100 protein-coding genes and 3 pseudogenes (2 of these 103 cut by a window edge) are annotated in these 112,441 nt (G+C 64.5%); 48 read left to right on the top strand and 55 right to left on the bottom strand.

From position 1 onward, the window contains the following. Positions 1 to 224, top strand: partial view of an EAL domain-containing protein gene (locus tag BM315_RS06585; RefSeq protein ID WP_090499056.1) — the end only. Its footprint begins 2,419 nt before the window's first position; only the last 224 of its 2,643 coding nucleotides appear in the window; the start codon falls outside the window, past its left edge; the stop codon is at positions 222 to 224. 175 nt (positions 225 to 399) lie between these two features. Here the strand turns inward: BM315_RS06585 and BM315_RS06580 are convergent, their stop codons facing one another. The 6 genes from BM315_RS06580 to BM315_RS06555 form a co-directional block, all read right to left on the bottom strand. Next, entirely contained in the window at positions 400 to 2,991 is a 2,592-nt protein-coding gene (locus BM315_RS06580) for an EAL domain-containing protein (protein ID WP_212632937.1), read from the bottom strand. Between the two features lie 91 nt (positions 2,992 to 3,082). After that, a complete protein-coding gene (locus BM315_RS06575; protein ID WP_090499052.1) occupies positions 3,083 to 3,700 on the bottom strand; it encodes a class I SAM-dependent methyltransferase in 618 nt (205 codons plus the stop codon). Between the two features lie 17 nt (positions 3,701 to 3,717). Further along, positions 3,718 to 4,065, bottom strand: coding sequence for a DUF5629 family protein (locus tag BM315_RS06570; protein ID WP_090499050.1), 348 nt, complete (start codon positions 4,063 to 4,065; stop codon positions 3,718 to 3,720). 27 nt (positions 4,066 to 4,092) lie between these two features. Then, complete coding sequence (locus BM315_RS06565; protein WP_090499048.1) at positions 4,093 to 4,734, bottom strand: oxidoreductase; 642 nt, start codon at positions 4,732 to 4,734, stop codon at positions 4,093 to 4,095. Positions 4,735 to 4,784: 50 nt separating this feature from the next. After that, positions 4,785 to 6,539, bottom strand: coding sequence for a C13 family peptidase (locus tag BM315_RS06560; protein WP_090499046.1), 1,755 nt, complete (start codon positions 6,537 to 6,539; stop codon positions 4,785 to 4,787). Positions 6,540 to 6,670: 131 nt separating this feature from the next. Further along, a complete protein-coding gene (locus BM315_RS06555; RefSeq protein ID WP_090499044.1) occupies positions 6,671 to 7,126 on the bottom strand; it encodes a MaoC family dehydratase in 456 nt (151 codons plus the stop codon). Positions 7,127 to 7,340: 214 nt separating this feature from the next. Between BM315_RS06555 and BM315_RS06550 the strand changes: the two genes are divergently transcribed. Genes BM315_RS06550 through BM315_RS06540 form a run of 3 tightly spaced genes read left to right on the top strand, consistent with a single transcriptional unit; the run spans position 7,341 to position 9,023 of the window. Then, positions 7,341 to 7,703 carry a CidA/LrgA family protein gene (locus BM315_RS06550; RefSeq protein ID WP_090499042.1) on the top strand — a complete coding sequence of 121 codons (363 nt, stop codon included), beginning with the start codon at positions 7,341 to 7,343 and terminating at the stop codon, positions 7,701 to 7,703. After that, the gene (locus BM315_RS06545) at positions 7,700 to 8,416 is read left to right on the top strand and encodes an LrgB family protein (protein WP_090499040.1); all 717 of its coding nucleotides are present in this window, start codon (positions 7,700 to 7,702) and stop codon (positions 8,414 to 8,416) included. Before BM315_RS06550 ends, BM315_RS06545 begins: the two co-directional genes overlap by 4 nt. Before the next feature lie 10 nt (positions 8,417 to 8,426). Continuing rightward, positions 8,427 to 9,023: an LON peptidase substrate-binding domain-containing protein gene (locus BM315_RS06540; RefSeq protein ID WP_090499038.1), complete on the top strand. Its 597-nt coding sequence runs from the start codon at positions 8,427 to 8,429 to the stop codon at positions 9,021 to 9,023. On the opposite strand, the gene BM315_RS06535 is transcribed toward BM315_RS06540, so the two are convergent. Together BM315_RS06535 and BM315_RS06530 are read right to left on the bottom strand one after the other, a co-directional pair. Next, positions 9,017 to 10,333, bottom strand: coding sequence for a bifunctional DedA family/phosphatase PAP2 family protein (locus BM315_RS06535; protein ID WP_090499036.1), 1,317 nt, complete (start codon positions 10,331 to 10,333; stop codon positions 9,017 to 9,019). The two genes, BM315_RS06540 and BM315_RS06535, sit on opposite strands and share 7 nt — an antisense overlap. After that, complete coding sequence (locus BM315_RS06530) at positions 10,330 to 11,046, bottom strand: DNA-3-methyladenine glycosylase (protein WP_090499034.1); 717 nt, start codon at positions 11,044 to 11,046, stop codon at positions 10,330 to 10,332. The genes BM315_RS06535 and BM315_RS06530 overlap by 4 nt, the downstream gene beginning before the upstream one ends. Before the next feature lie 192 nt (positions 11,047 to 11,238). On the opposite strand from BM315_RS06530, the gene BM315_RS06525 reads away from it, so the two are divergent. From BM315_RS06525 to lipB, 11 genes are all read left to right on the top strand, one after another. Further along, entirely contained in the window at positions 11,239 to 12,507 is a 1,269-nt protein-coding gene (locus BM315_RS06525; protein ID WP_090499032.1) for a glutamate-5-semialdehyde dehydrogenase, read from the top strand. Beyond that, on the top strand, positions 12,500 to 13,144 hold the full coding sequence (nadD, locus tag BM315_RS06520; protein WP_090499030.1) for a nicotinate-nucleotide adenylyltransferase: 645 nt from the start codon (positions 12,500 to 12,502) through the stop codon (positions 13,142 to 13,144). Before BM315_RS06525 ends, nadD begins: the two co-directional genes overlap by 8 nt. A 37-nt stretch (positions 13,145 to 13,181) precedes the next feature. After that, positions 13,182 to 13,547: a ribosome silencing factor gene (gene rsfS / locus BM315_RS06515; RefSeq protein ID WP_090499101.1), complete on the top strand. Its 366-nt coding sequence runs from the start codon at positions 13,182 to 13,184 to the stop codon at positions 13,545 to 13,547. A 12-nt stretch (positions 13,548 to 13,559) separates the two neighbouring features. Next, positions 13,560 to 14,027 (top strand): 23S rRNA (pseudouridine(1915)-N(3))-methyltransferase RlmH, encoded by a 468-nt coding sequence (gene rlmH / locus BM315_RS06510; RefSeq protein WP_090499028.1) that lies wholly within the window; start codon positions 13,560 to 13,562, stop codon positions 14,025 to 14,027. Positions 14,028 to 14,053: 26 nt separating this feature from the next. Then, positions 14,054 to 15,943 carry a penicillin-binding protein 2 gene (mrdA, locus tag BM315_RS06505; RefSeq protein ID WP_090499025.1) on the top strand — a complete coding sequence of 630 codons (1,890 nt, stop codon included), beginning with the start codon at positions 14,054 to 14,056 and terminating at the stop codon, positions 15,941 to 15,943. A 38-nt stretch (positions 15,944 to 15,981) separates the two neighbouring features. Beyond that, entirely contained in the window at positions 15,982 to 17,085 is a 1,104-nt protein-coding gene (gene rodA, locus BM315_RS06500; protein WP_170862169.1) for a rod shape-determining protein RodA, read from the top strand. 18 nt (positions 17,086 to 17,103) lie between these two features. Continuing rightward, positions 17,104 to 18,114: a lytic murein transglycosylase B gene (gene mltB / locus BM315_RS06495; RefSeq protein ID WP_090499021.1), complete on the top strand. Its 1,011-nt coding sequence runs from the start codon at positions 17,104 to 17,106 to the stop codon at positions 18,112 to 18,114. After that, positions 18,114 to 19,112: a septal ring lytic transglycosylase RlpA family protein gene (locus tag BM315_RS06490; RefSeq protein ID WP_090499020.1), complete on the top strand. Its 999-nt coding sequence runs from the start codon at positions 18,114 to 18,116 to the stop codon at positions 19,110 to 19,112. Before mltB ends, BM315_RS06490 begins: the two co-directional genes overlap by 1 nt. Positions 19,113 to 19,231: 119 nt before the next feature. Next, positions 19,232 to 20,407, top strand: a complete 1,176-nt coding sequence (locus BM315_RS06485) for a D-alanyl-D-alanine carboxypeptidase family protein (RefSeq protein WP_090499017.1) — start codon at positions 19,232 to 19,234, stop codon at positions 20,405 to 20,407. 73 nt (positions 20,408 to 20,480) lie between these two features. Further along, the gene (locus BM315_RS06480) at positions 20,481 to 20,756 is read left to right on the top strand and encodes a DUF493 domain-containing protein (protein WP_090499015.1); all 276 of its coding nucleotides are present in this window, start codon (positions 20,481 to 20,483) and stop codon (positions 20,754 to 20,756) included. Next, complete coding sequence (lipB, locus tag BM315_RS06475; protein ID WP_090499013.1) at positions 20,756 to 21,409, top strand: lipoyl(octanoyl) transferase LipB; 654 nt, start codon at positions 20,756 to 20,758, stop codon at positions 21,407 to 21,409. Before BM315_RS06480 ends, lipB begins: the two co-directional genes overlap by 1 nt. A 275-nt stretch (positions 21,410 to 21,684) precedes the next feature. On the opposite strand, the gene lipA is transcribed toward lipB, so the two are convergent. Continuing rightward, positions 21,685 to 22,737, bottom strand: coding sequence for a lipoyl synthase (gene lipA, locus BM315_RS06470; protein WP_090499011.1), 1,053 nt, complete (start codon positions 22,735 to 22,737; stop codon positions 21,685 to 21,687). A 239-nt stretch (positions 22,738 to 22,976) separates the two neighbouring features. Between lipA and BM315_RS06465 the strand changes: the two genes are divergently transcribed. After that, a complete protein-coding gene (locus tag BM315_RS06465; protein ID WP_090499009.1) occupies positions 22,977 to 23,786 on the top strand; it encodes a formate/nitrite transporter family protein in 810 nt (269 codons plus the stop codon). 94 nt (positions 23,787 to 23,880) lie between these two features. Here BM315_RS06465 and BM315_RS06460 read toward each other — a convergent pair whose 3' ends face one another. Then, positions 23,881 to 24,612 (bottom strand): winged helix-turn-helix transcriptional regulator, encoded by a 732-nt coding sequence (locus BM315_RS06460; RefSeq protein ID WP_090499006.1) that lies wholly within the window; start codon positions 24,610 to 24,612, stop codon positions 23,881 to 23,883. 137 nt (positions 24,613 to 24,749) lie between these two features. Between BM315_RS06460 and BM315_RS06455 the strand changes: the two genes are divergently transcribed. Continuing rightward, the gene (locus BM315_RS06455; protein WP_090499004.1) at positions 24,750 to 25,715 is read left to right on the top strand and encodes a carbon-nitrogen hydrolase family protein; all 966 of its coding nucleotides are present in this window, start codon (positions 24,750 to 24,752) and stop codon (positions 25,713 to 25,715) included. Then, positions 25,712 to 26,146, top strand: a complete 435-nt coding sequence (locus tag BM315_RS06450; RefSeq protein ID WP_090499002.1) for a GFA family protein — start codon at positions 25,712 to 25,714, stop codon at positions 26,144 to 26,146. Before BM315_RS06455 ends, BM315_RS06450 begins: the two co-directional genes overlap by 4 nt. Positions 26,147 to 26,161: 15 nt before the next feature. On the opposite strand, the gene BM315_RS06445 is transcribed toward BM315_RS06450, so the two are convergent. The 5 genes from BM315_RS06445 to leuS form a co-directional block, all read right to left on the bottom strand. Next, positions 26,162 to 27,454, bottom strand: a complete 1,293-nt coding sequence (locus BM315_RS06445; protein WP_090499000.1) for a lytic murein transglycosylase — start codon at positions 27,452 to 27,454, stop codon at positions 26,162 to 26,164. 74 nt (positions 27,455 to 27,528) lie between these two features. Next, the gene (arfA, locus tag BM315_RS06440; protein WP_090498998.1) at positions 27,529 to 27,687 is read right to left on the bottom strand and encodes an alternative ribosome rescue factor ArfA; all 159 of its coding nucleotides are present in this window, start codon (positions 27,685 to 27,687) and stop codon (positions 27,529 to 27,531) included. A 99-nt stretch (positions 27,688 to 27,786) separates the two neighbouring features. After that, entirely contained in the window at positions 27,787 to 28,833 is a 1,047-nt protein-coding gene (gene holA, locus BM315_RS06435) for a DNA polymerase III subunit delta (RefSeq protein ID WP_090498996.1), read from the bottom strand. A gap of 42 nt (positions 28,834 to 28,875) precedes the next feature. Beyond that, on the bottom strand, positions 28,876 to 29,487 hold the full coding sequence (locus tag BM315_RS06430; protein WP_090498993.1) for an LPS-assembly lipoprotein LptE: 612 nt from the start codon (positions 29,485 to 29,487) through the stop codon (positions 28,876 to 28,878). A gap of 59 nt (positions 29,488 to 29,546) precedes the next feature. Continuing rightward, positions 29,547 to 32,153 carry a leucine--tRNA ligase gene (gene leuS / locus BM315_RS06425; RefSeq protein ID WP_090498991.1) on the bottom strand — a complete coding sequence of 869 codons (2,607 nt, stop codon included), beginning with the start codon at positions 32,151 to 32,153 and terminating at the stop codon, positions 29,547 to 29,549. 191 nt (positions 32,154 to 32,344) lie between these two features. Here leuS and BM315_RS06420 point away from each other — a divergent pair, with 191 nt between their 5' ends. Together BM315_RS06420 and BM315_RS06415 are read left to right on the top strand one after the other, a co-directional pair. Next, a complete protein-coding gene (locus tag BM315_RS06420) occupies positions 32,345 to 32,791 on the top strand; it encodes a hypothetical protein (protein ID WP_090498989.1) in 447 nt (148 codons plus the stop codon). A gap of 26 nt (positions 32,792 to 32,817) precedes the next feature. Next, the gene (locus BM315_RS06415) at positions 32,818 to 33,585 is read left to right on the top strand and encodes a YdcF family protein (RefSeq protein WP_090498987.1); all 768 of its coding nucleotides are present in this window, start codon (positions 32,818 to 32,820) and stop codon (positions 33,583 to 33,585) included. Between the two features lie 95 nt (positions 33,586 to 33,680). Here the strand turns inward: BM315_RS06415 and lnt are convergent, their stop codons facing one another. The 5 genes from lnt to miaB form a co-directional block, all read right to left on the bottom strand. Beyond that, the gene (lnt, locus tag BM315_RS06410) at positions 33,681 to 35,201 is read right to left on the bottom strand and encodes an apolipoprotein N-acyltransferase (protein ID WP_090498985.1); all 1,521 of its coding nucleotides are present in this window, start codon (positions 35,199 to 35,201) and stop codon (positions 33,681 to 33,683) included. 134 nt (positions 35,202 to 35,335) lie between these two features. Further along, positions 35,336 to 36,175, bottom strand: coding sequence for a CorC family transporter (locus BM315_RS06405; protein ID WP_090498983.1), 840 nt, complete (start codon positions 36,173 to 36,175; stop codon positions 35,336 to 35,338). A 39-nt stretch (positions 36,176 to 36,214) separates the two neighbouring features. After that, positions 36,215 to 36,673 carry an rRNA maturation RNase YbeY gene (gene ybeY, locus BM315_RS06400; protein ID WP_090498981.1) on the bottom strand — a complete coding sequence of 153 codons (459 nt, stop codon included), beginning with the start codon at positions 36,671 to 36,673 and terminating at the stop codon, positions 36,215 to 36,217. Further along, complete coding sequence (locus BM315_RS06395; RefSeq protein ID WP_090498980.1) at positions 36,666 to 37,670, bottom strand: PhoH family protein; 1,005 nt, start codon at positions 37,668 to 37,670, stop codon at positions 36,666 to 36,668. Before BM315_RS06395 ends, ybeY begins: the two co-directional genes overlap by 8 nt. A gap of 159 nt (positions 37,671 to 37,829) precedes the next feature. After that, complete coding sequence (gene miaB, locus BM315_RS06390) at positions 37,830 to 39,161, bottom strand: tRNA (N6-isopentenyl adenosine(37)-C2)-methylthiotransferase MiaB (protein ID WP_090498978.1); 1,332 nt, start codon at positions 39,159 to 39,161, stop codon at positions 37,830 to 37,832. 132 nt (positions 39,162 to 39,293) lie between these two features. Between miaB and BM315_RS06385 the strand changes: the two genes are divergently transcribed. Next, positions 39,294 to 39,617, top strand: coding sequence for a DUF1820 family protein (locus tag BM315_RS06385; protein WP_079204654.1), 324 nt, complete (start codon positions 39,294 to 39,296; stop codon positions 39,615 to 39,617). A gap of 84 nt (positions 39,618 to 39,701) precedes the next feature. Here BM315_RS06385 and BM315_RS06380 read toward each other — a convergent pair whose 3' ends face one another. From BM315_RS06380 to BM315_RS06360, 5 genes are all read right to left on the bottom strand, one after another. Further along, entirely contained in the window at positions 39,702 to 40,250 is a 549-nt protein-coding gene (locus BM315_RS06380) for a tetratricopeptide repeat protein (RefSeq protein WP_090498976.1), read from the bottom strand. 92 nt (positions 40,251 to 40,342) lie between these two features. Continuing rightward, a complete protein-coding gene (locus BM315_RS06375; RefSeq protein WP_090498974.1) occupies positions 40,343 to 40,999 on the bottom strand; it encodes a hypothetical protein in 657 nt (218 codons plus the stop codon). Continuing rightward, positions 40,999 to 42,288, bottom strand: coding sequence for a glutamate-1-semialdehyde 2,1-aminomutase (hemL, locus tag BM315_RS06370; RefSeq protein ID WP_090498972.1), 1,290 nt, complete (start codon positions 42,286 to 42,288; stop codon positions 40,999 to 41,001). Before hemL ends, BM315_RS06375 begins: the two co-directional genes overlap by 1 nt. A gap of 50 nt (positions 42,289 to 42,338) precedes the next feature. Then, on the bottom strand, positions 42,339 to 42,968 hold the full coding sequence (gene thiE / locus BM315_RS06365; protein WP_090498970.1) for a thiamine phosphate synthase: 630 nt from the start codon (positions 42,966 to 42,968) through the stop codon (positions 42,339 to 42,341). A gap of 27 nt (positions 42,969 to 42,995) precedes the next feature. Beyond that, the gene (locus BM315_RS06360; protein WP_090498968.1) at positions 42,996 to 43,790 is read right to left on the bottom strand and encodes a bifunctional hydroxymethylpyrimidine kinase/phosphomethylpyrimidine kinase; all 795 of its coding nucleotides are present in this window, start codon (positions 43,788 to 43,790) and stop codon (positions 42,996 to 42,998) included. Positions 43,791 to 44,123: 333 nt separating this feature from the next. Here BM315_RS06360 and BM315_RS06355 point away from each other — a divergent pair, with 333 nt between their 5' ends. The 4 genes from BM315_RS06355 (at position 44,124) to amn (ending at position 50,753) form a co-directional block, all read left to right on the top strand. Beyond that, on the top strand, positions 44,124 to 46,505 hold the full coding sequence (locus BM315_RS06355; RefSeq protein WP_090498966.1) for a hybrid sensor histidine kinase/response regulator: 2,382 nt from the start codon (positions 44,124 to 44,126) through the stop codon (positions 46,503 to 46,505). A gap of 240 nt (positions 46,506 to 46,745) precedes the next feature. Next, positions 46,746 to 47,399 carry a TetR/AcrR family transcriptional regulator gene (locus BM315_RS06350; RefSeq protein ID WP_090498964.1) on the top strand — a complete coding sequence of 218 codons (654 nt, stop codon included), beginning with the start codon at positions 46,746 to 46,748 and terminating at the stop codon, positions 47,397 to 47,399. Next, positions 47,396 to 49,045, top strand: coding sequence for an acyl-CoA dehydrogenase family protein (locus BM315_RS06345; RefSeq protein ID WP_090498961.1), 1,650 nt, complete (start codon positions 47,396 to 47,398; stop codon positions 49,043 to 49,045). The genes BM315_RS06350 and BM315_RS06345 overlap by 4 nt, the downstream gene beginning before the upstream one ends. Before the next feature lie 232 nt (positions 49,046 to 49,277). Beyond that, complete coding sequence (gene amn / locus BM315_RS06340) at positions 49,278 to 50,753, top strand: AMP nucleosidase (RefSeq protein ID WP_244527260.1); 1,476 nt, start codon at positions 49,278 to 49,280, stop codon at positions 50,751 to 50,753. A 68-nt stretch (positions 50,754 to 50,821) separates the two neighbouring features. Here the strand turns inward: amn and ahr are convergent, their stop codons facing one another. Beyond that, a complete protein-coding gene (gene ahr, locus BM315_RS06335) occupies positions 50,822 to 51,856 on the bottom strand; it encodes an NADPH-dependent aldehyde reductase Ahr (protein WP_090499099.1) in 1,035 nt (344 codons plus the stop codon). 205 nt (positions 51,857 to 52,061) lie between these two features. Between ahr and BM315_RS06330 the strand changes: the two genes are divergently transcribed. Beyond that, on the top strand, positions 52,062 to 52,628 hold the full coding sequence (locus BM315_RS06330) for a pseudouridine synthase (RefSeq protein WP_170862168.1): 567 nt from the start codon (positions 52,062 to 52,064) through the stop codon (positions 52,626 to 52,628). Positions 52,629 to 52,898: 270 nt separating this feature from the next. Here the strand turns inward: BM315_RS06330 and BM315_RS06325 are convergent, their stop codons facing one another. From BM315_RS06325 to BM315_RS06305, 5 genes are all read right to left on the bottom strand, one after another. After that, positions 52,899 to 53,102 (bottom strand): DUF2788 domain-containing protein, encoded by a 204-nt coding sequence (locus BM315_RS06325; RefSeq protein WP_090498955.1) that lies wholly within the window; start codon positions 53,100 to 53,102, stop codon positions 52,899 to 52,901. A 139-nt stretch (positions 53,103 to 53,241) separates the two neighbouring features. Then, on the bottom strand, positions 53,242 to 53,721 hold the full coding sequence (locus tag BM315_RS06320; RefSeq protein WP_090498953.1) for an Lrp/AsnC family transcriptional regulator: 480 nt from the start codon (positions 53,719 to 53,721) through the stop codon (positions 53,242 to 53,244). 346 nt (positions 53,722 to 54,067) lie between these two features. Further along, positions 54,068 to 54,823 carry a VIT1/CCC1 transporter family protein gene (locus tag BM315_RS06315; RefSeq protein ID WP_090498951.1) on the bottom strand — a complete coding sequence of 252 codons (756 nt, stop codon included), beginning with the start codon at positions 54,821 to 54,823 and terminating at the stop codon, positions 54,068 to 54,070. Positions 54,824 to 54,934: 111 nt separating this feature from the next. Continuing rightward, a complete protein-coding gene (locus BM315_RS06310; RefSeq protein ID WP_141123932.1) occupies positions 54,935 to 55,792 on the bottom strand; it encodes a cation diffusion facilitator family transporter in 858 nt (285 codons plus the stop codon). Between the two features lie 94 nt (positions 55,793 to 55,886). Then, on the bottom strand, positions 55,887 to 56,306 hold the full coding sequence (locus BM315_RS06305; protein WP_090498947.1) for a polyribonucleotide nucleotidyltransferase: 420 nt from the start codon (positions 56,304 to 56,306) through the stop codon (positions 55,887 to 55,889). 140 nt (positions 56,307 to 56,446) lie between these two features. On the opposite strand from BM315_RS06305, the pseudogene hrpB (BM315_RS06300) reads away from it, so the two are divergent. Continuing rightward, positions 56,447 to 58,932, top strand: a pseudogene (hrpB, locus tag BM315_RS06300) (ATP-dependent helicase HrpB); the annotation flags it as partial. A 224-nt stretch (positions 58,933 to 59,156) separates the two neighbouring features. Beyond that, positions 59,157 to 61,676, top strand: a complete 2,520-nt coding sequence (hrpB, locus tag BM315_RS06295; RefSeq protein ID WP_090499096.1) for an ATP-dependent helicase HrpB — start codon at positions 59,157 to 59,159, stop codon at positions 61,674 to 61,676. Here the strand turns inward: hrpB (BM315_RS06295) and tnpB are convergent. Then, complete coding sequence (tnpB, locus tag BM315_RS06290) at positions 61,660 to 61,881, bottom strand: IS66 family insertion sequence element accessory protein TnpB (protein WP_090498945.1); 222 nt, start codon at positions 61,879 to 61,881, stop codon at positions 61,660 to 61,662. The genes hrpB (BM315_RS06295) and tnpB overlap by 17 nt on opposite strands. Before the next feature lie 793 nt (positions 61,882 to 62,674). Here tnpB and BM315_RS06285 point away from each other — a divergent pair. From BM315_RS06285 to BM315_RS06255, 7 genes and pseudogenes are all read left to right on the top strand, one after another. Then, positions 62,675 to 64,147 carry a site-specific integrase gene (locus BM315_RS06285; protein ID WP_090498943.1) on the top strand — a complete coding sequence of 491 codons (1,473 nt, stop codon included), beginning with the start codon at positions 62,675 to 62,677 and terminating at the stop codon, positions 64,145 to 64,147. After that, on the top strand, positions 64,140 to 66,074 hold the full coding sequence (locus BM315_RS06280) for a hypothetical protein (protein WP_090498940.1): 1,935 nt from the start codon (positions 64,140 to 64,142) through the stop codon (positions 66,072 to 66,074). The genes BM315_RS06285 and BM315_RS06280 overlap by 8 nt, the downstream gene beginning before the upstream one ends. Beyond that, positions 66,071 to 68,115 (top strand): annotated as a pseudogene (locus BM315_RS25410) (integrase). The gene BM315_RS06280 and the pseudogene BM315_RS25410 overlap by 4 nt, the downstream one beginning before the upstream one ends. Positions 68,116 to 68,117: 2 nt before the next feature. Next, on the top strand, positions 68,118 to 68,408 hold the full coding sequence (locus BM315_RS06270; RefSeq protein WP_425287768.1) for a hypothetical protein: 291 nt from the start codon (positions 68,118 to 68,120) through the stop codon (positions 68,406 to 68,408). Further along, complete coding sequence (locus BM315_RS06265) at positions 68,405 to 69,928, top strand: type I restriction-modification system subunit M (protein ID WP_244527257.1); 1,524 nt, start codon at positions 68,405 to 68,407, stop codon at positions 69,926 to 69,928. The genes BM315_RS06270 and BM315_RS06265 overlap by 4 nt, the downstream gene beginning before the upstream one ends. Further along, positions 69,928 to 71,073 (top strand): restriction endonuclease subunit S, encoded by a 1,146-nt coding sequence (locus tag BM315_RS06260; RefSeq protein ID WP_090498936.1) that lies wholly within the window; start codon positions 69,928 to 69,930, stop codon positions 71,071 to 71,073. Before BM315_RS06265 ends, BM315_RS06260 begins: the two co-directional genes overlap by 1 nt. 131 nt (positions 71,074 to 71,204) lie before the next feature. Further along, the gene (locus BM315_RS06255; protein WP_090498934.1) at positions 71,205 to 74,402 is read left to right on the top strand and encodes a type I restriction endonuclease subunit R; all 3,198 of its coding nucleotides are present in this window, start codon (positions 71,205 to 71,207) and stop codon (positions 74,400 to 74,402) included. Positions 74,403 to 74,658: 256 nt separating this feature from the next. Here BM315_RS06255 and BM315_RS06250 read toward each other — a convergent pair whose 3' ends face one another. Then, positions 74,659 to 75,366: a hypothetical protein gene (locus BM315_RS06250; protein ID WP_090498932.1), complete on the bottom strand. Its 708-nt coding sequence runs from the start codon at positions 75,364 to 75,366 to the stop codon at positions 74,659 to 74,661. Between the two features lie 1,058 nt (positions 75,367 to 76,424). Here BM315_RS06250 and BM315_RS06240 point away from each other — a divergent pair. Further along, positions 76,425 to 76,664 carry a CDGSH iron-sulfur domain-containing protein gene (locus BM315_RS06240; protein ID WP_090498928.1) on the top strand — a complete coding sequence of 80 codons (240 nt, stop codon included), beginning with the start codon at positions 76,425 to 76,427 and terminating at the stop codon, positions 76,662 to 76,664. A 32-nt stretch (positions 76,665 to 76,696) separates the two neighbouring features. Beyond that, positions 76,697 to 77,542, top strand: a complete 846-nt coding sequence (locus BM315_RS06235) for an SDR family oxidoreductase (protein WP_090498926.1) — start codon at positions 76,697 to 76,699, stop codon at positions 77,540 to 77,542. 176 nt (positions 77,543 to 77,718) lie between these two features. Here BM315_RS06235 and BM315_RS06230 read toward each other — a convergent pair whose 3' ends face one another. Beyond that, positions 77,719 to 78,153, bottom strand: coding sequence for a VOC family protein (locus BM315_RS06230; protein WP_090498924.1), 435 nt, complete (start codon positions 78,151 to 78,153; stop codon positions 77,719 to 77,721). 46 nt (positions 78,154 to 78,199) lie between these two features. Further along, positions 78,200 to 78,862 carry a YciC family protein gene (locus BM315_RS06225; RefSeq protein ID WP_090498922.1) on the bottom strand — a complete coding sequence of 221 codons (663 nt, stop codon included), beginning with the start codon at positions 78,860 to 78,862 and terminating at the stop codon, positions 78,200 to 78,202. 151 nt (positions 78,863 to 79,013) lie between these two features. Between BM315_RS06225 and BM315_RS06220 the strand changes: the two genes are divergently transcribed. Then, on the top strand, positions 79,014 to 79,490 hold the full coding sequence (locus BM315_RS06220) for an NYN domain-containing protein (RefSeq protein ID WP_090498921.1): 477 nt from the start codon (positions 79,014 to 79,016) through the stop codon (positions 79,488 to 79,490). A 120-nt stretch (positions 79,491 to 79,610) separates the two neighbouring features. Here the strand turns inward: BM315_RS06220 and BM315_RS06215 are convergent, their stop codons facing one another. Continuing rightward, entirely contained in the window at positions 79,611 to 80,066 is a 456-nt protein-coding gene (locus tag BM315_RS06215) for a DUF2214 family protein (RefSeq protein WP_090498919.1), read from the bottom strand. Between the two features lie 12 nt (positions 80,067 to 80,078). Further along, a complete protein-coding gene (locus BM315_RS06210; RefSeq protein ID WP_090498917.1) occupies positions 80,079 to 81,440 on the bottom strand; it encodes an MATE family efflux transporter in 1,362 nt (453 codons plus the stop codon). Positions 81,441 to 81,611: 171 nt separating this feature from the next. On the opposite strand from BM315_RS06210, the gene BM315_RS06205 reads away from it, so the two are divergent. Continuing rightward, positions 81,612 to 82,076: an aminoacyl-tRNA deacylase gene (locus tag BM315_RS06205; RefSeq protein WP_090498914.1), complete on the top strand. Its 465-nt coding sequence runs from the start codon at positions 81,612 to 81,614 to the stop codon at positions 82,074 to 82,076. 133 nt (positions 82,077 to 82,209) lie between these two features. After that, positions 82,210 to 87,114 (top strand): alpha-2-macroglobulin family protein, encoded by a 4,905-nt coding sequence (locus tag BM315_RS06200; protein WP_090498911.1) that lies wholly within the window; start codon positions 82,210 to 82,212, stop codon positions 87,112 to 87,114. Positions 87,115 to 87,285: 171 nt separating this feature from the next. On the opposite strand, the gene BM315_RS06195 is transcribed toward BM315_RS06200, so the two are convergent. Further along, positions 87,286 to 87,579 carry a hypothetical protein gene (locus BM315_RS06195; protein ID WP_090498909.1) on the bottom strand — a complete coding sequence of 98 codons (294 nt, stop codon included), beginning with the start codon at positions 87,577 to 87,579 and terminating at the stop codon, positions 87,286 to 87,288. A gap of 174 nt (positions 87,580 to 87,753) precedes the next feature. Here BM315_RS06195 and pbpC point away from each other — a divergent pair, with 174 nt between their 5' ends. From pbpC to BM315_RS25400, 4 genes and pseudogenes are all read left to right on the top strand, one after another. Beyond that, a complete protein-coding gene (gene pbpC, locus BM315_RS06190; protein WP_280140413.1) occupies positions 87,754 to 90,072 on the top strand; it encodes a peptidoglycan glycosyltransferase PbpC in 2,319 nt (772 codons plus the stop codon). Positions 90,073 to 90,223: 151 nt separating this feature from the next. Next, a complete protein-coding gene (locus tag BM315_RS06185; protein ID WP_244527256.1) occupies positions 90,224 to 92,128 on the top strand; it encodes a diguanylate cyclase in 1,905 nt (634 codons plus the stop codon). A 77-nt stretch (positions 92,129 to 92,205) separates the two neighbouring features. Then, positions 92,206 to 93,327: pseudogene (locus BM315_RS25405) on the top strand (HAMP domain-containing protein); the annotation flags it as partial. 126 nt (positions 93,328 to 93,453) lie between these two features. Further along, positions 93,454 to 94,191 carry a methyl-accepting chemotaxis protein gene (locus BM315_RS25400; RefSeq protein ID WP_425287769.1) on the top strand — a complete coding sequence of 246 codons (738 nt, stop codon included), beginning with the start codon at positions 93,454 to 93,456 and terminating at the stop codon, positions 94,189 to 94,191. Between the two features lie 3 nt (positions 94,192 to 94,194). Here the strand turns inward: BM315_RS25400 and BM315_RS06175 are convergent, their stop codons facing one another. The 4 genes from BM315_RS06175 to BM315_RS06160 all read right to left on the bottom strand — a co-directional run bounded on the left by BM315_RS06175 (position 94,195) and on the right by BM315_RS06160 (position 99,028). Further along, positions 94,195 to 95,319, bottom strand: coding sequence for a GGDEF domain-containing protein (locus BM315_RS06175; RefSeq protein ID WP_090498901.1), 1,125 nt, complete (start codon positions 95,317 to 95,319; stop codon positions 94,195 to 94,197). 131 nt (positions 95,320 to 95,450) lie between these two features. Next, the gene (locus tag BM315_RS06170; protein ID WP_090498899.1) at positions 95,451 to 96,572 is read right to left on the bottom strand and encodes a GGDEF domain-containing protein; all 1,122 of its coding nucleotides are present in this window, start codon (positions 96,570 to 96,572) and stop codon (positions 95,451 to 95,453) included. An 88-nt stretch (positions 96,573 to 96,660) separates the two neighbouring features. Continuing rightward, on the bottom strand, positions 96,661 to 97,512 hold the full coding sequence (locus tag BM315_RS06165; protein ID WP_090498897.1) for a universal stress protein: 852 nt from the start codon (positions 97,510 to 97,512) through the stop codon (positions 96,661 to 96,663). Between the two features lie 13 nt (positions 97,513 to 97,525). Beyond that, positions 97,526 to 99,028: a SulP family inorganic anion transporter gene (locus BM315_RS06160; protein WP_090498895.1), complete on the bottom strand. Its 1,503-nt coding sequence runs from the start codon at positions 99,026 to 99,028 to the stop codon at positions 97,526 to 97,528. A gap of 460 nt (positions 99,029 to 99,488) precedes the next feature. Here BM315_RS06160 and BM315_RS06155 point away from each other — a divergent pair, with 460 nt between their 5' ends. Further along, entirely contained in the window at positions 99,489 to 100,421 is a 933-nt protein-coding gene (locus BM315_RS06155; RefSeq protein WP_090498893.1) for an SdiA-regulated domain-containing protein, read from the top strand. Positions 100,422 to 100,556: 135 nt separating this feature from the next. On the opposite strand, the gene BM315_RS06150 is transcribed toward BM315_RS06155, so the two are convergent. The 6 genes from BM315_RS06150 to ada form a co-directional block, all read right to left on the bottom strand. Then, complete coding sequence (locus BM315_RS06150) at positions 100,557 to 101,045, bottom strand: GNAT family N-acetyltransferase (RefSeq protein ID WP_090498891.1); 489 nt, start codon at positions 101,043 to 101,045, stop codon at positions 100,557 to 100,559. Positions 101,046 to 101,401: 356 nt separating this feature from the next. Continuing rightward, a complete protein-coding gene (locus BM315_RS06145) occupies positions 101,402 to 101,962 on the bottom strand; it encodes a DUF4136 domain-containing protein (RefSeq protein WP_090498889.1) in 561 nt (186 codons plus the stop codon). A gap of 69 nt (positions 101,963 to 102,031) precedes the next feature. Beyond that, positions 102,032 to 102,625 (bottom strand): DUF4136 domain-containing protein, encoded by a 594-nt coding sequence (locus BM315_RS06140; RefSeq protein ID WP_090498887.1) that lies wholly within the window; start codon positions 102,623 to 102,625, stop codon positions 102,032 to 102,034. A gap of 12 nt (positions 102,626 to 102,637) precedes the next feature. After that, complete coding sequence (locus BM315_RS06135; protein ID WP_090498885.1) at positions 102,638 to 103,387, bottom strand: methyltransferase; 750 nt, start codon at positions 103,385 to 103,387, stop codon at positions 102,638 to 102,640. Continuing rightward, entirely contained in the window at positions 103,384 to 103,689 is a 306-nt protein-coding gene (locus tag BM315_RS06130) for a nucleotide pyrophosphohydrolase (RefSeq protein ID WP_090498882.1), read from the bottom strand. The genes BM315_RS06135 and BM315_RS06130 overlap by 4 nt, the downstream gene beginning before the upstream one ends. Before the next feature lie 109 nt (positions 103,690 to 103,798). Beyond that, entirely contained in the window at positions 103,799 to 104,839 is a 1,041-nt protein-coding gene (gene ada, locus BM315_RS06125; RefSeq protein ID WP_090498880.1) for a bifunctional DNA-binding transcriptional regulator/O6-methylguanine-DNA methyltransferase Ada, read from the bottom strand. A gap of 219 nt (positions 104,840 to 105,058) precedes the next feature. Here ada and BM315_RS06120 point away from each other — a divergent pair, with 219 nt between their 5' ends. Beyond that, positions 105,059 to 105,946, top strand: coding sequence for a PA4780 family RIO1-like protein kinase (locus BM315_RS06120; RefSeq protein WP_090498878.1), 888 nt, complete (start codon positions 105,059 to 105,061; stop codon positions 105,944 to 105,946). Between the two features lie 63 nt (positions 105,947 to 106,009). Here BM315_RS06120 and ypfJ read toward each other — a convergent pair whose 3' ends face one another. Together ypfJ and BM315_RS06110 are read right to left on the bottom strand one after the other, a co-directional pair. Continuing rightward, positions 106,010 to 106,885 carry a KPN_02809 family neutral zinc metallopeptidase gene (gene ypfJ, locus BM315_RS06115; RefSeq protein ID WP_090498876.1) on the bottom strand — a complete coding sequence of 292 codons (876 nt, stop codon included), beginning with the start codon at positions 106,883 to 106,885 and terminating at the stop codon, positions 106,010 to 106,012. Between the two features lie 71 nt (positions 106,886 to 106,956). Further along, positions 106,957 to 107,391 (bottom strand): DUF411 domain-containing protein, encoded by a 435-nt coding sequence (locus BM315_RS06110; protein WP_090498875.1) that lies wholly within the window; start codon positions 107,389 to 107,391, stop codon positions 106,957 to 106,959. A 132-nt stretch (positions 107,392 to 107,523) separates the two neighbouring features. Between BM315_RS06110 and BM315_RS06105 the strand changes: the two genes are divergently transcribed. Then, positions 107,524 to 107,910, top strand: a complete 387-nt coding sequence (locus BM315_RS06105; RefSeq protein ID WP_090498873.1) for a DUF4345 family protein — start codon at positions 107,524 to 107,526, stop codon at positions 107,908 to 107,910. A 260-nt stretch (positions 107,911 to 108,170) separates the two neighbouring features. Here BM315_RS06105 and BM315_RS06100 read toward each other — a convergent pair whose 3' ends face one another. Genes BM315_RS06100 through BM315_RS06085 form a run of 4 tightly spaced genes read right to left on the bottom strand, consistent with a single transcriptional unit; the run spans position 108,171 to position 111,298 of the window. Beyond that, positions 108,171 to 108,692: a DUF3299 domain-containing protein gene (locus tag BM315_RS06100; protein WP_090498872.1), complete on the bottom strand. Its 522-nt coding sequence runs from the start codon at positions 108,690 to 108,692 to the stop codon at positions 108,171 to 108,173. A gap of 9 nt (positions 108,693 to 108,701) precedes the next feature. After that, a complete protein-coding gene (locus tag BM315_RS06095; RefSeq protein ID WP_090498870.1) occupies positions 108,702 to 109,967 on the bottom strand; it encodes an ABC transporter permease in 1,266 nt (421 codons plus the stop codon). Between the two features lie 2 nt (positions 109,968 to 109,969). After that, a complete protein-coding gene (locus tag BM315_RS06090) occupies positions 109,970 to 110,680 on the bottom strand; it encodes an ABC transporter ATP-binding protein (RefSeq protein WP_090498868.1) in 711 nt (236 codons plus the stop codon). Positions 110,681 to 110,725: 45 nt separating this feature from the next. Beyond that, a complete protein-coding gene (locus BM315_RS06085) occupies positions 110,726 to 111,298 on the bottom strand; it encodes a DUF2796 domain-containing protein (protein WP_090498866.1) in 573 nt (190 codons plus the stop codon). A 128-nt stretch (positions 111,299 to 111,426) separates the two neighbouring features. Between BM315_RS06085 and BM315_RS06080 the strand changes: the two genes are divergently transcribed. Next, positions 111,427 to 111,777, top strand: coding sequence for a hypothetical protein (locus BM315_RS06080; RefSeq protein WP_090498864.1), 351 nt, complete (start codon positions 111,427 to 111,429; stop codon positions 111,775 to 111,777). A 146-nt stretch (positions 111,778 to 111,923) separates the two neighbouring features. Here the strand turns inward: BM315_RS06080 and trxA are convergent, their stop codons facing one another. Next, positions 111,924 to 112,441, bottom strand: partial view of a thioredoxin gene (gene trxA, locus BM315_RS06075; protein ID WP_090498862.1) — the 3' portion only. The gene runs 355 nt beyond the window's last position; 518 of the gene's 873 nt are visible here — the last part of the coding sequence; its start codon lies beyond the right edge, outside the window; its stop codon occupies positions 111,924 to 111,926.

The following is a 112,441-nucleotide window of genomic DNA, read 5'->3' as shown; positions in this document are numbered from 1 at the left end:
CGGGCAATCCCAGCAGCCTGGCCATCGTGCGGGCGATCATCGCCCTGGCGCAAAGCCTCAAGTTGGAGGTGATCGCCGAAGGCGTGGAAACCCGGGCGCAGCGCGACAGCCTGCTAAGCAATGGCTGCCTGCATTACCAGGGCTACCTTTTTGCCCGGCCCATGGCCGTGGCGGATTTTGCCGCGGCCGATCTGTTTCGGCCCAGACTCGCTGAGAGCTTGTGAAAAAACTCCCGCCTGCTGCGAGCGCCCCCAGGCGGCCGCTGCTCCGAGCAAATGTCTCGAGCAATCGGCGAGCCATAGACATCACTCGCCGCAGGCAGTGCACCAGGGTCGATCGGCGCGGCACCAAGCTGGCGGGTTGCCGCTGCGCGCCGAACGGAATGCCGCCCGAGCCGCCCTAAGCGCCAGCCGGCAGGGACCACTGCTCGAGCCGCTGCGCCGCTTCCGGTTTGCCGAACAGATAGCCCTGGAAACGCTGGCAGCCCAGGCGCAGCAGGCTGTCGCGCTGCGCCCGGGTTTCCACGCCTTCGGCAATCACCTGCAGGTCCAGGCTGCCGCCCAGGGCGACTATGGTGCGCACGATGGCCGCATCGTTGGGGTCGCTGAGCAGGTCGCGGACGAAGGAGCGGTCGATCTTCAGCTGGTTCAGCGGCAGGCGCTTGAGGTAGCTGAGCGACGAGTAGCCGGTGCCGAAGTCGTCCAGCGCGAAGCGCACGCCGCGGGCCTTGAGCAGGCCCATCTTGACGATCATGGTTTCGACGTCCTGCACCAGATGGCTCTCGGTCAGTTCCAGCTCCAGGCGCTGCGGATTGGCTCCGGTCTCATCCAGCACGGCGAACACGTCGTCGACGAAATCACGGTGGTGGAACTGCCGCGCGCTGACGTTGACCGCCAGGGTCAGTTGCTCACGCTCGGCATCTGCAGCCCAGGCCACCAGTTGCTGGCAGGCGCTGTGCAGGATCCAGCGGCCCAGCGGCAGGATCAGGCCGGTGCTCTCCGCCAGCGGGATGAATTCCCCCGGGGCCACCAGGCCGCGGCTGGGGTGCTGCCAGCGCACCAGGGCTTCGGCGCCGAGCAGTTGGCCCTGCGCGTCGACCTGCGGTTGGTAGTGCAGAACGAACTGGCGTTCGGCCAGGCTCTGGCGCAGGTCGTTTTCCAGGTTGGCGCGGGCGCTGACTTCGGCCTGCATCTGCGGATTGAAGAACCTCAGGGTGTTGCGGCCGGCGGCTTTGGCTTCGTACATGGCCAGGTCGGCACGCTTGAGCAGTTCATCCACCGTGCCCCGGGCCTCGGAAAACAGGGCGATGCCGATGCTGGCGGTGCTGGTATGGTTGCGCCCCTGCAGCGCATAGGGTTCGGCCAGGACCTGGATCAGCTTGCTCGCCACCGTTTCGATCTGGGCGATGGCCTCGGGGTGCTGCGGGTGCAGCCCTTCGAGCATGAGCACGAACTCGTCGCCGCCGAGGCGGGCCAGGGTGTCTTCCTCGCGCACGTGGCTGCCCAGGCGTTGGGCCACCTGTTGCAGCAGCCGGTCACCCATATCGTGGCCGAGGGTGTCGTTGAGATCCTTGAAGTTGTCCAGGTCGATGAACAGCAGGGCGCCGTCCAGCTGGTTGCGCCCGTGTTGCGCCAGGGCATGCTGCAGGCGGTCGAGCAGCAGGCGGCGGTTGGGCAGGCCGGTGAGCAGGTCGTAGAAGGCCAGGCGGTGGATCTGCTCGAGGTTCTTCTTGTGCTCGCTGATGTCGGTGGAGATGCCGCACAGGGCGTAGATGCGGCCGTCAGGGTGGCGCAGCGGCAACTTCACCGAGAGGTAGGTCTGCTCGAGGCTGCCGTCCGGGCTGCGGTTGACTTCCTCGGTCTCCACCCGTTCGCCGAGCAACAGCACGCGGCGGTCGTTGTCATGCAGGTTGGCCGCGGTGGCGGCGTCGAAGAAGCGTTCGTCGGTCTGCCCCACCACCTGCGCCAGCGGCAAGCCGAACAGCTCGCAGACCTTGCGGTTGGCGTACTGGTAACGCAGTTCGGGATCCTTGATGTAGATATAGGCTTCGACGCTGTCGAGGATGGTGTTCAGGTGCTGCTCGCTGGCTTTCAGGTGACGGGTCTTCTCGTCGACCTGGCGGCGTAGCACGACGGCGCCGGCGAGTGCCGTCAGGAGCAGGCCGGCAAGAACGGCCAGGCCCCACCAGGCTTCGCTTGGCACCAGCAGCCGGGGTCGTTCGCCGCCCCAGCGTTGCAGGGTCTGATAGTAATAGGATGAGGGCGAGTCTTGCCATTCGCGCAAGTGGCGGTCGATGCCGGCCAGCAGGTCGGCGTTGGCGCCCTTGCGGGTGGCATAGAACAGCTGCGCGGGCTGGAACATGATCGGCGTGCCGCGTAGCTGGTAGCCTGGCGCCTGGTAGTCGCCGAAGCGCTGGTTGGCCACCGCCGTATCGGCCTGCTGGTTGGCCACCAGTTCGAAGCCCTCGGCCAGGCTGTGCACGGGAATCAACTGCGCGTGCAGGCCAAAGCTGTCGAGTAGCGTTTGCAGGTAGTCTTGCTGGATGGAGCCGGCCAGCACGGCGATGCGTCGATCCTCGAGGTCGAGGATCGATTTGAGCTTGGCGCCCTCGCGGCTATACAGCTGCGACCAGCTATACAGCGAGGGCTGCCGGTGAAAGTCCAGGTGCAGGGCGCGTTCTGCGCTGAAGGCCACATCCGGCAGCAGGTCGATGCTACCGTTTTGCGTCAGCTCCAGGCAGGCCTGCCAATCGCAGGGCACCGGGATCAGGCGCCAGTTTTCCTGGCGGGCGATTTCCCCCAGCACTTCGCCGAGGATGCCGGAGAGCTGTCCGTCCTGGCCCAGGAGGATTTTCGGCTCGTTGGCGTAGACGCCCACCCGCACCTCGCGCGCTTGCGCCCAGCTCGGCGCGGCGCAGAGCATGCACAGTGCGAGTAAGCCACTCAGGCAGATGTGGCGGCTGTCGAGAGGGTGTATCGGGGGTGGCTTCATGCGCTAACCGGTTTCAATCCCATGAACTTATCCAGCAACCATAGACAGCATACGGCTCTATTGCTTGCGGCAGAAGGCCGGCATGGCTGCGTCAGCCCTGCTGAGCCCAGCCACGATAGACGAAGGTCATGGGGCGGGGGCCTTTCAGATAGCCGCTGTGCAGCTGGCCGATGCTGAAGCCGCCGGCCCGGATCAGCGCCGGGATGTCGCGATCGAGGTGGCAGCCGCCCGCCAAAGGCTTCCAGTAGGGCGTCAGGCGCTGCTGCCAGCGCACCACGGGGGCATCCGGGGCCAAACCGTGCTCGCAGAACAGCAGGTGGCCGCCGGGTTTCAATACCCGGCGCATTTCCTTCAGTGCGGCCACGGCGTCCGGGATGGTGCACAGGGTGAAGGTGCAGACGATGCTGTCGAAGCTGGCGTCGGCGGCCTGGATCTGGCCCAGCTCCAAGGCGATCATCTGCACCGGTATGGGGCTCTGCGCGGCGCGGGTGCGGGCCAGGCGTTGCATCTCGGCCGAGGGATCGACGCCGACGATCGCACTGACGTTGGCGGCGTCGTAGAACGGCAGATTGAGACCGCTGCCGATGCCGATCTCCAGCACTCGGCCCCGGGCCAGCGGGACGATCTGCGCGCGGACCTGCATCACCTCGCCCATACCGCAGGCGAAGTCGATCAGGTGCGGCAGGATGTAGCGGTCATACAAGTGCATGGCACGCTCCGCAGGTATCAGTCGTCGCTGTCGTCGTCGCTGTCGAGATTGTCGCCGCTGATCGCGGCGAAGCATTTGATCCGATGCTCGGCGCTGCCATCGCTCAGCAGCCAGCTGTCCGTCTCGGCATCGAAGCGCGCAGCACTCACCGCAGCCAGGGAGAACTGCCAGTGGCGACGAGCGCTGCCGTCGACGCAGTCGATGCTCAGCAGCGGCTGATCCTGGCTGTCGGCACTGGCCGAGCCGGCGCTGACCCGGGCCAGCAGCTCCTTGTCCAGGTTGAATTGCCAGGCGTAGAGGTCGTCGATTTCCAGCATGTCGGCGGCTTCGAGGGCTTCGATCAGGCTGCTGTGGGTTGTGCTCATGACTTGACTCGATAGGGGGGATGGGGGTCAACGGCCGAGGCGGCGCAAGCAGTCGGATTCGATGACGCGCACGCCGTCGTCCTCTTCCAGGGCCAGGCGCCAGAGGGCACGGGCCAGCACTGTGGCTTCGATGCCGTGGTATTTGCCCGGCAACCAGCGCGCCAGCGGCGCGGCCAGGCGCTCGCCGAGGCGGAACTCGTTGCGCGGGCCGAGCAGCAGGGAGGGCCGTACCAGGGTCAGCTGCGGCCAGTCCTGGGCTTGCAGCGTTTGCTCCATCTCGCCCTTGACCCGGTTATAGAACACCGCGGACTTGGCGTCGGCGCCGAGGGCGCTGACCACCAGCAGATGACGGGCCCCGAGTTCGCGGGCACGCTGGGCGAAGGCGACGACCAGGTCATGGTCGACGGCGCGAAAGGCCTCCTGCGAGCCGGCTTGCCTGAGCGTGGTGCCCAGGCAGCAGAAGGCGGTGTCGATGGGGCCGTTGAGCTGTGGCAACAGCTCCTGCAGTTCACCCACCGGGTTTTCCAGGTGCGGGTGCTCGGCCAGTGGCCGGCGGCTCGGCGCCAGCACGCGCGCGACCGTGGGCTCGTTGAGCAGGCGATCCAGCAGGTGTTCACCGGTCAGGCCGGTGGCACCTGCGAGGAGGATGTGCTGGGGCGTCAAATACATGGTCGTGAGGTCTCCGCTGATATCCATCAGCTTAACAGGCCGTTGGAAAACTACTGCGCGTTGCGCTCGATACTTTGCTCGATAGCCGGGGCGGGGCGGGTGGCGGTAGCGCTGTTCAACGCTCGGCTGGCCTGCTGCTCGCGCAGGGCACGCCAGTGCTGCAGTACTGCCTTGGCTGGCCAGATTTGCGGTTCGGAGGCCTCGAAGCCATCGGCCTGTTCGCGCTCGGCGATTGTCGCCCTGGCCAGCTCGAAGGCGCGCTGCAGGTCATCGGTCTGGTTGAGCGCTTCGGCGAACAGCGCGCGGCCGAAGTAGGTGAAGTCGTTTTCCTCCGAGCAGCCGAAGGATACCCGGTCGTCCCGGGCGGCGGTCATCACCAGGGTCTTGTCGTCTTGCAGTAGGGGAATGAAACCGCCGGAGTAGCAGGCCGAGATCACCACCACCTTGTGCCGCTCGCGCAGCGGCTGCAGCAGCACGGCCAGCTCGCTTGCCGGCAGGTCGCTCAGTTGCAGGCGCGGTTGCTCGAGGTTCAGTTCATGCCGGCGCGAACCGTGGCTGGTCAGGTAGATGAAGACCAGGTCCTCCGGCCCGCTGCGTTCGGCCAGCGCCTGCAGCGCGCGGCGCAGGTTTTCGCGGGTAGCCAGTGGGCGTTCGGCGATGTGGTCGCGGTGATTGGTCAGGCTGATGCGGCCGTGGGCGGCGAAGCGTTCGCCGAGCAGGTTGGCGACGTAATCGGCTTCGCGCATGAACACGCTCTGCTGGCCGTCGCCGGCCAGGGTCAGGGCGTACAGTTCGATGGCGGGGGTGGAGGCGGGCAGGCCGGCGATGGCCTGGTCGAGCAGGCGGCCCTGCGCCAGCAGGCCGAGTTCTAGCGGGTCGGGTAGCAAGCGGTCCTGTTCGTCGCGCAGGCGTTGGCCGCGCAGCCAGGTGCCGCTCTGCTGGTCGCCCGCGGCGAGGGTCAGGGTGCCGTTACCCGCGTATTCGCCCTGCTCGAAGCGCCCCTGGTACAGGCTGCCATCGGCCAGCTGCAGGTGACCTTGACCGTGATAGCTCCAGTCGCGGAATTCGCCGCGGTAGCGCTCGCCCTCGGCGCTCTGGAACTCGCCCGCGCCGTTGAGTGCGCCCTCGGCGAACTGTCCGCTCCAGACGTCGCCAGCGGCACTCTGGTAGCGGCCTTTGCCGTGGAACCGGTTGTCGCGGAAGGCCCCGCTGTAGAGATCGCCGTCGGCGCTCTTGAAACTGCCGGGGCCTTGCAGCAGGCCCTTGGCGAACTCGCCGCTGAACTGGTTGCCGTACTCGTCGCTGTGTACGCCCTGGCCATGCGGCAGGCCTTTGCGGAACTGGCCGTGGAAGCTGCTGCCATCGGCGCGCTCGAGGCTGCCCAGGCCGTGGAACAGATCGTCTCTGAATGTGCCGCGATAGACCAGGCCGTCCTGTTTGAGCGTGCCTTCGCCGGCAAACCGACCCGCGGCGAAACCGCCCTGGTAGCTGCCGCCGTCAGGGTAGTGGAGTGTGCCCTGGCCATGAAAGGCGCCGTGCGCGAACTCGCCGACGTAGCGCTCGCCATTCGCGCCGCGCCATTCGCCGGGGCCATGCCGCTGGCCATCCTTGAAGGTGCCGACGAACCAACTGCCGTCGCGGTAATCCAGGCGGCCGGGGCCCTGCAACAAACCGTCGACCACCTCGCCGCGATAGCGCGCGCCGTCGGGCAGGATCGCATCCGCGGGCAGCAGGGGTTCGCCGTCGCCGCAGGCGGCAAGCAGCAGGGCGAGGCTCAGGGAAGCCAGGTGGGCGAGGCGGCGCATGGCGAGCATCCAGATCCGGGCGTTGCCGCAAGTATGCCGTAAACCATCGATCCTGCGCTGCCGCGCCGCACAGAGCCGCTGCATAACCGGCGTTCGCTCGGCCGAGCGAGCGCCGGTTATGCCAGCGTAGATCAGACGAAGCAGAGGGTCAGGGGTTCGGCTACATAGGCCGGTTTTTCCTGGCCTTCGATTTCCAGTACCGCGCGGGCCTTGAGCAGCCACTGGCCGGGATTTTTCTCGCTGGCGTCGGTCAGGGTCACCACCAGGCGTACCCTGGAGTCGACCTTGACCGGCTGGATGAAGCGCACGCTGTCCAGGCCATAGTTGATGGCCATTTTCAGGCCCTCGGGCATGATCATGATGTCTTCCATGAGCATGGGGATCAGCGACAACGACAGGAAACCGTGGGCGATGGTGCTGCCGAAGGGGGTCCGCTTGGCTTTTTCCGGGTCGACGTGAATGAATTGATGGTCGCCGGTGCACTCGGCGAATTGATTGATGCGTTGCTGATCGATGGTCAACCAGTCGGAGCGTCCCAGTTCCTTGCCTACAAAATTATTGAGCTCTGCTACGGGTACTGACGGCATAGTTCCTCCTTGAGGAGACGGATGATTTATTTTTTTTCGGGTTGCATCTCTCGGCTCCTAGATCATCACGCGGGCCGGTGCCGGGTCAAGTGTGCGCTGTCTTGCTGAATGGCAGGTTATAGACAGGCGCTTTGCCTGCCTATAATGGCCGCGGTTCGCCAAGGCCCTGGGCTATGCGCTCGCCGCTGTTCGCCATCGATTCGGAGATTCACTCATGCTGTTACGCGGCTTGTTCTGGCTGGTGCTATGCCAACTGCTAGGTACCGGACTCAACGTCCTGTTGCTGCCGATGTTGCCGGGGCCGATTATCGGCATGCTGTTACTGTTGCTGTTTCTGCTGGTGCATGGCGAGGTCAACGAGCCCTTGCACCTGGCCGCCAGCAACCTGCTCAAGTACCTGCCGCTGTTGCTGGTGCCGCCTGCGGTCGGGGTGATGGCCTATGCCGATGCGATTGCCACGGACTTCTGGGCGGTGATCGGGGCACTGGTGCTGTCGCTGGTGCTGTCGGTGGTGTTCGCCGGCTGGATGATGCAGAAGCTGATCGAGCGCCAGCAGCGTCGCCGGGAGGACGTATGAGTCTCGACTGGTTCGGAGCCTGGCAGGCAGTCACCCATCACCCCCTGTTTGGCGCCGGGATCACCCTGGGCGCTTATCAGGTGGCGATTGCGGCTTACGATAAAACCCGCTGGATGTTCCTGCAGCCGGTACTGGTGTCGACGGCGATCGTTATCGGCGTGCTGTTGCTGTGTGGCCTGGATTTCGCCGAGTACCGGGTCAGCGCCGAAGCCCTGACCTTGTTCCTGGGGCCGGCCACCGTGGCCCTGGCGGTGCCCTTGTTCCTCAATCTGCGGCGGATTCGCCAGTTGTTCTGGCCGACCGTGCTGACCCTGCTGATCGCCGGGGTGGTGGCGACGGTGCTGGGCGTGGCGCTGGCCTGGTGGTTCGGCGCCGACTCGATCATGTTGATGAGCGTGGCACCGAAGTCGGTGACCTCGCCGATCGCCATGCTGGTGGCCAGCCAGATCGGTGGTATTGCCGCATTGGCCGCGGTATTCGTGATGATCACCGGCGTGGTCGGGGCCATGCTCGGCCCGTCGTTGTTGCGCCTGTGTGGCGTGCGTCACCACGCGGCAATCGGCATGGCTCTGGGCATGACCGCGCATGCGGTGGGTACCGCGCGGGCCATGCAGGAAAGCGAAGAGTGCGGCGCGTTCGCCGCGCTGGCGATGAGCCTGATGGGCATGCTCACCGCAGTATTGCTACCGCTGGCGATCCTCTTCCTGATCTGAGGGCAACCCCATGAAACTCCCCCTGTTCCCGCTCAACACCGTGCTGTTTCCGCAGTGTCCGCTCGATTTGCAGATATTCGAGGCGCGCTACCTGGACATGATCAGCCGCTGCATGAAGCAGGGCGAAGGCTTCGGTGTGGTGTGCATCCTCGAAGGGGGCGAGGTCGGCGAGGCCGCCGGGCGCTTCTCGGCGATTGGCTGCGAGGCGCGGATCTGCGACTTCCAGCAGCGGCCCAACGGCTTGCTGGGGGTTCGTGTCGAAGGTGGCCGGCGCTTCAGGGTGCACCACGCCCAGGTGTTGCCGGATCAACTGACCGTCGCCGAGGTCGATTGGCTGGAGGAGGCGGCAGAGCAATCCCTGGGGCTCGAACATGCGGATCTGCTCGCGTTGCTCGAGGCCCTGGCCGAGCACCCGCTGATTGCCGCCCTGGGCATGTCCGGCGCGGTCAGCGATCAAGCGGCTCTGGCCAATCGACTGGCCTACCTGCTGCCATTGGCGCCCGAGCAGAAACTCCAGCTGCTCGACCTCGACACGCCGCAGGCGCGCCTGAGCCAGTTGCAGGTCTGGCTCGAGCAGTTGCAGGGCGAGAGTGGTGCTGCTCAATAGCGATAGAGCAGCAGCGCCTCCGACAGCCGCCAGGTGGCAATGGCGCCGAGCAGCCCCAGGCACGCCGGCAGGATCAACCACCACACCTTGGCGGGTAGCGCCGGCAGTGGCGTTCGCCATTGGCACAGGCTCAGGCTGAGCGCACACAGGCCGCCCGCCAGCAGGGCCCCGGCGATGATATCGCTCGGCCAATGCACGCCCAGATACACCCGCGACAGGGCAATGGCCATGGCCGGCAGGCTGGCCAGCAGCAGCCAGGCCAGGCGCAGCCGCGCAGGCGCGCCGCGGCCGGCCAATACACCGAGGGCCAGAAAAAAGGCGAAGGCCGCCGAGCTGTGGCCGCTGGGCAGGCTGAAGCTGTTCAAGGGTTCGAGCAGTACCTCCGGGCGCTGGCGGGCCAGCAGGGCTTTCAGCGCGCCGTTGGCCAGGGCGGTCGCGAGCAGGGCGCCGCCGCTGAAGCACAGCGCCCGCCACTGCCGAGCCAGCAGCAGCAACAGGCAGAGCAATGCGGCAACGGCCAGCTGGCTGTGGAAGTCGCCGAGGCGGGTGATCAGCACCATCAGGCTGTCGAGGCTGGCGCTGCGCTGTTCCTGGATCAGGGCGAGCAGGCCGCGGTCGAGCTGGTCGAGGCGCGGCCAACCGAGCAACAGACCGAGCAACAGCAACAAACTCAAGCCGGCGGCGATCCAGCTGGCGCGGCGGCGTTCGCCCAGGCTGTCATGCACGCTGAGCAGCAGCAGGGCGGCCAGGCCGGCGGCCAGTACTGCGGCTTGCGGCCAGAAATTTTCAGGCAGGGGCAGGCGCAGCGCGGCGCCGGTGGCCCAGCCCGGCAGCAGGTAGGCGACCGCCCAACCGGCCGAGGCGAGCAGACTGACCAGCACGAAACGCCCGAAGGGCATGTTGAGCATGCCGGCGATCATTGGCAGCATCGGCCGTAGCGGGCCGATAAAGCGGCCGACCAGCAGGCTGGCGATGCCGTAGCGCTGGAAGTAGAACTCCGCCCCCAGCATCCATTCGGGGTGGTGGCGCAGCCCCGGCAGGCGGCGGATGTCCTGGTGGAAGTAGCGCCCCGTGGCGTAGGACAGCAGGTCGCCGAGCACTCCGCCGGCGTAGGCCAGCGCCAGGGTCTGGCCGAGGCTCAGGGCACCGCTGCCGGCGAGTACGGCGACGGCGAACAGCAAGAGGGTGCCGGGCACCAGGATGCCGACAATGGCCAGGCACTCGGCGCAGGCGATCAGCAAGATCGCCAGGCCCAGCCACTCGGGGTTGGCCGTGAGCCAGAGGGTCAAGCTGTCGAGCCATTGGCTCATCGATGTTCATCCTTGGGGCCAAGTAGATAAAAGTCCTGGCCCTCGACCTGGCCGCGGCGCAGCGGGTTGCGCGTGCAATGCCGGGCAAAGCTGGCGTCGACGAAGCGATAAGGCAGATGTTCGTCGCGCCCGCTGGGAATGCCCAGGCGCACCGTCTGCACGATCTGCGCCGGGCGTTCGCCAACATCCTCGACGAACAACCGCTGCGAATCGAAACGCCGCGCATCCCAGTCCGGCACTTTCAGGCCGAGCGCGCGGCACAGCAGGGTCTGCCCGGCGCAGAGTTTTTCCAGCGGGCGTGGCCGGCCCTGGGCATCCGGGTTGTTGGCTTGCATGCGCGTCAGGCTGGCATCGGGCGAGTAGCGGTCGAGCCAGGGGTAGGCCGATTTGATCAGTACCGCGTTACCCGGGCCCTGGGCGCTGAAGTTCAGCGAATCGCCGCCACGGGCGTAATACATGTAGATGTGTCCGCCGCCCTGGAACAGGGCCTTGCGCTTCTCCGTGTAGCCGAGCGAGGCGTGGCTGCCTTTTTCCGCCAGGTAGTAGGCCTCGGTCTCGATGATCCGTGCGCTCAGCCAGAGTTCGCCGCAGCGGTGGCGAATCACCTTGCCGAGCAGCTCGCGGGCGAGCTGGCGCGCGTCGCGGTCGAAGAAGCTGTCGGCCAGGGGGCGGGCATGGGCCCAGGGCAGGCTGCGGACGGGTTCGTCAGGCATGTGAGTTCACTGGTAGAAGGCAGGTCTCGGGTTGGCTGCGATGATAGCAACAAGCGTCTTGCCGATGTCCTGGCCAGCCCTGGCAGGCGGGCGATTGTCGCGGCTTGTCGACTATCCGCCCGGCGCCGCTGTGCGTGGGGCGGTGGCACCGCTATAATCAGCCGCTTTCCTTACTGCCAGGCCCCAGAGACCATGACAGAGTCCGTGCTCGACTATATGACCCGCCTGGGCCGTGCCGCCCGCGCCGCCTCGCGCGTGGTCGCCAGCGCCAGCACCGCGCAGAAGAATCGTGCCCTGCACGCCGCCGCCGAGGCCCTGGATGCCGCACGCGCCGAGCTGACCGCCGCCAACGAACTGGACCTGGCCGCCGGTCGGGCCAATGGCCTGGAGCCGGCGTTGCTCGACCGTCTGGCGCTGACCCCGGCGCGCATCGACGGCATGATCGAAGGCCTGCGCCAGGTCGCGGCGCTGGCCGACCCGGTCGGCGCGATCCGCGACATGAGCTACCGGCCGTCGGGTATTCAGGTCGGCAAGATGCGTGTGCCGCTCGGGGTGATCGGCATCATCTACGAGTCGCGGCCCAACGTGACCATCGACGCCGCCAGCCTGTGCCTGAAGTCCGGCAACGCCACCATCCTGCGTGGCGGTTCGGAGGCCATTCACTCCAACCGTGCCATCGCCGCCTGCATCCAGCGCGGTCTGGCCGCCGCCGAGCTGCCGGCCGCCGCCGTGCAGGTGGTGGAAACCACCGATCGCGCCGCCGTCGGTGCGCTGATCAGCATGCCCGAGTTCGTCGATGTGATAGTGCCGCGCGGCGGCAAGGGTCTGATCGAACGCATCAGCCGTGATGCGCGGGTGCCGGTGATCAAGCACCTGGACGGCATCTGCCATGTGTATGTCGACGCCCTGGCCGAGCTGCCCAAGGCCCAGGCCGTCGCCTTCAACGCCAAGACCTACCGCTACGGCATCTGCGGGGCGATGGAAACCCTGTTGGTCGATCAGGCCGTGGCGGCGGCATTCCTGCCGGCCATGGAGCAGATGTTCACCGAGAAGGGCGTCGAGCTGCGTGGTTGCGCACGCACCTGCGCGCTGATCCAGGCGACGCCTGCGACCGAAGAGGACTGGAGCACCGAGTACCTGGCGCCGATCCTGTCGATCCGCGTGGTCGACGGCCTGGAGCAGGCCATCGAGCACATCAACCGCTACGGCTCGCACCACACCGACGCCATCGTCACCGAACACCAGGGCCGCGCCCGGCGTTTCCTCGCCGAGGTCGACTCCAGTTCGGTGATGCTCAATGCCCCGACCTGCTTCGCCGACGGCTTCGAGTACGGCCTGGGCGCGGAGATCGGCATTTCCACCGACAAGCTGCACGCCCGCGGCCCGGTGGGCCTGGAAGGCCTGACCTGCGAGAAGTATGTGGTGATCGGCGACGGTCAACTGCGCGGGCAGAATGCCTAAGAAGATCGGGATTTTCGGCGGCACCTTCGATCCGGTGCACATCGGCCACCTGCGCAGTGCCCTGGAAGTGGCGGAGTTCATGGCCCTCGACGAGCTGCGCCTGATCCCCAGTGCGCGGCCGCCGCACCGCGAGGCGCCGCAGGTATCGGCGCGCGATCGCCTGGCCATGGTCGAACTGGCAGTGGCCGGCCTGCCGCCGCTACGGGTCGACGACCGCGAGCTCAAGCGCGACAAGCCGTCCTACAGCATCGACACCCTGGAATCGTTGCGCAGCGAACTGGCGGCCGCCGACCAGTTGTTTCTGATCATCGGCTGGGATGCCTTCTGCGGGCTACCCAGCTGGCATCGCTGGAACGAGTTGCTGGAGCACTGCCATATCCTGGTGCTGCAGCGCCCGGATGCCGACAGCGAAGCGCCGGAAACCTTGCGCAACCTGCTGGCGGCCCGCAGCATCAGCGACCCGCTGAGCCTGGAAGGGCCCGGCGGGCAGATTTCCTTTATCTGGCAGACGCCCCTGGCGGTGTCCGCTACGCAGATCCGCACGCTATTGGCGAGCGGCAAATCGGTGCGTTTTCTGCTGCCCGATGCGGTACTCAGCTATATCCATGCGCACGGGCTCTACCGTGCGTCGAACTGAACACAAGGCAAACGAGTTACTTATGAAGAAGCAAAAAATGCTCAGCGAAGACCTGGTCAAACTGGCCATCGCTGCCCTGGAAGACATCAAGGCGCAAGACATCACCAGCATCGATGTGCGCGACAAGACCAGCATCACCGACTACATGGTGATCGCCAGCGGCACCTCGAGCCGTCACGTCAAGTCGCTGGTCGACAACGTGCTGGAGAAGGTCAAGGAGAAGGGCGTGCGGCCGCTCGGCAGCGAAGGCCTGGACTCTGGCGAGTGGGCGTTGCTCGACCTGGGCGATATCGTCGTCCACGTGATGCTGCCCACCGCCCGTCAGTTCTACGACCTTGAACGCCTGTGGCGCGGCGCCGAACAGAGCCGTGCGCAGTTCAGCTCCGAGCCGGACCAAGAGTAAGGACGCAGCGCCGTGCGGATCAAACTGATTGCCGTCGGCTCGCGCATGCCGCGCTGGGTGGAAGAAGGTTGGCAGGAATACGCCAAGCGCATGCCGGCGGAGCTGGCCCTGGAGCTGGTCGAGATTCCCTTGACCACCCGCGGCAAGAATGCCGACGTGACGCGGATGATCCGCCAGGAAGGCGAAGCCATGCTGGCCAAGGTCGCGCCCGGGGAACGCATCGTCACCCTGGAAGTCGAAGGGCGGCCGTGGAGCACCGAGCAGCTGGCGGTTGAACTGGACAAGTGGCGCCTGGATGCGCGCACCGTCAACCTCATGGTCGGCGGTCCCGAAGGCCTGGCGCCGGCAGTGCAGGCGCGCAGCGAACAGCGCTGGTCGTTGTCGCCGCTGACCCTGCCGCACCCGTTGGTGCGTATTCTGATCGGCGAACAGATGTACCGGGCCTGGACGCTGTTGTCCGGCCACCCGTACCACAAATGATTTCCACCCCTGATCAGCAGTCATAGATGCCGCAGCCGATTCGCCTCAAGGACCACGAAAAAGACGCGCGCCTGATTCGCCGGCGTGCGCTGGTCGGTGCCCTGGTGTTTTTGCTGCTGACCGCGGCCCTGATTGCCCGCATGTATTACCTGCAGGTGGTGCAGTACGAATATCACTCGACTCTCTCGGAAAATAACCGGGTGCACGTGCAGCCGCTGCCACCGACCCGTGGGCTGATCTTCGACCGCAATGGGGTGATAGTCGCCGACAATCGGCCCAGTTTCAGCCTGACCCTGACCCGCGAGCGGGCGGGCGACTGGGTGCAGGTGCTGGATGTGATAGTCGAGGTGCTGGGGCTGAGCGAGGACGAGCGCGCACTGTTCGAGAAGCGCGTGCGCCAGGGGCGGCGGCCGTTCGAGCCGGTGCCGGTGTTGTTCGAGTTGAGCGAGGAACAGATCGCCACCATCGCGGTCAATCAGTTCCGTCTGCCCGGGGTCGAGGTGGTGGCGCAACTGGTGCGCCATTATCCCCAGCGCGAACACTTCGCCCATTCGGTGGGCTACGTCGGGCGGATCAACGAGAAAGAACTCAAGGACCTCGACCCGGTGGCGTACAGCGGCACCCACCATATCGGCAAGACCGGTGTCGAGCGCTTCTACGAAGAGCAGTTGCACGGCGAGGTCGGCTACGAAGAGGTCGAGACCAACGCCCGCGGCCGGGTGCTGCGGGTGCTCAAACGGATCGATCCGCTGCCGGGCAAGGATGTCATGCTGACCATCGATGTGCGCCTGCAGGAAGCCGCCGAGGCCGCGCTGGGTGGGCGCCGCGGCGCCATAGTGGCGATCCAGCCAAGCACCGGCGAGGTGCTGGCGATGGTCAGTCAACCGAGCTTCGACCCCAACCCCTTCGTCACCGGCATCAGCTTCAAGGCCTATGCCGAACTGCGCGACTCGATCGATCAGCCGCTGTTCAACCGGGTCCTGCGCGGCCTCTATCCGCCGGGTTCGACCATCAAGCCGATGATGGCCGTAGCCGCCCTGGATGCCGGGGTGATCACCCCCACGTCGCGGGTGTTCGATCCGGGGTTCTATCAGCTGCCCAATCACAGTCACAAGTATCGTAACTGGAATCGCAGCGGCGACGGCTGGGTGAGCCTGGACATGGCGATCATGCGCTCCAACGACACCTATTTTTACGATTTGGCGCACAAGATGGGCATCGACCGCATGCACGATTACATGACCCGCTTCGGCCTGGGCCAGCGGGTGTCGCTGGACATGTTCGAGGAAACGGCCGGGCTGATGCCGTCGCGGGACTGGAAGCGGGCGCGCTACCGGCAGCCCTGGTACCCGGGGGAAACCCTGATTCTCGGTATCGGTCAGGGTTATATGCAGACCACGCCGCTGCAGTTGGCCCAGGCCACCGCGCTGATGGCCACCCGCGGCAAGTGGATTCGTCCGCACCTGGCCAAGACCATCGAGGGCTTGCCTCCGGTCGACAGCGAGCCGCTGCCGGATATCCAGTTGCGTGACCCGCAAAGCTGGGATTCGGCGCGCTTCGGCATGGAGCAGGTGATGCACGGTCCGCGTGGTACGGCGCGCAAGGTCGGCGACAGTTCGGTCTATCGAATTGCCGGCAAGAGCGGCACGGCGCAGGTGGTGGCGATCAGGCAGGGCGAAAAATACGACCGCAACAAGGTCCAGGAGCGCCACCGTGACCATGCCCTGTTCGTCGCTTTCGCCCCGGCGGACAATCCGCAGATCGCCGTGGCGGTGATGGTCGAAAATGGTGAGTCCGGCTCGGGTGTGGCCGCCCCGGTGGTCAAACAGGTGATGGATGCCTGGCTGCTCGACGACAGTGGCCAGCTCAAGGCCGAGTACGCCATGCCCGTGAGTGCAGAGGTCAGCCAGCGATGAACAGTAACTTCGACCGCGTGCTGTCCAGCGAGGACGTGTTGCGCCGCCGCGCCAGTCTGCTGCAGCGCCTGCATATCGACGGCATTCTGCTGCTGCTGCTGCTGATCCTGGCGGTCGGCAGCCTGTTCATCCTGTATTCGGCCAGCGGCAAGAATATCGACCTGTTGCTCAAGCAGGCCAGCTCCTTCGGCATCGGTCTGGTGGGCATGTTCATCATCGCCCAGTTCGATCCGCGCTTCATGGCGCGCTGGGTGCCTTTGGCTTATGTGGCGGGCGTCGGCCTGCTGGTGGTGGTGGACGTCATGGGGCACAACGCCATGGGCGCCACCCGCTGGATCAATATTCCCGGGGTGATCCGCTTCCAGCCCTCGGAGTTCATGAAGATCATCATGCCGGCGACCATCGCCTGGTACCTGGCCAAGCGCAGCCTGCCGCCGAGTTTGAAGCACATTGGCATCAGTCTGGCGTTGATTGTCGTGCCCTTCGGCTTGATTCTGGTGCAGCCGGATCTGGGCACTTCATTGTTGGTGATCACCTCGGGCGCCTTCGTGTTGTTCATCGCCGGGTTGCAGTGGCGCTGGATTCTCGGCGCGCTGGCGGCGCTGGTGCCGATCGCCGTGGCCATGTGGTTCTTCGTCCTGCGCGAGTACCAGAAGCAGCGCGTGCTGACCTTCCTCAACCCGGAGAGCGACCCGCTGGGCAGTGGCTGGAACATCATTCAGTCGAAGGCGGCGATCGGCTCCGGTGGCGTCTTCGGCAAGGGCTGGCTGCTCGGCACCCAGTCGCATTTGGACTTCTTGCCGGAAAGCCATACCGACTTCATCATCGCCGTGCTTGCCGAGGAATTCGGCCTGGTCGGGGTTTGTTTGTTACTGCTGATTTACCTGTTGTTGATCGCGCGGGGTTTGGTGATTACCGTGCAAGCGCAGACGCTGTTCGGTAAGCTTCTGGCCGGTGCGCTGACCATGACGTTCTTCGTCTATGTGTTCGTCAATATCGGCATGGTCAGCGGTTTGCTGCCGGTGGTGGGGGTGCCGTTGCCGTTCATCAGCTATGGCGGTACTTCGCTGATTACCCTGCTGGCAGGGTTTGGCATTTTGATGTCGGTCCACACGCACCGTAAGTGGATCGCACAGGCTTAGATTGGGGTTATGAATTCAATGCACATATTGCGTGGCTGGGCTGCACGGCAAACACCTTGGCTCGGTCTGGCCGCCGCCTTCGCTGTGGTCCAGCCGGCGCTCGCCGCCGATTACACGGATTCGCCGCAGGTCAGCGAGTTCATCGTCGAGATGAACCGCGATTATGGTTTTGCCGCGGAACAACTGGGGCGCCTGTTCGCCGCCGTGGAGCGCAAACAGTCGATTATCGACGCCATCTCGCGCCCGGCGGAGAAGGTCAAACCCTGGAAGGACTACCGGCCGATCTTCATCACCGACTCGCGCATCGCCCGTGGCGTGGATTTCTGGCGTGAGCATGCCGCGACCCTGGCGCGTGCCGAGGCCGAATACGGCGTGCCGCCACAGGTGATAGTGGCGATCATCGGCGTGGAAACCTTCTACGGCGGCAACACCGGCAGCTTCAGGGTGATGGATGCGCTCTCGACCCTGGCCTTCGATTACCCGCCGCGCGCGCCCTTCTTCCGCAAGGAATTGCGCGAATTCCTCATGCTCTCGCGTGAGGAACAGGTCGATCCGCTGACCCTCAAAGGCTCCTACGCCGGCGCCATGGGCTTGCCGCAATTCATGCCGAGCAGTTTCCGCGCCTATGCGGTGGACTTCGACGGCGATGGCCATATCAATATCTGGACCAACCCGGTGGATGCCATCGGCAGTGTGGCCAGCTACTTCAAGCGCCACGGCTGGCTGCCCGGCGAGCCGGTGGTCAGTGTCGCCACGGTCGAGGGCGAGCAGATCGAGCAGGGTCTGAGCGCCGGCCTCGATCCGCAGCTGAACGTCGACCAGTTACGCCGCCTGGGCTGGACCAGCAGCGATGCGCTGGACGGCGAAATGCCGGTCACCGCCTTCCGTCTCGAAGGCGCGCAGGGCGACGAATACTGGTTGGGGCTGCCGAACTTCTTCGTGATTACCCGCTATAACCGCAGTGTGATGTACGCCATGGCGGTCAATCAGCTGGCCGAATCGCTGGTAGCCGCACGAGGGGCCAACTGATGTCGGGATTGCCGTTCAGATTTGCTGCCTACTCGGCTCTCGCGCTGTTGCTGGCGAGTTGCGCGTCGACCCGCGCACCGCAGCCGGTGGCACCGGTCAAGCCGGGCGTGAGCATTTCCGGCCCCGGCGATTTCAGTCGCCCGCACAAGGATGGCGCGCCCTGGTGGGATGTCGACGTCTCGCTGATCCCGGATGCCGTACCCATGCCGCATTATGGCGCGGTCAAGGCCAGCCCCTATGTGGTGTTCGGCAAGCAGTACTACCCGATTCCCGACGCGCGCCGCTACCAAGCGGTAGGTCCGGCGTCCTGGTATGGCACCAAGTTCCACGGTCAGGCCACCGCCAACGGCGAAACCTACGACCTGTACGGCATGACCGCCGCGCACAAGACCTTGCCGCTGCCCAGCTACGTGCGGGTGACCAACCTGGAAAACGGCAAGAGTGCGATTCTGCGGGTCAACGACCGCGGGCCGTTCTATTCGGACCGGATCATCGACCTGTCCTTCGCCGCGGCGAAGAAGCTCGGTTATGCCGAGAGCGGTACGGCGCGGGTCAAGGTCGAGGGCATCGATCCCCATGAGTGGTGGGCCCAGCAGGGCCGACCGGTGCCGCTGGTGCTGGCCGCGCAGCCGGCTCAGGTCAAGACTGTCGCCCAGCCGCTTGCACAGCCGCTGGAACAGTACTCGCCACCCGTCCAGCAGCATGCCGCAGCCGTGCTGCCGGTGCAGATAGACGCAAAAAAAAACGCTTCACCCGCAGCCTCTGGCCTGTATCTCCAGGTGGGCGCCTTCGCCAATCCGGACGCTGCGGAGTTGCTCAAGGCCAAGTTGAGCGATACGGTGGCTGCCCCGGTGTTCATCAGCTCAGTGGTGCGCAACCAGCAGATCCTCCATCGCGTGCGTCTGGGCCCGGTGAGCAGCCAGGGCGAGGCTGAGCAACTGCAACTGAGCGTGCGCCAGGCCAACCTCGGTCAGCCGAGGCTGGTCAGGGCCGATTGAGGCCGCACTTATCGGCCCGCTCCTGGACTAAGTACGCAGCCGCCGGCAGGGTTCGGCTGTCGGCTTCACCCAATCTGCCCTCGCGGGCCTGTTCGACCATTAGCAACCTAGAGAGACGGATGAATATCACCTGCTTTGCGCAACGCGTTTTCTTGTCACTGCTCCTGCTCGGCGCACCGGCGGCCTGGGCCAGCCAGCAAGCGATCCCGGCACCGCCGCAACTGGCCGCCAAGTCCTATGTGCTGCTCGACGCCGCCACCGGTCAGGTGCTGGTGGAGAACAATGGCGACCAGCGCCTGCCGCCGGCCAGCCTGACCAAGCTGATGACCGCCTACATCGCCACGCTGGAGATCCGCAAAGGCAAGATCGGCGAGCAGGATCTGGTGCCCATCAGCGAGCACGCCTGGCGTACCGGCGGCGCAGCCTCCGGCGGCTCCACCATGTTCCTGCCGCTGAACAGCCAGGCCAGCGTCGACGACCTGCTGCACGGCGTCATCATCCAGTCGGGCAACGACGCCAGTATTGCCCTGGCCGAGTACATTGCCGGCAGCGAAGACGCCTTCGCCGACATGATGAACGAAACCGCTGCGCGTCTGGGCATGAGCAACAGCCACTTTATGAACGCCACCGGACTGCCGCATCCGGAGCACTATTCCAGTGCCCACGACATGGCCATCCTGGCCCGCGCCATCATCAACGAAGACCAGGAACACTACGCCATCTACGCGCAGAAGGAGTTCCTCTGGAACAACATCAAGCAGGGCAACCGCAACCTGCTGCTGTGGCGTGACAAGACCGTCGACGGCCTGAAAACCGGTCACACCGAAGAGGCCGGTTATTGCCTGGTGGCCTCCGCCGTGCGTGACAACGCGCGGATGATCACCTCGGTGTTCGGTACTGTCAGCGAGTCGGCCCGCGCTGCCGAAACCCAGAAGCTGCTGACCTATGGTTTCCGTTTCTTCGAGAGCCGCACCTTCTACAAGCAAGGCCAGGAACTGGCCCAGGCCCAGGTCTGGAAAGGTGCCGTTCGTCAGCTCAAGGCCGGTCTGGCGGCAGACCTCAGTCTGACCCTGCCGAAGGGCCAGCTGGACAAGCTGCAAGCCGGTATGACCCTGAATCCGCAGCTGATTGCGCCTATCGCCCAGGGCGAGGTGATTGGCAAGGTCGAGGTCAAATTGGGTGATGAGGTCGTGCACAGTGCCGATCTGGTGGCCCTGGAAAGCGTCGAGGAAGGTGGGCTGTTCCGCCGCCTGTGGGATAGCATTCATCTGTTCTTCTTCGGATTGTTCAACTGATATCGTGACCTGCACGCCCCTGCCGACCCGCAGGGGCGCTGTTGCTGCCACGGCTTACGAGGCCGTTACTGCCATGAATCAACCTGATGTGAAATCGTACAAAATCGAATTCCCCTGCGCCGATTACCCGATCAAGGTGGTTGGCGACAGCGGTGCCAATTACAGGGACATGGTGATCGAAATCCTCAGCAAATATGCCAAGGTCGATCTCAATACCCTGGCCGAGCGCCAGAGCAGTAATGGCAAGTACACCACTGTGCAGCTGCATATCGTGGCAACCGATGAAGATCAGCTGCGCAATATCAATAGCGCCCTGCGCGCGACCGGCATCGTGCACATGGTGCTCTGATGAGTCTGCCGCTCGGCTTTCGCGAGCTGGGCCAGGTCGACTACCAGCCTACCTGGCACGCGATGCAGCGCTTTACCGACACGCGTGGCGCGGATACGCCTGACGAGATCTGGCTGCTCGAACACGCTCCCGTATTTACCCAAGGCCAGGCCGGCAAGGCCGAGCATGTGCTGTTTCCGGGCGATATTCCGGTGGTGCAGGTCGACCGCGGCGGCCAGGTGACCTATCACGGCCCCGGCCAGCTGGTGGCTTATCTGCTTCTGGATGTGCGCCGGAGCGGCATCGGTGTGCGTGAGCTGGTCAGCCGCATCGAGCGCAGCCTGATTGATCTGCTGGCCAGTTACGGCGTCAGTGCCACAGCCAAACCGGACGCGCCAGGCGTTTATGTGGATGGGGCGAAGATCGCCTCTCTGGGGCTGCGCATCCGCAATGGCCGATCCTTCCATGGCCTGGCGCTGAATGTGGACATGGATCTGGCGCCGTTCCGGCGGATCAATCCCTGTGGCTACGCCGGCATGGCCATGACCCAGTTGGCCGATCTGGTCGCTGGGCCGATAGAATTCGCCGAGGTCAGTGCTCGACTGCGAGAACAGCTGGTCAAGCACCTCGATTACGCGCAGCAGCAGACCCTGGCGGGCGCAATAGACGGCTAAGCCTTGGCTTATCCAGCGTACTCAGGGGATGGTGGCTGGGGAGGCATGACACTGCTTGCTGCGGCCGCAATCGGCAGGGTGCGGCGTGCGCAGCAGGCGTTTGGGGCGGCACCGATGTTGGTATTGGCATTGGTGCGCACGGCGCACCCTACGAAGCCAGCCCCTACACCTGTGCGCCGATGCGTACGGGAACATTGCCTTTTCAATGGCCTGATTGCGGATAAACAAACGCCTGCCCCCAGGCAAGGCCCGGGGGCAGGCGTTGTGCGGTCCGATCAGTTCAGGTTGAGCGTCGGAATCAGGCTCGAGTCGAGCTCCTGACCCGGCACCGCTACCGGCGCCGCCAGACCCAGGTTGTTCTTCTCGAACACCCGGTCGGCACGGTAGCTGGAGCGCACCAGCGGGCCGGCGGCGACTTCCATGAAGCCCTTGCTCAGGCCGATATCGCGCAGGCGATTGAACTCTTCCGGGCTGACCCAGCGCTTGACCGGCAGGTGGTTACGGGTCGGCTGCAGGTATTGACCCAGGGTGAGGATGTCCACGCCGATGGCGCGCAGGTCATCCATGGTCTGCAGGACTTCCTCGTCGGTCTCGCCCAGGCCCAGCATCAGGCTGGTCTTGGTCAGCATCGCCGGGCGATGGCGCTTGGCGTGCTCCAGTACGCGCAGGGTCTTCTCGTAGCCGGCGCGGGGGTCGCGCACTTCATGGGTCAGGCGCTTGACCGTCTCGACGTTCTGCGCGAACACCTCGAGGCCCGAGTCCGCCACGCGCTCGATGGCCAGTGGGTCGCCGTCGAAGTCCGGGGTCAGGGCCTCCACTACCACTTGCGGGGTGCGCTCCTTGATGGCGCGTATGCAGGCGGCGTAGTGGCTGGCGCCGCCGTCGTCCAGGTCGTCGCGGTCCACCGAGGTCAGGACGATATAGCGCAGCGCCATCAGCTCCACCGACTTGGCGGTGTTCTGCGGCTCTTCCTGGTCCAGCCAGCCGTTGGGGTTGCCGGTATCCACCGCGCAGAAGCGGCAGGCGCGGGTGCATACCGAGCCCATCAGCATGATGGTGGCGGTGCCGTTGGACCAGCATTCGCCGAGGTTCGGGCAGTGGGATTCCTGACACACGGTGCTCAGGCGGTGTTCGTTGACATTGCGCTTGACCGCTTCGAAGCGGCTGCCGGCGGGAGCCTTGACCCGCAGCCACTTGGGCTTGGGTTCGAATACCTGGGGTTCGCTCGAGGCGCGGCGTTTCTGCCCGTCCTTGATCGCGGTGGTGCCCTGGGTGGTGCGGAATTTTTCGCCGCTGGCAACGGGTTTGGGTGGGGAGGTGTCGGACATCGGCAATCTGGGCTCCGCTGGAGGATCCGTGGACGAGGCGGCTTGTGGCCGCCGCGCAGTTTACCACAGAGCTGACCCTGCGGTCCGTCGAGCGCCGTGCGGTCCAGGTCGGCTTCAGGGGCGGATGGCCGCTTCGAATTTACGCCGCTGGCTTGGCCTCGAGTGACTAGACTTATGGCGGGTGGGTTCAGATGGATGGGCTCGAAGACGCTGTCGACCGCGGGGAGGGTTGAGCGCGCATGGCGGAAGAACATCTGTTTGCCGACGCCTATCAGCCGCGGCAGATCGCTCGCCGGGTCGAGGAGATGGGGGTGGCCAAGGCGCGCGCGGAGGCCTTGAGCCTGTTCGTGCTGGCGCTGCTGGCGGGCGCGTTCATCTCCCTGGGCGCTCTGCTGTTCACCGTGATCGTCACCGAGAGCCAGCTCGGTTTTGGTGTCACGCGCCTGCTTGGTGGCCTGGGCTTCTGTCTCGGCCTGGTGCTGGTGGTAGTCGGCGGAGCCGAGCTGTTCACCGGCAACAATCTGCTGGCAATGGCCTGGGCCAGCCGCCTGATCAGTGGCCGGCAGGTGCTGCGCAACTGGTGCCTGGTCTACCTGGGCAACGTGATCGGCTGCCTGGGGACCGTACTGCTGGTGCTGCTGGCCGACACCGCCGGGCTGGCTGGTGGCGCGGTGGCGGAGAGCGCGCTGCAGATTGCCCGCGGCAAGGTCGAACTGTCCCTGCTCGAGGCCTTCGCCCGCGGCATCCTGAGCAACACCCTGGTGTGCCTGGCGGTCTGGCTGGCGATGGGCGGACACAGCGTCAGCGACAAGATCCTCGCCATCCTGTTTCCCATCAGCGCCTTCGTCGCCGTCGGCTTCGAGCATTCCATCGCCAACTGGTTCTTCCTGCCTTACGGCCTGGCATTGGACGGCCAGGCTGCGATCTCGCTCGCGGGGGTGGGGCATAATCTGCTGGCGGTGACCCTGGGCAATATCGTCGGCGGCACCCTGCTGGTCGCCGGGGTGTACTGGCTGGCCTATCTGCGCGGCGACTCGCGGCAAGGTTGAGCTTGCGCGACCGCCGCCATGCAAGGGGGTCGATGACCGGCCGTTGCGCAACACTGCGGTACTCGATCGGCGACCAGCGCCCGCGGTGCAGCATTCATCGGCGGCGGGCAGCGGGTGCCGAGGCGTCGCTGCCGTCGATCCGCTGGCGGGCATTGCTGCGGGTTGTGGCGAAGGCGCTGGTGCCGAGCCAGCGCCAAAGGTTCTGCGTGTCCACGGGCGCGCCCATTACCCGCAACTCGCGGGCCTGGAGAGCGTCCCCTGGGCTGCGTTCGCCGCTCCAGACCTCGGTAAGGGCGCGCACCGTCGCGTCCACCACCAGGGTCGGCTCGCGGCCGGGATCGTCGCGGCACAGGTCGGCCACGCCGTGCTCGACCAGCAGCCACCACGCACATTCGCCAGGCCGGGCGTCGCGGAAGCTGAAATGGATGACCACCGGTCGCGGCGGGAATTCGGCGAGGCACACGAAGCGGCGCACATCCCACATCAGCAGGCCGGCGTCGAGTTCGTCGTCGCGCAGGCGACTGCCGATCCAGTGCGCGCCCCAGTGGCCGAGCGCCATGATGATCGGGCGCAAATCCTCGCCCGCCTCGGTCAGGCTGTACTCCCTGATCTTGCCATTGGTCGTGCGCCGCACCACGCCGAGCTCCTCCAGGTGGCGCAGGCGCTGGCTCAGCAGGCTGGTGGACATGCGCGGTACGCCGCGGTGCAGGTCGTTGAAGCGCTTGCTGCCGCACAGCAACTCGCGCACTACCAGCGGTGTCCAGCGCTCGCACAGCGCCTCGGCGGCGCGTGCGACCGTACAGAACTGCCCGTAGCTGTCATCCATCCTGAGTTCCCACTGTTGGTGCACCTGGGATTCGAGGCGCCAGGTCCAACACTTCAGATTCTGGACTAGTTTGCTCGATACGCCAGGCGCAGGCTGAGACTTCGATAGTCGATAGCGTTCGCGCATAGGAGAGCATCATGACCATGATTGCCATCATTCAGCGTCCCCCCGTTCTGCTCGATCGCGCCGCGACTCTGGCGCGAGGCGTGCAGTCGGTTGCCGAGGCTGCGGCGGCGGGAGCCGCGCTGGTGGTCTTGCCCGAGTTGTTCATTCCCGGTTACCCGTCGTGGATCTGGCGCCTGGCCCCGGGCCGCGATGGGGCGTTACTGAGCCAGCTGCATGGGCGACTGCTGGCCAATGCCGTGGACCTCGCCGGTGTGGACCTCGACCCCCTGTACCAGGCGGCCCGCGAGCATAGCGTTACCCTGGTCTGTGGGCTCAATGAGTGCGAGCGGCGCCAGGGTGGCGGCACCCTCTACAACAGCGTGGTGGTGATAGGCGCCGACGGTACGCTGCTCAATCGCCACCGCAAGCTGATGCCGACCAACCCCGAGCGCATGGTGCACGCCCCCGGCGATGCAGCGGGACTGCGCACGGTGGACACCCCGGTCGGCCGCCTGGGGACGCTGCTGTGCTGGGAGAACTACATGCCGCTGGCACGCTACGCGCTCTATGCTCAAGGCGTGGAGATCTACATCGCGCCGACCTACGACAGTGGCGACAGCTGGGCCGGCAGCCTGCGCCACATCGCCCTCGAAGGCCGCTGCTGGGTGCTCGGCAGTGGCAGCGTGCTGCGCGGCAGCGACATTCCCGAGGATTTCCCCTGCCGCGAGCAGCTGTTTGCCGATCCGCAGGAATGGATCAATGACGGCGATTCGCTGGTGGTCGACCCCACGGGGCGGCTGGTGGCCGGGCCGTTGCACCGCGAGGAAGGCATTCTGTATGCCGACATCGATATCGCCCAGGTAGCGCCGGCCCGGCGCACCCTCGACGTCAGCGGGCATTACGCCCGTGCCGACATCTTCGAATTGCAGGTACGGCGGACGCCGGCGACCAGTCTGCGCCTGGACAGCGATAGCGATCATAGAGGAGAGCAAGCATGAGTAGCCAGCAGCTTTACCCGGGCCGCTGTTTCTGCGGCGCGGTCGAATTTACGGTCAGCGGCGAGCCGGTGGCGATGGGCTATTGCCACTGCCAGTCATGTCGGCAGTGGTCGGCAGGGCCGGTCAATGCCTTCAGCCTGTGGCCGCCCGAGGCGCTGAGCGTGACCCGCGGTGCCGAGAATATCGACTGCTACAACAAGACGCCGGCCAGTAGCCGCAAGTGGTGCAAGCGCTGCGGCGGCCACCTGTTCACCGAGCATCCGGGCATGGGCTTGGTCGATGTGTATGCCGCGCTTATCCCACAGCTGACGTACCGGCCGGCGCTCCACGTGCATTATCAGGAGGCGGTGCTACAGATCAGGGATGGGCTGCCGAAGCTGCGCGACCTGCCCGCGGAGATGGGCGGTTCGGGGCAGAGCATGGCCGAATAGTTCGGCCGTGCACGCTCAGAGTGGCGCGCGCAGCCGCACCAGCAGCTCTTGGGTCGGGTAGCCGTCGGCTGGCCAGCCCAGTTGCAGCTGGAAGGCGCGCACGGCCTTGCGCGTGTTGGCGCCGATGATGCCGTCGGCCGGTCCCGGCTTCAGGCCGTTCTGCGCCAGCAGTTCCTGCAGCTCGATGCGCTCGCTGCGGCCCAGTTGGCGCTCCTCGCGGGGCCAGGCGGCACGCACGCCTTCGCCACCGCGCAGGCCGTCGGACAGCAGGCCGATGGCCAGGGCGTAGGAGGTCGAGTTGTTGTATTTGAGGATGCTGCGGAAATTGCTCAGCAGCAGAAAGGCCGGGCCGCGATGGCCGGCCGGCAGCAGCAGGGTGGCCATGGTTTCGCTTGCCAGGTGCTGGGCTGGCGGCGTGACCGCCGCGACCCCCAGCGCGGTCCACTCGGCCAGGCTGCGGCGTACTTCCGGGTCGGCCAGGCTGTAGTCGAAGGCCTGCGGCAGGCGCACCTCATAGCCCCAGGGCTGGCCCTTCTGCCAGCCCGAGGCCTGCAGGTAATGGGCTGCCGAGGCCAGGGCGTCGGCCGAGGAGTTCCACAGGTCGCGGCGGCCATCGCCGTCGAAATCCACGGCATGTTCGTTATAGGTGGTGGGCATGAACTGGGTCTGGCCCATGGCGCCAGCCCAGGAGCCGACCAGGCGTTGCGGGGTGATGTCACCGTGCTGGAGGATCTGCAGCACGGCAAGCAGCTGGCTGCGCCAGAACACCTGGCGGCGGCCTTCGTAGGCCAGGGTGGCGAGCGAGCGAATCACGTTGTGAGTGCCGATGTTGCTGCCGAAGTTGCTCTCCAGGCCCCATACGGCTACCAGGGTCTCTCTGTCCACGCCGTAGCGTTGTTCGATGCGCGCAAGGGTGTTGCCGTGTTGCAGCAACAGGCTCTGACCGCGGGCGACTCGCAGAGGGGAGACCGCGCCATCCAGGTATTCCCATACCGGCCGGGTAAATTCCGGTTGGCTGCTGTCGGCAACCAGCACATCGGGGTTGGGGCTGACGCCGGCGAAGGCGCGATCGAACAGCGCCGGGTCGATGCCGGCGGCAATCGCATCGCTGCGCAGCAGGGCACGCCAGTCGGCGAAGCTGAGTTTTTCGGGCGCAGCCGCGGGCTCGGGTTGGTTGCTCGAGGTGCTGCTCGGGCTGTCGGCTAGCGTGGCCAGCGATTGAGCGGGCGCCTCGGCACAGGCCGTCAGGAGCAGGAGGAGGCAAGCCGAGGTGATGTGGCTCAGGCTGCGAACAAGCAGGTTGGGCATGGTGGTCTCAAGACGTTTTTTTGCAGGCCGCTACCTTAGCACGGTTGAGGCTCCAGGCGGGCTGCAGCAGGCTTTCAGGCGGCCAGAAGGACTGAAGCCTCCCAGTTTTGCTGGGAGGCTTCGCGGCGATAACTGCCTTTGCCTTTGCCGGGTTTTTCCTGTCGGCAGCGGAACAGCGGCTGGGCGATCAGGGATTTGGCCTTGTTCGGCTTCTGCTTGCGGTTTTTGGCCATGCGGGGTCCTCATCGGCGGCCCGCGACGCGCGGGTCCATGCATGATGAGCCGCTGGTTAAAAAATGTCCAGGCGCTCCGGCTGCGACCGGCGGGCGGGGTTACAGGCCGGGGTCACCGGGCAGGCTGAGGCGTTGCCCGCACAGGCTCAGGGTCAGCATGCGCAAACCGCTCCAGGGATCGCCGGCGGCCTGGCCCTTGATCTGCGCATCGATGCGCTGGGCGTCCTGCAGCAGCGCGGCCCAGCGTGCGGCGGAAAGACGCTGCAGGGCTTTGCTGACCAGCGGTCGGCGCTTGTCCCAGACCGGCGGGCGCGCCGAGCCGAAGGCCTTGTCCAGTGGCATGCCCTGGCCGTATTGCTGGGCGATGGTGGCGAGCAGGCGGATTTCGCGGGCCAGCGCCCAGAGGATCACCGGCGGCTCGACCCCTTCGCCGCGCAAGCCTTCGAGCATGCGCAAGGCATGGGCGGCTTCGCCGTTGAGGGCCGCGTCGATCAGGCCGAACACGTCGAAGCGGGCGCTATCGGCAACCGCCGCGTGCACGGTGCTGGCCTCGATCTGCCCGCCATCGGCGAGCAGCTTGAGTTTTTCGATTTCCTGGGCAGCGGCGAGCAGGTTGCCCTCCACGCGCACGGCGATCATCTCGACCGCCTCCTGGCTGGCGCTCAGACCGGCCTGGGCCAGGCGTTGGCGAATCCATTGCGGCAGCTGCTGGGCATCCACCGGCCAGATCTGCACGAATTGACACTGCGGGCCGTCGATCAGGGCCTTGGCCCACTTGGTCTTCTGCGCGCTGCCGTCGAGTTTCGGCAGGCTGATCAGCAGCACGGTGTCTTCCGGCGGGCGCGCCAGGTATTCGAGCAGGGCGGCCGCGCCCTTGTCGCTGGGCTTGCCGGAGGGTAGGCGCAGCTCCAGCAGGCGCTTGTCGGCGAACAGCGACATGCTGGCGCCGGCCTGCAGCAGGTTGCCCCAGTCGAAGCCGGCGTCGGCGTTGAACACCTGGCGTTCGCTGAACGCCTGCTCGCGGGTGGCGGCACGAATCGCGTCGCAGGCCTCCTGGCACAGCAGCGGTTCGTCGCCACTGACCACGTACACCGCCGCCAGGTTGCCCTGGAGGTGCTTGGCGAGTTGTGCGGGGGTGAGTTTCATCGGGCGCTGATCGGCGGGGCCGTAGCGGCGGCCCCGGCGGTTCTACTGACTGGGGGTCGGCAGTTGCACGGGCGACTGCTGCGGTTGGGCGGCCTCGCGCTGGCGCGCGGCTTCCAGGGCTTCGGCTTCGGCTTCGGCCTTGGCTGCGGCGCTCTGTTGCAGCTGGTCGAGCTGGGCCGGGGTGACCTGTCGCAGGCGCTGGACCAGTTGTTGCACCAGCTCGCGGCGCATTTCGCTGCGCAGTTGCGCCGCTTCCTGGTCGGAGCCGACCAGATTGTTGCCGTCCTGGGCGTAGAAGTTCTGCGCTTCCAGCTGGTTGCTGGTCAGCAACAGGTTCTGCGCGCCACGGATCTCGTAGTCGAGGGTCAGGGTCAGTTCGTATTCGGCAGTGCGTGCGGAGCTGGTGTAGCTGGCGGTGCGCTGGTTTTCCTGCTCGTCGCTCAGCACCAGGCGATAGGCGGCGCCGGGGTGGACACGTACGCCGTTGTCCTGCAGCACCTCACGCACCTGCTTGACCGTATCGCCATAGGCATTGCGCGCGCTGACGTCGAGCTCCTTGAGGGCGAACTCGACGTCGCCGGTGCCGCGCAGCTGGAAGCCGCAGGCGCCGAGCAGCGCGGCGAGGCCGATTACCAACAGATTCCGTTTCATCATCTTTGCTATCCCCTTGTCGAGCTTCCCGGCGCGCCGCCACGCGGTCGCGCCGGGCCCATTCAGTTGGCGACTATGTTGACCAGCTTGCCCGGCACCACAATCACTTTGCGGATGCTCAGGCCTTCGGTGAAACGCAATACGTTTTCGTTGGCCCGCGCCGCTGCTTCGACTTCCTCGCGGGAGGCCGCGGCCGGCATGTCGATGTGTCCGCGCAACTTGCCGTTGACCTGGATCACCAGCTGCAGGCTGTCCTGCACCAGGGCCGACTCGTCCACCGCCGGCCACTGGGCGTCGATGATCGCCCCCTGGTGGCCGAGCTCCAGCCACAGTTGGTGGCTGATGTGCGGGGTGATCGGTGCCAGCAGCAGGGCTACGGTTTCCAGGCCTTCCTGGAGCAGGGCGCGATCCTGGGCGGTCTCTTGAGCGGCCTTTTCCAGCACGTTCATCAGGGTCATCACGGCGGCGATGGCGGTGTTGAACTTGTGATGCTGGCCAATATCCTGGCTGGCTTGCCTGATCGCCAGATGGATGGCGCGGCGTATCTCTTTATGGCTGTCGCTCAGTGCGGTTTTGTCCAGCGTACCCGGCAGGCCGGCGCTGACGTGGGCCTGGGCCAGGCGCCAGACGCGACGCAGGAAGCGGCTGCCTCCCTCGACGCCGGAGTCCGACCATTCCAGGCTCATGTCCGGCGGTGAGGCGAACATCATGAACAGCCGGCAGGTGTCGGCGCCGTAGGCATCGATCATGGCCTGCGGGTCGACGCCGTTGTTCTTCGACTTGGACATCTTCTCGGTGCCGCCGATCTCCACGGCCAGGCCGTCGCTTTTCAGCTTGGCGGCGATGACCTTGCCCTTGGCGTCGCGCTCGATTTCCACGTCGGCCGGGTTGAACCAGTCTTTGCCGCCATTCTCCAGGGTGCGGTAATAGGTGTCGGCCACCACCATGCCCTGGGTCAGCAGGTTCTTGAACGGCTCGTCGGAGTTGAGCAGGCCTTCGTCACGCATCAGCTTGTGGAAGAAACGCGCGTAGAGCAGGTGCAGGATGGCGTGCTCGATGCCGCCGATGTATTGATCCACCGGCAGCCAGTGGTCGGCAGCGGCCGGGTCGACCATGCCTTTGCTGTACTGCGGCGAGGCGTAGCGGGCGAAGTACCAGGACGACTCGACGAAGGTGTCCATGGTGTCGGTTTCGCGCTTGGCCGGCGCGCCGCATTTCGGGCAGCTGCACTGGTAGAACTCGGCCATGCGCGCCAGCGGCGAGCCGGCGCCGTCCGGCACCACGTCTTCGGGCAGCACCACCGGCAACTGGTCTTCCGGCACCGGCACGTCGCCGCAGGTCTCGCAATGGATGATCGGGATCGGGCAGCCCCAGTAGCGCTGACGGCTGATGCCCCAGTCGCGCAGGCGGAACTGGGTGCGCGACTGGCCGAGGGATTTCTTCAGCAGGGCGACTTCGATGGCGTCGAAGGCTCCGGGGAAATCCAGGTCGTCGAAGTCGCCGGAGTTGATCAGCTGGCCGTGTTCGCCGTAGGCGTCCTGCCAGGGTTGCGGCGTCTCGTCACCGGCGCTGGTGCGGATCACTGGCTTGATCGGCAGGTGGTACTTGTGGGCGAACTCGAAGTCGCGTTCGTCGTGGGCCGGCACGGCCATCACCGCGCCGTCGCCGTAGTGGATCAGCACATAGTTGGCGACCCACACCGGCAGCTTCTCGCCGGTCAGCGGATGTTCGACGAACAGGCCGGTGGGCAGGCCTTTCTTTTCCTGGGTGGCCAGGTCGGCTTCGGCGACGCTGCCGCTTTTGCATTCGTGGATAAAGGCTTGCAGCTCGGCATTGCCCTGCGCGGCCAGCGTCGCCAGCGGATGCTCGGCGGCCACCGCCACATAGGTGGCGCCCATCAGGGTGTCGGGGCGGGTGGTGAAGACTTTCAGCGCGCCGGCCTGTCCGATGCTGGCGAGGTCATAGGGGAAGCTGACCTCCATGCCGCGCGATTTTCCGATCCAGTTGCGCTGCATGGTCTTGACCTGTTCCGGCCAGCCATCCAGGTCGTCCAGGCTGCTCAAGAGTTCTTCCGCATAGGCGGTGATCTTGAAGTAGTACATGGGGATTTCGCGTTTTTCGATGACCGCGCCGGAGCGCCAGCCGCGGCCGTCGATGACCTGCTCGTTGGCCAGTACGGTCTGATCCACCGGGTCCCAGTTGACCGTGCCGTTCTTGCGGTAGATCACGCCCTTCTCGAACAGGCGGGTGAACAGCCATTGCTCCCAGCGGTAGTAGTCCGGCTTGCAGGTGGTCACTTCACGCGACCAGTCGACCGCCAGGCCCAGGCTTTTCAGCTGGGTCTTCATGTACTCGATGTTTTCGTAGGTCCACTTGGCGGGCGCGACCCTGTTCTTCATCGCGGCGTTTTCCGCCGGCATGCCGAACGCGTCCCAGCCCATCGGCTGCAGCACATTTTTGCCGAGCATGCGCTGGTAGCGGGCGATCACGTCACCAATGGTGTAGTTGCGCACATGGCCCATGTGCAACTTGCCGCTGGGGTAGGGGAACATCGACAGGCAATAGAAGGTGTCCTTGCCTGGCTGTTCGCTCACTACAAAGGATTTTTGCGAGTCCCAGTGGGATTGCGCGGCGGCTTCGATTTCGCGTGGCTGATACTGTTCGTGCATGGCTACTGGCGCTGGGGAATGGGGGCTTCGGGAAACGCCGTAGCATACATGACCCCCTGCAACTGAGGGAAACCCTGATTGCGCGGCGAGGCCGGGGTATCGCCGTTTGTCGCGGCGCCCGGCTGGTTTAGGGCCTGCCGCTAAGCTTGTTATATGAGCTGGACGATCGGGGCCGGCATTGAGGTGAAGGGATGGGTGAGTTGCGACGAGCGGAGGACTCGGGTGGCTTGTACGAGCGGTTGCTGCAGCGGCTGAGCCTGGCGCTGGAAGAAGCCGACAGTATGGCTGGCCTGTCTGCCACGGTGCCTGATGAGTTGGAGTTGCGCGACTTGACCGCAGCCGAGTTGGAGTTCATTCGTGCCTATATGGATCATGACCTGAATTGGTTGCGGGGTTGGCATGCCGCAGCCGAGGAACTGGCGGTGATCGAGCACTGGCCTACGCGCGCAGCCAAGGTCGGCCGTGCGTCCCTGAGGCCGGTGGCCAAGCCGTTCGGCAAAATGAGGCCGCTGATCAAGCGCCGTGTGCAACTGTGCTGCGCGCTCTGTGGTGTGGTTGCCAGCTGGCGGCCGGGGCAGGGCGTGCATTCCTGTCTTTCGTGTGGCTCGCAGCTGTTCCGGGCACGCGATCCCCGTTAGGCTGCCGGGCACCTGGGAGGTGTCCGATGGCTATTCGTTACCTGTTCAAACAACTGTTGATGCCGCCGGGCGTGCTGCTGCTCGCGCTGCTGGTTGCCTGGTGGTTGCGCCAGCGTTTTCCACGGGTGGCCGCCAGCTGTTTCGGCCTGGCGCTCGGCGGGCTGTGGTTGATGAGTCTGCCAATCGCGGTGGAGTGGTCGGCGCGTCTGCTGGAGTCTGAGCCGGCGCTGGCCGAGGCGCGCTGGACCGATCTGGCCCGGCAGGTGGATGCGATTGTCGTGCTCGGTGGTGGGCGCGAGCAGGGCGATCCGGCCTGGGCCGATGATCAGCCCAGCTCGATGGCGCTGGAACGGCTGCGCTATGCCGCGCGTCTGGCCAAGGTTTCGGGCGTGCCGCTGGCGACCAGTGGCGGCCTGCATTATGGTCAGCCGCCCAGCGAGGCCGCGCTGGCGGCGCAGGTGTTGGCCCGTGACTTCGGCGTGGCGGTGCGCTGGCAGGAGGGGGCCAGCCGCACCACCTGGGAAAACGCCACGCACAGCGCTGAACTGCTACAGGGTGCCGGGGTCAGGCGGGTGTTGCTGGTGACCCAGGCCTGGCACATGCCCAGGGCGCGCTGGTGCTTCGAGCAGGCGGGCTTTCAGGTGCTGGCGGCGCCGGTGGGCTTTCTCAGCGTGGCCAACGGCCGCCCGGCCGGCGGCTGGCTGCCGGAAAGCAAGGCGCTGTGGCAGAGCAGCCTGTTGCTCAACGAGGCGCTGGGTTTGTTGATCTATCCCCTGGTCTACGGTCAACCGTAGCCCGGATAGGCGCAGCGCAATCCGGGGGGACGCAATTCCGGATTGCGCCAAGGCTTATCCGGGCGACGAAAGCAGGCAGCGCGTCCAATTGGCAGCTACAGCGTCCTGGCCATGCGCCCGGCCAGCAACGCCCAGGTCAGCAGCAGGGCGCAAAGGATCAGCAGCGGCCAGGCGCGCCAATACAAGTAAGGCGTCAGCTGTTGCATGGGCACCACCTCGCCATAGAGCACGCCTCGTTCGAACTGCGGCAGCTGCTCGGTGATCCGGCCGAAGGGGTCGATCAGCACGGTCATGCCGTTGTTGGTCGCGCGGATCATCCAGCGTCCGGCTTCGAGGGCGCGCATCTGGGCCATCTGCAGGTGCTGCAGCGGGCCGATCGAGCTGCCGAACCAGGCGTCGTTGCTCACCGTCAGCAGCAGTTCGCTGTGTGCGGCGAGCCCGGCGGCAAACTCCGGATAGACCACTTCGTAGCAGATGAAGGTGGCGATCTTGTAGCCCTTGGCCTGCAGCAGCGGCTGTTCGGCCGAACCGCGGGCGAAGTCCGACATCGGCAGGTCGAAGAAGGCGATCAGCCCGCGCAGCACTTCCTGCAGGGGGACGTACTCGCCGAAGGGCACCAGCTTCTGCTTGAGGTAGTCGCCTTCGCCCTGGCCGATCACGCTGACGGCGTTGTAGTAGCGCTGCTCGCCGCGTTCGTTGGCCTGGCGGATCGGTACACCGGTGATCAGCGCGGCCTGGCGTTCGCTGGCGAAGCGGTGCATGAACTGGAGGTAGCCGGCGGCCTGTTCCTTGAGCACCGGCACCGCGGTCTCCGGCCAGACGATCAGGTCGGTCGGTTGGGCGCTGAAACTCAGGTCGCGGTACAGCGCCAGCTGGGCGTTGAGCTGAGCTGGATCCCACTTCAGGTTCTGCTCGACGTTACCCTGCATGGCCGCGACCCTGAGCGGTTCGCCGGCAGGAAGAGTCCAGGCGTGGCCCTTGAGTGCGAGGCCGGCGACCCAGGGGCCGGCCAGCAGCACCAAGGCTGTGGCGAGAAAGGCCTTGCGCGCGCGCAGTTGTACCAGGTTGACCAGCAGCGCGGCGCTCAAGGCCAGGACGAAGGACAGCAGCCATACCCCGCCGACGGGCGCGAGTCCGGCCAGTGGGCCGTCCAGTTGGCTGTAACCGGCGTAGAGCCAGGGGAAGCCGGTGAGGAACCAGCTGCGAAAGGCTTCCTGGGTCAGCCACAGGGCGGCAAAGGCCAGGGCGTCGGCCAGTGGCGCTTCGCTGCGGCGCAGCCAGCGCGCCCACAGCCAGGCGGCCAGGGCCAGCAGCAGGCCCAGGCCGGCGACGAAGCCGAGGGTGAGGAAAGCCGCCAGGGCCGGCGAGGCGGCGCCGTAGTCGTGGATGCTGACGTAGACCCAGCTGGTGCCGGCGGCGAACAGGCCGAAGCCGTAGTACCAGCCGCGCCACGCCGCCTGGCGTGGGTTCAGGTCGCGCAGGCCGAGATAGAACAGGGCGATCGAGAGCAGTGCCAGCGGCCACAGGTCGAGCGGTGCCAGCGCCAGCGGGGTGATGGCGCCGGCCACCAGGGCGATCAGGTTGCCCGGCCAGCCGGAGCGAGTTATCCAGTGCATTGCATGCAGATCCTTGGATTGGGGGTGGCGCAAGGGTAGAGCGGAATGCGGGAGGGGGGAAGGTGTGGCGGGGGGCATTGATGGGGCACGCCGCTGCGCGACTAACCCATCCCTGCCAAGGCAGCGCTGGCGCTTCAGCGCACCAGCGGGGTCAGGCGCAGCAGGTGGATGCGCCGGCTGTCGGCGTTGAGTACGCGGAAGCGGAACTCGCCGATCTCGGTCACCTCGTTGCGCTTGGGCAGGTGGCCGAAGGCGCTCATCACCAGGCCGCCGACGGTGTCGAACTCGTCATCGGAAAATTCGGTGTCGAACGACTCGTTGAAGCTGTCGATCGGGGTCAGTGCCTTGACCAGGAAGTCGCCGCTGGGCAGCGGTTTGACGTAGCTGTCTTCCTCGACATCGTGTTCGTCCTCGATGTCGCCGACGATCTGCTCGAGCACGTCTTCGATGGTCACCAGGCCGGCCACTCCGCCGTATTCGTCGATCACCACGGCCATGTGGTTGTGGTTGGCGCGGAACTCGCGCAGCAGTACGTTGAGGCGCTTGGACTCGGGGACGAAGGTCGCCGGACGCAGCACATCCTTGATGTTGAAGTTCGGCTGCTGATCCAGCAGTACCAGCGGCAGCAGATCCTTGGCCAGGAGGATGCCGATCACGTCATCCAGGCTCTCGCCCACCACCGGATAGCGCGAGTGGGCGGCTTCGATGATCGAGGGCAAAAACTCCCTGGGCGTCTGGTTGGCCTTGATGCTGATCATCTGCGAGCGCGGCACCATGATGTCACGCACCTGCAGGTCGGCGACCTGGATGGCGCCTTCGACAATGGCCAGCGCTTCGCTGTCGAGCAGCTTGTTCTGGTGCGCTTCGCGCAGTACTTCCAGCAGTTCCTGGCGGTTTTTCGGCTCGTGAGCAAAAGCCTGGGTCAGTTTGTTCAACCAGGACTTCGGCTCGTTGCTCGATCGGTCTTCGCTCATGGGGGTTACTCGGGATCCTTGCTGATGGGCAATTATTTGCTATTTGTCGTCGGCGTAGGGGTCGGGATGACCCAGCTCGGCGAGCAGTGTGCGTTCCAGCGCTTCCATTTCCTCGGCTTCGGCATCGTCGATGTGGTCGTAGCCGAGCAGGTGCAGGCAGCCATGGATCACCAGGTGCGCCCAATGCGCCTGCGGGGTTTTTTCCTGTTCGAGCGCCTCGCGCTCGACTACCGGCACGCAGATCACCAGGTCGCCGAGCAGGGGGATATCCAATAATTCATCGGGTACGTCGGCGGGGAAGGACAGCACGTTGGTGGCGTAGTCGCGCTGGCGATAGGTGTGGTTGAGTTCGCGGGCTTCGGCTTCGTCGACCAGGCGGATGGTCAGCTCGGAATCGGCCGTGCGCTGGCGCAGGGCGATTTCGCACCAGCTGCGAAACTGCGCCTCGCTGGGTAAGTCGGCAGCCTGGCTGGCGACCTGCAGGTCCAGTTCAAGCATTGCCGTTGTCCTGCTCGTCGATCAGCTTGCCGTGAACCCGGTTGTCGTAACGCTCATAGGCCTCGACGATGCGCTGGACCAGGGGGTGACGCACCACGTCCTTGGGCTTGAAGTGGGTGAAGCTGATGCCCGGCACGTCGCGCAGCACGTCGATCACATGGGTCAGGCCGCTCTTGGTGCCGCGCGGCAGATCGACCTGGGTGATGTCGCCGGTGATCACCGCGGTGGAGCCGAAGCCGATGCGGGTGAGGAACATCTTCATCTGCTCGAGGGTGGTGTTCTGGCTCTCGTCGAGGATGATGAAGCTGTTGTTCAGGGTGCGGCCGCGCATGTAGGCCAGCGGCGCAACCTCGATCACCTGTTTCTCGATCAGCTTGGCCACCTGTTCGAAACCGAGCATCTCGTAGAGCGCGTCGTACAGCGGGCGCAGGTAGGGGTCGATCTTCTGCGCCAGGTCGCCGGGCAGGAAGCCGAGCTTCTCACCCGCCTCCACTGCCGGACGCACCAGCAGGATGCGCCGGATCTGCTCGCGTTCCAGGGCGTCCACCGCGCAGGCCACCGCCAGGTAGGTCTTGCCGGTGCCGGCCGGGCCGACGCCGAAGTTGATGTCGTGCTCGAGAATGGCTTTGACGTAGCGCTGCTGGTTGACCCCGCGCGGACGAATCATGCCCTTGCGGGTGCGCAGGGCGATGCTGCTCTCGGCACCGGGGTTGGCCAATTCCTCGATGCCGGACTCCTGCAGGAACAGGTGCACCATGTCCGGTGACAGCTCCGTGCTCTTGGTTTCGCGGTAGAGGCGGCGCAGCAGTTGTTCGGCGGAGTTGGTCTGCTCCGGCGCGCCGATCAGCTCGAACTGGTTGCCGCGGTTGCGGATCTCGATGGCCAGGCGCGCCTCGATCAGGCGCAAATGTTCGTCGAATTGCCCGCAGAGACTGGCAAAGCGGCGAGCTTCAAAGGGCTCGAGGATAAAGCGATGAGGTTCTATGGGTGCGTTCAAGGTCGTTTGGTGGCCGCCAGTCGGCTGGGGTAGTGAAATGAAGAATACCGCTAGCGGTGCGCGCGGGAAAGCTCGGGCTGCTGCGACTTTAGCATCGCTTGCTGTGGGTTCGGGTTGCGCCTGGAATGGGCGCTGCCCCGCCGTGTGTGGCGGGGCCGTTCATTCGTCGAGCAGGCTGCCGCGTAGCGAGTTGGGCAGGGCGTCGTCGATATGCACGTCGACGAACTGGCCGATCAGGCGCGGGTTGTCGCTGCGGAAGTTGACCACCCGGTTGCTCTCGGTGCGGCCCTGGAGCATGCCGGGGTCCTTCTTCGAGTAATCGCTGACCAGGATGCGCTGCAGCGTGCCGACCATGCGCCGGCTGTTTTCCGCGCCTTGCTGGCTGATGCGCTGCTGCAGGATCGCCAGGCGCTGCTTTTTCAGCTCCTCCGGGGTGTCGTCGGCCAGGTCCGCCGCCGGGGTGCCGGGGCGCGCGCTATAGACGAAGGAGTAGGAGAAGTCGAAGCCGACCTCCTCGATCAGTTTCATGGTCTGCTCGAAGTCTTTCTCGGTTTCGCCAGGGAAGCCGATGATGAAGTCGGTGCTGATCAGGATGTCCGGCACCGCGGCGCGCAGCTTGCGGATGCGCGACTTGTACTCGAGTGCGGTGTGGCCCCGCTTCATCGCCGCGAGGATGCGATCGGAGCCCGACTGCACCGGCAGGTGCAGGTATTTGACCAGCTCGGGGATCTCGGCATGGGCCTGGATCAGCGCGTCGGAGAACTCCAGCGGGTGGCTGGTGGTGTAGCGGATGCGGTCGATGCCGTCGATCGCCGCCACTGCATAGAGCAACTCGGCGAAATCGGCGAGCTGACCCTCTGCGGTTTCGCCACGGTAGCCGTTGACGTTCTGGCCGAGCAGGGTGACTTCGCGCACGCCGTTTTCGGCCAGGTGCAGCACTTCGCTCAGCACATCGGCCAGTGGTCGGCTGACTTCCTCGCCGCGGGTGTAGGGCACCACGCAGAAGGTGCAGTACTTGCTGCAGCCTTCCATCACCGAAACATAGGCGCTGGGGCCGTCGACCCGTGGTTCGGGCAGGCGGTCGAATTTCTCGATCTCGGGGAAGGAAATGTCCACCTGCGGCAGCTTGGTGCTACGCACGGCGTCGATCATTTCCGGCAGACGGTGCAAGGTCTGCGGGCCGAAGACCACGTCGACATAGGGCGCGCGGTCGCGGATCGCCGCGCCTTCCTGGCTGGCCACGCAGCCGCCGACGCCGATCACCAGCTCCGGGTTGGCCAGCTTCAACTCGCGCCAGCGACCCAGCTGGGAGAACACCTTGTCCTGGGCCCTTTCGCGAATCGAGCAGGTATTGAGCAGGATCACGTCGGCATCTTCGGCGCGTTCGGTTACTTCCAGGGCTTGATGTTCGCCCAGCAGGTCGACCATGCGCGAGCTGTCGTACTCGTTCATCTGGCAGCCGTGGGTTTCGATATAAAGCTTCTTGGTCATGCGCGCTCAAAAGGGTGACTCGAAGGACCGCGCATTATAGTGGCCGAACGGCTGGCTTCCTAGCATTGCCTGCCCGGTGGCTGTGCTATGATTTGCGCCCTCTAATTTCCCCTTCAGTCCAGGCTCCCAGCCATGAGCAAGCGCGAACCCATCTATAAGGTGATTTTTCTCAACCAGGGCCAGGTGTACGAAATGTACGCCAAGCAGATCTTTCAGAGCGATCTGTGGGGCTTTCTGGAGGTGGAGGAGTTCGTCTTCGGCGAGCGCACCCAGGTGGTGGTCGATCCCAGCGAAGAGAAGCTCAAGGCTCAGTTCGACGGCGTGGTGCGCAGCTTCCTGCCCATGCACGCGATCATTCGCATCGACGAAGTCGAGCGCCTGGGTACGCCGAAGATCAGCGAAGCCAAGGGTGGCGGCAACGTCATGCCGTTTCCCATGCCGATGCCGGATAAGTAGGGCGAGCGCCAAGCTGCAAGCGAACTCGCTTCTGCTTGCCGCTTATGGCTTGCCGCTTATAGCTGCTGCCCCCGGCAGCCGCAGCTACGGCAGCGGGGCGAACGGCGATTGGCTGTCGGCGGCCTGCAGTTCGAGCAGGTAGTTGCGGAATATTTCGCCAAGTACCTGGCTGGCGATTTCCAGTTCCTCGCGCTGCATGCGCTCGGAAACCAGGTCGGCGCTGTCCATGGCTTCATCTGAGCCATTCACCGCCGCCATCTTCAGCACGATAAACGCCTGCACGTTGTTCGCCGGTACGCCTTCGCCGCGGAAGAACATCATGCCCAGGCGGTATTGCGCCTGGGCGTGGCCCTGCAGCGAGGCCTGTTCGAACCAGTTGAGTGCTTGCGCCAGGTCGCGCGGCGCGCGCTTGCCGTCGTAATAGAATTCGCCCAGCTCGTATTCGGCTTGCGGGTCGCCGTTGTGCGCCGCTTGCTGGCAGGCGGCCAGCGCATCGGGCAGGTCTTCGGTCGAGGTGTTCAGCGAGCAACTGCCGGTTGCGGGGACCAGCAGGGTGTTGCCGCCTGCGAACGCCAACAGCGGCAGAAGAAGCAGCAGGCAGCCCAGCGATAGGGTGCGGCCGGTGCAAGTCATGGAAATCCGTGTGCCTCAGGAAGCCGTACGGGCCTAGTGCCCGGCCGACAAGGTGCGTCGGCGTTGGCATTATGAAATAAGCGGGGGCGTTCTTACAAAGTCTTTACGGGGTTTTCTCGCTTGGCGCAAACCGTGGCACTGCCCGGCAGGCTCAGTAGCAGCCAGGCCAGCAGCGGGTAGGCCGGGGTCAACAGGGTCTGCAGCAGGTCGATGCGGCGCAGCGGGCCGATAAAACCGTCGCCGCCGACAGCCAGGTCGGCCAGCAAGAACAGGCCGGCAGCCGCCATTGCGACGCCTGCCGGCGTGCGTCGCGGCCACTGGATGGCGCCGGCATAGACGATCAGCAGCAGGCTCGCCAGGTTGAGCAGCAGGCGGTAGTCATCCAGCAGGTTCATCTGCCGGAACAGCTCGAAGAAGGCGCACAGCCCCAGCACCACGCGGCCCCAGTTCGGCCGGCTCCAGGCCCAGCCGCGGCCCATGGCCAGCGCGGTCGCGCCAAGCAGCGGCAGACCGAGGAAGCTGCTGGCCTGGCTCAGCCACAGGTGGGCGGCCTGCCAGTCCGGGTCGCCGGCATGCCCCATGACTCCGGCGCAGGCAGCCGCGGCCGCCAGGAGAAAGCCGAGCAGGGCGCAGAACAGCGCCGGCTGATCGGCCTCGCCGTAGCGCTTGCGCGCCTTGCCGATGGCGACGGCGCAGGCCAGGCAGGCCAGCGCCAGGATGCCGCCGGTCAGGGCGGTGCCGTACTGCATCAGCTTTTTTTCAGCTCGGCGAAGGCGCGTTCGGCGGCGTCCAGGGTGATCGCCAGTTCCGCCTGGCCGTGGGCGATGGAGGTGAAGCCGGCTTCGAAGGCGCTAGGGGCCAGGTAGACGCCGCCGTCCAGCATCAGGTGGAAGAAGCGCTTGAAGCGTTCGGCATCGCTGGCCATCACGTCATCGAAGGTGACGATGTCATCTGCGCCGCTGAAGTACAGGCCGAACATGCCGCCGGCCTGGGTGGTGACGAAGGGGATGCCGGCGGCATCGGCGCGATCCTGCAGGCCCTGCAGCATGCAGGCGGTGTAGTCGCTCAGCTCGGCATGGAAGCCGGGGCGGCTGATCAGCTTCAGGGTGGTCAGGCCGGCGGCCATGGCCAGCGGGTTGCCGGACAGGGTGCCGGCCTGGTAGACCGGGCCGAGCGGGGCGATGCAGGACATGATCGCGCGCTTGCCGCCGAAGCAGCCGACCGGCATGCCGCCGCCGATGATCTTGCCGAAGGTGGTCAGGTCCGGGGTCACGCCGTAATGCGCCTGGGCCCCGCCGAGGGCGACGCGGAAACCGGTCATCACTTCGTCGAAGATCAGCACCACGCCATGCTGGTCGCACTGTTCGCGCAGGCCCTGGAGAAAGCCCGGCGCCGGCGGCACGCAGTTCATGTTGCCGGCCACCGGCTCGACGATGATGCAGGCGACGCTGTCGCCGACTTCGCCGAGCATCTGCGCGACCGCATCCAGGTCGTTGAACGGCAGGGTCAGGGTGTGCTTGGCGAAGTCCGCCGGCACCCCGGCCGAACTCGGTACGCCCTGGGTCAGCAGGCCGGAGCCGGCCTTGACCAGCAAACTGTCGGAATGCCCGTGGTAGCAACCTTCGAACTTGATGATGTTGTCGCGGCCGGTGAAGCCACGCGCCAGACGGATCGCGCTCATGGTCGCTTCGGTGCCGGAGCTGACCATGCGCACCATGTCCATGGACGGCACCAGGGCGCAGACCAGGTCGGCCATCTCGGTTTCCATGGCGGTTGGTGCGCCGTAGGACAGGCCGTGTTCCAACTGGCGGCGCACCGCATCGAGCACGTCCGGGTGGCTGTGGCCGAGAATCATCGGGCCCCAGGAACCGACGTAATCCACGTAGCGTTTGTCGTCCTCGTCGGTGACATAGGCGCCGGCCGCGTGCTTGAAGAACAGCGGCGTGCCGCCGACGCTCTTGAAGGCGCGCACCGGCGAGTTGACGCCGCCGGGGATGTGCTTCTGGGCGTGGGCGAAGAGAATTTCGGAACGGGACATGGCAGGGCCTCTCAAGTAATCGGGGTGAGACGGATCACCCGGCAAATCGGTTAATTCGTGGCGAACAGGGCGCTGAAGGCGCGGGCGCGGCGTTCGACTTCGGCGGCCGAGTCGGCGCCGAACAGGGCGTGGATCACCGCCACCATGCTGGCGCCACGGGCAATCAGCAGGGCGGCATTGTCCAGGGTCACGCCGCCGATGGCGACGATCGGCAGGTTGATGCGACGCTTCGCCTGATCCAGCAGCTCGAGCGTGGCGCCGGGGGCGCCGGGCTTGGTGTGGGAGTCGAAGAAGCGGCCGAAGGCGACATAGCTGACGCCTTCCTTGGTGGCGGCCTCGGCCAGCTCGAGCTGGGCGTGGCAGGTGCCGCCGATGATCGCCTGGCGGCCGAGCAGGGCGCGGGCGGCGGACAGCGAACCGTCGCTCTGACCCAGGTGCAGGCCGACGCCGAGGCGCGCGGCCAGTTCGGCGTCGTCGTTGATGATCAGCCCGGCGCCGTAGCGATTGCACAGCTCGCGCAGGGCTTCGGCCTGGCGCAGGCGGCGCGCCTCGTCGCTGGACTTGTCGCGGTACTGCAATAGGCTGGCGCCACCTTTGAGCGCCGCTTCGGCGTAGGGCAACAGCTTGCCGCCAGCCAGCAGCTGGCTGTCGGTGATGGCATACAGGCCACGCAGTTTCATCGGAAGCGCTCCATCAGCTGCTTTCTATTAATAAGTATCCAGCGGTAGGCGGCGCGGAATGTACTGGCCGTGGCCGGGTTGCTCGGCGTCGCGCAGGGTGCGCCAGGTGTACTCGAGGGCGAACTGCACGGCGCTGACCAGCTCCTGGCCGAGGGCCAGGCGGCCGGCCAGGGCGCTGGCCAGGGTGCAACCGGAGCCGTGGTAGCTGCCCGGCAGGCGCTGGCAGGTGAAGGTGTGACGGCTGCCGTCGCGGCAATACAGGCGGTTGTGCACCTGCTGCTCGTCGCCGTGGCCGCCGGTGATCAGCAGGTGCCGGACATAGGGCAGCAGCTTCTCCGCGCATTCATCGGCGGTGCCGTCCGGCAGTTCGGCGAGGATGCGCGCTTCCGGCAGGTTCGGCGTGGCGATGGTGGCGACGGCAAACAGGCGTTCGCGCATGGCGTAGCCGACTTCATCCTTGCCCAGGGCGCCACCGCCGCCGGCGCGCAGGACCGGGTCGCAGACCAGGGCAATGCCCGGCAACTGCTGCATGATCTGCAACACGGTCTCGACCATTTCCACCGAGCCGAGCATGCCCAGTTTGACCGCGGCGATCGGCAGATCGGCGATCACCGCATTGGCCTGGGCCAGCACCCAGTCGCGGTCGAGTACGCGGAAGTCGGTGACATTGACCGTGTCCTGCACGGTCAGTGCGGTGACCGTCGGCGCGGCGTGGCAGCCTTGTGCGAGCAGGGCTTCGATATCGGCTTGCAGGCCGGCACCACCACTGGGGTCGTGGCCGGACAGGCAGAGCACTACGGGGCGGGAAGTAGGCGTTTTCATGGTGCGCGAGCTTAGCATTAAACGGCCCCGATTGAACCGGCGGGAATGTGCGGCGATCGAGTCAAGTCGCCCCGCCCGCGGCGGCAGATCCTGATCGTGGCGACAGTTTGCGCCAGCGCTTCGCTGATGGCCTCCCTGTTGGCCCCTGGCGCCTATTCCAGAGCCTTGCAGGGCATGCCCATGCTGTTCGCGCCAGCTGCCGTTTGCCCGCGCAAAGCCTGTGCTAGAGTGGCGGCCATTCATATAACCGGGTAGGCGAGGCGGCGTCAGCCAGGAGAGCAGGGCATCTCCGGCGCAATCCGACATTACCCGACTTTGTCTTCGTGGGGCCGCATGCGCTATCTCTTGATTCTGCTGTTCGCAGTCTGGCCGCTGTGCGCCTCTGCCGTGGTCTTCGATGAGCATACCCGCATGCTGCCGCTTGGCCAGGCCATGCAGGTATTCGAGGATGTGCGTGGCGATGCGACTATCGACGAAGTCACCTCGTCGGCCCTGCAAGCGGGCTTTCGTCGGCATGACTCCCCGGTGCTGAATGCCGGTTATTCGCGTTCGGTATTCTGGCTGCGCCTGGATCTGGAATATCGGCCGCAGCGGCCGCAGCGGCCGGACGGGCCGCAGCCCTGGTTGCTGGAGTTGGCCTATCCGCCGCTGGATCGGCTGGATCTGTACCTGGCGGATGGCCAGGGCAAGTTCCAGCTGGCCCAGCGTACCGGCGACTCGCTGCCATTCGCCAGCCGGCAGATCAGGCACCACAACTACCTGTTCGAACTCGACCTGCAGCCGCACCAGCCGCAGCGGGTCTATCTGCGCCTGCAAAGCCAGGGCTCGATCCAGGCGCCGTTGAGTCTGTGGGCACCCACTGCCTACCTGGAAGAACAGCCCGCGCGCAGCTATGTGCTCGGCGTCATCTACGGCGTGCTGCTGGTGATGCTGATCTACAACCTGTTCATCTTCCTCAGCGTCAGGGATGCCAGCTACCTCTATTACATCCTCTATATCGCCTCGTTCGGCCTCTATCAGGTGTCGGTCAACGGCGCCGGCATCGAGTATTTCTGGCCGAACAACCCCTGGTGGGCGAATGCCTCGACGCCCTTTCTGATCGGCTCGGCGGCGCTGTTCGGCTGCCAGTTCGCGCGCAGCTTCCTGCATACCGCCGAGCACAGCCCCTGGGTCGACCGCACGCTGCTGTTGCTGATGGCCAGCGGTGCCGGGGTGATGATCCTGGCGCTGACCGTCAGCTATGCGCTGTCGCTGCGCCTGGCTACCTACCTGGCGCTGTTGTTCACCGTGGTGGTCTTCGCTGCCGGGATCATCGCCTGGCTGCGCGGCATGCGCGTGGCGCGCTACTTCATCATCGCCTGGAGCGCCTTCCTGCTCGGCGGCGCGATCAACAGCCTGATGGTGCTCGGCTACCTGCCCAATGTGTTCCTGACCATGTACGCCAGCCAGATCGGTTCGGCCCTGGAGGTCGGCCTGCTGTCACTGGCCCTGGCCGACCGGATCAACGCGATGAAGGAGGAGCGCACGCGGATTCTCCAGGATAGCGGGCACAAGCTGGAGGTGCTGAACCAGCAACTGGCCAACAGCAACCGCCTGAAGGACGAATTCCTCGCCAGCGTCACCCACGAGTTGCGCACACCGATGAACGGGGTGATCGGCTCGCTGGAGTTGATGCAGACGCTCGACCTGGACGCCGAGTTGGCGCAGTACCAGAAGACCGCCGCCGGTTCGGCGCGGGACATGATGCGCATGGTCGACGACATCCTCGTTCTCAGCGAGTTGCAGGCCGGCAAGCTCTACCCGCGGCGCGAGCCGTTCAGCCTGCGCGGGTTGCTCGACGGATTGCGCGCACAGTACGCGGCGCGTGCCGCGGACAAAGGGCTGCGCTTCGTTCTGGAGCTGGACGAAAGCCTGCCCGATACCCTTGCCGGCGATGCTGGCAAGCTGGCACAGAGCCTCGGCTATCTGCTCGACAACGCCATCAAGTTCACCGGCCGCGGCGAGATCCGCTTGCGCGTCGGAGCGACGGCCGATGGCCTGCTGCTGAGCATCGAGGTGATCGACACGGGCGTGGGCTTCAGTGTGTCGCAGGAGACGTCGCTGTATCAGCACTTCCATCAACTGGACGGCTCCATGACGCGCGAGTACGGCGGCCTGGGCATCGGCCTGGCCATCTGTCGACAGTTGGTCGACCTGCAGGGCGGCAGCCTCAGCCACGAGTCGCAGCCCGGCCAGGGCAGCCGCTTTCGTGTACAGGTGCCGCTGATCTTGCCGTCCGCGCTGGCCGCACCGCCTGTACCTGCACCGCGGGCGCCTGCCCAGCTTGCGCGCTCCCCCGAGCAGTGCACGGTGCTGGTGGTCGAGGACAACGCGATCAACCAGCTGGTGACCCGCGGCATGCTGCTCAAGCTGGGTTACCGCGTGCTTACCGCCGACAACGGCGCCGAGGCGCTCGAGGTGCTGCGGCGCGAACCGGTCGATGCGGTGCTGCTGGATTGCCAGATGCCGGTGCTGGACGGGTTCGCGACCTGCCGGGCGCTGCGCATCCTGCCCGGCTGCGCCGAGTTGCCGGTGCTGGCGATCACCGCCCACAGCCACAGCGGCGACCGCGAGCGCTGCCTGGCCGCCGGCATGAGCGACTACCTGGCCAAGCCGGTGAAGTTCGAAGCCGTGCGCGGCCTGTTGCACGACTGGGTGCTGTGCCGCGCCGGCTAGTGTGCTGTCTCGTAATAATCATTGTTCAAGCGGCAGCGGCTGGCCTGTACAGGGTGCGCTCCAGGCACCCGGTTGTCAGTGGTGCGCACGGCGCACCCTACGAGACGGTGTCATCGAAACAACAATTCTGAGACAGCACGCTAGCCGCTGTCCCAGCCCTCCCTCTTGGCCGAAATGCCGCTTTGTGCAAGCTCTGAATCATGATTCACTGAGTTCAGTTATTGAATCAGGATTCAGACCATGGCTTATCGCACCACAGCCCTACGTATCGACCGTGATCAGGCGCTGCGCCAGCGAATCCTCGCCAGTGCCCTGGCCCGTGTCGCCGCTGGCGGTTTTGCCGCCCTGACCATGCAGGCGCTGGCCGAGGACGTGGGCATCGCCACCGGTAGCCTGTACCGCCATTTTCACAACAAGGGCGAGTTGGCCGCCGAAGTCTTCGCGGTTGCCAGCCAGGGCGAGCTCGAGGCGCTGCAGCAGACCTTGCGCGCCCCGGGACCACCCGCCGAGCGCCTGGCCGCCGGCTTGCAGCAGTTCGCCGCGCGGGCCTGGCACAGCCGGCGCCTGGCCTTCGCCCTGATCGCCGAGCCGGTCGAACCGCAGGTCGACGAGCAGCGTCTGCTCTTTCGCGAGGCCTATGCCGAATCGTTCGGCGAGCTGCTCGAGCAAGGCAACGCCGCCGGCGTGTTCCGCGTCAGCCATCTCGGCCTGACCGCCGCCTGCCTGGTCGGCGCTATCGCCGAAGCCCTGGTCGGGCCCTTGTCACCCCCCGCCCGCGCCGCCCGCGAAGCGGGTTATCCCGCCCCGAGCCTGAGTGACGTCAGCCAGGCTCTGGTCACCTTCTGTCTACGCGCCGTTGGCGCCCCGCTGCCCGAAAAGGAGCCACAGTCATGAATGCCAGTCAGCATGCCGAAACCCATGAAGTGTTCAACCAGGTGCCACCGCTGGACGGCGCCAATCTGTACCGCATCGACCTGCCGTTGCAGGAGTGGAACAAGCGCTTCGGCGGCGGCTGGGCCGAGGCGCGGATCGACGCCTATGGCGCCCTGGCCGGTGGCGAACTGATGGCCGCCGGCTTTCTCGCCAACGAGAACAAGCCGCAGTTCAAGAGTCACGACCGCTATGGCCAGCGCATCGATCTGGTCGAGTACCACCCGGCCTATCACCAGCTGATGGCCGCGGCCATCGAGCACGGCATTCCCTCGCTGCCCTGGACCGACCCGCGCCCCGGCGCCCAGGTCGCCCGCGCCGCCATGAGCTACCTGCACAGCCAGGCCGAGGCCGGCAGCGGCTGTCCGCTGACCATGACCTACGCCAGCGTGCCGGCGTTGAAGCTGCAGGCGGATATCGCCGACATCTGGCTGCCGAAGATCCTCTCCACCCAATACGACCCGCGCAACCTGCCGATCGAGCAGAAGAGCGGCGCCACCATCGGCATGGCCATGACCGAGAAGCAGGGCGGCACCGACGTGCGCGCCAACACCACCCGCGCCTATCCGGTCGGCGCTGGCGGGCCCGGCCAGGCCTACGAACTGGTCGGGCACAAATGGTTCTGCTCGGCGCCCATGTGCGACGCCTTCCTGACCCTGGCCTATACCGACAAGGGCCTGACCTGCTTCCTGCTGCCGCGCCACCGCCCGGACGGCACGCGCAACGAGCTGTATATCCAGCGCCTGAAGAACAAACTGGGCAACTGGTCGAATGCCTCCAGCGAAGTCGAGTACCGCGGCGCCCTGGCCTGGATGGTCGGCGAGGAGGGGCGCGGCGTGCCGACCATCATCGAAATGGTCGCGCTGACCCGCTTCGACTGCATGGTCGGCTCCAGTGCCCTGATGCGGCAGGCCCTGACCCAGGCCGCCCATCACTGCGCCTACCGCCAGGTCGGCGGCCGCGTGCTCAGCGAGCAGCCGCTGATGCAGAACGTCCTGGCCGACCTGGCCCTGGAAAGCGAAGCCGCCCTGGCCCTGACCCTGCGCATGGGCAAGGCCCTGGATAACGCCGCAGACCCGCAGGAAGACAAGCTCGCCCGCCTGGTCATCGCGGTCGGCAAATACTGGATCTGCAAGCGCGCGCCGGCCATGATCAACGAGGCCGCCGAATGCATGGGCGGCGCCGGCTATGTCGAAGACAGCATCCTGCCAAGACTGTACCGTGAGGCACCGGTCAACTCGACCTGGGAAGGTTCCGGCAACGTGCAGTGCCTCGACGTCCTGCGAGCCCTGTCCAAGGAGCCGGGCGTGCTCGACGCGCTGTTCGCCGAACTGGGCGACGGCCACGGCGACGCCCGGCTGAAACGGCATATCGACAAACTCCAGGCGGATTTTGCCGACAGCGCCGACATCCAGTACCGCGCCCGCCAACTGACCGAAGACGTGGCCGTCGCCCTGCAGGCCAAACTGCTGCTGGAAGCCGGCAACGCCACGGTAAGCGACGCCTTTATCGCCAGCCGCCTGGGCGACGGCGGGCGGGTCTATGGCACCTTGCCACGCGGCATCGACGTCGCCGCTTTGGTGGCGCGCAGCACGCCGCATCTGCTTTGAGTTGTCTTTCTTGGCGGGGGAGTGCTCTCGGCGCACGTGTTTGCCCGGCAGCCTGGGTTCGCTGTCGGCTTTCTACCCGCGCGGCAACCCCGGCACCCGGCGGGGCGGGCTCTTGACGGCGCAGCCGTTGCCGGTGGAGCTCAGGCGACCGCCGCAGTAGCCACGCCGCGCTATGCCAAGGCGCGGCGATCAGGGCAAGATAGGCGCGTGTATTCAGCCAGGAATAGCTGCCGTGACCCTCAGTTCAGAAGACTTCGTCGTCGCCACTACTGCCGAAGAGGCCGTGGATCGCCTGGCCGCCCTGCATCGGCAGGCCACCGGCGCCCTGAGCCGGGCGCTCAAGCGCTATGTCAAGGAACGCATCAAGCCCGATGCTGCGCAGCTGAGCCAGTTCCACTACCCGGAACTGCGTCTGACCTATCAGGGCCAGGGCGAGGCGCCGGCCACCGTGCGCGCCTATGCCAAGGTCCAGGTGCCCGGCACCTACAGCATCACCGTCACCCACCCCGAGGCGTTCCGCAATTACCTGCTGGAGCAACTGCAGCCGCTGATGCAGGACTTCACCGTGCGGGTCGAGGTGGGCACCAGCCAGCAGAATATTCCTTATCCCTATGTGGTCGAGCACGGCGATGAGCTGGCCGGCTCGGGGATCACCGCCGCCGAACTGGCGCGGGTGTTCCCCAGCACCGACCTGTCCGCCGCCAACGACGGCACGGCCGATGGCCTGTACGACTGGGAGGGCGCGGAGCAATTGCCGCTGGCCCTGTTCGATGCCGCCCGGGTGGATTTTTCCCTGCGCCGCCTGGTGCATTACACCGGCAGCGATTGGCGCCATGTGCAGCCGTGGATCCTGCTGACCAACTATCACCGCTATGTCGACCAGTTCATTCGCCATGGCCTGGATGTGCTGCAGGGCGACTCGCGTTTCGTGCGCATGGTGCTGCCGGGCAACGTGGTGATCGAGCGCGGCATGGCCGAGGGTGAGATGCAGGCGATCATCGAGACCGTGGTCTGGCACCGCTACCAGATGCCGGCCTACCACCTGCAGGGCACCAGCCCTGGCGATGGCATCACCCTGGTGAATATCGGCGTCGGCCCGTCCAACGCGAAGAACATCACCGATCACCTGGCCGTGCTGCGTCCGCACTGCTGGCTGATGATCGGCCACTGCGGCGGCCTGCGCCAATCGCAGACCATCGGCGACTACGTGCTGGCCCACGCCTATATGCGCCGCGATGGCATTCTCGACCGGGTGCTGCCGCCGAACATTCCCCTGCCGGCCCTGGCCGAAGTGCAGATGGCCTTGCAGGAGGCCGCCGCGCAGGTCACCGGCGAGCGTGGCGACGCCCTCAAGCGGCGTTTACGCACCGGCACCGTGCTGACCTACGACGACCGCAACTGGGAGCTGCGCTGGGCCCAGGAGCGGCCGCTGATCAACCTGGCGCGCGCCGTGGCGGTGGACATGGAAAGCGGCACCATCGCCGCCCAGGGCTATCGCCTGCGGGTGCCCTACGGCACCCTGTTGTGCGTTTCCGACAAGCCGCTGCACAGCGAAATCAAGCTGCCCGGCGCCGCCGGCGCCTTCTACGAGCGGGCGGTGACCCAGCACCTGCACATCGGCATCGCCGCCCTCGACCTGCTGCGCAGCCAGCTCAACTCGCTGCACTCGCGCAAGCTGCGCAGCTTCGACGAGCCGCCGTTTCGCTAGGTTGGGTGAGTGTAGGGTGTGCCGTGCGCACCGTTGGGGGCTGTGCGCACGGCGCACCCTACGTCGAGTTACTTGCTGGCGTCCAGCACCACCCGGTAGCGTGCCTTGCCGGCGCGCAGGTGGGCGATGGCGTCGTTGACCCGGCTCATCGGGAACATTTCGACCTGCGGCAGGATCTGGTGCCGTGCGCAGAACTCCAGCATGGTCGCCATGCTCGCCGGCGAGCCCACCGGTGAGCCGGACAGGCTGCGCTGGCGCGGGATCAGGTTGAACACGTGCACCGGGATGGCGCTCGGCACTATGCCGACGAAGTGCAGGCGGCCCTTGCCGCCGAGGGTGCCGATCAGCGCGTTCCAGTCGAGGTCGGCGCTGGCGGTGACCAGGAGGAAATCCAGGCTGCCGGCGATGGCCTTGAGCGCCGCGCTGTCGGTGGAGGCGACGACCTTGTGCGCGCCCAGGCGCTTGGCTTCTTCCTGCTTGTTCAGCGACGAGGTGAAGGCGGTGACCTCGCAGCCCCAGGCGTTGAGAAAGCCCAGGGCCAAATGACCGAGGCCGCCGATGCCGACCACGCCGACCCTGTCGGTGGGTTTGACGTCGAACTCCAGCAGCGGGCTGAACACCGTCGAGCCGGCGCAGAACAGCGGGCCGACCAGGCTCGGGTCGAGTCCATCCGGCAGCGGCACGGCCCAGGCCCAGTGGCTGCGCAGGCGGTCGGCGAAACCGCCGTTGCTGCCGACGATGGTCGGTTTTACCGAGCCGCAGAGTTGGTGCGCGCCTTCCATGCAGGAGTGGCAGTGCATGCAGCTGCCCTTGTACCAGCCGATGCCGACCCGCTGACCGAGTTCGAGGCCGCGCACCTGCTCGCCGAGGCGGACGATGCGGCCGACCACCTCGTGACCGGGGATGAACGGATAGCGGGCGTTGCCCCATTCGTTGTCGATCATCGACTGGTCGGAGTGACAGATGCCGCAGTATTCCACGGCCACCTCGACCTCTTCGCCGCCCAGCGGGCCGGGGTCATAGCTGTGCGGTTCGAGGGGCGCGCCGGGCGTCTTGGCGGCCCAGCCGGTGAAGGTGTCGAGTATGGAGTCGGAGGCGTTCATGCGGATTTCCTCGGTCATGGCAAGCAGAGCCTTGCCAGCATAGTCGCCCGTGCCCGCGAAGGCCTCGCCCATAAGTCCGGTTGATGGCCGCAGGGTGGCCTCGGTTACACTGGCCACCCCGTTTTCCGCTCCCGGAGCCTGCATGCCGCGCCCGCCCCGTTCTGCTGCACCCTCGCGTTCCGCTGGCAAGCCCGCCGCCCGTCGGCTGGCCAAGGCGCCGCCGGCCGAGCCGCGCTTGCTGCTGCTGAACAAGCCCTTCGATGTCCTGACCCAGTTCAACGACCAGCAGGGCCGCGCCACCCTCAAGGACTTCGTCGCGGTGCCCGGGGTCTATCCGGCCGGGCGCCTGGATCGCGACAGCGAGGGCTTGCTGCTGCTGACCAATGACGGTGGCCTGCAGGCACGCATCGCCGACCCCAGACACAAGCTGGCGAAAACCTATTGGGTGCAGGTGGAAGGCCAGCCGACGGCCGAGCAGCTGCAGCGCCTGCGCGCTGGCGTCGAGCTGAACGACGGCCCGACCCTGCCGGCCGAGGCGCGGGTGCTGGATGAGCCGCAGTTATGGCCGCGCAATCCGCCGGTGCGTTTTCGCAAGAGCGTGCCGACCGCCTGGCTGGAGCTGGTGATTCGCGAGGGGCGCAACCGCCAGGTCAGGCGCATGACCGCGGCGGTGGGCCTGCCGACCCTGCGTCTGGTGCGCGTGCGCATCGGCCCCTGGAGCCTGGACGGCCTGCAACCGGGGGAGTGGAAAGAGGTCGAGGCGCGCTTGTAGGGCGTGGTTTTTTGCGCATTCGATCAGAATGCCCGCTGCGTTGGAGCGGCCGGGCGACGTGGCGCTTCAGTCGCCGAGCTTTGGCTGTGCTGCGAAGAATTCGCGGCTGAAGCCCCTCCTACGACAGGCGCGTGACGTTGCCGGCTCTTGCAGGCGGCCCGACCTCGGGGCGATGCGTTGGGTTGGCCATGCCAACCTGACGCGGCCAACGCCACGATCTGCAGCTAAACGCCGTCCGGTTGTGCCCCCGGGGGACTTTTCAATAACCGCTCAGACGCCTTCCATTCCGGCGATCACCACGGTCTTGATGACAAAGCCGAGTACGCCCAGACCCAGGGCGAGGAACAGGATCATGGTGCCGAAGCGTCCGGCCTTGGACTTCTTCGCCAGGTCCCAGACGATGAATGCCATGAACAGCACCAGGCCGCCGACCAGCACGGTCATCATCAACTCTTCGAATGCTTGCGGATCCATCGTGACCTCAATTGGCTGACATCGGGCCGGCCATGGCAGTGGGGCGTGCGCAGTCGCCCCGGATTGCAGCCGGGTTAGCAAAGAGCCGGCGATTATACGCCAGCCTCAGGGCTTGTCAGCGACCGTCGGTAAGTGCCGCTCAATTGCGCAGGTGTTGCAGCGGCAACTGGGTGTTGGAGAGGATCTGCTGCAAAACGAAGCTCGAACGCACGCTGGAAACGCCCTCGATGCGGGTCAGGGTGCCGAGCAGAAGCTGTTGGTAATGGTCCATGTCCGGCACTACCACCTTGAGCTGGTAGTCGGCATCCATGCCGGTGACCAGGCTGCATTCCAGCACTTCCGGGCATTGGCGGATTATCTGCTGGAAGTGCTCGAAGCGCTCGGGGGTGTGTTTGTCCATGCCGATCAGGACATAGGCGGTGAGGGTCAGGCCGAGCTTCTTGCGATCCAGCAGGGCGACCTGGCCGAGGATGTAGCCGTCGTCCTCCAGTTGCTTGACCCGTCGCGAACAGGGTGAGGGCGACAGGCCGATGCGCTCGGCCAGATCCTGATTGGACAGGGTGGCATCACGTTGCAGTTCGGCGAGGATATTCAGGTCGTAGCGGTCGAGTCTGGTCATGTTTGGCGCGCTTTCATTGTTTGAATGCTGATAATCATGCGCTGTTAGTTAAAAATTGCGCAAGCGGCAGGTTATTCAGCAATATTCGCAATCTTTCACTGCGCCTGCTTCGGTAATCTTTACCTCAGTTTCACGGCCCGGACGACAGGTCCACCCGGCTCGCTCAACCAGGCGAACCGGCGCCGCCGGCCCTACCCGGCCGTCACGGCACCCGGGTCCGCACTGCCCAACCAGGCGGGCGACGAAAGCGGCGACAGAATTGCCAGTAACGGACACTTGCCCCGGGCAAGAAAAAAGGGAGACCGCCAGGTCTCCCTTTTTTCTGGGCGGTGCCCAAGGCATCGCATCATTCGATGCCGAACACATAACGCAGCAGGTATCCGGTCAGGTACGCCAGGGCGGCCGCCGCACCGCCGGTGAGCAGAGTGCCGAGGCCGGCGCGCAGCAGCGGTTGGGCGAACACCAGGCTCTTCAGCATGCCGATGGAAAAGAACACCGCCGCGGCCAGGGCCGTGCTCAGGAAGAATTGGCGCTGGATGCCCAGGCTGGTGAAGAACAACGGCAACAAGGGGATGGCGCCGGCGATCAGGAAGGTCGTGAAGGTCACGGCGGCCGAGCGGGTGGGGTTCAGTTCGACGGTCTGCAGGCCGTGTTCTTCGATGAGCATGGTTTCCACCCAGAGCTGGCGATCTTGGCTGATGGTGGTGACGATCGCCTCGAGGATGCTGCCGCTGAAGCCCTTGCGGGAGAACAACTGGCGGATTTCTTCGCGTTCGCCGGCGGGCACCTTGTCGATGTGTTCCTCTTCCATGCGCCGGGCCTGTTCGCGGAACTCGCGCTGGGCCTTGATCGCCTCGTAGTTGCTCACGGCCATGCTGAAGCCATCGGCAAACAGGTTGGCGAAGCCCATGATCAGCGCGACCGAGGCGGAGAAGCCCGCACCGACGGCACCGGCGACTATGGCAAAGGTGGTGACGCAACCGTCGATGCCGCCGAGTACGGCATCGGAGATGGTTTGCGGTTCGTTCTTGTGGTTCAGGCGCTTCTTGATCGCTTCGGGTTGGTGCTCGCGATAAAGCGTCTCGAGGCTGGGCTTCTTCATGGGGCCGGCTCCACAGAGCTGATACGCCCTCTCAGCATAAGCGGGAAATGCGCTTGGCGATGCCTTTGACGGCCCCCGAACGCAGGCGGGTTCTGGTCGCAACCGCGGCGATCATCGAGGGCTGGCCGGGTCGAGCGGATCGGCATGCACCAGCACTTCGGCGCGGGTGAATTCGGCGCGAATCGCGTATTCCACCTGCACACAGAGCTCATGGGCCTGCAACAGGCTCAGCTCGCCGGGCAACTCCACGTGCAACTGGACGAACCAGCGGGTGCCGGACATGCGCGTGCGCAGGTCATGTACGCCGCGCACCCCGGGTATGCCGCAGGCCAACAGGTGCATGCGCTCGCTGAGCTCCGGCGCCAGCTCCTTGTCCATCAGCACGGCCGAGGCCTCGCGGGCGATGCTCACTGCACTCCAGAGGATGAAGAGGGCAATGCCGATACCGAACAGCGCATCCAGTTGTGGCCAGCCGAAGCTGGCCAGCAGCAGGGCGAGCAGGATGCTGGCGTTGAGCAGCAGGTCGGAGCGGTAGTGCAGCGAGTCGGCGCGAATCGCGGTGGAGCCGGTTTCGCGCACCACGTGGTGCTGGAACAGCAGCAGGGCGGCAGTCAGCGCCAGCGACAGTAACATCACCGCCACGCCCAGGGTCGCCGCGCCAAGCGGCTGCGGGTTGAGCAGGCGCTCCAGGCCATGCGCGCCGACCAGCAGCGCACTGATACCGATGAACAGCGCCTGGGCGAGTCCGGCCAGGGCCTCGGCCTTGCCGTGGCCGTAGCGATGGTCTTCGTCCGCCGGGCGCAAGGCGTAGTGCACGGCGATCAGGTTGAGCAGGGAGGCGGCGCCATCCAGCAGCGAGTCGGTGAGGCCGGCCAGCAGGCTGACCGAGCCGCTCAACCACCAGGCGATGGCTTTGGCCAGGGCCAGGGTCAAGGCCACGGCCAGCGCCGCCAAGGTGGCCTGACGCATCAGGCGGGCGTGCTGCGGCGGTATGCTCACAGGATCTTGCTCTCGCTAGCAGGCCGGGCCACGAGGGCCCGGCCAGGATTGTGCTGGGTCAGGTTCAAGCGGCCGGACGCAGACCGTAAGCCGCCAGTTGTTCGGCGCTGGCGCTGCTGTGGATCAGGCGCGGGTCGTCGAGCGGCAGGCTGTGGCCGGTGTGCTGTTCGATCAGGGCCTTGAGCCGGGCGTGGTCGATCTTGCCCTCGGCATCCACGACCTTGCGCAACTCTTGCGGGTCGATCTGGGCGCTGTGCCCGTTCGGCAGGTAGATGGCGCCGGTGGCGAAGTCGATGCCGAAGGCGATCAGGCCGGGGATCACGTAGAACAGGATGCCGATGGCATTCAGCGCCGCCACCACCGGGTCGATCCGGCCGTCGATCTGGCCGCGCCGATCGGGGAAGAACAGGGTGCCGCAGGCGCTCAGTTGGGTGAACAGGGCGACGGCGAGAACGCTGCCGATAATGCGGGATTGCGTGCGCATCGAGCACCTCCAGGGAAAAGTTGGCGCAACTATAGCAAGCCGGCTGTGGCAAAACTGCTGCGCATTGATATGACTGAATTAAGACCTGCAGAGCAGGGTGGCGGTTCGCCGCTATAATCGCCGGCCAGATTGGAGCCCGCATGAATTCCTTGCCTATCGACGTCCTGTTACCCGCGCTGCGCCAAGCCCTGGCGAGCCGTCACGAAGCGGTGCTGGAGGCCCCGCCCGGCGCCGGCAAGACCACCCGCGTGCCGCTGGCGCTGCTGGACGAACCCTGGCTGGCCGGGCAGCGCATCATCATGCTCGAACCACGGCGTCTGGCCGCGCGGGCCGCCGCCGAACGCCTGGCCAGCGAGCTGGGCGAGGCGGTCGGCGAGACCGTCGGCTACCGCATCCGTCTGGACAGCAAGGTCGGCCCGCGCACCCGTATCGAGGTGGTCACCGAGGGTATTCTCGCCCGCCGCCTGCAGGACGATCCGGCGCTGGAAGGGATCGGCCTGGTGATCTTCGACGAATGCGTGAGCGCAGCCTGGATGCCGACCTGGCTTTGGCCCTGTGTCTCAACGGCCGCAGCATGTTGCGCGGCGAGGATTCCGGCGAGCCGGCGCTCAAGGTGTTGCTGATGTCGGCGACGCTGGAAGGCGAGAAGCTGGCCGCGCTGCTCGCCGATGCGCCGGTGCTGCGCAGCGAGGGGCGCATGTTCCCGGTGGAGCTGCGCTGGGGTGCGCCCTATCAACCCGGCGAGTGGCTCGAACCCAGGGTGGTGCAGACGGTGTTGCAGGCGCTGGCCGACGAGCCGGGCAGCCTGCTGGTGTTCCTCCCCGGGCAGGCGGAGATCCGCCGGGTCAACGAGCAGTTGGCCGAGGCCCTGGCCGGGCGCAGCGAGATACTGCTGTGTCCGCTGCATGGCGAGCTGGACCTCAGCGCCCAGCGCGCGGCCATCGAACCCGCGCCGGCCGGCACGCGCAAGGTGGTGCTGGCGACCAATATCGCCGAGACCAGCCTGACCATCGACGGCGTGCGCGTCGTGGTGGACGCCGGCCTGGCGCGGGTGCCGCGCTTCGATCCGGGCAGCGGCATGACCCGCCTGGATACCCAGCGCATCTCCCGCGCCAGCGCCACCCAGCGTGCCGGCCGTGCCGGGCGCTTGCAGCCGGGCAGTTGCTATCGCCTGTGGTCGCAGCACCAGCACGAGCAGCTCGCCGCCTACGGTGCGGCGGAAATCCTCCAGGCCGACCTGGCCGGCTTGGCCCTGCAGCTGGCGCGCTGGGGCGTGACCCCGGCGGAACTGACCTGGCTCGACCCGCCACCGGCCGCGGCCTATGCCCAGGCGCTGGACCTGCTGACCCGCCTCGGCGCGCTGGATCAGCGCGGGGTGCTGACGGCCCACGGCCAGGCCATGGCCGAATTGCCGGCGCATCCGCGCATCGCCCCCCTGCTGCTGCGCGGCCAGGCCCTGGGCCTGGGGGCGCTGGCCTGCGACCTGGCCGCCTTGCTCGGCGAGCGCGACATTCTGAGAGGCGCGGGCGCCGATTTGCACAGCCGCATCGCCTTGCTCAGCGGCGAGAGCAAGACCGCGCGTGGCAGCCACCGGAGTGGCGGCCAAGGCGGGGTGCAGCGGGCGCGGCAGTTGGCCCGGCAGTTCCAGGGCTATCTCAAGCGCAGCCCAGTAGGCACTCCGGTTGCCGACCCCGAACACCCGCGCTGGCTCGGCGCCTTGCTGGCGTTCGCCTACCCTGATCGGGTGGCCCAACAGCGCCGCGCGGGCGGCGCCGAATACCGCCTGGCCAACGGCCGTGCGGCGCTGTTCGCCGAGGCCGATGCACTGATGAAGCATGAATGGTTGGTGCTGGCCGATCTCGGCAGCCGCCAAGGCCAGCGCGAGGAACGCATCTACTTGGCCGCCGACCTTGAGCCGCAGTTGTTCGAGACGGTGCTGGCCGAGCAGGTCAGCGTGCACGAGGCGCTGGACTGGGACGAACGCGAAGGCGTGCTGCGCGCGGAACGCCAGCGCAAGGTCGGTGAATTGGTGCTCGAGCGCGAGCCGTTGACCGGCCTGGATGAGGCCGCGCGCAGCCGCGCCTTGCTTGGCCTGGTGCGGCGCAAGGGCCTGGCGCTGCTGTCCTGGACCCCGGAACTGCGTCAGTGGCAGGCGCGCGTGGCCCTGCTGCGTGAACTGGATCTGGCCGCCAAGGGCGTCAGCGAGTGGCCGGATGTCAGCGATGCGGCGCTGCTCGCCAGCCTGGAGGACTGGCTGCAACCCTACCTGGGCAAGGTCAAGCGCCTCAGCCATTTCGCCAATCTGGATTTGTCCGCACTGCTGCACAACCTGTTGCCCTGGCCGCTGCCGCAGCGCCTCGAGGAACTGGCGCCGCGCAGCTTGCAGGTGCCGTCCGGCTCGCGCATCGGCCTGGATTACAGCGAGCAGCCGCCGGTGCTGGCGGTGCGCCTGCAGGAACTTTTCGGCCTGGCCGAGACGCCGCGCATCGCCGGCGGCCGGCAAGTGGTCAAGCTGCACCTGCTGTCGCCGGCGCGGCGGCCGGTGCAGGTGACCCAGGATCTGGGCAATTTCTGGCGCAGCACCTACGCCGAGGTGAAGAAGGACCTCAAGGGCCGCTACCCCAAGCTATCACGTAACTCGGCATTGACTCCTGCATCCTGTAACTCGGGAAGCTTGACGTATTGGGGGCAGTTTGCAGCATGTAACTTGTGGGCGTTGACTCGCCACCTGAGCGCGCTGCTGATGCAGCTCCGCTATCGATTAAGGAGCGCCTTGATTTACTGGCATGAACCTAAGCCAATTAACTACGGGCCAGCATCAACATATTGTTTCGCCAGATCGGGCGCATGATGAATACACTTCCTATCGACGCCGCTCTCCCGGCATTACGAACTGCTTTGTTGGCGCGCGATGAAGTCGTTCTGGAAGCCCCTCCCGGTGCGGGTAAAACAACGCGCGTCCCGCTAGCACTGCTTTCTGAGTCGTGGCTTGGTAGTCAAAAAATTCTGATGTTGGAGCCGCGACGTCTTGCTGCGCGGGCTGCAGCTGAGCGTTTAGCAAGTGAGCTGGGGGAGCGTGTAGGCGAAACTGTGGGTTATCGCATCCGGTTAGAAAGTAAGGTCGGGCCTCGTACCAGAATTGAGGTAGTTACTGAAGGGATTCTGTCTCGAAGACTGCAGGAAGATCCTTCGCTCGAAGGCGTAGGGATGGTCATATTCGACGAGTTTCACCTTAGGACGCTTGATGCTGATCTGGCTCTCGCTTTATGTCTGAATGGGCGTGAGCTTCTGCGGGATGAAAGCCATCCCCTGAAGATCCTGTTGATGTCAGCCACGCTTGAAGGCGGGCGGCTTTCCAGATTGCTGAATGATGCACCCATCGTGACCAGTGAGGGACGAATGTTTCCCGTCACTATGGTCTGGGGGAAACCTTATCAGATTGGTGAAGCTCTTGAACCCAGGGTTGTTCATGCGTGCCTACAAGCAATTGCCGATCAACGCGGCAGTGTCTTGGTCTTTCTACCGGGTCAGGCTGAAATCCGTCGCGTTCACGCACAACTTCTTGAGCACCTTGATGGGCACAGTGAGATCTTGCTTTGTCCGCTTCATGGTGAGTTGGATCTGACTTCCCAGAGGTCAGCTATCGAGTCAGCGCCGGCCGGCAAGCGTAAGGTGGTATTGGCCACCAATATCGCAGAGACGAGCCTGACCATTGATGGTGTACGTGTAGTGATTGATGCCGGCATGGCGAGGGTGCCTCGCTTCGACCCTGCCAGCGGTATGACCCGTCTCGTCACGCAACGGATTTCGCGCGCGGCAGCCACTCAGCGTGCTGGTCGAGCGGGACGCCTTGAGGCAGGTATTTGCTATCGCCTTTGGTCCGAGGACCAACATGACCACCTAGCTTCTTATGATTCCGCTGAAATTCTGCAGGCAGATCTATCTGGGCTGGCACTTCAGCTCGCCCGATGGGGGGTTAAGCCCGAAGATCTCGCTTGGCTTGATGCGCCTCCATCAGCAGCATTTGCTCAGGCATGTGATTTACTGTCGCGACTTGGCGCATTGAATGAACGGGGTGTGATTAGCACTCATGGTCAGGCCATGGCCGGGCTGCCAACGCACCCGCGAATAGCGCACCTTTTACTTCGTGGGCAGGCGTTTGGGCTTGGTCGACTTGCTTGCGATATAGCTGCTCTGCTGGGAGAAAAAGACATCCTTCGCGGTAGTGGGGCGGATCTTCATGATCGCATAGCGGTTATGGCAAACGAGACATCTTCGCGGGCGAGCCGAGGTGCAGTTCAGCGTGCTCGCCAGCTCGCACGGCAGTTCAGAGGTCTCCTAAGAGGCCAGGCGCTAGATCCCGTAGCAGACCCTGAAGATGCGCGTTGGTTGGGCGCTCTTCTAGCTTTTGCGTACCCCGACCGCGTAGCGCGGCAGCGCCGTGCTGGTGGTGCTGACTACAAGCTCGCAAATGGGCGCGCTGCTCAGTTCGGTGAGCCGGACGCACTCATGAAACAACCTTGGCTTGTAGTCGCTGATCTTGGTAGTCGTCAAGGGCAACGCGAAGAGCGCATCTATCTCGCAGCGGCACTTGCCCCTGAGCTTTTCGACACAGTGCTTGCTGAGCAAGTGGTTCGGCGCGACAAGATCGAGTGGGATGAGCGTGAAGGTGTCCTCAGGGCAGAAAGGCAACTCTGTGTGGGTGAACTTGTACTGAGCTCTGACTCCCTGCTAAGGCTCGATGAGGACGCGCGCATCAAGGCTTTATCTGACCATGTTCGCCACAAGGGTTTAGAGTTGCTCCCCTGGACTTCGGAATTACGCCAATGGCAGGCGCGTGTTGCGCTTATTCGCCAATTAGATCTGGAAGAGCAAGGCCGAAGTGAGTGGCCTGACCTGTCTGATGCTGCACTGCTTGCCACGCTTGAGGAATGGCTGGCTCCGTACTTGGGGAAAGTAAGCCGGCTCAGCCATTTTGCCAATCTCGACCTGCAAAAAATTCTGTTGGGACTGCTGGTCTGGCCGCTTCCCCAGCGACTTGATGAACTGGCTCCCAAAGCACTGCAGGTGCCTTCAGGTTCGCGTATTGCCATCGACTACTCAGATCGTCCGCCTGTACTCGCCGTGAGGTTGCAGGAGCTATTTGGGCTGGCTGAAACACCGCGCATCGTCGGTGGCCGACAGAGTGTGTTGCTGCACCTCCTATCGCCAGCACGACGACCTGTCCAGGTCACTCAGGATTTAGCGAACTTCTGGGCCAATACATATGCCGAGGTAAAGAAAGACCTGAAGGGCCGGTATCCTAAGCATCGGTGGCCTGAGGATCCAATGGAGGCTGAACCGACAGCCAAGGTCAAGCCTCGCTCATAGATCCACCAGTGGGGGGGGGCACAGGTCTGACGCAGAGCTTGCGGCGGATACGCGACTTGTTGAGGAGGACTAACAGCTCCGAATCGAACACAGCCACCTTGATATTCAGCTCGATCGGAGCGGCCAGACCGTCGATGGTTTTCCGGAAATCTACCGGCTTGGGGTAAATATAGACTTTTTCGACTTTGGCGTCGGGACGCATCATGGAGGCTGGCTCCAGAAAGAAATTGGAGCACAGCTTTAGCTGGGCTGGCCCTCGGATCATTTGAAGATGGGGTTTATGGCGGGCTTTCGGTACGACTTAGGCCGTAGCTTACTGATATCAATGGCCATTCCGGCGGAGGGCTGGCCACCCTTTATTTTCACCACATTAAGACTCATCTTATCTTCGCCCTGCACACGTCAGATCGAAAAATAGCAACCGTTTGTCGGAGGTCTGATTACACTAAAAAGTGTAATTTTATGCGTATGCGACGGTGATTTTCTGGAATTTATGCTTATTAACGATGCATTTATTCATGTTGACAGATATTCGACCACTGTTGGTATGAGTTTTCTAAGAGTTCGGGTCATGATCTACACCGCCGCAGTGTAATATTAGGCCCTTGAAGATAGTGTCTACTTTCGGTTCGATCTACGATGCAATTGACGCTCGCTTAGCTATGAGTGATCCTGGTGAAGTTTAGCGCTTTTGCCAGTTTCCAAGTTTCACGAAAACTGTAGTTGTCACAAGTCTTTTGCGTTGTCGCAAAAGTTAGCGGAAGAACTTCTTGGTCATAGGTATGCTCCAAACTCTGCACTCGTTATGTAATGGAGCAGTTCGCCGCAGGGCGCAGAACAGTTTTATTGTGCGTTGCTAGATTTTCTTGTTCCTGCTGACTTTACCAATCTCGCCATAAGGTTGGACCGAGGTTGAATCCGTTACCAAAGGAAATATTGAAAAATAGTGATCGTAAGCTGGCTAATAAAATTCTGATTGACTATTTAATTGGGGTCGAATGTCCTATATCAATCCGCGTCACGAAGATCGCTTAACTTTAATCACGAATTTGCTTGATGCCTTTGCCAGTCTGTACGTCAGTGAAGCGCCCTGCGGCTCGATTGTGTCGGCGCTTGGAGGGGCGGAGAGTTACATGCTTTATAGGAGGGATGAATTGGGCTCCGAGAATGACCGGGACTTATTCAACTTTCCGTTCTTGTTTCATTCGAGCGGAGATCCTTGGCATGAAGTGAACGATTATTTGCTGAGCCTCATGAATCACAAGGCTCCGATCAATCGGCGCACTGACGATGTTCGGCGGCGTGCCAGCAAACTCCTTGATTACCTGTTTTTCTGTGAAGATAACAACCTCGATTGGCTTGATTTCTCAGGTGCCCGGCCTGCGCTTCGTCCGACCTACAAGTATTTCTACCACCTGATTTCCGAAAGCACTCGCAGTAATCTGGTGATCAATCAATACACTTCTGTTGTCTACAACTTTTACAAGTACGTTACCGAGCATTGGCATGATCTCGACATCAAGCGTGTCGATACGATCAAACACGTACGGTTCATCGTGAAGGGGTCTAAAGGCTGCAAGGTCATAGAAGCAGCAAAGCGCAGTCAAACGCGCCGCACGGCGCCGGCTAGTTCAGTGGCACTGGGGTTCGTGCGGGAAGACGGCGAGGATCTTAGGCCGCTTTCCAATCGTGAGTTGGGTGCGTTTCTTGCCGCCATTCGCAAAGAAAAAGAATGGTCTGTGGTTGAGCGATTGATCCTGATGACCGCACTAATGACGGGCGCCCGCAAGCAAAGCGTTTTGACCATACGCTTGAGGCATTTGAAGGGCTTTACAGAGGACAAGCTGCAGCCTGAGGGTGCCTATAAATTGCACGCCGGCCCCGGCACAGGCATTGATACGAAAAACGATAAGCCGCAAGTCCTGTATTTTCCGAAGCAACTTGCCGAAGAGCTGGTCACGCTTGCCAAAAGCCCGATGATGAAGGCGCTACGGGAGAAGTTCCGCGCTCAGTTAGAGGCCAGTCATCCCGGCGTATCCGTAGCCGAGGACGATATGTACTTGTTTCTCTCCGATCAAGGCAACTGCTACTACATGGCCAAAAGCGATCCGCGCTATACGACTGTGAAGTCGCCGCAGACAGGTCAGGTAACGGAAACGATTAAGCGCAAGTTGATCCAAAAAGCGTCTAGCCCATTCCCGAAAGGCTTTTCATATCACTGGCTGCGAGCGACCTTTGGCTATCAGCTCTACCAGCGCTTGCAGCCATTGGTTCAGGAAGGATTGTTTAAGCCGGGAGAAGACATTGATTTTATTCAGGAGCGCATGCACCACGAGTCTAGGGAAACGACAGAAAACTATTTGAAATTGTTCAAGATGATTCAAGAAAAGGTCATTGCTCAGGAGATCTGGGAGAGCAAGTTGTTTAACGGCAGCTACGCAGTGCTGACGGTGGAGTCGCACGATGAGTAGTCGTCAGCCATTCGAGCATCGTGCCAATACGCAGGTCATTACGCTGAGTGAAGTCACTCATGAATTTGCCGAGCCTGAGCGCTTGCGTCTGCAAGTGTCTCCGAAGGTGAGGAAGAAGTCGTTGGATATTGGCAGTTTGGCGTATGTCATTCGTGGCAAGAATGAAAGCAACAGTGATGATCGCGGCACGCCGGTAGTGATTGAGTCTTTTGTTGAAAAACGCCGTGAACTGATTGTGAGGCTGCTGGAGTCCTTTGTCGGTCAGCGTGATGCGACTGTCCTAGGGCGATGGAATCATATCGAATCCTTTATCGACTGGCTGAACACGCACGGCTACAGGGAAGTGTTTGCCAGTGCAGCGCAAGCCCAGCAAGCCTATCGAGACTATACCGCGCACCTAAATCATCAAATAGCCAATCAGAAGTTGAAGCCCGTCAGTGCGAAAAATAGTCAGTTTCAAGTTTGCCAGGTTATTGAACTGCTTTACCCAGAAGACAGTCACCATATTTTAGCGGGCGCGGTCCTGATCATTGCGGAGAAAGGCTCTGAGGCAGCCAGCGCTGCCCATGTTGAGGTGTACCGGGACGTTTGTTTGACCATTGCCCAGCAATGCAGCGCTTTTGTCCTGAACAACCAGCCCTATCCCTTCGTTGTGACTATCAGGGATTATGAGGTGGTTGGGTTTCCATCAAACCACGGTTGGGTTGGCCCATTCAAGGAGTCTCCACTTTCATATAATGCCGGCGAGCGACGGATTGCGACGGTCGAAGAATACCGGGCAGCTGCTGACAAGTTGGGGAGACGGATTCGGCATAAAACGACTCTAGTGAGGGAATTAGCACGTTCACAGGCTAGTTTGGATGCGGCCAACGAAGAGGAGCACTACTGGCACCGGCTTAAAGTGGCGGGTCTTGCCGCGAAAGCCTATGCCAGCCTTTTCCTGATGATCACAGGTGCCACGCCGACCGAGTTTGACCAATTTAGCTATGCAGACGCGCTCGACGTTGAGAAGTCTCCAATCAAGAAAGAGTTGTCGGCTGTGAAGTTCCGGGCGGGCGGAAAAGCAACCCTCTACAACATAGGGCGGGACACGGGTTTGCCGCTGCTCAAGGACTACCTGAAGCTCCGTGAGTGGATTCTGAATGGCGTGGAGCATGAGCGGTTGTTCTTTACGATGCCCGCGATTAACGAACAGGTAAGCACCAATAACGAATTTTCTGAATTTAAAACATCTGAACTGCTGAATAAATTCTTTAAATCCATCAGCGGAAACTTCCTCGACCCAAAGGTGCCAAGACTTTCGCCGCGCATGATGCGCAAGCACAAAAGCCTTGGGATGCACACCGCTGGCGTGTCGCCGTCCACGGTAGCTGCAACCTTGAATCACAGCCTTGAGGTGAATCTTTCGACTTATTCAGAGGCTACGCCTGAGCAGCAGGAAGCCGAGTTCGGACAGTTCTGGCAGGCCATGCATCATGCCGCCCAAGTTGTGCGTGAGCGCAGCCAGCGGCCCGCAGAAGGCGAGATCGCAACGGCTGCGGGCCACTGTGACGGGTTCAATCAGCCGATCCCTGTGCGTGATTTGGGGGCCGTTGCAATTGAGCCGAACTGCCGCAGCCAATATGGCTGCTTGTGCTGCGAACACTATATCTGTCACAGCGATGAAGAAGACCTGCTCAAGCTGGCGAGTTTGCAGTATGTGATCAATGCGGTGCGTAATGCAGCGCCCGATACGGCCCATGCTGAAGCGCTGTACAAAGAATTGTCGATCCGAATCGAGTTCATCCTAGAGGCGCTTGGCGAGCGTTCGGATGCGGTGAAACAGTTGGTCGAAACGATCAAGGTCAGGGTGTTTGAATACGGTGAAATCACGCCTTTCTGGGAAAGCCGCTTGAGCCGTTATGAAAAAATGGGGGTGGTATTTTGAACGCTGTTGTCCAGTCCATCGGCAGTCTATTTTCCAGCGGACAGTTTCCGCCTGCCAGTGAGCCAGATAAGACGCCGCAACTCTACGGGAAGCCCACGCCCGATTTCGCTCTTTGTCGTGATGAGAAGGGCAACGCCACGGCGGTATATGGTGAGTCTGTGTGGGACTTTAACCCATACCGGCTGAGTGCAAAAAAACTCAGCAGAATATTTTTTGATAGGGTGCTCGACGAAAGTGGTCAAGAGCAGCAGGCGCTGATCGATGAAGCCAAGCATCTGCTGTATTGCCTGATCTATTTTGCCGGTGGTGGGCGAATAGGTGGGCTGAGCGCAAGCACATTTATCCAGTATTGGGGAGTGCTGCGCCTAGCCATGCAGTTCTGCTATGAGCAGAAAAAAAAGCCCATGGTTGGCGTGCTGTCCTTACAGCAGCTCTTTACTGTTCCAGTTTGTCTGGCGGCTTTTATTGGCCAAATTAGCTTCGGTAAAAAGTTTCTTGCTGGAATTTTGCATGGCTTGGCTCGGGTGGGCGAAGAACGGCTGGGGTATGCCTCGCTCAATCCCGCCAACTTTGATCTGAAAACTCCCGAGAGCAAGCAGCATTCGGTTATTCCGACGCGAATCTATTTGAATGTCATCAACCTTACTGGCGATCTGCTCGATCAGCTTTATGCAGGTGTTGGACGTTTCGAGTCTTTTATCGCCTGCTTTGACGATGAGCATTACGGCATTGTTCATAGCTGTCAGAGAAATCGGGGTCTCGGTGGCAAGGCACACAGGCGACCCGATATGGCGCAAGCGATCAAGGATCACGGTCTTCAGTGTTTGCCGGTGAGTTTGAGTGTTCTCATAAGAGGAACCTGCAACGGGTCTTGATCCAGATGCAGCATGTGGTGAAAACGGTGATCCACCTTTATACCGGCATGCGCGATCAGGAGGTGATGCGAATGTCGTATCACTGTTTGTCCGATCAAGTCGTCAGACATGCAGTTGTCGATGATCAGGGCATTGAGCGTGATAAGCCGCAGTCAGTAAACGTCCTTTCGACCACCACAAAGTTCACCGGTTACAAAAAAGAAGTCGCATGGTTCGCGCCGGTGGAGGTCGTCAGGGCGGTCGAAGTCGCCCAGGCGATTTGTCGCGGCCTCGCCAAACTCTACAAAATCGAGTTGGATGCCAGCTGCTCGCTGTTTCTCAAGCCTTCCATCGTTGGTTATACACGGAACATGGCCGAGGTCGGCGTTCCGATTTTTACGGCTAGAGCAACACAAGAAACTGCTTTGTACAGCCTGTCGATCCAGTCAGAGGACTTGCAGGAGCTGGCGCAGAGCGATCCTTCTCGGGACTTTTATAATGAGCCAGCGTTTGCAATCGGCCAGCCCTGGCCGCTGAAAAGTCATCAGTTTCGGCGCTCGCTGGCATTCTATGGCAGCAGTAGCGGTTTTCTTTCGTTGCCGACGGTGCGGGTGCAGTTCAAGCAAATGACGATTGAAATGGCGCGCTATTACTCGAATCACTACGAGAACCTACGCACCGTTTTTGGCTACTACGACGACAAGAAGAAAGACTTTGTCCTGCCAAGCAATCACTTCGCCTTCGAATATCAGATGGCCATGCCCATGTCGGTGGCGAACCAGTTGATTGCCGATCTTCTGTTTAGAGAGGAACCGCTGTTCGGCGGCACCGGCTCGTACATGGAGAAACAGAAACAGCGGGTCAAGGCGGGTGAAATTCAGATTGAAGATGTGCGCGCTGACACCGAACAACGGGTTAAAAGCGGTGCAATCAGCTACCGTCCGACACTGCTGGGTGGCTGTACCAAGGTGGGCCGCTGCGACGCTTTTATGCTCGGTGACTACACAGTATGTACGAGCTGCGATGGCGCCATTATCGAGCGTAAGAAGCTGATTGCTGCCATTGAGGACGCTCGGTGCGAGTTGTCCAATTACTCAGAAGACTCGGGCGAATATCAGATCGTCAAGGCCGAGCTTGATCGCCTAGTCGCCTTCAAAGCCCGCCTGATCGACTCAGTGGAGGTTTAACGATGAAGTCTGGTGACGGAGCAGGCAAGGGGCTGGGCGCTTGCGAGGAAGCCTTGCAGCGCCTCCTGGTTGAAAAGCCTGTTGTGCCCGAGCATGTGGGCTTAGACCTGTCGAAGCTTACTGCCAGCATAGTCAGTCTGGAAGCTGGATTTGACCGTGGCTACTTGAAGAAGTCGCGTAAAGCGCATTTACCAATACTCGCTAAGATCGAAGCTTGTCGTGCTGGGGTGCCAACTCGCTTGAAAAACGCCTATGGGATGCCGCTGACCAGTTCCGCGCCAACTCGGGTTTGAAGGCGCAGGAATACTCCGGCCCTATCCTTGGTTTGATCTTCCTGCGCTTTGCAGAGGTGCGTTTTGCATTGCTGCGCACCAAGCTTGAAGCGGAAGGTGCTTCAGCGCGCAGAGCTAGTCGGGTAGATGTACCTGAGGCCTACCATGCGGAAAGCACGCTGTACCTAAGTCAGGAAGCGCGCTTCGATCACCTGCTAACCCTTCCCGAGGCATCCGACATCGGCGGTGCAGTCAACGCTGCCATGCGCGAGATCGAGAAGCACAACCCCAAGCTTGCTGGCGTGCTGCCCAAGACCTACAACTTGTTCACCAGCACCTTGCTCAAGGAGCTGTTGAAGAAGGTCTCCGAGATACCGGCCACCCTCGACTACGACGCCTTTGGCCGCATTTACGAATACTTCCTCGGTGCTTTCGCCATGAGCGAGGGCCAGGGCGGTGGCGAGTTCTATACCCCAAGCAGCATCGTGCGCCTGCTCACCGAAGTGATTGAGCCCTTCCACGGTCGGATTCTTGACCCCGCCTGCGGGTCGGGTGGCATGTTCGTACAGTCGGCGCGCTTTGTGGCTGAACACCAGAAAAATCCTGCCGCCGAACTCTCCATCAGCGGCGTCGAGAAAACCGATGAGACCGGCCGGCTGTGTCGCCTCAACCTGGCAGTACATGGGCTGGAAGGCCAGATAAGCCATGGCGGTAACATAAACAGTTACTACGACGATCCGCACAATGCCGTCGGCCAGTTCGACTTCGTGCTGGCCAATCCGCCGTTCAATGTCAATGCCGTAGACAAAGAGCGCCTGACCGACATGGTTGGCCCTGGTCGCCGCTTTCCCTTCGGCCTGCCGCGCACCGACAACGGCAACTACCTGTGGATTCAGCTCTTCTACTCGTCGCTGAACGCCCAAGGCCGTGCCGGCTTCGTTATGGCCAACTCGGCCTCCGACGCGCGCTCCTCCGAGCAAGAACTGCGGCAGCAGCTGATTGAAGCGCGGGCCGTGGACGTGATGGTCGCCGTCGGCACCAATATGTTCTACACCGTCACTCTACCCGTTACCTTGTGGTTCCTCGACAAGGGCAAGGCCAAGACTTCACGGGCAGATACCGTACTGTTTATCGACGCCCGCCATATCTACCGCCAGATTGACCGTGCTCACCGCGACTGGACGGCCGCCCAGATCGGCTTTATTGCCAATCTGGTGCGCCTGTATCGCGGCGAAGCACTCGACCTCACCCTTGGCGGTGCGGATGCCGCAGTCAAACTCAAAGAAATCTTCGGCGATCAGCCCGTCTACGCCGACGTGCAGGGCCTGTGCAAGGCCGCCACGTTGCAAGAGATCGAGGCCCAAGGCTGGTCGCTCAATGCCAGCCGCTACGTCGGCGTAGCACCCGGCGAAGAGGTGAGTGATGAGGAATTCAGGGAGCAGCTGGAAACCCTGAACGAGGAACTGGTTTCGCTAAATGCTCAAGCGCGACAACTGGAGCAAACCATTGCTGCGAACGTAGCAAGGATTCTGGAGGCGTAATGCGGTTCTCTGATTTTGTAACGCTTCAGCGGGGGTTCGACCTCACCAAAACAGGAATGCGGGAAGGCCCTTATCCCGTAGTCGGATCAACATCGATTATCGGTTATCACGACGAATTCAAGATTGCACCGCCTGGCGTAGTCACAGGGCGAAGTGGCTCTCTAGGCATTGTGCAGTACGTCTCAGAAAAATATTGGCCGCATAACACATCACTTTGGGTGAAAGACTTCAAGGGCAACGATCCGAAGTTCGTCTATTACTGCATGCAGGGTATGGACTTCGCCCGATTCAATGCCGGTGCCGGAGTGCCTACGCTCAACCGCAACCACCTTGACTCCCTAGAGGTTGAAGTTCCCGCACTTCCTGTCCAACAACGCATCGCGGGCATCCTGTCGGCTTACGACGAACTGATTGAGAACAACCAGCGACGCATCAGTATTCTGGAATCGATGGCTCGCGCCCTCTACCGCGAATGGTTCGTTCACTTCCGCTTCCCCGACCACGAGAACCACCCCCTCGTACCGTCCCCCTACGGCGAAATTCCGCAGGGGTGGGAGCGAGCAACTTTCGCGCAAGCCGCAGTCTTTGAGAATGGTGATCGAGGAAAGAACTATCCAAGCGGTAGCGACTTTATTGGATCTGGCATTCCGTTCATTAATGCAGGGCATCTTGTGGATGGCGCAGTCGATCTCTCAGGCATGAACTACATTTTGGAAGAAAAGTTTGAGCAGCTACGCAGCGGGAAGATTCGCAAAGGCGATCTTCTTTTTTGCTTGAGAGGATCTCCGGGACGGACCGCAAGGACGGCGAAACTTTGTTGTGGTGCAATCGCGTCATCGCTTGTGATTATCCGGCCAACTGAACGTGCGAACGAAGCGTTTCTCTATTACACACTTGCTGGAGAAGTTGGCAAGCGGATGGCGACGGAGTTGAACAATGGTGCGGCACAGCCCAATGTTTCCGTGGGTAGCGTTCAGAAGTACCCACTCGTTCTGCCGACAATGGATATTCTGAGCAAATTTGCGAATTCGATCGAGCCAATCTGGAGGCAAATAGAGATGCATCGGGATCAATTATCGAACCTGAAGAAACAACGCGATCTCCTGCTGCCGCGCCTGCTCTCCGGCCAGATCAATGTAGATTGATCCGCATGAGCATGAAAAAGAACCTGAGTAAGCTGGAGCGCGTGCCGTTACGCGAGGCTTGGAAGCATGAGGCCAATTCATCTCCTACCGCGCTAGCCCTTTGGTTAGATTGATCTCAAGGACACCGAGAAATGAGCGCTTACGCCTACAGTGAAGACCAGCTCGTCGAGCAACCTGCCATTGGATTGTTTGCCGATCTTGGCTGGCAGACGCTGTCGGCAATGGAAGAAACCTTCGGCGCCAGCGGCACTCTGGGACGCGAAACCAAGAGCGAGGTCGTTCTGGCCGCCCGCCTGCGCGCGGCTCTGTGCAAGCTCAACCCAACGCTGCCTGCTGAGGCTATCACCACCGCCATCGACGAGCTGACTCGCGACCGCTCCGCCATGCTTGCGGAAGCAGCCAATCGCGAGACCTATCAACTGCTCAAGGAAGGTATCACGGTGTCCGTGCCTGACCATGAACATGGTGGCCAGAAGATTGAGCGCTTGCGTGTAGTGGACTGGGAGTGGCCGCAGAACAACGACTTCCTGCTGGTCAGCCAATTCAGCGTGACCGGCGCTCTCTATACCTGCCGCCCCGACTTAGTGGGCTTCGTCAATGGGTTGCCCTGGGTGGTGATCGAACTGAAGAAACCCGGCGTACCTGCACGCGCGGCATTCGACGAGAACCTGACACACTACAAACAGCAGATTCCTGGGCTGTTTTGGTTTAACGCATTGATGATTGCCTCCAACGGCACGGACAGCTTAGTAGGCTCGCTGACCGCCGACTGGGAGCGTTGGGTCAGATGGAAGCGCATCGAGCGCGAAGATGAGCCGCGCCGAGTGTCGCTGGAAGTGATGCTGCGGGGTACATGCGACCCCTACCGCCTGCTGGATTTGGTGGAGAACTTCACGCTGTTTTCTGAACACAAGGCCGGGCTGGTCAAAATTATTGGGCAGAACCACCAGTTCCTAGGGGTGAACAATGCCATTGCCTCGATGCTGGAAGCGCGCAAGCTGGGCCATGGGCGCGGTGGAGTGTTCTGGCAGACTCAGGGCAGCGGCAAGAGTTTTTCGATGGTGTTCTTCGCCCAAAAAGTGCTGCGCAAGCTGGTCGGCAACTGGAGCTTTGTGGTCGTAACCGACCGCGTGGAGCTGGATGAGCAGATTGCCAAGACCTTCAAGGCCACTGGAGCGGTGAGCGAGGCTGAAGGTGATGAGTGCCATGCCGCCAGTGGTGCTCACCTGCGCGAACTGCTACGCGGCAACCACCGCTATGTGTTCACCCTGGTGCATAAATTTCAGACGCCGGAGATGCTCTGTGACCGCTCGGATGTGATCGTACTCACCGACGAGGCGCATCGCAGCCAATACGACACGCTGGCGCTGAACATGCGTGCGGCATTGCCCAAAGCGATGTTTCTGGCCTTTACCGGCACGCCGCTGATTGCCGGCGAAGAGCGCACCAAGGAAATATTCGGCGACTACGTTTCTATCTATGACTTTCAGCAGTCCATCGAAGACGGCGCCACCGTGCCGCTGTTCTACGAGAACCGCACGCCAGAATTACAGCTTATTAACCCGGACCTGAACGAGGATATCTACCAGCTGATCGAAGATGCCGAACTCGACCCGGACCAAGAAGCCAAGCTGGAGCGCGAACTGGGCCGGCAATATCATCTGATCACCCGTGATGACCGGCTGGACACCGTGGCGGCCGACATCGTGCGGCACTTCTTAGGCCGTGGCTTCGTTGGCAAGGCGATGGTGGTGTGCATCGACAAAGCCACCGCGCTGCGCATGCACGACAAGGTTAAACAGCACTGGGCTGCTGAAACCGCGCAGGTGCGGAAAGAACTGGGGGAACTCGCATACCAATCACATAACGGCGGAATGACCCCAGACCAGGCAAGACGCGATGTGCGCGCAGCCGAACTGAAACAGCGCCTAGAGGTGCTGACCAGTACCGACATGGCGCTGATTGTTTCACCAGGGCAAAACGAAATTCAGCAAATGCAGAGCCTTGGGTTGGATATCGAGCCGCATCGCAAACGAATGTACGAGTCGAATCCGGGCTTGGATGAGAAGTTCAAGGACACCGAAGACCCGCTGCGCATCGCCTTCGTTTGTGCCATGTGGCTGACCGGCTTCGACGCACCAAGCTGCTCGACGATCTACCTCGACAAGCCGATGCGAAACCATTCGTTGATGCAGACCATTGCGCGTGCCAACCGAGTTTTCCCTGGCAAGCACAGTGGTGTCATCGTCGATTACGCCAATGTGTTCGCCTCCCTGGAAAAGGCGTTGGCCATCTACGGCGCGGGCAAAAATGGCAAGAAGCCGGTCAAAGACAAGCAGCAGCTGGTTGAAGACTTGCGTAAGACTGTGGCTGAAGCGACCACATTCTGCGCCGCTCATGGCGTGATATTGGATGAGATCGAGGCTACACCCGTTGGTGGCTTGGAACGCTTGCAGTGCATCGCTGACGCAATGAACGAACTGATCTCACCTGATTCATTGCGCCGTGACTTCTTTGCGCATGAAAGGCTGGTCAGCACGCTGTACCAGGCAGTCAAACCTGATCCGTCTGCGCTGGAGTTTGCCAGTCGTGTTGCCTGCATATCCACGCTGGCTGATTGTATCCGCACCAGTCTGAGCCCGAACCCGCCTGACATTTCGCTGGTAATTAATAACATCAACAGTTTGCTGGATGACTCCATCACCGGGCATGCCATCCGCGAGGAAGGGCCACCAGCGCTGGACCTATCAAAGATAAACTTCGAAGCATTGGCCAAGCGCTTCAAAGAAGCCAAGCACAAGAACACCGACCTTGAGCAACTAAAGGCGGCGATTCGTGCCAAGCTTGAAAAAATGATTCAGCTGAACCGCACTCGCGCCGACTTTGCCGAGAAATTTGAAGCGCTGATTGAGAGCTACAACGCTGGCAGTCGCAGTATTGAAGAGCTTTATCAGGAGCTGCTAGACCTAAGTAACAACTTGAATCAGGAGCAGGAGCGGCATGTCCGCGAGAACGTGACTGAGGAAGAGCTGGTCATCTTCGACATCCTCACTCGTCCTGCCCCAGACCTCAGCCCGGAAGAGCGTACTGCGGTCAAGAAGGCCGCCCGCGAACTGCTGGCCCGCCTCAAGGAGTTGCTCGTCATCAACTGGCGACAGAAATCCACAGCACGCTCACAATTGAAGTTAGCCATCGAAGACACTCTGGACCTCGGCCTGCCTCGCGCCTATACACCTGAACTCTACAACCTGAAATGCTCAGCGGTGTTTGAGCATGTGTATGAGAGTTACCCGGAGCGTAACTCGGGTGTGTATGCCTCGGCGCATTAGATAACTCCAGTTAGGGGACATTCAGTAATGCTGCACATGCGGATCGGTGCAGGGTGTAACCACTGTCTCTACCGCGCGCCCTATTGTGCGAGCAGCCCGCAGGGTATCGCTGGTAATTTATCGCGTAAATACTCAAGCCGAGCAGGCTGATTTACTCACGCCTCACCGGTTGTACTTAGCGCTTGGCTTAAAGACAGAACTGCAATGCGATTACCGATGACGCCTATGCATCCGGTGATCGCACTGCAGCTGGCAATTATCTAATTGCCTCTCCGCCCATGCCTGCGTGATATCGGTTTGCAGAAGCCCTGGCAGGTGAAAATATAGGGCGAGTAGAAACGACGGCACGCTCCAGCTTTCTATAGGCGACCATAGACTGGGCAAGGAGATATTCTCCCGTCATGTCTGGCTGCCCATCTGCTCGGCGCGCATAAATTGCTACAGCTGACCACACCTCCCACACTTCACGTGACTGCCATACGCTCGCCACTTCATCAGTATCTTCTTCTGTAACAACCTGGCACCGCGCTCTCACTTTCTCATGGATTCTGCGCACTTCTGGATTCTCATCTAGCTCACGCAAAAAATGCTGCGCAACATATGGGTCGAGGTGATCTGCCCAAAACGCCCCTTGGTCTGTATAGGCCCGGCCCGGAGTGAGTGGTGCCAGGTGGTCAATGAGCAGGGAGACGTATTGTCGCGCCGTATCTTTGGGAGCGCCATTTACAGCAAGCAAATGCGCTGCACGGCGGGCGGCAGACCACTCAGCGAAAATAATTGCCGCGTCCGGCTGCCTTAGTGCAGCCTCCAAATTACGGAGCATCGGCTTCATCAGCCGGTAATGCTCATAGCCAAACAAGGCGGCCGTGACTTCGAGGTATTCGGAGCGCGAGAGAAAGCTCAAACCTTTGGATTGGGCCTGCTGGTGTGCGTGATAGACGGGAGTAGAGAGAAAACTGCTCATCGGAGGAACCTCTAGATTATTGATAGTGGGACATCTGTGTTCGATGGCAACGATTTCCCGCATCAACTCAAGAGGTTGCGTGCAGTAGGGTGTAGCAGAGCCTTTTTTTAGTCGTTGCGTCTGCGGCGGGCGCCGATGAATCTGGGACGACTGTGACTTGAAGTGGTTTCTTTGTCCAGCCTGGTTTGAAGAGAAAATAAAAACAGGCTGCAACATCGCATCTGAGTGAGGGTGTCAATCTTTCTTCGGAATGGAGCTGGCTTGCTCTGGCAGACCTGTCAAACCAGCTCTTAATTAGGGGAGGTTTGTGTCAAACAAAGGGCTTGTGTTTGACGGTCAATAGGAAATCGCCGAAATAGCATCATAGGTAGGGATTACGGGCGATTCGGCGGTGTCAATGGAGGGAGCGTAAGTTGATACCGCGTACTACTGGCCGGACGACCCGCTGATCGCCGAACCCACGGCACGGGCCAAGCCGCGCAAATAAGTCTGGCGTCGCCTCGGCGGCGCGGGCAGAGCAAGAGCTTCGCGGATAAATCTGCTTATCAAGCAGCATATATATTATTGATTTTATTGGTTATTAGGTTTTCTGTAGGAGCGGGCCATGCCCGCGAAACGCATCGCGGGCATGGCCCGCTCAGGGGAATTGCGCACGCTCTGCATGGTAATCCGGCCCAGGACGCTCTGCGTCCGCTGTGCCGTGACGCGGAGCGTCTCGGGCTGCGTGCCCCCCCGATCAATCCAGGCGCAGATCCTCGCCGGCGGCCCGCAGCTCCAGATAGGCCCGATCCAGCGCATCGCGCAGGGTTTCGGTGAATACGTCGTTCGCATCGGCCCGCAGAGGTGCGGGCAGTTCATGCGCAGGGATTTGCCGCAGGGGACTGGTCTATGCTGAACAAAGCCTTGGGCGGCTATGAAAAAACGCTCGTCTGCTGTGGCCACCAGTAAATGCCCGCGGCGGTGTTGCGATTTCACAGCTCCCGAGGGCAAGAATCTCCACGGCTATGGCACTGCCGACGTTGTGGAGGTCGATTCATCGTGTGGCGTGAGGAGTCGGTATGAGCGAACCGTTGATTGCCCAACGAGGTCCCTTTGCGGTCGAGGTACAGGCCGGCAACGACTATTTCTGGTGCCGTTGCGGGCGTAGCGCCAGCCAGCCGTTTTGCGACGGCAGCCATAAGGGCACCGGCATCACGCCGCTGAAATACCACGTCGAACAGAGCGATACCCTGTATTTTTGCGGTTGCAAGCATACCCGCACACCGCCCTGTTGCGACGGTAGCCATAACAAGCTGTAGTCCAAGCAGCCAGCAAAGCCGGGGGGCACACCATGTATCGCAAGGTCTTCGCCAGTAAAGTATTCGATCGCAAGGTGGTGTTGATCACCGGCGGCTGCGCCGGTATCGGCCGTGCCCTGGCAGTGCGCCTGGCCCAGGCCGGCGCGCGCCTGGTGATTCTGGATCTGCAGCAGCAGGCGCTGGACAGCCTGGTGCAACACCTGGCCGATCATCACAACGCCGAGGCGCTGGGGCTGGTCTGCGACGTCGCCGATGCCGAGGCGGTGCAGCGTGCCGTCGCCCTGGCCGTCGAGCGTTTCGGTGGGATCGACGTGCTGGTCAACAACGCCGGGATCACCCACCGCAGCAGCTTCGCCGAGACCGAGCTGGCGGTGTTCCAGCGGGTCATGGCGATCAACTACTTCGGCGCCCTGCATTGCACCAAGGCGGCGCTGCCCAGCCTGACTGCCCGCTCTGGGCAGATCATCGTACTCAGTTCGCTGGCCGGCTTCGCCCCGCTGCTTTATCGCAGCGCCTACAACGCCAGCAAGCATGCCCTGCACGGCCTGTTCGAGACCCTGCGCTACGAACTCAAGGACAGCGGGGTCAATGTCATGTTGGTCTGCCCCGGCTTTACCGCCACCGACCTGCGCAAGAACGCCCTGGTCGGTGACGGTTCGGTGGCCCCACAGCCGCCACTGGCGATGGGCAAGGTCGCCTCGCCGCAGGACGTCGCCGAAGCCATCTACCGGGCGGCGCTCAAGCGCAAGCGGCTGTTGATCCTGTCCAACGTCGGTTGGCGGGCGCGGGTGCTGGCGCGCTTCTTCCCGCGCCTGTTCGAGCGGCTGCTACTGCCGCGCCTGTCCGGCATGAAGCCGCAACGCACGGGCCGCGCTTGACAGGCGGTGCAGGCGGCGACGTTCCGTAGGGCGGCTGCGGAGCGAAGCGACAACCTGCCAGCTTTTCTGCCGCGTCGGCGAACCGCGGTGCACTGCCTGCGGCGAGTGACACCCTACGTATCGCGGGTTACTCCAGGTTCTGGGCCGCCTGCAGACTGCCGCAGCAGGCGAGGCTCTCAGTCTTCGACCGGCGCGATATACAGCTCATAGACCTGTTCCAGATCCCAGAACGTCGCTTCGATCTTGTGCCCGTCGAGGTCGCGGACGAAGCAGCCGTAATAGGGCTCGCCGTATTCGGCGCGCGGACCGGGTTCACCTTCGCCGACCGCGCCGGCGTCCAGGGCTGCCTGGTAGAAGGCATGCACGGCGGCCTTGTCCGGCGCGACGAAACCGAAGTGAGTGCCGTTGCCGACAGTAGCCGGTTGACCATCGAATGGCGTCTGCACCCAGAACTCCGGGTATTGGCGACCATAGGCCACCGCCCCGGGGTGGGCGAGAATGCGTTTGCAGCCCAGGGTCGGCAGCACCCGATCGTAGAAGGCCACGGCCTGGTCGAACCTATTGGTGCCGAGCGAGACATGCGACAGGCTGCTGGGGTTGGCGTCGGCCATTGGGCAGTTCTCCTTGGTAATTGACCCCTAACAGCCTAGCCCGAATTCATTCCTCTGCCGGCAGCGTAGCGCGCAGCATGAACAGGCGAAACAGCACCACGCTGGCGAACAGCTGGAGAAAGCCGTTGGCGCTGTCGAGCAGCAGACTGAGCAGCACGTCCGCTTGCGCGCCCTCGGCCGGTTGGCTGGCCCAGGACAGCAGCCACAACGGCAGCATGACGCACAGCACGCAGGTCAGAATCTGCCAGAAGTAGCCGCTGGTCAGCTCGAAGCTCTCATGCAGCGCCTTGATCGGGCTCAGCCCGCGCAGCACCAGCAGGTACTCGGCGAATGCCAGCTTGATCATGATCCACAGGCCTGGCAGCACGAACAGCGAAGCGCCGAGCATGATCGCCAGGGTACTCAGACCCGCCAGCAGGGCAAAGCCCGGCCATAGGCGCAGGCTGGCGGCGAGCAGGTCGCGGTTGGCCGGCGCCTCGCCCCGGCTGCGCGCATCGAGGAACAGGATCAGCGCCGCGGTGTACAGCGGATAGAACAGCAGGCCCACCAGAATGCCGTAAGCCGCAGCGGCTTCGCCCCCGACCCGAGCGCTGACGATCTGCTGCACCAGCGCTTCGAGCACCACCAGGGGCAAGCACAGGCGGGCGATCGCCGCCAGGTTGTGGCTGAAGAAATACCAGGCATCGCGCAGGACGTGGAACGCATTCATGGGCAGGGGTCGCGGTCGAGTGAGCAGGGCGCCACTCTAGCCGATCGCGGCAGGCGCTCCAAATTCGCGACGCACGGGTTATGCAGGCGGGCAAGCGTGCCGGGTGGATCTGGCATACTGGCCGGCGTTCGTTACCCCAAGAGGATTGCCGGTGAAGAAAATCGCCGTATTCGCCGATGTACAGAACCTCTATTACACCGTGCGCCAGGCCTATGGCTGCCACTTCGACTACGCCGCACTGTGGGCCGACATCAGCCAGCACGGGCAGATCGTCGAGGCCTATGCCTACGCCATCGACCGTGGCGACGCCAAGCAGCAGCAGTTCCAGCAGATCCTGCGCAACCTCGGTTTCACCGTGAAGCTCAAGCCCTATATCCAGCGCAGCGACGGCTCGGCCAAGGGCGACTGGGACGTGGGCATCTGCATCGACATCATGGACAGCGCCCCGCGGGTCGACGAGGTGGTGCTGGCCTCCGGCGATGGCGATTTCGATCTGCTGCTGGAGAAGGTCCGCAGCTACGGGGTCGAGGCCGTGGCTTATGGCGTGCCGGGGCTGACCGCGCAATCGCTGGTGCGGGCGGCCAGTCGCTATGTGCCGATCGAAGGCGCGCTGTTGTTGCGCAGCTAGTGGTTGCTGGGCAGCTGGTGTGCTGTCTCGGAATTATTGTTTCGCTGCCACCGGCCCGAAAGGTGCGCCATGCGCACCGGGGCAGTGCTGCTTAGGCTGCGTGTGGACAGCTGTTCATGCTCAGCCGATCACCCCGAAGCCGCGCGCCAGCAATGCCGCCAGCAACGGCAGGATCAGCAGCAACAGCAGCTCCAGGCGGATCACCAGGGTCACCAGCCGGCCCCGGGGGGCGCTGAGCTGCGGCAGCTGGCCGGCCTTGAGGGCGCCGCGCCAGCCGAGGAACAGTTTGGTCGGCAGGATCGACAGCAGGCCGATCAGCACGAACAGGCCGAGCTTGGCGTGGAACAGGCCGTTGTGCAGGTAGTAGTCCAGGCCCTTGCCGAACCAGACCGCGCGGACGGCGCCGCTGACCAGCACCAGCCCGGCGCTCGCCCCGTAGGCGGCGTCGATGCGCAGCAGGCGGCGCGCCCGCTGCAGGTCCAACGGTTGCTTGAACAGGCCGTGTTCGAGGGTCAGCAGGGCGAACAGCAGAAAGATCGACAGGTAATGCAGGTAGGCGGCAATGGCTTCGGCCATGGCGGATTCCTCTCAGTCGGCGCAGCGCGCGGGCATGGCGGCGAACCAGCGATCAGCGCGGGTCAGGCGGTAAGCATAGGCACCGAGACTCAGGCTGCGCAGCAACATGAAACCCAGGAAGGCCAGCCACAGGCCATGATTGCCCAGGGGTTGCAGCCACCAGCCCAGTGCCAGCCCCGGCAGCAGGGCAAGCAGCATGGCATCGCGCATCTCGCGCGCGCGGGTGGCGCCGATGAACAGGCCGTCGAGCAGGTAGCTCCACACCGCGATCAGGGGCAGCAGCGCCAGGTAGGGCAGGTAGTCGAGGGCCAGGGCGCGCACCGCTGCGATGTCGGTTTGCAGGTAGATGAACCAGTGTCCGCCGAACCCGAACAACAGGGCGAAGCCGAGGCTGGCCAGCAGTGACCAGCCACCGGCGACGATCAGGCTGCGGCGCAGCGCGTTGCGGTCGCGGGCGCCGAGGGCATGGCCGCACAGCGCCTCGACCGCATGGGCCAGGCCATCGAGGGCATGGGCGCTGAGCAGCAGGCCATTGAGCAACAGGGCGTTGGCCGCCACCGTAGCATCGCCCAGGCGGGTGCCCTGCACTGTGATCAGGAAGAACACCAACTGCAGGGCCAGGGTGCGGATGAAGATGTCGCGATTGACCGCCAGCAGCGGCCGCCAGCTCGGCCAGCGGCGCAGCGCCGGCCAGTCGATCCGCCCGGCATAACGCTGCAGGGCGCTGCGCGCCAGCCACAGCCCCAGCAGCGCGCCACTCCATTCGGCGATCACCGAAGCCCAGGCCGCCCCGGCCACGCCCCAGTGCAAGCCGAGGACGAACAGCAAATCCAGCGCCACATTGAGCAGGTTGGTGGTCAGCAGGATCGCCAGCGGCCCGCGGGCATTCTGGGTGCCGAGCAGCCAGCCGATCAGGGCATAGCTGGCCAGCGTCGCGGGCAGGCCGAGCAGACGGATCTGCAGGTAACCGCGGGCCAGCGCATCGAGCTGCGCCGAGGGCTGCATCAGGCTCAGCGCCGCGGCGCTGAACGGTAGCGCCAGGAGGATCAAGGCCAGTGCCAGCAGCCCGCCGAGCAGCAGGCCCTGCAGCAACACCTGGCGCAATGCGCTGCCGTCTTGCCGGCCGGCGGCCTGGGCGGCGAAGCCGGTGGTGCCCATGCGCAGGAAACCCACGGCCCAGGTCAGCAAGGTGTACAGGCTGCCGCCGATCGCCACTGCCGCCAGTTGCTGGGCATGGGGCAGATGACCGATCACCGTGCTGTCGACCAGGGCCACCAGCGGCACCGACAGGTTGGACAAGATCATCGGCGCAGCCAGCGCCCAGACCCGTTTGTGGGTCGGCGCGTGCTGCCAGGCAGCGAGCAGTGCGGACATGGCGACTCCGGGAAAACGCCGATTATAGACAAGGGCGGGTTCGATAGTGCTGTTTCGACTATGCCTGCCGCGCTATAGCAGCAAGCGTTTCTTGGCCGCGCCGTCGCCTGACTAGACTTGAAGCAGGCAATCGGCGATGACCGCGAATCGAAACGGTCGAGGAGGTGGCTCATGCACATGGCACAAACCCTGGAGCGCAGCCTGCGGCGGGCGCATTGTCAGTTCAAACTGGTCGAGCACATGCCCTCGGCCACCAGCCTGGAGTCGGCGCGCAAGGCCGGAATCCCCGCTTCACGAATGGCCAAGTCGGTGATTCTCGACGATCGTCGCGGGCACTATCTGATGGCCGTGTTACCGGCCAATCGGCAACTGGATCTGAACAAGGTACACAAGGGCACGCAGCGCTGGCAGCTCAGTGGCGAGCAAGCGCTGGCGGCTTTGTTCAAGGATTGCGAGCGCGGCGCGGTACCGGCGCTGGGCGAGGTCTATGGCCTCGACATGTTGATCGATCCGATGCTGGTGCGCCAGCAGGACATCTACCTGGAAGCCGGGGATCACGAAAGCCTGGTGCACATGCCGGTCGACGAGTTTTTCAAACTGGCGCCCAACGCCGAGGTTTGCGACCTCTGCGCCTGAGTTGAGGCATATGACGCGGTTGCCGCCAGCTGACCGGGCGTCATGTGCGGCTTTGCCGTGCCGTTCTCATCGCTGCAGGGCGGCTCGGCTATAGTGACTGGCTCCTGCACCCGCCATTTCGTTGGAGCCTGCAATGCCGAACAAAGGACTGCTTCTGGCACTTGTCCTGAGCCTGCTCAGCGCCTGTGATTCCTCCACCCCCGAACCCGCCAAAGTCAAACCGGACGCCGCCGTGACCAGCGGCGGGGCGCCCAGACCGCTCAGCGAGCGCGCGGCGGTGGCCGCACGCTATGCCGGCCGCGAGCTGAACGTGGTGGACGTCTCCGAAGTGCAGGTGGATGGCGCCAGCGCGCTGGCGGTGAGCTTTTCCGTGCCGCTCGAGCCCGAGCAGGATTTTGCCGGGCGCCTGCACCTGGTCGACAGCAAGAGCGGCAAGGTCGACGGCGCCTGGGAGCTGAGCGACAACCTGATGGAGCTGCGTCTGCGTCACCTGGAACCGCGACGCAAGCTGGTGCTGACGGTGGATGCCGGGCTGCAGGCGCTGACCGGCACGCAACTGGCCACAGAGCACCTCAGCCGCCTGCAGACCCGCGACCTGCAGGCCAGCGTCGGCTTCGCCAGCCGCGGCTCTCTGCTGCCGACCCGCCTGGCCGAGGGCCTGCCGGTGATCGCGCTGAACGTCGATGCGGTCAACGTCGAGTTCTTCCGCATCAAGCCGCAGGCGCTGCCGGCCTTTCTCGGCCAGTGGGGGCGCAGCAGCAACCTCGACACCTGGGAGGCGCAACAGCTGCTGCCGATGGCCGAGCTGGTCTACGGCGGGCGCTTCGACCTCGACCCGGCGCGCAACACCCGCGAGACCCTGCTCTTGCCGATCGCCGGCCTCGAACCGTTGCAGCAGCCCGGGGTGTACCTGGCGGTGATGCGCGCCGCCGGCAGCTACGGCTATTCGCAGCCGGCCACCCTGTTCAGCTTGAGCGACATCGGCCTGTCCGCCCACCGTTACCGCAACCGTCTGGACGTGTTCACCCAGGCCCTGGCCGGCGGCGCGGCGCTGGCCGAGGTCGAACTGCAGTTGCTCGACGATCGGGGCCGCTTGCTCGCCGCGGGCAAGACCGACGCCGCCGGCCACGCCGAGCTGGCGCTGGCGGCCAAGGCCGAGGTGCTGCTGGCGCAGCTGGGCGAGCAGACCAGCCTGCTGCGCCTGAACGGCCCGGCGCTGGATCTGGCCGAGTTCGACATCGCCGGCCCCCAGGCGCACCCCCTGCAGTTCTTCGTGTTCGGCCCGCGCGACCTCTATCGTCCCGGCGAAACCGTGCTGCTCAACGCCCTGCTGCGCGATGCCGACGGCCGCGCGGTCAAGGCGCAGCCGGTGAGCGTCGAGGTGCGCCGGCCGGACGAGCAGGTCAGCCGCAAGTTCGTCTGGCAGGCCGACGCCTCTGGTCTCTACCAGTACCAACTGGCATTGGCCGAGGAGGCGCCGACCGGGCGCTGGCAGCTGCTGTTCGACCTGGGCGACGGCAAGCCGCAGCTCTATGAGTTCGCCGTCGAGGACTTCCTGCCCGAGCGCCTGGCGCTGGAACTCAAGGGCAGCGAGGCACCGTTCAAACCGGCCGACAGCGCCCGCTTCCAGGTCGAAGGGCGCTACCTGTATGGCGCGCCAGCCGCTGGCAACCGCCTCAGCGGCCAGCTCTACGTGCGCCCGCTGCGCGAGGCGCTGGCCAGTCTGCCGGGCTACCAGTTCGGTTCGGTCACCGAAGAGGAGCTGAGCCAGGACATCGAACTGGACGAAACCAGCCTGGACCAGCAGGGTCAGGCCAGCCTGGCCATCGACAGCCGCTGGGCGCAGGCCAAGTCGCCGCTGCAGCTGATCCTCCAGGCCAGCCTGCAGGAGTCCGGCGGCCGGCCGATCACCCGCCGCCTGGTCCAGCCGGTGTGGCCGGCCGAGCGCCTGCCGGGCGTGCGCGGGCTGTTCGACGGCGAGCAGGTCGACTCAGGCAGCCTGGCCGAGTTCGAGGTGCTGGTGGCCGATGCCGCCGGCAACAAGCTGGCCGCCGAGCAACTCAGCGTGCGCCTGGTCCGCGAACGCCGCGACTACTACTGGAACTTCTCCGCCAGCGACGGCTGGAGCCACAACTACACCGAGAAGTTCCTCACCCTCAACGAGGAAAGCCTCAAGGTCGCCGCCGGCGGCACGGCCAAGATCGCTTTCCCGGTGGAGTGGGGCCCCTATCGCATCGAGGTGATCGACGCCCAGACCGGCCTGCTCAGCAGCTTGCGTTTCTGGGCCGGCTACCGCTGGCAGGACAACGCCGACGGCGGCGCGGTGCGCCCGGACCAGGTCAAGCTGGCGCTGGACCAGCCGGCCTACGGCGACGGCGACACCGCCAGGGTCACGGTCACCCCGCCGGCCGCCGGCAGCGGCTACCTGCTGGTCGAGTCCAGCGACGGCCCGCTGTGGTGGCAGGAGATCGCGGTGCCGGCCGAGGGCAAGACCTTCGACATTCCGCTTGCCAGGGACTGGGCGCGGCATGACCTGTACGTCAGCGCCCTGGTGATTCGCCCCGGCGAGCGCAAGAGCAATGCCACGCCCAAGCGCGCGGTCGGCCTACTGCATCTGCCGCTGCAGCGGGCGCCGCGCCAGTTGGCGCTGAGCCTGACGGCAACCGAACAGATGCGCCCGAACCAGCCGCTCAAGGTCAAGCTGCAGGCGCGCAACGCCGACGGCAGCGTGCCTGAGCAAGTGCGGGTGCTGCTCGCTGCGGTGGACGTCGGCATCCTCAACATCACCGACTACGCCACCCCCGACCCGTTCGCCAGCCTGTTCGGCCGCAAGGCCTACGGCGCCGATCAGCTGGATGTCTACGGGCAACTGATCGAAGCGGGCCAGGGCCGCGTAGCCAAGCTGGCCTTCGGCGGCGACGCGGCGTTGGCCGGCGGCGGCAAGCGCCCGGACACCAGCGTGCTGATCGTCGCCCTGCAGAGCCAGCCGCTGCTGCTGGACGCGCAGGGCGAGGGCGAAGTCAGCCTGGACATCCCCGACTTCAACGGCGAACTGCGCCTGATGGCCCAGGCCTGGACCGACGAGCGCTACGGCATGGCCGAGGCCAAGACGCGGGTCGCCGCACCGTTGATCGCCGAGCTGTCGGCGCCGCGTTTCCTCGCCGGTGGCGACCAGACCAGCCTGGCCCTGGATTTGAACAACCTGTCCGGCCAGGCCCAGCAACTACAGGTGCAGCTGCACGCCGAGGGCCAGCTGAGCCTGGTCGAACCCGCCAAGGCGCAGCAGTCGCTCGATCTGGCCGCCGGCCAGCGCCACATCCTGCGCATCCCGGTGCACGCCCTCGGCGGCTATGGCCAGGGTCGGATCAAGGTCGAGGTGCTGGGGCTGCACCTGCCCGGCGAGGATTTGCCGCCGCTGCGCCGCGAATGGAGCCTGGGCGTGCGCCCGGCCTATCCGGCGCAGCTGCAGCACTTCCGCGCGGTGCTCAAGGGCGACACCTGGAGCCTGCCGGCCGGCGCCCTGGAGGCCTTCGAAGCGGCCGGGCTGGAGGCGCGCCTGGAACTGTCCAGCCGGCCGCCGCTCAACCTCGGTGAGCAGATCCGCGCGCTCAAGGCCTACCCCTATGGCTGCCTGGAGCAGACCGCCAGCGGCCTCTATCCGTCGCTGTATGCCGATGCCGCGTCACTGCAGAAGCTGGGCCTGGAAGCCGAACCGGACGCGCAGCGTCGGCGCGCCATCGAACTGGGCATCGAGCGCCTGCTCGGCATGCAGCGGCACAACGGCGGTTTCGCCCTGTGGGGTGCCGATGGCGACGAGGAATACTGGCTGAGCGCCTATGTCAGCGACTTCCTCCTGCGCGCCCGTGAGCAGGGCTTCGGCGTGCCGGCCGAGGCGTTGAACAAGGCCAGCGAGCGGCTGCTGCGCTATGTGCAGGAGCGCAACCTGATCGAGGCTGACTACAGCGACGACGCCGAGCACAGCCGCTTCGCCGTGCAGGCCTATGCCGCTTACGTACTGGCGCGCAGCCAACAGGCACCGCTCGGCGCCCTGCGCAGCCTGTATGAGCGCCGCAGCGACGCGCAGTCCGGCCTGCCGCTGGTGCACCTGGCTGTGGCCTTGCAGAAAATGGGCGATCAGCCGCGCGCCGACGATGCCCTGGCCGCCGGCCTGGCGCGCAGCCGCGACAATCGGCGCTGGCTGGGCGACTACGGCAGCGCGCTGCGCGACCAGGCGCTGATCCTCGCCCTGCTCGAGGAGCATGACCTGGCCGCCGGCAGTCGCGAACAGCGCCTGTTCGCCCTGGCCGACGAGGTCGCCAGCCAGCAGTGGCTGTCGACCCAGGAGCGCAACGCGCTGTACCTGGCCGGGCGCAGCCTGCTGGCCAAGCCCGAGCCGGCCTGGACTGCTGCGCTCAACAGCGGTGCCTTCGCCTTCGAGCTGAGCGGTGCCCAGCCTGGCCTCAAGCTGGATGGCAGCGAGCTGGCCGCGCCCCTGACCATCAGCAACCCGGGCGACACAGCGCTGTACCAGCAATTGACCCTGTCCGGCTACCCGGTCAAGGCGCCAACCGCCGGTGGCGAGAACCTCAGCATCTACCGCGAATACCTGGGCATGGACGGCCGGCCGCTGGACCTCGGCGCCCTGCGTAGCGGCGAACTGGTGCTGGTGCACCTGGTGGTGGCGGCCAAGCAGCGGGTGCCGGACGCCCTGGTGGTCGACCTGCTGCCGGCCGGCCTGGAACTGGAGAACCAGAACCTGGCGCAGAGCGCCGCCAGCCTGGCGGACGCCGGCAGCGCGGTGCAGGACTGGCAGAAGTCGATGAGCAACGCACGGATCAAGCACCAGGAGTTCCGTGGCAACCGCTATGTCGCGGCCCTGGATGTCAGTGGCTACGACAGCAGCCACCTGCTCTACCTGGCCCGCGCCGTCACTCCCGGCAGCTACCGCGTACCGCCGCCACAGGTGGAGTCCATGTACCGGCCGAACTGGCAGGCGCTGGGGGAGGCGCCGGGACGGCTGGTGGTCAAGGAGCGTTAGTAACAGGCGGCGTGCTACCCGTGGGAGCGGCTGGGCGGCACTCCGCTTCAGCCGCGAAGCTTCGCGGATAAATCCGCTCCCACGGGGTTGTGGCGCGCCTTCAACCAGGGTGTCGCATATGACGCCTGGCCTGCGTGCGATGTGCGAGGCGAGCTTTGCCTGGCAGGATGTTCAGCTAATCAGCCCGCCGAGCAGCCACAGACCGAAAAACAGCCAGATCAATCCGGCGATGATCGAGCGGCGCAAGAAGGCGCGCACGGCGGTGTAGAGCAGTAGCAGGCCAATTACCAGCACCACCATGCCGAGCAGTGACGGAGTAATGCCGAGCGCCTTGGACATGCCATCGATAAAACCGCCGATCGCATCGCCCAATAGGCCGAGGAATCCGCTCAGGCCTTCGACGATGAAGCGGATGACCGCGCCGAACGCCTGGCCGAGGGATTCAAAAAAACCTTCAACACTCATATTTTTTCTGTTCCAGTTTGTCTGGTGTAGTTGTTGCCGGGCGCCAGTGTGCCAGTCATTTGGTGGTATCGCTGGCCAATGGGCGTCCCTGGGCCACAAGGGCTGTCGCTGGATTCACTATACAAGGAGTTTCGTGTGCTTAAGTCGACCGGCCGGGGAACCGGGCTATGGCCTGTGCCGCGCTGCCCATGGCTGGCTGCGCCCCTGTGCCTGATGCTGGTGCTGCTCGCTGCCGACCGCCTGTTCCCGCTGCCGCTGCCGGATGACGATCTGGCGCGGGTGGTGCTGGCCGAGGACGGCACGCCGCTGTGGCGTTTCGCCGATGGTGACGGCGTGTGGCGCTACCCGGTCAGCCCAGACGAGGTTTCGCCCTATTACCTGGAGGCGCTGCTGACCTACGAGGATCGCTGGTTCTACCGCCATCCGGGGGTCAATCCGTTGGCCCTGGGCCGCGCGGCCTGGCAGAACCTGTCCGGCGGACGGCTGGTTTCCGGCGGCAGCACCCTGTCGATGCAGGTGGCGCGTCTGCTCGATCCGCATGGGCGCAGTTACGCCGGCAAGCTCAAGCAGCTGTGGCGCACCGCGCAGCTGGAGTGGCACCTGTCCAAGGAGGAAATCCTCGGCCTGTATTTGAACCGCGCGCCCTTCGGCGGCACCCTGCAGGGCGTCGCTGCCGCCAGTTGGAGTTACCTGGGCAAGTCGCCGGCCAATCTGACCCGCGCCGAGGCGGCCTTGCTCGCGGTGCTGCCGCAGGCGCCCAGCCGCCTGCGTCCGGATCGCCACCCCGAGCGCGCCCGGGCGGCGCGGGACAAGGTGCTCAAGCGCCTGGACAGTTTCGCGGTGTGGCCGCACGCGGCGATCGCGGATGCCCTGGAGGAACCGGTGCTCCTGGCGCCGCGTCAAGAGCCGCGGCTCGCGCCCCTGCTGGCGCGGCGGCTGAACAAGGCCGGCAGCCCGCCGCTGATCCGCACCACCCTCGACGCCGCCCTGCAGCGGCGCCTGGAAGAGCTGCTGCTGGGTTGGCGCGCGCGCCTGCCGGAGCGCACCTCGGCGGCGATCCTGGTGGTCGAGCAGCCGAGCATGGCGGTACGCGCCTACCTCGGCTCGCTGGATCTCGGCGACGCCAAGCGCTTCGGCCATGTCGACATGATCGCCGCCCAGCGCTCGCCCGGTTCGACCCTCAAGCCCTTTCTCTACGGCATGGCCCTGGATGCCGGCCTGATCCATTCCGAGTCCTTGTTGCAGGACGTGCCGCGGCGCTACGGCGATTACCGGCCGGGCAACTTCGCCGCCGGTTTCAGTGGCGCGGTGGCGGCCAGCGAGGCCCTGGCCAACTCGCTCAACCTGCCGGCGGTGCAGCTGCTGGAGGCCTACGGGCCCAAGCGCTTCGCCGGCGAACTGCGCAGCGCCGGCGTGCCGCTGGCCCTGCCGCCGCTGGCCGAGCCGAATCTGGCGCTGATCCTCGGCGGCGCCGGCAGCCGCCTGGAGGAGCTGGTCGGCGGCTACAGCGCCTTCGCCCGTGGCGGCAAGGCCGCGCGTCTGCGTTTTCAGCCGCAGGATGCGCTGTACGAGCGGCGCCTGCTGTCGCCGGGGGCGGCCTGGATCATTCGGCGCATCCTCAGCGGCCAGGCGCGCCCGGACCGCGACCCGCGCGCGCAGTTGGTGCCGCGCCCGACCCTGGCCTGGAAGACCGGCACCAGCTACGGCTTTCGCGATGCCTGGGCGATCGGCGTGGCGCCGCGGCATGTCATCGGCGTGTGGATCGGTCGGCCGGACGGCACCCCGGTAGCCGGCCAGTTCGGCCTGGCTTCGGCCGCGCCCTTGCTGCTGCAGGTGCACGATCTGTTGGTCAACCGCGACAGCCAGCGCGGCATCGCCTTGTCGGCCGAGCCGCAACCGGCCGAAGTCGGCGTCGCGGCGATCTGCTGGCCGCTGGGCCAGCCCATGGCCAAGGACGACCCCAATTGCCGGCGCCAGCGCTTCGCCTGGACCCTGACCGGCACCACGCCGCCGACCCTGCAGGCGCTGGATCAGCCGCTGGGGTTGGGCTTGCTGGAGAATGTCTGGGTCGGTGCCGGGGGATTGCGCGTCGATGCCAGCTGTCCCGGCGCCGAGTCTCGCCCCATCGCCTTGTGGCCCGCGCCCCTGGAGCCCTGGCTGCCGCGTCGCGAGCGGCGCAGTGCACGCTTGCCGGCTGTCGATGCGAGCTGCCCGCCACTACGTGCGCCAGTTGCTGCGCCGCTGTCGATCGTCGGCGTGCGTCAGGGCGACCGCCTGCGCCGCCCGGCTGCGAGCGCCGAGCCGCTGCGTCTGCGTCTCTCGGCCCTGGGTGGCAGCGGTCGGCGCTGGTGGTTCGTCGATGGCCAGCCGCTCGGTGAAACCACCGCCGAGGCCGACTTCAACCACGCTTTCAGCCGCAGCGGCCGCTACCAGCTCAGCGTGCTGGACGAGAGCGGGCAGACCGCGCGGCTGGAGTTCGGGATCGGCGATTAGCCAAGTGCAGGCGCTGGCGTTTGCTGCCGGCCGGCCTGTTGTTGCAGCGCACAACCCTCTGCTGCGCTATCGTCAATACCCAGGGGCGGCTGGCGCAATGCTATTGCAGGCCTATGGCTATGAGGCGTTGGGTGTGCGGGATAAGTTTTCGGTGGCTGTTGTATTCGCCTGTCTATCTGCGCGGGCTTCGACCCTGGGGGCACTGGCCATGGGGTCGCTGCCCGTGCGTTGCGGTCGGCTCACGGGCCGACGGCCAGCAGGCCGGGTTGCCGGAATCCTGCTCCTGGTGTGCCTGCTGCTGACCAGCGCAAGGGCCGTTGCCGAGCAGCCGGTGCTGATTGTCGACGGCGCGCAATCGGCCATCGCTCTGCAGCCCTACATAAGCTATCTGCGCGACCCGACGGGCAGTCTGCAGATCGAACAGGTTGTGCAGCAGACCGGGCAGTTCCGCCCGGCCAGTGAACGGCGCGATCTGAATTTCGGCTATACCCACGATCATCTCTGGCTGAGCCTCGACCTGGTCTCCACGGCCGACCAGCTCAGCGATTGGCTGATCGAGATGCGCTACGCCTCGCTCGACCGGGTCAGCCTCTACAGTGTCGGCGCGGATGGCATCAAGGTTCAGCACTCTGGCGACACCCTGGCCTACGGCGAGCGCAGCATCGGCCATCGCAATCCGGTCTTTGCCCTGCGCCTGGCGCCGGGCGAGCAGCGCAGGCTGTTCATTCGCGCGCACTCCGCAGGCAGCCTGACCCTGGATAGTCGGCTATGGCCGGCGGCGGGCTTTCAGCAATACAGCCAAAAGGGCTATGTGCTGCTGGCCCTGTACTTCGGCGCGTTGCTGGCACTGGGCAGCTATAACCTGCTGCTGTTCGCGGTGTTGCGTGAGCGCTCGTTCATTCTGTATGTGTGTTTTGTCGCCAGCTTCGGGGTTGGCGTACTGGCCATCAACGGCCTGGGCGCCCAGTACCTGTGGCCCAACCTGGGCACGCTGGGCAATCGGCTGCTGCCGCTGGGCATCAGTTTGGCGGCCACGCTCGGGGTGCTGTTTGCCCAGGCGTTCTTGTGTACCGCGCGGCGCACGCCCAGGCTCGACCGTTACCTGCGCGTATGGGCCGGTCTGGCGGCACTGGCGACCCTGGCCACCCTGTTGATCGAGGTGCAGCTGGCCCTGCAACTGATGTCCATCGTCGGCCTGGTCAGCGCGGTGGTGCTGCTGCTCACCGGGGTCATCTGCGTGGCCAGGCGAGTACCCGGTGCGCGGATCTTCGTGCTGGCCTGGCTGGCGTTGCTGATCGGCGGCAGCCTGCTGGCGCTGCGTAATTTCGCGCTGATCCCGTCCAGTTTCATCACGATCAACGCCATGCAGATTGGCTCGGCCATGGAGATGCTCCTACTCTCGCTGGGCTTGGCGGCGCGCTTCAACAAGCTCAAGCGGCTCCAGGAAGAGGCGCAGAAGCAGGCGCTGGCCGCCGCGCTGCAGCAGGAGAAAGTACTGGAACAGCGGGTTGCCGAGCGCACCGAGGCGCTGGCCGAAGCCAATGCCCGGCTGGCAGCGCAGGCCATGCAGGATCCGCTGACCGGGCTGGCCAACCGGACCGCCCTGGCCAGCCATATGCAGCAGGCCATGTTGCGCACCAGGCGGCGCGGCGAGTTGCTGGCGCTGGTGTTGATCGATCTGGACGGCTTCAAGGACATCAACGACGAGTGGGGGCATGCGGCGGGGGACCGCGTGCTGATCGAGATCGCCGGGCGGCTGCAGGCGTTTGCCCGGGGTAGCGATCTGGTCGCCCGGCTGGGTGGCGATGAATTCATTCTGCTCAGCGAAGGTATCCACAACCGGCAGGAAGTCCTGGTGCTGGCCGAGCGCCTGTTGCAGGCCATCAGTTTGCCGGTGGCGCTCAAGGATGAAAGTGTCAGCGTTGGCGCCAGCATCGGCATCAGCTTCAGCGACGGTATCGCGCCGGATAGCGAGACCCTGCTGCGCCAGGCCGATCAGGCCATGTACCAGCGCAAGCGCAGTGGCAAGCAGGGGGTGGTGCTGTATGCGTCGTGAGTCGGCTGTTCATCCGGCTGTAGTGACGGGTGCTCGATAACTGTTATTGGCTGTCACAATCTGAATAATTGTGCACAATGCTGTATCCAGTTAAGTCGTCTACTCACAACAATAACCACGGCAGGCTTTCCATGCATCTCTGGCAGCGCAGCGTCCAATGGCAATTGATCCTCAGCATGGGCGCGGCGTTGCTCGCCAGCATCCTGATCGTGGTGGGTATCTATTCGGCGGTGGTCAATCGCCTGACCGAGCGTTATCTGGTGGAGGAGGCGTTGCCGGCACGGGTGCTGTCGATCCGCAACGACCTGGAGCGGGTGCTAGGCGCACCGATCACCGCCAATGCCGGGATCGCCGCAAACAGCCTGGTTGAGGATTGGCTGGCCGCGGGGGAGGACGACGCCCGCCGCGGGGAGTTCGCCCGTTACCTGGAAGGCGTGCGCGCCCAGCAAAATGCCTTGACCACCTCGATTGCCGCGTTGCACAGCGGCCACTACACCACCGGCGACGGACTGCTGCGCACCCTCAAGCGTAATCAAGCGGAAAGTCAGTGGTTCTATACGCTGGTCGACAGCGACCGCGACCGGGTGCTGGAAATCGATATCGACAAGACTAGCCGCCAGCCAACCCTGTTCATCAATCAGCGGATCGAGCGCGATGGCCAGACCCTGGGCGTTTCGGGGCTGGGTTACAGCCTTGCGGCCATGTCGCAGATGATCGGCGACTTTCGTTTCGGCGCCAACGGCCAGGTGTTCCTGGTCGATGGCCAGGGCGCTATCAGGATTCATCCACAGGCCGAGCTTAATGGTCGCGCACAGCTGCGCGAGCTGTTTGGCGACGGCCCGGCGCAGGAACTGCTCGGCAGCGCTGGCCAGGCGGTGCGCTTCGAGCGTGACGGGCAAACCTACCTGGGCGTGGCGCAAAAACTCGCCAGCCTGGACTGGTGGCTGGTCAGCGAGGTGCCGGAGGCGGAGATCTACGCCGAGGCGCGGCAGGCGCTGTGGACGACCAGTCTGATCGGCATCGGCGTGGCCCTGTTGTTCCTCGGCCTGGTGGTGCTGCTGGCGCGGGGTCTGGTGCGGCCGATTCGTCAGGTCACTGCGGCGCTGCTGGAAATCGGCAGTGGCGGCGGCGATCTGACCCGCCGTCTGGACGAGTCGCGCGCCGATGAACTGGGCAATCTGGCCCGCGGCTTCAACCGTTTTGTCGGTAGCCAGCGCGAACTGATCGCTGCGGTGCTGGCCACCAGCGAGCGGCTGCACAGTGCGGTCGGCCAGGTTGCGCAGGTGGTGGAGAACACCGCCGAGCGGGCGGGCCAGCAGCAGGAGATGACCGACATGGTCGCCACCGCGGTGCATGAAATGGGCCTGACCGTGCAGGAGATCGCAGGCAATGCGAGCAGTGCCGCGCAGGCGTCGCACAGCGCGCGTGACGAAGCGCAGCAGGCGCGTCAGGTGGTCGGTCAGTCGATCGGGCATATCGAGCAGATGTCCGCCGAAATCGGCAGTGCGACTGCTGCGGTGAGCGAGTTGGCGCAACAGGTAGGGTCCATCGACCAGGTGCTGGCGGTGATCCGCGGGATTTCCGAGCAGACCAACCTGCTGGCGCTGAATGCCGCCATCGAGGCGGCGCGCGCCGGCGAGATGGGCCGCGGCTTTGCCGTGGTCGCCGACGAGGTGCGCAGCCTGGCCAGTCGCACCCAGAGTTCGACCGATGAGATCCGGCAGATGATCCAGCGTCTCAAGCAGGGCGCGGAAAAGGCGGTCAGTTCGATGCACGCCGGGCAGGTAGCGACCGGCACCGGCGTCGTCGCCAGCCAGCGCACCGGTCAGTCGCTCGGCGCCATCACCGCGCAGGTGGAAAAGATCAGCGACATGAACACCCAGGTGGCGGCGGCGACCGAGGAGCAGTCGGCGGTCACCGAGGACATCAACCGCAACGTCCAGGGCATCGCCGACCTGGCGCATGCCACCGCCGGCGAGGTACGCAGTTGCCGTGCGGACTGCCAGACCCTGAGCGGCCTGGCCGCTGATCTGAGCAGGCAGATGGGTAGTTTCAGGCTCTAGCGGTCAGGCCAGTTCGAGCCGGTTGCGGCCCCTGGCCTTGGCCCGATAGAGGGCGTCGTCGACCCTTTTGTAGAAGGTTTCCGCCGAGTCGTCACACAGCGGCAGGAAGTGGCCGATGCCGAGGCTGCAGGTCAGTGGCAGCTCCTCCACTTGCGCCTCTACGCGCAGCGGTTGTGCGGCCAAATCAGCGCGAAAGCGTTCGGCCAGTGGGATGGCCTGCTCCAGCATGGTGTCGGGCATCAGCACGGCGAACTCCTCGCCGCCCAGGCGCAGCAGGATATCGCTGTCGCGGCGGAACACCTGGCGCATGCGTTCGGCGAAGGCCTGCAGGCCGAGGTCGCCGGTGCGGTGGCCGTACTGGTCGTTGACCGCCTTGAAGTAATCGATATCCAGCAACACCAGGGTCAGCTGGCCGTTTTGCCGGCGTGCGTTGGCCAGCCAGGCGGGTAGCAGGGCGTTGAACTGATATCGATTGCCCAGGCCGGTCAGGGCGTCGGTGCGGCTCAGGCGGTCCAGTTGCTCGCCGTGCAGCAGCAGGCGCAGTTCGCGCTCGAGGCCGATGCGGTATTCGCGGTTCCAGCGATAGAGGAACAGGCCCAGATAGCCCAGGTAGATCACCAGGGCCACGGATTCGCCGATATCGCCGATGCCCAGATGGAACTTGATCGCCGTGCTGGGCAGGTAGGTCAGCAGGATAGCCAGCGCGCAACGGCCCATGCGCATCGGGTAGGTAAACGCCAGGGATGTGCCGAATACCACCACGCTGAGCATGATCAGCAGGTGCGAGGCGACTATCTCGGGGTGCAGCTGAATGCCTGCCAGCATCAGGCCCCAGGTCATCGACTGAAGGAGAATGGCCAGCCAGTGCAAATCCAGCCAGCGCTGCAGTTGCGCCGGGTCGAGCTGTGCCGATGGGCGATGGTGGCTGCGCAGGGCGAAGAACAGCAGCAACAGCAGGCTGCCGCCACCCCAGGCCCAGAGGTTCTCCCAGGGCTCGCTGCTGGTGAACCAGAGCAGCCCCCAGGCGAGCAGGTAGTAGTAGCCGGCAAACCTGGAGCGGACATGGGTGTCGCTTGCCTCCCGCCACAAGCTGAGGCTGGTGCTGGAGGCCGCAGACTCAGACTTCATCGGCGTCGTACTCGGAGAGCTACAGTTTCAGCCTAGTCGAACGATGGCCATTTGCCTTTGCCTTTGCCTTTGCCGAGCCCGCGCTCGTTGCATCGGTCGCAGTAGGCGAGAGTTTTTACAAGCTCTCATGCTCAGGCCCGGACCAGGCAATTGCGGCCCGCCCCCTTGGCCTGGTAAAGAGCCGCGTCGACGCGCTTGTAGAAGGCTTCGGTGCTGTCGTCGCGCTGCGGATCGAAGCAGCCGACGCCGAGGCTGGCGGTCAGTGGCAGGCTGTTGCCCTGTACGTGGAAGTCTTCGCGGGTCAGTTCCTGGCGAAAGCTCTCCGCCAGCAGGCAGGCCTGTTCCAGCGGGGTGTTGGGCATCAGCACGCCGAACTCTTCGCCGCCCAGGCGCAGCAGGGCATCGCTGCCGCGGCGGAACACCTGGCGCATGCGTTCGGCGAAGGCGCTGAGGCAGGCGTCGCCGCAGGCATGGCCGTGCTGGTCGTTGATGCGCTTGAAGAAGTCGATATCCAGCAGCACCAGCGACATCGGCTCGCGCTGGCGTTGGGCGCTGGCGACCAGCGCCGGGAACAGGTTGTTGAACTGATAACGATTGCCCAGTTGGGTCAGGCTGTCGGTGCGGCTGAGCAGGTCCAGGCGTTGCTGTTGTTCCAGCAGCTTGAGTTCGAGCGTCAGGGTGTTGTGATACTCGCGGTGGCTGCGGTTGAGCGCCAGCAGCAGGTAGCTCAGGTAGCAGGCCAGGGTGATCAGGATCGCCTGTTGTTCGCGCCAATTCATGGCCAGTGCGACCAGGCCGGGTAGATAGAGCAGGAGCAGGGCGACGCTGGCGCGGCCCTTGCGCATCGAGAAGTTGAAGGCCATCGCCGTGCTGAAGGCGATGGTGCTGAGGGTGGCGATCAGCCGGGAACTGGCGAATGCCGGGTCGTTCAGGCTCCAGGCATGCACCAGACCCCAGGCCAGTGCGGTGAGCAGAACCAGGCCCCAATGGCGGTCGAGCCAGGTGCGCAGCGCTTGCGGGGTCTCCTGCGCGGGCAGGCGATGGAGCAGGCGCAGCGCCAGCAGCAGGGCGAAAAGTCCGGCTCCGACCAGGCCCCAGGCCAGCAACTCGGTCGGGTTGGCGCTGAACAGCCAGGTCAGCAACCAGGCCAGCAGGTAATAGATACCGCCCAGGCGCGTGCGCACGCGGGTGTCCTGGGCTTCGCGCCAAAGCACGAAGGTCTGCGGGTCGCGGGGTACTTCGGCGTTGCTCATAGTGTGTGATCACAAAAACTGCTGGGCCCGGCCATAGTGCGTCAGTCAGGTCTGGAACACCACTTTGCCATCATCACACATGTACCCCCTAGCGCAGGATCAGCAGCGGGCCGGTGCTGGAGCGTAGCAGCTGGCTGGTGGTGCTGCCGACCAGGAACTGACGAATCCGCGAGTGGCCGTAGGCGCCCATGGCCAGCAGGTCGATGGCGTGCTCGGCCTGGTAGGCGTGCAGGGTCGGCTCGACTTCGCCGGCGCGGATCGCCAGGTGCACCGCGCTGGCCGAATCCTGCAGCACCCGCTCGGCGGACTTGAGCTGCTCCCAGGCGTCGCTGGTGTCGGCGCCGACCATCAGCAGGTGACATGGCAGGCCCTTGAGCAGCGGGCTGGCGGCGATCAGCTCGATGCCTTTGCGCGCGGTGGCGCTGCCGTCGTAGGCGAACATATAGCTCTGCGGCGCCTTGAATTCGCCGCAACTGACCAGGATCGGCCGCTGCAGGGTGCGGATCACGTTCTCCAGATGGCTGCCGACCAGCTGGCTGAGGTTGTCGCTGGTTTCGCCCTGGCGGCCGATCACCAGCAGGCGGATGTCCTGCTGCAGTTCGGCGAGGCTCTCGACCAGGTCGCCATGCCGTTGACGCAGTTGCGGGTTGGCCACGCCATCGGCGATGGCGCGGGCCTTGGCCGCTTCGAGCAGGTGATGACCCTGTTCCAGGGCCAGCTTGCTGCGCTTTTCGTCGAGCGCCGCCAGTTCTTCCAGCAGGTGCTCGCGGCTGCCCAGGCCGATATTGCCGGACAAATCGCTTGGCTGCGGGTACTGCACCTGATCCAGCACATGCAGGAAGCACAGCGCTGCGCCGAGGCGCTGGCTGGCCCAGGCGGCATAGTCGCAGACGCCGGTGGCGGAGTGCGAACCATCGATACAAGCCATTACATGGGTCATGCGCTGCTCCTTATTAGTGGCCCATCAGTTGGTCGACGGCATCGGACCCGGCGGGGCCCGATTTGTCGTGTACGCCAAAGCGGTCGACGATGGTGGCGCTGGCCTGGTTGAGGCCCAGCACTTCGACTTCGGTGCCTTCGCGGCGCAGTTTGAGCACCACCTTGTCCAGGGCGGCGACCGCGGTGATGTCCCAGAAATGCGCGCGGGACAGATCGATGCTCACCTTGTCGACGGCCTCCTTGAAATCGAAGGCGGCGACGAATTTGTCGGCGGAGCTGAAGAACACCTGGCCGACCACCTGGTAGCTGCGCCGAGTACCGTCGCTGTCGGCTGCGGAGTCAATATAGAGGAAGTGGCCGATCTTGTTGGCGAAGAACAGCGCCGCCAGCAGCACGCCGACGAACACGCCGTAGGCCAGGTTGTGGGTGTAGACGGTGACCGCCACGGTGGCGAACATGACGATATTGGTCGACAGCGGGAACTGCCTGAGGTTGCGCAGCGAGTCCCAGCTGAAGGTGCCGATCGACACCATGATCATCACCGCGACCAGTGCGGCCATGGGGATCTGCCTGACCCAGTCGCTGAGGAACACCACCATCAGCAGCAATACCACGCCGGCCACCAGGCAGGACAGACGGCCGCGGCCGCCGGACTTCACGTTGATCACCGACTGGCCGATCATCGCGCAGCCAGCCATGCCGCCGAGCAGGCCGGAGGCGATATTGGCCACACCCTGGCCCTTGCATTCGCGGTTCTTGTCGCTGGTCGTATCGGTCAGGTCGTCGACGATGGTCGCAGTCATCATCGACTCCAGCAGGCCGACCACGGCCAGGGCGGCGGCATAGGGGAAGATGATCGCCAGGGTCTCGAAGTTCAAAGGCACGTCGGGCCAGAGGAAGATCGGCAGGGTGTCCGGCAGCTCGCCCATGTCGCCGACCGTGCGGATATCCAGACCGAGGACCATGGCCGCGGCGGTCATCGCCAGGATGCACACCAGCGGCGAGGGGATGACCCGGCCGATCTTGGGCACATAGGGGAACAGGTAGATGATCCCCAGCCCGGCCGCCGTCATGGCGTAGACATGCCAGGTCACGTTGGTCAGCTCCGGCAGCTGGGCCATGAAGATCAGGATCGCCAGGGCGTTGACGAAGCCGGTGACCACCGAGCGCGAGACGAAGCGCATCAGGCTGCCCAGCCTGAGGTAGCCGGCGCCGATCTGCAGCACGCCGGTGAGCAGGGTGGCGGCCAGCAGGTACTGCAGGCCGTGCTCCTTGACCAGGGTCACCATGACCAGGGCCATGGCCCCGGTGGCGGCGCTGATCATCCCCGGACGGCCGCCGACGAAGGCGATTACCACGGCGATGCAGAAGGAGGCGTAGAGGCCGACCTTGGGGTCGACCCCGGCGATGATCGAGAAGGCGATGGCCTCGGGGATCAGCGCCAGGGCGACCACCAGACCGGCGAGCACGTCGCCGCGAATGTTGAACAACCAGGTGTTTTTCAGGCTTTGCAGCATGGCGTATTCCAAAAGGGCTGGGTTCCACTGCCGCGCGCAAGCGCCGGGCGGACGGGGTGAATGGCAGATTGAAAAATAACGCAGGCGCATGAGCGAACGGCGTTCGGCTATGCAAGGGCGCACAGCAGAATGGCCGGGAGAACCGGCGAGGCTATGCGGGAGGGAACTTGACGCTAAGGCGGCTTAGGCAGCCAGCGCAATGGGTGGGCCAGTGTCATGACGACCTGTCTCTGTCCATACAAGCAAAAAGGCCGCGCACCTTAACACAGTCGGGCGGGGTGCGCAGCCCGTGCGGGCGCGCGGTGGAACTTGCCCGGCGACGCATGATCGAACACCTGCGCCGAACTGGCGCAGGCTTTCGGTTCTGTGCGCTCGCGTGCCGAACGCTGCTGAGCTGCGCGGATTGCAACAATCGCGGAGCAGACTGCCTTTGCCCATCTGCACGCGAGAGTGACCGTCGATGACGTCAACTGCCAAGGGGATGCTAGGACGGCTGCCTGTTTCAAGTCCATGGACATGGGCGCTGTTGTTGATCCTGCTGACCCTGGTTTATCAAGTGCGCAGCCTGCACCTGGATGACCGCCTGTATTTCTGGATCCAGACCTCCTGGCATCAAACCGAGTGGCAGGAACGCAGCCTGTGGCTGCCTGAATACCGGGTGCGGATCGACGCCAAGGCTGTGCCGAGGGTCGGCGACAACCTCTCCGGCTTGACCTATGACGAGCATCGCGACCAGCTCTGGGCGGTGGTCAACAACCCGGAAGAGTTGCTCGCCCTGAGCACCGAGGGCGAGGTGCTGGCACGCTATCCGCTGAGTGGCTTCAGCGACGTGGAGGGCATCACCTACCTGGGCGACAACCTGTTGCTGCTGGCCGAGGAGCGCAACCAGGCGCTGGTGGCGGTCGAGGTGCCGGCGCAGCCCGGCGCCCTGTTCCGCGAGGATTACCGGGCGCTGACCCTGGGCCTCGGTTTGGGCGGCAACCAGGGCTTCGAAGGTGCCGGCTACGACCGGGCCGGCGACCGGCTGTTCGTGGTCAAGGAGCATTCGCCGCGCAAGCTCTATGAAATCCGCGGGCTGAAAGCGAGCATCGAGGGCGACTTCAACCTCGAAGTGATCGACCGCGAGGCATGGATCCAGAACGTCTTCGCCACCGATCTGTCCTCGGTGCATTACGACCAGCAGACCGGCCATCTGGCCTTGCTCAGCGACGAGTCGAAGGTGCTGATGGAGCTGGACGGCAAGGGCAAGCTGATCAGCTTCCGTTCGCTGCTCGGCGGCTTCGCCGGTCTGCAGGACAGCGTGGCCCAGGGCGAAGGCATGACCTTCGACGATCGCGGCAACCTCTACCTGGTCAGCGAGCCGAACCTGTTCTACCGCTTCGAGCGCCAATAGCGCGGCAATGCGAGCGGGTGGTAAATGCTGCGCACAAACCCCCGCTCGTGGCCTGGATGCGATCCGGGGAGCGCTGTCCGCCGCACGCTTTTTTTCCCCGGATTTCATCCAGGCTACGGTGCGGCCAGGGCGGTCTTACAGCGCCTTGTCGAACTGGATCAGCGCCACCCGCACGCCTTGCGGATCGCGGCGCTCAAGCACTGCGCTGAGCCGATAGCCGAGCTTGGGGTAGAGCAGCAGCCCGGCGCTGTTGGCGTTGAAGCAGGACACCTGCATGCGCCTGGCCTTGTAGTGCTCGCGCGCCAGTTGCTCCATCACCGCTACCAGATGCTGCGCCACGCCCTGGCCACGCGCCCAGGGCGCGACCATCAGGTTGCCCAGGGCGCAGAAGTCGCCGTGTTGCCACTGGTAGAAATTGGCGAAGCCGGCCACCCGGTCATTCAGCAGCACCACGCTGCTGTCGCGCCGCTCGGCCATGGCCGCGGCCAGTTGAGCGACGCTCAGCGGCCAGTCCGCCTTCGGGTAGCTGAAAAACAGCTCCTGGGCGTTCTGCGGGAATCCGACTATGGCGCTCAGGTCGGCGGCGCTGGCCGGGCGGTGGGTAAACAGTGCGGGTTGATTCATCGGGCATCCTGGTGGGCGGTTCATGGCATTAGCAGGCCGTTGAAAAACGTAGGCGAGGCAGGCAAAACAAGGACTAGGCGTCCCCGCAAACAGGCGAGGAAGCGGACTGGGCTCGCACGCGAGTTTACGAGCTGTAAATGAGCATTCCGACTGTGCTCGCACCCGAGCCTGTTTTTAACGCAGTATTGCCAACGCAGGTAGTTTTTCAACGGCCTGTTAGGTGAAGGCGCGGCTGCGTAGCCGTCTGGGCGCAATCCGGGAGCCCCTGGATGCGCTGGCGCTTATCCCGGCTAAGGTGCGCAGTCGCCGCGCCAGGGGAGCGGCCGGCCAAGCGCTCGCGCTATTCTGGGTGAGGCTTAGTGCGGCGGGTATTGGCTGAGTACCTTGGCCACGGTTTCGCGAATCTGTGCGCTGCGTTCGCTCGGACTCTGCTGGTTGTCGCGCAGGATCTGCCGGCCGCTGCCGCGCCACACCAACTGGCCGTCCTTGCCGTTGTACAGGTCGATCTGCAGGGTGCCGGTCTGGTAGTCCGTCACGCGGGTTTCGCTGTAACCCGGACCGCCCCAGTAGCCGTGCCAGGGGCCGCCCCAGAAACCGCCGTAATGGGTGGTGACCTGGTTCTGCCGTTGGTCGACGATCAGCCAGGCCTGGACCTTGAGGTCGCCGGCGCTGCCTGCCGGCGCCAGGCGCAGGCCGCGCTGATCGAGTTGCTCGACGATTGCGGCGCGCAGGCGCTGTTCGGTCAGGTCGCTTTTCAGGCGCGGGTCGTCGGGGCGGTACTGCACGGCCGGCTCCTGCCAGCTCCAGCTGCGGAAGGCGGCGAAGTCGCGGCTGGGGTCGAAGTCGCGATCGAGTTGGGTGGTTTGGCAGGCGCCGAGCAAGAGCAGCGCGGGGATCAGCAGCAGGTGCAAACGCATGGTCGAACCTCCGGGTCCTTGGTTGCGCGTCCGCCGGTACGCGCGGCAAGAGCCAATGATCGTTATGTATCAGGTTGGCGGGTAATTCTCCAGGGCGCGTTGCAGGGCCGCCCGCAGCGCCCTGCTGCGTTCGGCCTGGCTGCCGTCGCTGAGCATTTCGGCGCTGCCGCTCCACAGGAGTTGGCCGTCCCGGGCGTCGAACAGGTCGATGCGTACCACCAACACTTCTTCCTCATAGGTGCGCACCAGCGGTGCACTGCCCCACAGACCGAGGTGATCACCATAATAATTATGGCCGTAGTAGCTGCCGTAGCGATCGGCGACCTGACGAATGCGCCGCTCCAGGCGCATCTCGCTGCTGACTTCGAGGTCGGCGGCGCTGCCGGGCGGTGCCGGGCGCAGGCCGCGCTGGTCGAGGGCGTTGCTCAGCGCCTCCTGCACCAGGGCCGAACTGGCCCAGGCACTGCCTGCCGGTGGTTCGCGCCAAGTCCAGTTGCGGTAGTGCGCATAATCGCGCGCGGGGGCCGGGTAGGCGCTGAGGTCCAGCTGACTGCCGGCATGCGCCGGGGCCGGCGGCAGCGGTTTGGACTGCGCCGTATAAGGGTTCTGGCTCTGGCAGGCGACCAGGCCCAGACCGAGCAACAGCAGCGCTACGCGGTTCATCGATGCCTCCCCTCAGCGCGGTCGACAGATCCAGTGCAGATAGCGGCCCAGGCCGGCAAAGCTTGGGTGGCGGCGATAGGCCAGCTCCATTTCCAGCAGGTCGATCAACTCGGCCTTGGCCTGGAACTCATGGGGCATATAGTCATGGAAAACCCTGATGCCACTCTGACTTTCGACCTGCCAGCGCGCGCCAAGTTGCGCCGCCAGCTCGCGCGGATCGATCGGTCGCTGCGGCGTCAGGCTCTGCTTCTCGCCGGCGAATTCGGCCTTGCGCAGCTTGCGGAAATGGCCCTTGAGCAGGTTGCGGTAGATCAGCGCGTCCTTGTTGTAGAAGGCCAGCGACAGCCAGCCGCCCGGGGCGCAGAGCTGGCGCAGTACTGGCAGGATAGCCTGCGGCTGGGCCAGCCATTCGAGCACCGCATGGCAGACCACCAGGTCGTAGGGTTGCTCGAGCTGGCCGAGCAGCTCCTGCCAGGGCGCCTGGATAAAGGTCGCCGCCTGGCCGGCCCCGGCGAAGCGCGCGCGGGCCCCGGCGAGCATGGGTTCGGCGGGTTCGGCGAGGGTCACCAGGTGGCCGCGTTCGGCCAGCCACAGCGCCATATGGCCGAGGCCGGCGCCGATATCCAGCACCCGCAGCGGTCGATCCGGCAGGGCTTCGGCGAGGTCGGCCTGGAGCACCGCCAGGCGAATCGCACCCTTGGCACCGCCATAGATCTTCTCGGCGAAGCGCGTCGCCAGTTCGTCGAAATGGCGGTCGCTCATGGCGCGAACCGCCGTTCGCTGTCGGCCAGCTTGGCGCGCACCGCCTGCTCCATGTCGATCCCCAGTTCGCTGCACAGCAACAGCAGGTAGAGCACGATATCGCCCACCTCCTGGCCGGCGTGATGCAGTTGCTCGGGGGCGAGCTGGCGCGATTGTGCCTCGCTCAGCCACTGGAAGATCTCCACCAGTTCGGCCATTTCCACGCTGGCGGCCATGGCCAGGTTCTTCGGGCTGTGGAATGGCCGCCAGTCGTTGCGGTCGCGGATGGCGTGCAGGCGGGCGGTGAGTTCGGTCAGGTTCATGCGGCTCCGCGGGGGTGCGCTGGGGGAAAGCGCATTGTTTCACGGGGTTGGGCTGGCAGCCAGCAGCCAGCTGTATGCGCCAGATCGTTGTTGCGTACAGTCGGCGTACTCATCCCTCATCCGGCGCCTGGGCTTCGCCCTGCAGCAGCGCCGCCTTGCGCGCCAGCCCCCAGCGGTAGCCGCTCAGCGCGCCATTGGCGCCGATCAGCCGATGGCAGGGCACCAGCAGGCCCAGAGGATTACTCGCGCAGGCCTGCGCCACCGCGCGCGGGTGGCTGCCGATACTGGCGGCCAGTTCGCCATAGCGTCGCGTTTGCCCCACCGGGATTTGCTGCAGGGCGTGCCACACCTGTTGCTGAAAGACCGTGCCGCGCAAGTCCAGGGGCAACTGCGCGGCGCGTTGCGGTTCCTCGATCTGGCCGATGACCTGCTGCAGCCAGTCGCCCAGGCCGGCATCGTCGCGTTGCAGGCGGGCGGCGGCGAAGCGCTGACGCAGCTCGCTTTCCAGCGCCTCGTCGGTGTCACCGAACAGCAGGGCGCAGACGCCCTTGGCACTGCTGGCCAGCAGCAACTGGCCGAGCGGGCAGGCGGCGATGGCGTAGCGCAGGGCTTCACCGGCGCCGCGCCGGCGCCGTTGTGCCGGGCTCAAAGCGTCGCCCTGGGCGTACAGCGCACGGGTCCCGGAATAGCCGGCGGCCAGCGCCGCCTGCAGCACCGACTCGGCCTGTGGCAAGCCGGCTTCAAGCTGTGCGCGGCGTTGGGCGTTGGCCCAGGCCTTCGGCGTCAGCCCGGTGCGCGCCTTGAATGCGCGCGCCAGGTGCGAGGCGGACAGGCCAATGCGCGCGGCGAGTTGTTCGAGGGCCGGTGTCTTGTCCTGCTCGACCAGCAGGCGACAGGCGGCGGCGACCAGTTGATCGAGCTGTTCGGCCGGGCTGGCGCCCTGCGGCGAGCAGCGCCGGCACGGACGGAAACCGGCGGCTTCGGCGCTCTGCGCATCGGCGTGGAAGCTGACGTTGTCGCGTCGTGGCCGCCGCGCCGGGCAGCTCGGCCGGCAATAGATGCCGGTGGAGCGCACGGCGAAGACGAACTGGTTGTCGCGCGCGGCGTCGCGGGCGCAGACGGCTTGCCAGCAGCGGTCGGGATCGAGCATGGCGCGGCTCCAGGAAATGATGAGTCGATTGTCGACCCTTGCGCCGGCTGCGCCAATGCCAATCGCGCTTTCAAATCTGCAGCTCGTGGTCAGTCGGCAACTATTTATTGACCCGCTAATGGACACATGATGACCCGTGGGCTGGGTTCTGCCCGAGGATTGCCGTATAACGGGGCGGTATACGCGAATAGGGCAACACAGGACCCACGATTAAAGCTAATGAAGACGCCAAAACGTATTGAACCCCTGGTCGAGGCTGGTCTGGTCGACGAAGTGATGCGCCCGCTGATGAGTGGCAAGGAAGCCGCGGTGTACGTGGTGCGCTGCGGTGATGAACTGCGCTGCGCCAAGGTCTACAAGGAGGCCAACAAGCGCAGTTTCCGTCAGGCGGCGCAGTATCAGGAGGGGCGCAAGGTGCGCAGCAGCCGCGATATGCGGGCCATGAGCAAGGGCACCAAGTATGGCCGCAAGGGCCAGGAAGATGCCTGGCAGAACGCCGAAGTGGCTGCCTTGTTCCATCTGGCTGGCGCCGGGGTGCGGGTGCCCAAGCCCTACGACTTCCTCGAGGGCGTGTTGCTGATGGAACTGGTCCTCGACGATGAGGGCAACGTTGCGCCGCGCCTCAACGATGTCGACCTGCACCCGCAAGATGCCCGCGAATTCCATGCCTTCATGATCGGTGAGGTGGTCAAGATGCTCTGCGCCGGCCTGGTGCATGGCGACTTGTCCGAGTTCAACGTGCTGCTGGGGCCTGAAGGCCCGGTGATCATCGACCTGCCGCAAGCGGTCGATGCCGCTGCCAACAGCCATGCTTTCAGCATGCTCGAGCGCGATGTCGGCAATATGGCCGCCTATTTCGGCCAGTTCGCCCCGGAACTCAAGTTCAGCAAGTACGCCAAGGAAATGTGGGCGCTGTACGAGGCCGGCGAACTGACCCCGGACAGCCCGCTGACCGGCGAGTTCGACGATCCTGAAGAGGCCGCCGATATCGATGCGGTGATGCGCGAGATCAAGGCCACCCTGGCCGAAGAAGCGCGCCGCCAGGCCCTGCTGAATGCCGAGGATGCCCCCGTCGGCGAAGAGCCGCCACCGCCCTGGGCACAATAGCCGACAGCACGCTGGGCGAGCCGTTGCAGCCCTGCTTGCCGTCAGCCCACGGTCGGGTTGGTTTTACAGCCGCGCCACCTGGAAGGTATCGCAGCGGCCGACCTGGCCGTGCTCGAAGCCGAGCTTGAACCAGCGCATGCGCTGCGCCGAGGTGCCGTGGGTGAAGGAGTCCGGCACCACCTGGCCGCGCGTCTGTTTCTGCAAACGGTCGTCGCCGATGGCATTGGCGGCGTTCAGTGCTTCCTCCAAATCGCCCGGCTCCAGCCAGTCGAGACGGCGCTGGGCGTGGTGGGCCCAGATCCCGGCCAGGCAATCGGCCTGCAACTCCTGACGCACCAGCAGGCCGTTGCCGCCCTCCATGCGTTCGCCGCGCCGGCGTGCGGCCTGCACCCTGGCCGAGACGCCGAGCAGGGTCTGCACATGGTGACCGACCTCATGGGCGATCACATAGGCCTGGGCGAAGTCGCCGGCGGCGGCAAAGCGCTGTTCCAGTTCGCGGAAGAATTGCAGATCCAGGTAGACCCGCTGATCGCCGGGGCAGTAGAAGGGGCCGACCGCCGAGTCGGCGAAGCCACAGGCCGAGTCGACTCCGCCGCGGAACAGCACCAGGGTCGGGTCGCGGTATGAGCGGTCGGCGCTCTGGAAGAGTGCGCGCCAAGTGTCCTCGGTGTCGCCGAGGATGGCGCGAACGAACTCCGCCTGTTCATCGTTGGCCGCCGGTGGCGCACTCTGCCGCGAGTCGAACGAACTGGTCTGGGTGGCCTGGCCGGCCAGTTGGCCGAGGATCTGCAGCGGATCCTGGCCCATCAGCAAGCCGATGATCACCACCGCGGCGACACCGCCGAGGCTCAACCCCTTGGTCCCGCCAAAGCGCCTCGCGCCATTGCGTCCGCGCGCATCCACCACGTTGTCGCTGCGTCTTGCCCGTTTCCAGCGCATTGCCCGGCTCCCTTCGTCAGTTCCTAGACTGCAGTGTCGTCGCCCTCCGGGGCGGGCGCCAGTAAGTTGGATCAGTTGCCCGGGTAGTCGCCGAGCACGCGCTCCTTGCCCTGCTGGTCCAGACCGATGACCTGGTAGGGCTGCTGGCGATCGCCCATCTCCATCCCCGGCGAGCCGGCCGGCATGCCCGGCACCGCGGCACCGAGCAGGTCCGGCTGCTGGCGCAACTTGAGGATGTCGGCCGCCGGCACGTGGCCCTCGACGAACTTGCCGTCGATCACCCCGGTGTGACAGGAGGCCAGGCGCGGCGGCACGCCGAGGCGCTGTTTGACCGCACTCATGTCGCTTTCGACATGGTCGTTGACCCTGAAGCCGTTGTCCTGCAGATGGCTGATCCAGGCCTTGCAGCAGCCGCAATTGGCGTCCCGGTGCACGTCGATGCTGATCGGCTCGGCAGCCTGGGCGAGGCCGGCGCAGAGACCGGCGATAAGAATTAACGGACGCATGCTGGAACTCCATTGTGGATCGTTGGCCGAGCATAGCGCTGTCCCGCCCGGGAGCCAAATCAGCGGCTGTATCCGGATAGGTCGCAGGCAGCCTATGCTGCCTGGACGATTATCGGAACAAGGGAGCTGTCGATGTTGTTTGCACGCGTGATTCTGGTCCTGCAGATGCTGGCGCTGGCCGGTTTGGGCCTGGCCTACTTCGTTCGGCCCCATGAGATGAGCAACCTCAGCGGCATGCTGCTGATGGCGCCTGCCGCGGCGACCGATGTGCGCGCCTATTACGGTGGCCTGCAGCTCGGTCTGGCGGCCTTTCTCGGCCTGGCCCTGACTCGCCTCGACCTGACCCGCGCCGCCTTGACCCTGCTGGTGCTGCTGTACAGCGCCCTGGCCCTGGCGCGCATCGGCGGCCTGTGGCTGGACGGCGGCGCCCAGCAGACCTTCAACCTGCTGGCCTTGCTGCTCGAGGTGGTTGCCGCCGGGTTGGCCTTCTGGGCCCTGCGCGGGTTGAGCCGGGAGTAGTTCTCACGCCCGTGCCAGACTGCCGATGCCGCATGCAGGGAGGCTGCGGCAGGCTACTGGGGCGCGGGTTGCGCGCCCTGCCTGGAGAGGGTCTCGCTATGGCACCTGGCTTGAGTATCCGGCAGCGGCAGATGAATAGCCGCCTGCCGCTCCGCTAGCCGCAGCGGCGCAATCCGGGCTTGTGCAGCGCCTGGCGCGACGGGTCAAGGCCCGTCCTGCCGGATTCGAGGGGGCGAGGTGGTGCTCGGCTGCGGATCCGTTCAGCTATCCGGCAATTCGTAAGCGTAGATCTTGTCCGCCTGCATCTGGTAGCCGGCTTCGGCCAGTTCGCTGCTGCTCTGCTCGACCTTCAGCGGCCCCTCGATCCAGAATGGCTGGTACAGCGCATCCAGCAGCACGCCCAGTTCGGCGGTGACGTGCACGATCTGGTTGGAGGGCGGTGGCGGTACATGGATGCAGGCGCCGAAGTAGGGCACCAGCAGGAACTCGGTGACCCGGCCTTCGTCGGTGACATCCAGCGGCACTATATAGCCCGGCAATTTCACCCTCTGACCGTGCAGTTCCTCGACCACCGGCGCGGCGGGCGATTGCTGCGCGGCGGCCGGGCCGGCTTCGGACAAAGCGTCGGCCAGTTGCGACAGGTCATGGATGGGCGCGGGCTCGACCGCTTGCGCTGGCGCATCGGCCGGGACCATCTCCGACCAGTTCAGCTCGCGCACCTCGGCGGCCGATAACGGCAGGGTCAGGGCGAGCAACAAGGTGGCGAGCAGGGGGCGGTGCATGGTCAGGCCTCACAAACGAATCGATAACCCATCGGCCAGCGACTGCCGATAGGCGCGCCAGGCGGGTACGCAGCCCATCAGCAGGGCGGCGCTCAGGATAGCGCCGAGCAGCGTCCACTCATAGGCCGTTGGCAGGTCAAGCGGCAGATACAGGCCGTAGTTGGCCTGCACATGACTTTGTGCGCCGGCGATGCCCAGGTACAGCAGCAACAGGCCCAGCAGCACGCCGGCTAAGGCCAGGGCGAAGGCTTCCAGGATCAGCAGGCCGGCGATATGCCAGGGCCGCGCGCCCACCGAACGGAGGATCGCCATCTCCCGGCGGCGTTCGTTGAGGCTGGTGAGGATCGCCGTGAGCATGCCGATCAAACCGGTCAGCACGACGAACAGCGAGACCACGAACAGCGCCTTTTCCGCCGTGCCCATCAGGCTCCACAACTCTTGCAGGGCTACGCCGGGCAGAATTGCCAGCAGCGGCTCGCCACGGAACTCGTTGATTTCGCGCTGCAAACTGAAGGTGGCGATCTTGCTATTGAGGCCGAGCAGGAAGGCGGTGATCTGCTTCGGCTGTAGATCCATATTTCTGGCTTGCTCGGCGCTGACCACGCCAGCGCCACGTGCCGGCATGCCGTTCTGCCAGTCGACGTGCAGCGCTTCCATGCCGCCGAGGGAAATATGCAGGGTGCGATCCACCGGGGTGCCGGTGCGTTCGAGAATGCCGACCACGGTGAAGGGCTTGTCGTCGTGCTTGACCAGGCTGATGGTCGCTACGCCATGGGCCAGCACCAGCTCTTCGCCGAGACTGTAGTCCAGCGCCCTGGCCACTTCCGCCCCCAGCACCACCTCGAACGGATCGCTGGCGAAGGGCCGGCCCTGCTCGATCTTCAGTGGCTGGCTGCGGGCATAGCGGAAGTGCTCGAAATACGCCTGGCTGGTGCCCATCACCCGGTAGCCGCGGTGCGAGTCGCCGAGGGAAATCGGAATCGCCCACTTGACCTGACGGTGTTCGGCGAAGCGCTCGAAGCTGTCCCAGCGAATGTTGTTGGTCGCATTGCCGATGCGGAACACCGAATACAGCAGCAGGTTGACGCTGCCCGAGCGCGCGCCGACGATCAGGTCGGTGCCGCTGATGGTATTGGCGAAGCTGGCGCGCGCTTCGCTGCGCACCCGTTCGACGGCCAGCAACAGGCAAACGGAGAGGGCGATGGCGAATACCGTGAGCAGCGCGGTGAAGCGGCGGTTGCCCAGGCTGGCCAGGGCCAGACGTAATAGGTACACCTTCAGACCTCCGTCGGGGTGGCGGCGCGGTTGAGTTCGGCCAGCGACAGGCTGCGGTCGAACAGGCGCGCCAGGCTCTGGTCGTGACTGACAAACAGCAGGCTGGCGCCGGCCTCGCGGCACTCGGCGAACAACAACTGGAGGAAGGCCTCGCGGGCATCAAAGTCCAGGGCCGAAGTCGGCTCGTCGGCGATCACCAGCTCGGGCTGGCCGATCAGGGCGCGGGCGGCAGCGACCCGCTGTTGCTGGCCGATGGACAGTTCGTCGGCGCGGCGCTCGAGCAGCCTGGTCTCTTTCAGACCGAGGTGGGCGAGCAGGGTGGCGGCGGCCTGGTCGATGCTGCCGTGGCGCTGGATGGCGCGGCTGGCGCGCAGCCTGGAGAAGTGACAGGGCAACTCGACGTTCTCGCGCACCGAGAGAAACGGCAGCAGGTTGAACTGCTGGAAGATGTAGCCGGTGTGGTCGACGCGAAAGCGGTCGCGGGCGCTGGCCGAGAGGGTGCGGAGTTCCTGGTCGAGCAGGCGGATGCTGCCGCGACCGGGCGTCTGCACGCCGCCGAGCAGGCCGAGCAGGGTGGTCTTGCCGCTGCCGCTGGGACCCTTGAGAAACAGGCTTTCGCCGCGCTCCAGGGTGAAACTGGGGATGTCCAGCAGCTGCGCCTGGCCGGGCCAGGCGAAACCGAGGTTGGACAGGCTGATCAGGGCATTGCTCATAAAGTAAGCGGCCGGGTTGCCCCGGCCACGCTGCGCTCCGAAAATTTAGAAACCGAGGGACGGCTTGGCGGGTGTCAGCTCGACGCCTTGCTGGCCGCTTGGGCCGATCAGTTGTACCTGAATTTTCTCGGTGGCGGGGAAGCGCTTGAACAGTTCGCTCAGGTTCAATTGTTTCAATTCGCCAGGCTTTTTGCAGTCGAGCTGGTAGTGCGCATGGATTTCGCTGTGCTCGCTGTCTTCATCGTGGTTGTGATGTTCCTCATGCTCATCATCTTCGAACAATGCGCTTTCGAGCTCGGTTTCGCTCAGGGTGCAAGCGCCTGCACCCAGGCCGAACAGGGCCTGCGGGCCTTGTAGTTGGCTGCGTGCGGCGGCGACCTTGGCCTTGTCGGCGTCGCTCGTGGCGGCATGTTCGAAACCCACCAGATTCATGGCCGGGCTTTCCAGCTCCAGCTCCAGGGCTTGGCCGTCGAGCACCACATTGAGGCGGGCGGCGCCATGCTCGTGGGCATCCAGGCTGCCGTGTTCGGCGTGGTCATGTTCGTGTTCGTGATCGCTGGCCTGGGCGGCGGCCAGCGGTAAAAGGGCGAAAGGCAAGGCGAGCAAGAGGCGGCGCATGGGTGTCTCCGGTGATGGCTGCTAATTCGCGTTATGTTATAACAACTTTGTGCGTCCTCTGGCCAGTGTCCCTTGGCGGCATGCGGGTGGCGTGGGAGCATGCCCGCAGATCATTTGAGGATAAAGATATGGTGCGCATTCGTGGGCGGGTCGGCGACTGGCCGGTGGACCTGACGGTGGAACTGGACGCCGAGGATTGGGCGCAGTTGACGCAGCACGTTGCGCCGAGTGCGCCGGTCGAGCCGTTGCCCGTTGCCGCGCCCGCCGCTACGCACGTCCCGGCCGACGCCTTATGGCAAACCACGCTGGAGCTGCTGCGTAACGCCGGGCAGATCGAAGGGCCACAGTTGCTCGGGCAATTGGCCGCGCTGGCCGGTGGCGAGGCCGCGGGCAAGCGCTTGTTGGTACGGCTGCGGCACTGCGGTCAAGTGCGGATGGAGACGGGCGCGGATGCGCCTATCTATCACTGGGTTGGTTGATAAGTACCGATGAATAACTGCACAGCGACAGGTTATCCATCTCTGACCTGTCGCGGCTAAAGCGGAGTGCCGCCCAGTCCTCCCGCAGGGCTAACTGCGCTCGTGGAAGGGGCTTTGGCCGCGAAGCCCGACAGGCCCAGGCCTGCCTAGTAAATCGCCTGATACAGCTTGCGTCGGTAAGCGGTCACCAGCGGGTGCTCGTTGCCGAGCAGGTCGAAGACTTGCAGCAGGGTTTTGTGCGGCAGGCCGTCGGCGTAGTTGCGGTTGCGGATAAACAGTTTGAGCAGGGCGTCGAGCGCCGGTTCGTAGTGCTGGCGCGCCAGTTGCTGGAGCGCCAGTTGGTAGCTGGCTTCGTCGTCTTCGGCGTTTTGCGCCAGGCGGGTTTTCAGGTCGGCGACTTCGGGCATATCGGCGGCCTGGCGGAGGAAGGTCAGCTGTGCGCGGGCGCCGGCCAGGGCCTGTTTGTGCTCGTCGCCCTTGACCGCATCGAGCACGCTTTGCGCCTCGTCCAGCTCGCCGCGTTCGGCCAGGCAGCGGGCGTAGAGGATCAGCGCCGCGGCGTGCTGGTTATTTTCCGCCAGCACTTCTTTGAGCAGGGCTTCGGCATCGCCGATGCGGCCCTCGGCGAACAAGGCCTGGGCCGCCTGCATGGGGTCGGCAGCGG

Origin of the sequence: Pseudomonas borbori (assembly GCF_900115555.1) — a bacterium.
Classification (GTDB): Bacteria; Pseudomonadota; Gammaproteobacteria; order Pseudomonadales; family Pseudomonadaceae; genus Aquipseudomonas; species Aquipseudomonas borbori.
The sequence above is the reverse complement of the archived record's forward strand: the minus strand, read 5'-3'. Positions and strand labels throughout refer to the sequence as shown.

What these genes read in the sequence shown, in the direction of transcription:
- BM315_RS06580 (WP_212632937.1), bottom strand. Translation starts at nt 2,991, where the DNA reads ATGAAGCCACCCCCGATACACCCTCTCGACAGCCGCCACATCTGCCTG.
- BM315_RS06575 (WP_090499052.1), bottom strand. Translation starts at nt 3,700, where the DNA reads ATGCACTTGTATGACCGCTACATCCTGCCGCACCTGATCGACTTCGCC.
- BM315_RS06570 (WP_090499050.1), bottom strand. Translation starts at nt 4,065, where the DNA reads ATGAGCACAACCCACAGCAGCCTGATCGAAGCCCTCGAAGCCGCCGAC.
- BM315_RS06565 (WP_090499048.1), bottom strand. Translation starts at nt 4,734, where the DNA reads ATGTATTTGACGCCCCAGCACATCCTCCTCGCAGGTGCCACCGGCCTG.
- BM315_RS06560 (WP_090499046.1), bottom strand. Translation starts at nt 6,539, where the DNA reads ATGCGCCGCCTCGCCCACCTGGCTTCCCTGAGCCTCGCCCTGCTGCTT.
- BM315_RS06555 (WP_090499044.1), bottom strand. Translation starts at nt 7,126, where the DNA reads ATGCCGTCAGTACCCGTAGCAGAGCTCAATAATTTTGTAGGCAAGGAA.
- BM315_RS06550 (WP_090499042.1), top strand. Translation starts at nt 7,341, where the DNA reads ATGCTGTTACGCGGCTTGTTCTGGCTGGTGCTATGCCAACTGCTAGGT.
- BM315_RS06545 (WP_090499040.1), top strand. Translation starts at nt 7,700, where the DNA reads ATGAGTCTCGACTGGTTCGGAGCCTGGCAGGCAGTCACCCATCACCCC.
- BM315_RS06540 (WP_090499038.1), top strand. Translation starts at nt 8,427, where the DNA reads ATGAAACTCCCCCTGTTCCCGCTCAACACCGTGCTGTTTCCGCAGTGT.
- BM315_RS06535 (WP_090499036.1), bottom strand. Translation starts at nt 10,333, where the DNA reads ATGAGCCAATGGCTCGACAGCTTGACCCTCTGGCTCACGGCCAACCCC.
- BM315_RS06530 (WP_090499034.1), bottom strand. Translation starts at nt 11,046, where the DNA reads ATGCCTGACGAACCCGTCCGCAGCCTGCCCTGGGCCCATGCCCGCCCC.
- BM315_RS06525 (WP_090499032.1), top strand. Translation starts at nt 11,239, where the DNA reads ATGACAGAGTCCGTGCTCGACTATATGACCCGCCTGGGCCGTGCCGCC.
- nadD (WP_090499030.1), top strand. Translation starts at nt 12,500, where the DNA reads ATGCCTAAGAAGATCGGGATTTTCGGCGGCACCTTCGATCCGGTGCAC.
- rsfS (WP_090499101.1), top strand. Translation starts at nt 13,182, where the DNA reads ATGCTCAGCGAAGACCTGGTCAAACTGGCCATCGCTGCCCTGGAAGAC.
- mrdA (WP_090499025.1), top strand. Translation starts at nt 14,054, where the DNA reads ATGCCGCAGCCGATTCGCCTCAAGGACCACGAAAAAGACGCGCGCCTG.
- mltB (WP_090499021.1), top strand. Translation starts at nt 17,104, where the DNA reads ATGCACATATTGCGTGGCTGGGCTGCACGGCAAACACCTTGGCTCGGT.
- BM315_RS06490 (WP_090499020.1), top strand. Translation starts at nt 18,114, where the DNA reads ATGTCGGGATTGCCGTTCAGATTTGCTGCCTACTCGGCTCTCGCGCTG.
- BM315_RS06485 (WP_090499017.1), top strand. Translation starts at nt 19,232, where the DNA reads ATGAATATCACCTGCTTTGCGCAACGCGTTTTCTTGTCACTGCTCCTG.
- BM315_RS06480 (WP_090499015.1), top strand. Translation starts at nt 20,481, where the DNA reads ATGAATCAACCTGATGTGAAATCGTACAAAATCGAATTCCCCTGCGCC.
- lipB (WP_090499013.1), top strand. Translation starts at nt 20,756, where the DNA reads ATGAGTCTGCCGCTCGGCTTTCGCGAGCTGGGCCAGGTCGACTACCAG.
- lipA (WP_090499011.1), bottom strand. Translation starts at nt 22,737, where the DNA reads ATGTCCGACACCTCCCCACCCAAACCCGTTGCCAGCGGCGAAAAATTC.
- BM315_RS06465 (WP_090499009.1), top strand. Translation starts at nt 22,977, where the DNA reads ATGGCGGAAGAACATCTGTTTGCCGACGCCTATCAGCCGCGGCAGATC.
- BM315_RS06460 (WP_090499006.1), bottom strand. Translation starts at nt 24,612, where the DNA reads ATGGATGACAGCTACGGGCAGTTCTGTACGGTCGCACGCGCCGCCGAG.
- BM315_RS06455 (WP_090499004.1), top strand. Translation starts at nt 24,750, where the DNA reads ATGACCATGATTGCCATCATTCAGCGTCCCCCCGTTCTGCTCGATCGC.
- BM315_RS06450 (WP_090499002.1), top strand. Translation starts at nt 25,712, where the DNA reads ATGAGTAGCCAGCAGCTTTACCCGGGCCGCTGTTTCTGCGGCGCGGTC.
- BM315_RS06445 (WP_090499000.1), bottom strand. Translation starts at nt 27,454, where the DNA reads ATGCCCAACCTGCTTGTTCGCAGCCTGAGCCACATCACCTCGGCTTGC.
- arfA (WP_090498998.1), bottom strand. Translation starts at nt 27,687, where the DNA reads ATGGCCAAAAACCGCAAGCAGAAGCCGAACAAGGCCAAATCCCTGATC.
- holA (WP_090498996.1), bottom strand. Translation starts at nt 28,833, where the DNA reads ATGAAACTCACCCCCGCACAACTCGCCAAGCACCTCCAGGGCAACCTG.
- BM315_RS06430 (WP_090498993.1), bottom strand. Translation starts at nt 29,487, where the DNA reads ATGATGAAACGGAATCTGTTGGTAATCGGCCTCGCCGCGCTGCTCGGC.
- leuS (WP_090498991.1), bottom strand. Translation starts at nt 32,153, where the DNA reads ATGCACGAACAGTATCAGCCACGCGAAATCGAAGCCGCCGCGCAATCC.
- BM315_RS06420 (WP_090498989.1), top strand. Translation starts at nt 32,345, where the DNA reads ATGGGTGAGTTGCGACGAGCGGAGGACTCGGGTGGCTTGTACGAGCGG.
- BM315_RS06415 (WP_090498987.1), top strand. Translation starts at nt 32,818, where the DNA reads ATGGCTATTCGTTACCTGTTCAAACAACTGTTGATGCCGCCGGGCGTG.
- lnt (WP_090498985.1), bottom strand. Translation starts at nt 35,201, where the DNA reads ATGCACTGGATAACTCGCTCCGGCTGGCCGGGCAACCTGATCGCCCTG.
- BM315_RS06405 (WP_090498983.1), bottom strand. Translation starts at nt 36,175, where the DNA reads ATGAGCGAAGACCGATCGAGCAACGAGCCGAAGTCCTGGTTGAACAAA.
- ybeY (WP_090498981.1), bottom strand. Translation starts at nt 36,673, where the DNA reads ATGCTTGAACTGGACCTGCAGGTCGCCAGCCAGGCTGCCGACTTACCC.
- miaB (WP_090498978.1), bottom strand. Translation starts at nt 39,161, where the DNA reads ATGACCAAGAAGCTTTATATCGAAACCCACGGCTGCCAGATGAACGAG.
- BM315_RS06385 (WP_079204654.1), top strand. Translation starts at nt 39,294, where the DNA reads ATGAGCAAGCGCGAACCCATCTATAAGGTGATTTTTCTCAACCAGGGC.
- BM315_RS06380 (WP_090498976.1), bottom strand. Translation starts at nt 40,250, where the DNA reads ATGACTTGCACCGGCCGCACCCTATCGCTGGGCTGCCTGCTGCTTCTT.
- BM315_RS06375 (WP_090498974.1), bottom strand. Translation starts at nt 40,999, where the DNA reads ATGCAGTACGGCACCGCCCTGACCGGCGGCATCCTGGCGCTGGCCTGC.
- hemL (WP_090498972.1), bottom strand. Translation starts at nt 42,288, where the DNA reads ATGTCCCGTTCCGAAATTCTCTTCGCCCACGCCCAGAAGCACATCCCC.
- thiE (WP_090498970.1), bottom strand. Translation starts at nt 42,968, where the DNA reads ATGAAACTGCGTGGCCTGTATGCCATCACCGACAGCCAGCTGCTGGCT.
- BM315_RS06360 (WP_090498968.1), bottom strand. Translation starts at nt 43,790, where the DNA reads ATGAAAACGCCTACTTCCCGCCCCGTAGTGCTCTGCCTGTCCGGCCAC.
- BM315_RS06355 (WP_090498966.1), top strand. Translation starts at nt 44,124, where the DNA reads ATGCGCTATCTCTTGATTCTGCTGTTCGCAGTCTGGCCGCTGTGCGCC.
- BM315_RS06350 (WP_090498964.1), top strand. Translation starts at nt 46,746, where the DNA reads ATGGCTTATCGCACCACAGCCCTACGTATCGACCGTGATCAGGCGCTG.
- BM315_RS06345 (WP_090498961.1), top strand. Translation starts at nt 47,396, where the DNA reads ATGAATGCCAGTCAGCATGCCGAAACCCATGAAGTGTTCAACCAGGTG.
- ahr (WP_090499099.1), bottom strand. Translation starts at nt 51,856, where the DNA reads ATGAACGCCTCCGACTCCATACTCGACACCTTCACCGGCTGGGCCGCC.
- BM315_RS06325 (WP_090498955.1), bottom strand. Translation starts at nt 53,102, where the DNA reads ATGGATCCGCAAGCATTCGAAGAGTTGATGATGACCGTGCTGGTCGGC.
- BM315_RS06320 (WP_090498953.1), bottom strand. Translation starts at nt 53,721, where the DNA reads ATGACCAGACTCGACCGCTACGACCTGAATATCCTCGCCGAACTGCAA.
- BM315_RS06315 (WP_090498951.1), bottom strand. Translation starts at nt 54,823, where the DNA reads ATGAAGAAGCCCAGCCTCGAGACGCTTTATCGCGAGCACCAACCCGAA.
- BM315_RS06310 (WP_141123932.1), bottom strand. Translation starts at nt 55,792, where the DNA reads ATGCGTCAGGCCACCTTGGCGGCGCTGGCCGTGGCCTTGACCCTGGCC.
- BM315_RS06305 (WP_090498947.1), bottom strand. Translation starts at nt 56,306, where the DNA reads ATGCGCACGCAATCCCGCATTATCGGCAGCGTTCTCGCCGTCGCCCTG.
- hrpB (WP_090499096.1), top strand. Translation starts at nt 59,157, where the DNA reads ATGAATACACTTCCTATCGACGCCGCTCTCCCGGCATTACGAACTGCT.
- tnpB (WP_090498945.1), bottom strand. Translation starts at nt 61,881, where the DNA reads ATGATGCGTCCCGACGCCAAAGTCGAAAAAGTCTATATTTACCCCAAG.
- BM315_RS06285 (WP_090498943.1), top strand. Translation starts at nt 62,675, where the DNA reads ATGTCCTATATCAATCCGCGTCACGAAGATCGCTTAACTTTAATCACG.
- BM315_RS06280 (WP_090498940.1), top strand. Translation starts at nt 64,140, where the DNA reads ATGAGTAGTCGTCAGCCATTCGAGCATCGTGCCAATACGCAGGTCATT.
- BM315_RS06270 (WP_425287768.1), top strand. Translation starts at nt 68,118, where the DNA reads ATGAAGTCTGGTGACGGAGCAGGCAAGGGGCTGGGCGCTTGCGAGGAA.
- BM315_RS06260 (WP_090498936.1), top strand. Translation starts at nt 69,928, where the DNA reads ATGCGGTTCTCTGATTTTGTAACGCTTCAGCGGGGGTTCGACCTCACC.
- BM315_RS06255 (WP_090498934.1), top strand. Translation starts at nt 71,205, where the DNA reads ATGAGCGCTTACGCCTACAGTGAAGACCAGCTCGTCGAGCAACCTGCC.
- BM315_RS06250 (WP_090498932.1), bottom strand. Translation starts at nt 75,366, where the DNA reads ATGAGCAGTTTTCTCTCTACTCCCGTCTATCACGCACACCAGCAGGCC.
- BM315_RS06240 (WP_090498928.1), top strand. Translation starts at nt 76,425, where the DNA reads ATGAGCGAACCGTTGATTGCCCAACGAGGTCCCTTTGCGGTCGAGGTA.
- BM315_RS06235 (WP_090498926.1), top strand. Translation starts at nt 76,697, where the DNA reads ATGTATCGCAAGGTCTTCGCCAGTAAAGTATTCGATCGCAAGGTGGTG.
- BM315_RS06230 (WP_090498924.1), bottom strand. Translation starts at nt 78,153, where the DNA reads ATGGCCGACGCCAACCCCAGCAGCCTGTCGCATGTCTCGCTCGGCACC.
- BM315_RS06225 (WP_090498922.1), bottom strand. Translation starts at nt 78,862, where the DNA reads ATGAATGCGTTCCACGTCCTGCGCGATGCCTGGTATTTCTTCAGCCAC.
- BM315_RS06215 (WP_090498919.1), bottom strand. Translation starts at nt 80,066, where the DNA reads ATGGCCGAAGCCATTGCCGCCTACCTGCATTACCTGTCGATCTTTCTG.
- BM315_RS06210 (WP_090498917.1), bottom strand. Translation starts at nt 81,440, where the DNA reads ATGTCCGCACTGCTCGCTGCCTGGCAGCACGCGCCGACCCACAAACGG.
- BM315_RS06205 (WP_090498914.1), top strand. Translation starts at nt 81,612, where the DNA reads ATGCACATGGCACAAACCCTGGAGCGCAGCCTGCGGCGGGCGCATTGT.
- BM315_RS06200 (WP_090498911.1), top strand. Translation starts at nt 82,210, where the DNA reads ATGCCGAACAAAGGACTGCTTCTGGCACTTGTCCTGAGCCTGCTCAGC.
- BM315_RS06195 (WP_090498909.1), bottom strand. Translation starts at nt 87,579, where the DNA reads ATGAGTGTTGAAGGTTTTTTTGAATCCCTCGGCCAGGCGTTCGGCGCG.
- BM315_RS25400 (WP_425287769.1), top strand. Translation starts at nt 93,454, where the DNA reads ATGACCGACATGGTCGCCACCGCGGTGCATGAAATGGGCCTGACCGTG.
- BM315_RS06175 (WP_090498901.1), bottom strand. Translation starts at nt 95,319, where the DNA reads ATGAAGTCTGAGTCTGCGGCCTCCAGCACCAGCCTCAGCTTGTGGCGG.
- BM315_RS06170 (WP_090498899.1), bottom strand. Translation starts at nt 96,572, where the DNA reads ATGAGCAACGCCGAAGTACCCCGCGACCCGCAGACCTTCGTGCTTTGG.
- BM315_RS06165 (WP_090498897.1), bottom strand. Translation starts at nt 97,512, where the DNA reads ATGACCCATGTAATGGCTTGTATCGATGGTTCGCACTCCGCCACCGGC.
- BM315_RS06160 (WP_090498895.1), bottom strand. Translation starts at nt 99,028, where the DNA reads ATGCTGCAAAGCCTGAAAAACACCTGGTTGTTCAACATTCGCGGCGAC.
- BM315_RS06155 (WP_090498893.1), top strand. Translation starts at nt 99,489, where the DNA reads ATGACGTCAACTGCCAAGGGGATGCTAGGACGGCTGCCTGTTTCAAGT.
- BM315_RS06150 (WP_090498891.1), bottom strand. Translation starts at nt 101,045, where the DNA reads ATGAATCAACCCGCACTGTTTACCCACCGCCCGGCCAGCGCCGCCGAC.
- BM315_RS06145 (WP_090498889.1), bottom strand. Translation starts at nt 101,962, where the DNA reads ATGCGTTTGCACCTGCTGCTGATCCCCGCGCTGCTCTTGCTCGGCGCC.
- BM315_RS06140 (WP_090498887.1), bottom strand. Translation starts at nt 102,625, where the DNA reads ATGAACCGCGTAGCGCTGCTGTTGCTCGGTCTGGGCCTGGTCGCCTGC.
- BM315_RS06135 (WP_090498885.1), bottom strand. Translation starts at nt 103,387, where the DNA reads ATGAGCGACCGCCATTTCGACGAACTGGCGACGCGCTTCGCCGAGAAG.
- BM315_RS06130 (WP_090498882.1), bottom strand. Translation starts at nt 103,689, where the DNA reads ATGAACCTGACCGAACTCACCGCCCGCCTGCACGCCATCCGCGACCGC.
- ada (WP_090498880.1), bottom strand. Translation starts at nt 104,839, where the DNA reads ATGCTCGATCCCGACCGCTGCTGGCAAGCCGTCTGCGCCCGCGACGCC.
- BM315_RS06120 (WP_090498878.1), top strand. Translation starts at nt 105,059, where the DNA reads ATGAAGACGCCAAAACGTATTGAACCCCTGGTCGAGGCTGGTCTGGTC.
- ypfJ (WP_090498876.1), bottom strand. Translation starts at nt 106,885, where the DNA reads ATGCGCTGGAAACGGGCAAGACGCAGCGACAACGTGGTGGATGCGCGC.
- BM315_RS06110 (WP_090498875.1), bottom strand. Translation starts at nt 107,391, where the DNA reads ATGCGTCCGTTAATTCTTATCGCCGGTCTCTGCGCCGGCCTCGCCCAG.
- BM315_RS06105 (WP_090498873.1), top strand. Translation starts at nt 107,524, where the DNA reads ATGTTGTTTGCACGCGTGATTCTGGTCCTGCAGATGCTGGCGCTGGCC.
- BM315_RS06100 (WP_090498872.1), bottom strand. Translation starts at nt 108,692, where the DNA reads ATGCACCGCCCCCTGCTCGCCACCTTGTTGCTCGCCCTGACCCTGCCG.
- BM315_RS06090 (WP_090498868.1), bottom strand. Translation starts at nt 110,680, where the DNA reads ATGAGCAATGCCCTGATCAGCCTGTCCAACCTCGGTTTCGCCTGGCCC.
- BM315_RS06085 (WP_090498866.1), bottom strand. Translation starts at nt 111,298, where the DNA reads ATGCGCCGCCTCTTGCTCGCCTTGCCTTTCGCCCTTTTACCGCTGGCC.
- BM315_RS06080 (WP_090498864.1), top strand. Translation starts at nt 111,427, where the DNA reads ATGGTGCGCATTCGTGGGCGGGTCGGCGACTGGCCGGTGGACCTGACG.